This window comes from uncultured Gimesia sp., assembly GCF_963972345.1.
Lineage (GTDB): Bacteria > Planctomycetota > Planctomycetia > Planctomycetales > Planctomycetaceae > Gimesia.
In genome coordinates this window covers 1-83966 of sequence record NZ_CAXAVM010000003.1, presented here as the reverse complement: position 1 = coordinate 83966, position 83966 = coordinate 1, and the positions used below count along the sequence as shown (strand labels likewise).

63 protein-coding genes are annotated in these 83966 nt (G+C 50.9%); 39 read left to right on the top strand and 24 right to left on the bottom strand.

Going from position 1 to position 83966, the window contains the following annotated elements; translation table 11 throughout:
- Positions 1–167: 167 nt before the first annotated feature.
- The gene (locus AACZ40_RS00940; RefSeq protein ID WP_291179208.1) at positions 168–1232 is read left to right on the top strand and encodes a glycosyltransferase family 2 protein; all 1065 of its coding nucleotides are present in this window, start codon (positions 168–170) and stop codon (positions 1230–1232) included.
- Positions 1233–1244: 12 nt separating this feature from the next.
- On the opposite strand, the gene AACZ40_RS00935 is transcribed toward AACZ40_RS00940, so the two are convergent.
- The gene (locus tag AACZ40_RS00935; protein WP_291179205.1) at positions 1245–2594 is read right to left on the bottom strand and encodes a hypothetical protein; all 1350 of its coding nucleotides are present in this window, start codon (positions 2592–2594) and stop codon (positions 1245–1247) included.
- Between the two features lie 750 nt (positions 2595–3344).
- Between AACZ40_RS00935 and AACZ40_RS00930 the strand changes: the two genes are divergently transcribed.
- The 3 genes from AACZ40_RS00930 to AACZ40_RS00920 all read left to right on the top strand — a co-directional run bounded on the left by AACZ40_RS00930 (position 3345) and on the right by AACZ40_RS00920 (position 5483).
- Positions 3345–4400: a hypothetical protein gene (locus AACZ40_RS00930; RefSeq protein ID WP_291179202.1), complete on the top strand. Its 1056-nt coding sequence runs from the start codon at positions 3345–3347 to the stop codon at positions 4398–4400.
- A gap of 441 nt (positions 4401–4841) precedes the next feature.
- Entirely contained in the window at positions 4842–5048 is a 207-nt protein-coding gene (locus AACZ40_RS00925) for a twin-arginine translocase TatA/TatE family subunit (protein ID WP_291179199.1), read from the top strand.
- Between the two features lie 108 nt (positions 5049–5156).
- Complete coding sequence (locus AACZ40_RS00920; RefSeq protein ID WP_291179196.1) at positions 5157–5483, top strand: twin-arginine translocase TatA/TatE family subunit; 327 nt, start codon at positions 5157–5159, stop codon at positions 5481–5483.
- A gap of 34 nt (positions 5484–5517) precedes the next feature.
- Here AACZ40_RS00920 and AACZ40_RS00915 read toward each other — a convergent pair whose 3' ends face one another.
- From AACZ40_RS00915 to AACZ40_RS00905, 3 genes are all read right to left on the bottom strand, one after another.
- Positions 5518–7164 (bottom strand): hypothetical protein, encoded by a 1647-nt coding sequence (locus tag AACZ40_RS00915; RefSeq protein WP_291179193.1) that lies wholly within the window; start codon positions 7162–7164, stop codon positions 5518–5520.
- 347 nt (positions 7165–7511) lie between these two features.
- Positions 7512–8159, bottom strand: a complete 648-nt coding sequence (locus tag AACZ40_RS00910) for a bifunctional 4-hydroxy-2-oxoglutarate aldolase/2-dehydro-3-deoxy-phosphogluconate aldolase (protein WP_291179190.1) — start codon at positions 8157–8159, stop codon at positions 7512–7514.
- 50 nt (positions 8160–8209) lie between these two features.
- Positions 8210–8695, bottom strand: coding sequence for a hypothetical protein (locus tag AACZ40_RS00905; protein WP_291179187.1), 486 nt, complete (start codon positions 8693–8695; stop codon positions 8210–8212).
- 705 nt (positions 8696–9400) lie between these two features.
- Between AACZ40_RS00905 and AACZ40_RS00900 the strand changes: the two genes are divergently transcribed.
- The 5 genes from AACZ40_RS00900 to AACZ40_RS00880 all read left to right on the top strand — a co-directional run bounded on the left by AACZ40_RS00900 (position 9401) and on the right by AACZ40_RS00880 (position 12695).
- Positions 9401–9754, top strand: a complete 354-nt coding sequence (locus AACZ40_RS00900; protein ID WP_291179185.1) for a hypothetical protein — start codon at positions 9401–9403, stop codon at positions 9752–9754.
- 201 nt (positions 9755–9955) lie between these two features.
- The gene (clpX, locus tag AACZ40_RS00895) at positions 9956–11242 is read left to right on the top strand and encodes an ATP-dependent Clp protease ATP-binding subunit ClpX (RefSeq protein WP_339672767.1); all 1287 of its coding nucleotides are present in this window, start codon (positions 9956–9958) and stop codon (positions 11240–11242) included.
- Between the two features lie 99 nt (positions 11243–11341).
- The gene (locus AACZ40_RS00890) at positions 11342–11884 is read left to right on the top strand and encodes an FHA domain-containing protein (protein WP_291179179.1); all 543 of its coding nucleotides are present in this window, start codon (positions 11342–11344) and stop codon (positions 11882–11884) included.
- A 31-nt stretch (positions 11885–11915) separates the two neighbouring features.
- Positions 11916–12302, top strand: coding sequence for a DUF4440 domain-containing protein (locus AACZ40_RS00885; protein WP_291179176.1), 387 nt, complete (start codon positions 11916–11918; stop codon positions 12300–12302).
- An 18-nt stretch (positions 12303–12320) separates the two neighbouring features.
- A complete protein-coding gene (locus AACZ40_RS00880; protein ID WP_291179173.1) occupies positions 12321–12695 on the top strand; it encodes a hypothetical protein in 375 nt (124 codons plus the stop codon).
- Between the two features lie 6 nt (positions 12696–12701).
- Here the strand turns inward: AACZ40_RS00880 and AACZ40_RS00875 are convergent, their stop codons facing one another.
- The 6 genes from AACZ40_RS00875 to AACZ40_RS00850 all read right to left on the bottom strand — a co-directional run bounded on the left by AACZ40_RS00875 (position 12702) and on the right by AACZ40_RS00850 (position 21945).
- Positions 12702–14585 (bottom strand): aspartate kinase, encoded by a 1884-nt coding sequence (locus tag AACZ40_RS00875; RefSeq protein ID WP_291179170.1) that lies wholly within the window; start codon positions 14583–14585, stop codon positions 12702–12704.
- A gap of 197 nt (positions 14586–14782) precedes the next feature.
- On the bottom strand, positions 14783–15943 hold the full coding sequence (gene murG, locus AACZ40_RS00870) for an undecaprenyldiphospho-muramoylpentapeptide beta-N-acetylglucosaminyltransferase (RefSeq protein WP_291179167.1): 1161 nt from the start codon (positions 15941–15943) through the stop codon (positions 14783–14785).
- A gap of 83 nt (positions 15944–16026) precedes the next feature.
- Positions 16027–17352 (bottom strand): putative lipid II flippase FtsW, encoded by a 1326-nt coding sequence (ftsW, locus tag AACZ40_RS00865; protein ID WP_291179164.1) that lies wholly within the window; start codon positions 17350–17352, stop codon positions 16027–16029.
- Between the two features lie 221 nt (positions 17353–17573).
- Positions 17574–18680, bottom strand: coding sequence for a phospho-N-acetylmuramoyl-pentapeptide-transferase (gene mraY, locus AACZ40_RS00860; RefSeq protein WP_291179161.1), 1107 nt, complete (start codon positions 18678–18680; stop codon positions 17574–17576).
- 280 nt (positions 18681–18960) lie between these two features.
- Positions 18961–20373 (bottom strand): UDP-N-acetylmuramoyl-tripeptide--D-alanyl-D-alanine ligase, encoded by a 1413-nt coding sequence (gene murF / locus AACZ40_RS00855; RefSeq protein WP_291179158.1) that lies wholly within the window; start codon positions 20371–20373, stop codon positions 18961–18963.
- A 54-nt stretch (positions 20374–20427) separates the two neighbouring features.
- Positions 20428–21945 (bottom strand): UDP-N-acetylmuramoyl-L-alanyl-D-glutamate--2,6-diaminopimelate ligase, encoded by a 1518-nt coding sequence (locus AACZ40_RS00850; RefSeq protein ID WP_291179155.1) that lies wholly within the window; start codon positions 21943–21945, stop codon positions 20428–20430.
- A gap of 718 nt (positions 21946–22663) precedes the next feature.
- On the opposite strand from AACZ40_RS00850, the gene AACZ40_RS00845 reads away from it, so the two are divergent.
- The 6 genes from AACZ40_RS00845 (at position 22664) to AACZ40_RS00820 (ending at position 29697) form a co-directional block, all read left to right on the top strand.
- The gene (locus tag AACZ40_RS00845; protein WP_291179153.1) at positions 22664–23680 is read left to right on the top strand and encodes a DUF1559 domain-containing protein; all 1017 of its coding nucleotides are present in this window, start codon (positions 22664–22666) and stop codon (positions 23678–23680) included.
- Between the two features lie 108 nt (positions 23681–23788).
- The gene (locus AACZ40_RS00840) at positions 23789–24229 is read left to right on the top strand and encodes a hypothetical protein (protein WP_291179150.1); all 441 of its coding nucleotides are present in this window, start codon (positions 23789–23791) and stop codon (positions 24227–24229) included.
- 116 nt (positions 24230–24345) lie between these two features.
- Complete coding sequence (locus AACZ40_RS00835; RefSeq protein ID WP_291179147.1) at positions 24346–25674, top strand: PhoPQ-activated protein PqaA family protein; 1329 nt, start codon at positions 24346–24348, stop codon at positions 25672–25674.
- A 173-nt stretch (positions 25675–25847) separates the two neighbouring features.
- Positions 25848–26162, top strand: a complete 315-nt coding sequence (locus AACZ40_RS00830) for a hypothetical protein (protein WP_291179144.1) — start codon at positions 25848–25850, stop codon at positions 26160–26162.
- A gap of 352 nt (positions 26163–26514) precedes the next feature.
- Positions 26515–27066: a ribosomal protein S18-alanine N-acetyltransferase gene (gene rimI, locus AACZ40_RS00825; RefSeq protein ID WP_291179141.1), complete on the top strand. Its 552-nt coding sequence runs from the start codon at positions 26515–26517 to the stop codon at positions 27064–27066.
- Positions 27067–27078: 12 nt separating this feature from the next.
- A complete protein-coding gene (locus AACZ40_RS00820) occupies positions 27079–29697 on the top strand; it encodes an excinuclease ABC subunit UvrA (protein ID WP_291179138.1) in 2619 nt (872 codons plus the stop codon).
- A gap of 16 nt (positions 29698–29713) precedes the next feature.
- On the opposite strand, the gene uvrB is transcribed toward AACZ40_RS00820, so the two are convergent.
- The 4 genes from uvrB to AACZ40_RS00800 all read right to left on the bottom strand — a co-directional run bounded on the left by uvrB (position 29714) and on the right by AACZ40_RS00800 (position 35644).
- Positions 29714–31759 carry an excinuclease ABC subunit UvrB gene (gene uvrB / locus AACZ40_RS00815; RefSeq protein WP_291179136.1) on the bottom strand — a complete coding sequence of 682 codons (2046 nt, stop codon included), beginning with the start codon at positions 31757–31759 and terminating at the stop codon, positions 29714–29716.
- A 172-nt stretch (positions 31760–31931) separates the two neighbouring features.
- A complete protein-coding gene (locus AACZ40_RS00810) occupies positions 31932–32810 on the bottom strand; it encodes a segregation/condensation protein A (RefSeq protein WP_291179133.1) in 879 nt (292 codons plus the stop codon).
- A gap of 325 nt (positions 32811–33135) precedes the next feature.
- Positions 33136–33900, bottom strand: coding sequence for a gamma-glutamyl-gamma-aminobutyrate hydrolase family protein (locus AACZ40_RS00805; protein WP_291179130.1), 765 nt, complete (start codon positions 33898–33900; stop codon positions 33136–33138).
- Positions 33901–34447: 547 nt separating this feature from the next.
- Positions 34448–35644: an MFS transporter gene (locus AACZ40_RS00800; RefSeq protein WP_291179127.1), complete on the bottom strand. Its 1197-nt coding sequence runs from the start codon at positions 35642–35644 to the stop codon at positions 34448–34450.
- 313 nt (positions 35645–35957) lie between these two features.
- On the opposite strand from AACZ40_RS00800, the gene tsaE reads away from it, so the two are divergent.
- The 16 genes from tsaE (at position 35958) to AACZ40_RS00720 (ending at position 62509) form a co-directional block, all read left to right on the top strand.
- Complete coding sequence (tsaE, locus tag AACZ40_RS00795; protein ID WP_291179124.1) at positions 35958–36440, top strand: tRNA (adenosine(37)-N6)-threonylcarbamoyltransferase complex ATPase subunit type 1 TsaE; 483 nt, start codon at positions 35958–35960, stop codon at positions 36438–36440.
- Positions 36441–36494: 54 nt separating this feature from the next.
- A complete protein-coding gene (locus AACZ40_RS00790) occupies positions 36495–37499 on the top strand; it encodes an NAD-dependent epimerase/dehydratase family protein (protein ID WP_291179121.1) in 1005 nt (334 codons plus the stop codon).
- Between the two features lie 102 nt (positions 37500–37601).
- Complete coding sequence (locus AACZ40_RS00785) at positions 37602–37892, top strand: hypothetical protein (protein ID WP_291179118.1); 291 nt, start codon at positions 37602–37604, stop codon at positions 37890–37892.
- A gap of 297 nt (positions 37893–38189) precedes the next feature.
- Positions 38190–41705, top strand: a complete 3516-nt coding sequence (dnaE, locus tag AACZ40_RS00780) for a DNA polymerase III subunit alpha (protein WP_291179115.1) — start codon at positions 38190–38192, stop codon at positions 41703–41705.
- Between the two features lie 136 nt (positions 41706–41841).
- Positions 41842–42402: a hypothetical protein gene (locus AACZ40_RS00775; protein ID WP_339672745.1), complete on the top strand. Its 561-nt coding sequence runs from the start codon at positions 41842–41844 to the stop codon at positions 42400–42402.
- A 276-nt stretch (positions 42403–42678) separates the two neighbouring features.
- A complete protein-coding gene (gene bioB / locus AACZ40_RS00770) occupies positions 42679–43737 on the top strand; it encodes a biotin synthase BioB (protein ID WP_339672742.1) in 1059 nt (352 codons plus the stop codon).
- A gap of 182 nt (positions 43738–43919) precedes the next feature.
- Positions 43920–46076, top strand: a complete 2157-nt coding sequence (locus AACZ40_RS00765) for a terpene cyclase/mutase family protein (RefSeq protein ID WP_291179104.1) — start codon at positions 43920–43922, stop codon at positions 46074–46076.
- Positions 46077–46408: 332 nt separating this feature from the next.
- Positions 46409–47398 carry a DUF1559 domain-containing protein gene (locus AACZ40_RS00760; RefSeq protein ID WP_291179101.1) on the top strand — a complete coding sequence of 330 codons (990 nt, stop codon included), beginning with the start codon at positions 46409–46411 and terminating at the stop codon, positions 47396–47398.
- A gap of 451 nt (positions 47399–47849) precedes the next feature.
- On the top strand, positions 47850–50381 hold the full coding sequence (locus tag AACZ40_RS00755; protein ID WP_291179098.1) for a peptidase MA family metallohydrolase: 2532 nt from the start codon (positions 47850–47852) through the stop codon (positions 50379–50381).
- Between the two features lie 51 nt (positions 50382–50432).
- The gene (locus AACZ40_RS00750; protein ID WP_291179095.1) at positions 50433–51239 is read left to right on the top strand and encodes a DUF4159 domain-containing protein; all 807 of its coding nucleotides are present in this window, start codon (positions 50433–50435) and stop codon (positions 51237–51239) included.
- Between the two features lie 47 nt (positions 51240–51286).
- On the top strand, positions 51287–52312 hold the full coding sequence (locus tag AACZ40_RS00745; protein WP_291179093.1) for a MoxR family ATPase: 1026 nt from the start codon (positions 51287–51289) through the stop codon (positions 52310–52312).
- Complete coding sequence (locus AACZ40_RS00740) at positions 52309–53241, top strand: DUF58 domain-containing protein (RefSeq protein ID WP_291179090.1); 933 nt, start codon at positions 52309–52311, stop codon at positions 53239–53241. The genes AACZ40_RS00745 and AACZ40_RS00740 overlap by 4 nt, the downstream gene beginning before the upstream one ends.
- Positions 53242–53269: 28 nt before the next feature.
- Complete coding sequence (locus tag AACZ40_RS00735; RefSeq protein ID WP_291179087.1) at positions 53270–55378, top strand: BatA and WFA domain-containing protein; 2109 nt, start codon at positions 53270–53272, stop codon at positions 55376–55378.
- A gap of 2 nt (positions 55379–55380) precedes the next feature.
- Positions 55381–59109 carry a hypothetical protein gene (locus tag AACZ40_RS00730; RefSeq protein WP_291179084.1) on the top strand — a complete coding sequence of 1243 codons (3729 nt, stop codon included), beginning with the start codon at positions 55381–55383 and terminating at the stop codon, positions 59107–59109.
- Positions 59106–61445: a glutamine amidotransferase gene (locus AACZ40_RS00725; RefSeq protein ID WP_291179082.1), complete on the top strand. Its 2340-nt coding sequence runs from the start codon at positions 59106–59108 to the stop codon at positions 61443–61445. The genes AACZ40_RS00730 and AACZ40_RS00725 overlap by 4 nt, the downstream gene beginning before the upstream one ends.
- Positions 61445–62509, top strand: coding sequence for a hypothetical protein (locus tag AACZ40_RS00720; protein ID WP_291179079.1), 1065 nt, complete (start codon positions 61445–61447; stop codon positions 62507–62509). The genes AACZ40_RS00725 and AACZ40_RS00720 overlap by 1 nt, the downstream gene beginning before the upstream one ends.
- A 38-nt stretch (positions 62510–62547) precedes the next feature.
- Here the strand turns inward: AACZ40_RS00720 and AACZ40_RS00715 are convergent, their stop codons facing one another.
- The 3 genes from AACZ40_RS00715 to AACZ40_RS00705 form a co-directional block, all read right to left on the bottom strand.
- A complete protein-coding gene (locus AACZ40_RS00715; protein WP_002648331.1) occupies positions 62548–63387 on the bottom strand; it encodes an RNA polymerase sigma factor RpoD/SigA in 840 nt (279 codons plus the stop codon).
- A gap of 470 nt (positions 63388–63857) precedes the next feature.
- The gene (locus AACZ40_RS00710; protein WP_291179071.1) at positions 63858–65756 is read right to left on the bottom strand and encodes a 30S ribosomal protein S1; all 1899 of its coding nucleotides are present in this window, start codon (positions 65754–65756) and stop codon (positions 63858–63860) included.
- A 484-nt stretch (positions 65757–66240) separates the two neighbouring features.
- Positions 66241–67419 carry an aldose 1-epimerase family protein gene (locus AACZ40_RS00705; RefSeq protein ID WP_291179068.1) on the bottom strand — a complete coding sequence of 393 codons (1179 nt, stop codon included), beginning with the start codon at positions 67417–67419 and terminating at the stop codon, positions 66241–66243.
- 346 nt (positions 67420–67765) lie between these two features.
- Between AACZ40_RS00705 and AACZ40_RS00700 the strand changes: the two genes are divergently transcribed.
- The 3 genes from AACZ40_RS00700 (at position 67766) to AACZ40_RS00690 (ending at position 72205) form a co-directional block, all read left to right on the top strand.
- A complete protein-coding gene (locus tag AACZ40_RS00700; RefSeq protein ID WP_291179065.1) occupies positions 67766–68608 on the top strand; it encodes a glycosyltransferase family 2 protein in 843 nt (280 codons plus the stop codon).
- A gap of 285 nt (positions 68609–68893) precedes the next feature.
- A complete protein-coding gene (gene ftsH, locus AACZ40_RS00695; protein WP_339672727.1) occupies positions 68894–70882 on the top strand; it encodes an ATP-dependent zinc metalloprotease FtsH in 1989 nt (662 codons plus the stop codon).
- Between the two features lie 66 nt (positions 70883–70948).
- On the top strand, positions 70949–72205 hold the full coding sequence (locus tag AACZ40_RS00690; RefSeq protein ID WP_291179059.1) for a DEAD/DEAH box helicase: 1257 nt from the start codon (positions 70949–70951) through the stop codon (positions 72203–72205).
- 6 nt (positions 72206–72211) lie between these two features.
- Here the strand turns inward: AACZ40_RS00690 and AACZ40_RS00685 are convergent, their stop codons facing one another.
- From AACZ40_RS00685 to AACZ40_RS00670, 4 genes are all read right to left on the bottom strand, one after another.
- Positions 72212–73090 (bottom strand): alpha/beta fold hydrolase, encoded by an 879-nt coding sequence (locus AACZ40_RS00685; protein ID WP_291179056.1) that lies wholly within the window; start codon positions 73088–73090, stop codon positions 72212–72214.
- Positions 73091–73180: 90 nt separating this feature from the next.
- Complete coding sequence (bioF, locus tag AACZ40_RS00680) at positions 73181–74374, bottom strand: 8-amino-7-oxononanoate synthase (RefSeq protein ID WP_291179053.1); 1194 nt, start codon at positions 74372–74374, stop codon at positions 73181–73183.
- A gap of 36 nt (positions 74375–74410) precedes the next feature.
- Positions 74411–75550 (bottom strand): Xaa-Pro peptidase family protein, encoded by a 1140-nt coding sequence (locus AACZ40_RS00675; protein ID WP_339672720.1) that lies wholly within the window; start codon positions 75548–75550, stop codon positions 74411–74413.
- A gap of 54 nt (positions 75551–75604) precedes the next feature.
- Positions 75605–76657, bottom strand: a complete 1053-nt coding sequence (locus tag AACZ40_RS00670) for an FAD-dependent oxidoreductase (RefSeq protein ID WP_291179048.1) — start codon at positions 76655–76657, stop codon at positions 75605–75607.
- A 673-nt stretch (positions 76658–77330) separates the two neighbouring features.
- Between AACZ40_RS00670 and panB the strand changes: the two genes are divergently transcribed.
- Positions 77331–78146: a 3-methyl-2-oxobutanoate hydroxymethyltransferase gene (gene panB, locus AACZ40_RS00665; protein ID WP_291179046.1), complete on the top strand. Its 816-nt coding sequence runs from the start codon at positions 77331–77333 to the stop codon at positions 78144–78146.
- Positions 78147–78179: 33 nt separating this feature from the next.
- Here the strand turns inward: panB and AACZ40_RS00660 are convergent, their stop codons facing one another.
- Positions 78180–78941, bottom strand: coding sequence for a polyprenol monophosphomannose synthase (locus AACZ40_RS00660; protein ID WP_291179043.1), 762 nt, complete (start codon positions 78939–78941; stop codon positions 78180–78182).
- Positions 78942–78977: 36 nt separating this feature from the next.
- Entirely contained in the window at positions 78978–80396 is a 1419-nt protein-coding gene (locus AACZ40_RS00655) for a hypothetical protein (protein ID WP_291179040.1), read from the bottom strand.
- A gap of 638 nt (positions 80397–81034) precedes the next feature.
- On the opposite strand from AACZ40_RS00655, the gene AACZ40_RS00650 reads away from it, so the two are divergent.
- Positions 81035–81313: a hypothetical protein gene (locus AACZ40_RS00650; protein WP_291179037.1), complete on the top strand. Its 279-nt coding sequence runs from the start codon at positions 81035–81037 to the stop codon at positions 81311–81313.
- 190 nt (positions 81314–81503) lie between these two features.
- Here the strand turns inward: AACZ40_RS00650 and AACZ40_RS00645 are convergent, their stop codons facing one another.
- Positions 81504–81752, bottom strand: a complete 249-nt coding sequence (locus AACZ40_RS00645) for a hypothetical protein (protein WP_291179310.1) — start codon at positions 81750–81752, stop codon at positions 81504–81506.
- Between the two features lie 118 nt (positions 81753–81870).
- Here AACZ40_RS00645 and AACZ40_RS00640 point away from each other — a divergent pair, with 118 nt between their 5' ends.
- The 3 genes from AACZ40_RS00640 to AACZ40_RS00630 all read left to right on the top strand — a co-directional run.
- Positions 81871–82380 (top strand): HEAT repeat domain-containing protein, encoded by a 510-nt coding sequence (locus tag AACZ40_RS00640; RefSeq protein WP_232097397.1) that lies wholly within the window; start codon positions 81871–81873, stop codon positions 82378–82380.
- 474 nt (positions 82381–82854) lie between these two features.
- Positions 82855–83373: a Rieske (2Fe-2S) protein gene (locus AACZ40_RS00635; RefSeq protein ID WP_291179033.1), complete on the top strand. Its 519-nt coding sequence runs from the start codon at positions 82855–82857 to the stop codon at positions 83371–83373.
- A gap of 76 nt (positions 83374–83449) precedes the next feature.
- The coding region (locus tag AACZ40_RS00630; RefSeq protein ID WP_339672709.1) for a cytochrome b N-terminal domain-containing protein at positions 83450–83966 on the top strand (517 nt) is incomplete at its 3' end.

The following is an 83966-nucleotide window of genomic DNA, read 5'->3' as shown; positions in this document are numbered from 1 at the left end:
AGAGGGGCAGACCGGGTATTGAAACGAGAGAATGATGAGACACCACGCTTCTCCCGGATCCCGCGGTTCTTAAATCGCTGCCTGTTGTCGTGTGCCGGGGTAGAACGTAAATTGATCCATGTGACGGGAGTTCCATGGGGACTTTCACTGGTAGGGGTTCTGGTCAAATGAATCAGTCGATTACGCAATTTAACTCCGCTAAGCGAAAATCAGTCAACGAGTTTTTAATCTCGGTCGTTCTACCAGTTTTCAACGAGCAGGATGTCCTCCCCCTGTTGTTACAGTCGGTGGAAGAATCACTCCAGCAGCTCGGTTGCTGCTATGAGATCATCTTTGTTAATGATGGCTCCTCGGATCAAAGTGGCTCCATTCTGGATGATCTGGCTGAATTGAACTCCCGGGTGAAAGTCCTGCATTTTGCCAAAAACTTCGGTCACCAGGCAGCCGTACAGGCCGGGTTATTACATTCGACCGGTGATGCGATTGTCATTATGGATTCGGATCTGCAGGACAGCCCGACGGCCATTATTGATTTTGTGGAAGCCTGGCAGGCGGGATTTGATGTGGTGTATGCCATTCGCACCGAGCGCAAAGAAAATGTACTTAAACGCTGGGCCTTCAGTACGTTTCACAAAACGCTGAACCTGATCGCGAATTCCCCCATTCCCAGAGATGCCGGTAATTTCGGATTGATTGATCGCAAAGTCGCGATTCAGATTGCCAAACTGATCGACCGTGATCGCTATTTTCCCGGTCTGCGTTCCTGGGTCGGGTTTCGTCAGATCGGTGTCAGCGTAGAACGCATGGCACGTTATGATGATACTCCCCGTGTTTCCTTCATCCATCTCTGTCGGCTGGCGAAAACGGCTATCTTCTCTTTTTCATTTTTACCATTGACCATCTTTTACCTGATCGCAGCGCTCTCAGCGGTGGTGTGTGCGGTCGTAATCAGCTTTGTGCTTTACCATAAGCTGTTTACCGGACTGGCAATCCCGGGCTGGGCATCGGTGACCATTACCGCTTCCTTTTTCGGTGCACTGAATGCTCTGGGAATTGGCATTCTCGGCGAATACGTCACGCGTATTTATGACCAGGTCCGAGCGCGTCCCATGTTCATCGTCAACACGAAAACCAATTTTGATTTTCCAGACCATGAAGCACCGCTCTTTTCGCGTAGCAACGACGGCATCCCCACAGAAGAAACCAGCCAGGAACTCTCACAGCAGAGCTGAGGTCGAACGTCGTTACTGCGATGTATGCCTGACAACAGTGGCGGAATCCTGGAAACGGGAAACCGGTTTTTCATTCGCCTGTTGATTGCGATCCACCTCGGTGCTTTGTGTGGTATGCAGCAGGCGCGGCCTGAAGACCACCATCAGCAACATGGGCAGATACCAGAGCAGATACACGCTTCCCTGCTGGGGGTACCAGAGCAGGGTGGCAATGATGATCGCCGTCGTATGTGACATTAAATGGCCTAAATTTTTTCGACGGGGCCAGATCGTCAGACAGACAATCAAAAGCACAAAGACCACAAAAACAGGAATCCGATAGGCCGAGTCATAGGCACTCCAGAAGCCCGGGATCTGCTGCCCCCCCTCGAATTTGATGACCGACCAGTCGATGGACCCGATGGTCTGCTGGGTAAAGGAATACCGATCGACGGACGTCAGAATCAGGCTGCCCAGCAAAACCGCTCCGACCACACTGCCGGAAAGCACAAACCGCTTCAGACCGTTTTTCCAGTAAAAACTGGCCCACAAAGGCAGAAGAAAGACCGGAAAAAACATCGCGCCACAGGCCAGACCCATGAAAGTTCCAGACAGCATCGGCTGCTTATAGGTCACAAAAGCCCAGACGAGCAATGCCGCTGGTAAAACATGGTTCGCTTTACTCACATCATAGGCAGTACAGGGCAGCAGGAGGTATAACAGCGCCATTGCCAGCCCGACCTGCGTATCTGCAAAATGTACTTTCCCCATGATGATCAGCCCTACGATGACAAAGGCGTGCGCCAGGATCGCCATGATCCGCGCAGCCAGCGTTGAATGATCAAGGGGCGGGCTGATACTCGTTACGGGAGCGCCTCCCTGGACAACTGCATTCGATAGAGGCACCACCGGCGCGGCCAGCAGGCGGGCAGTGGGGCCGGCTTCCAGATGTGTCTGCTGTTGAGAGGCACTGACATCCTGCATGCTCAGCAGACTGTCTGCCTGTCGGACTGTCTGGATGGTTTCCGGCGCGGGAATTTCCGTAAACACACGCACGATGAAAAAGGCGAAGATCGAAATACAGAGAAATGCCATTCCAAAACTGTTGAGATTCTGTTCGCCTCGCGGACGTCGCTGAAAATAACAGTCAACGCACATTCGAATGACAAACAATCCTGTTCCAGCGAACAGCCAGATGTTGCCCAGTACCGGTCGGTCACTTAAAAGCAGCAATCCCGGTGAGATGGAAAGCAAAAGTACCAGATCAAGATTGCGCAGCGAAAGGATCCGGTCAAATCGGAAAAAGACCGCCAGGGAGAGCAACAGGGACAGATAAAACCATGTTGCCTCACTTACATAATAATCAGGTAAGATATGGTTCATACAAGAATACCGCCAGTGATGTGAAAATATCACCAGTCGAATCAGTGAGCCTGAGCTTCAAACAGGTCCCCTTGTTATCGCTCAAACCAGTTACCAGCATGGGATCCAAACTCAATCGTGAAGATTCGGTCAACATGCCGGGTCAGTCAATTTGTGTCTATTGTTCACACATTTTTCATTTTAACCAGCCGATATTGGGATTTTTCTCAAGATCCTTCGTAGAAAACACCGCCTGTACACATCCAGTACAGTATCATGGCGATTCAGAAGGCAAACCTGAAAGCACGATAAAGCAAACATACTCGCCCTCGCTTCATAACACTAAGCAGGATAAATAAGTCGATTTTGAAAAACCAGTTATGTCTCACAGCCACTGCATTCTGGAGATGGGTGCTGACCACAGGGACTGCTGCAACAATCAGAAAGGGTGGCAGAAACAAGGGACAAAAGAAACGACCGGCAAACTGGTGAGAACAGAAGCCTGACCTGATGGGCATCCGTAGATGCGTGACTTTCCGTGGCGTCCGAAATCCGTTAATTTAGACTGAAACACAGGAAAATCTGCAAACGCTCATACCATGAGATCATCGTCGACTGTGTCTCGTTTTACCGGTGCCCCTCCCAGTGCCTGGGAGTTAGCCTAATCGATTGTGAGAGCCTGTGGTGAAATGTGAGATGCTTTTGTATTGAGAAGCGTTGCTGATTATCTGATCAAAACAGTATTCTCCCGTCCTCAGAAGATAGATTGTCATGTCTGCAAGTATAAAACTATATCTGCCCCGTCAGGTGATGGATTCATTGAACTGCCCGTCTGGCACCTCCCCCATCAGCCTGGTTCCACTGGAGCAGAAATCCCCCGCATCCCTGTCGCGAACAGAACTGGTTTCCCTCTTCGAAAGTGCAACCGAAGAGTATCTCGGTTTTGTTGATACCCCTCAATTGAGTCAGGCTGACCTGGAACAACTGTTGAGCCACGACTGGGATCAGCTTCGGGAAGGGGTCGGCCTGCTGCCATTCTCGAATTCAGAATATCTGGTTCAGACATTTCAGACCCTGCCTCCGCTGGCGGCCGCGTTATCCATGAATCCACTTCTGCAGGCGGTCATTCTGATCCGCAAGACAGACTTTCTCAGTCTGAACGATCTGCCGGACTCTCCGGAACAGATCTGGCAGGCATTGATTCTTCTGGCAAAACAGAAAGTATCCTTTCAACTGATTGAGACAGAGAACCCCCTCACACTGGAAAACAATTTACTCAGCACTCTGCCGGCATTAGCACCCCCTGCGCCCGGACCTGACAGAAAATGGCTGCTGGATCTGCTACGCAATTATCATCCTCGAGAGGATCTGTCCTCGATTGAATCCGCAGCAGATGCCACGGCACTCAAAGCCGGTCTGCTCTGCCTGCATGATTATCTCGAAGAAAGCCATGAATATTCACAGTCCGTTCAAAGCCAGGGCAGACATCGGGCAGGCGACTACTGGCATCATATCATGCACCGCCGCGAACCCGATTATTCCAATGCCAAATACTGGAGCAGGGTAGTCGGCTATCATCCGCTGCATGACGAACTGCCGGCAGCAGTATCGCCTCTGTTTGAGCGGTTTGCAGGCCTCTCGCATGTCGCAGACTGGCAAACAAAATTAGTCCAGAATAAACGCTGGCTGCTGAATGCTTTTGTCGATTGCTGCCAGGAGTGTGAAGCAAACGCAGATCCGGAACTCAACGCATTTGCAAAACAGGTCCAATGGGTGGAGATGTTGCTGTTGTTACAGAAAACATCCCTTGATGCTGTAAGTATTTAAGTCCAATCCGAATTTCCGGACCTTGTTCAGGTTGAGAAGTCGATACAAAGCAATTTTACAGGCATGATCATCAGACAGAATCGGAATTCGCGCGAATTGGGGTGTTAAATTCTGTTGACAGCCGCGTTTGCGAGGTTATGATTTAATTACTTACCGCTCAATCCTCCTGCGACTCCTGCGGGCAAACCGAGTGGATATCCATCCATGGGATCTCCTCCGAGAACTATTTTCGCAGGTGCCATCATACAGGAATGACAACCTCCCGACTGGTCTTTTCCTCAGCGCCAGCAGAGCATGCCTGATTGAATCATCCCATTTACGCTGGTGTTCATTTTCGGTGAAGTCTTCTTCTGTTACCATTTCACCGAACGAACCTGATTACTCCACAGATAACGTAATCGTCTACTCGACTGATTCATAGAAGTTAACGGGACTCACAGTATGTTTGGCTTTCCAGGCTGGATTGAAATCACCATCATTTTAGGGATCATTCTGCTCCTGTTTGGTAAGCGATTACCCGGAGTCATGAATTCTCTGGGGAGAAGCATCGTCGAATTCAAGAAGGGCTCACAAGAGGGAGCCGACGAAGAGGACGAATCTTCCCGAATCCGGTCGCAAGACTCGAAACAGGATAATCCCCCGGGCTGACCTGTGACTGTTTTCAATCGTTTTGCTCTCAACCCCAAGATCCCAGGATCAGGGGGGACAAACTGATGTTTCCCCCTCAATACCTTATTCATAAAAAGAGGTAAGAAAATGTTTCAGACAATCACACACATCACACCAGTTCCTGCTTTTCTGGGAATGCCCGGCGGTTATGAGATGATCATCGTCGGCATCATTGCTCTGCTGCTGTTTGGTAAGCGTTTACCAGAAGTCGCACGCAGTCTGGGCAAAGGAATCGTCGAATTCAAAAAAGGCGTCAGTGGTATCGAAGACGATGTGAATCAGGCATCCTATTCACATTCACAACCTGAAACACCACGCCCGACTCCCTCAGAACGATCTGATGATTTCACAGCGCCCAAGTTTGAAGTTCCCAACTCTGAACCCAAGGCGGAAGAAAAATCGGAACAGGCATGAGCTGCCGGGCGACCGTCAGTCTGCCTGGTCAGACTTAATAGGGAGATGCTTTGCTCAGCACTTCCACATCAACGATTCTCCCGGATGGCCTGGTCAGATCCAGGATAATCGGCTCTGGTGTCACTTCCTGCGAAACATTGCCTGCCGCATCGCGGGCAATCACCTGGAGGTAGAATTTCGAAGGGTTGCCTGGTCGCACAGACCAGGTAAACCGTCCCTGATCTTCCTGCCAGTCCACGATGGGTTCCCAGGGGCCCCCCGGTTGCGTTGAGAAATTGATGGCGATCGATTTCTCAGCAGGGTTCTGATCACTCATGGCCCAGGAAATCGTGACCTTATTCGCTTCTCCACCCAGTCCCTGTACCACGGGATTTAATTTCAGGGCAGGTGCCGTCCGGTCCACCACAATCACAACATCCGGTTTCTCACCCGACTTGGGTAAGGCATCCGCCAAACCAACTCCACTCCGCACCCGTAAGGAAAACCCATAGATGCCATCATGGGGGACTTCGACGTGGAACGGACTCTTTTTGTCCGCGTCTTCGCCGTATTTATACCATTTCTGGCCATTGTCTTCTGTAATGTAAAGTTCCACAGCACCGATGCCTGAGGGACCGACTTCATCGACTTCGAATCCGATCTGGAATTTGGTCCCGTTCAAGACCTGCTTGCGTTCTGCAGCCCAGTTTTGTGTGGCCGACTGGGGGTAACGATTCTTGGCGTAATTCGGACGCTTTTCCGGATCATCGGCGACAAATTGATTTTTAACCTGCCCCTGGTCACTCTGCGGCCCCGGGTTGACCTGTTCTGATCGGTTCTGCTGAGGAAAGACGCTGGGAAGCTGATGATTCGCCAGGGGTGTCTGGGAATCTAAACCATGGGGTTGCGTGGGCTGAGGTGAAACGTGATCACCGGAATAAGGTGCGAGTGTCCCCGGTTCTGTCTGGGTCAAGCTGTTGTCCGGCAGCGTCCCCTGGGCGATCGGCTGGTTAAAGTCGGGAAGATCTTCCTTGGGTTTGGGAAGCGTCGTACGACTGGCCGCGGCAACGACCCGAATCTGTTTCTGGCTGCTGCCTGTATTATCGGCTCTGTCTTTAATCACACCCCGCACTGACACGACGCCGCCTTGCGAAATGGACCAGGTGGTCTGACCTTTTCCATGAGGAGCGACAATCACACGCTGCCAGTTCTGACTCCCGTTCTGGGAGTATTCCAGGACCAGTTTGGTCGGATCCAGGTTCTGATCTTCGGCATTCCAGATCAGTTGAACTTTACCCGGGGAAATCTGTCGCAGATCGAGATCCAGTTGTGGAGGTGTCGTATCAATCACGACCCGTAAACCGGGCTCAAACACACGACCGGACGGATGCAGCTGATTTTGGGAATCCAAAGTCCGCACGGAGAACCAGTATTCTCCATCCTGGGTGGCTTCAAAGGGAAATTTGCGCGTGGTAGGAGGAACCGACTGCAGATGATTCCATGTCACCCCCCGGTCGGTGGAAACATAAAGTCTGATTTCCCGCGCACCGAGTCGATCAATTTCAGCCTGATCGTAATGATAAGGAATGCGAAACTGGGTCTTACTGGTAAATACGGGGGACGTAGAAACAGCAGCCGAAGCGGAATTCAAGGGGAATCCCCAAAACAAGCAACTGACTACCAGTAATGTAAATAGTCTCATGCCAATGCACCTCCCTGCCTGAAGAACACATTCTTCTGTGATCCCGGCCCGGAGTCCCTCCTGAGAAGTTGTGAATTTTGCTAACAGTCTATTCACCGGGTACAAAGCATGTATTTCGATCCCTGACAGCATCTCGCGACGAACTTGAGCCAATATCAAACTGAATGAGACGCAACTCAGGGGAATACGCGCACTGGTAAACCGAAGATTGACTATCTAGGCATATCGTCTATTCGGTTGGTAGGACTTGAGACGATCTTTCGGGTTGAAACAGAAGCGCAACAGGAGAAAACACGAAGAAATATTCCTGTGTTAAAGAGGAAGCCCTCGGGAACAGGCAAGGCCATCTACCCTTTGCGCAGCTCCTTAATTTTGCCCATATACTCAGCAGTCAGTTTCTGAATCCCTTCCAGATCACCTGACTCAACCATTTTGGCTGTGACCAGTGAACTACCCAGTCCGACGGCACAGGCGCCCGCTTTCAGATAAGCGGGCAGGGTTTCCAGGTCGACGCCGCCGGTGGGCATCAAAGGAATCTGGGGCAGAGGCCCATGCAGGGCTTTCAGATAGGCGGGCCCTCCCACAAAAGCCGGAAAGACTTTGATGATATCTGCGCCTGCTTCCCAGGCCGTTAATACCTCTGTCGGAGTAAAGGCTCCCGTCATGATCAGTTTATCATACCGGTTGCACAGTTCGATGACATCGGTATTCACGGTAGGGGTCACAATGAATTCCGCACCGGCAAGAATTGCCGCCCGGGCGGTTTCCGTATCCAATACGGTGCCAGCTCCCAGCAATATCTTATCACCCAGGTCGCGTTTGACCTGTGCCAGTATGTCAAGCACACCAGGCACGGTAAACGTGACTTCAATCACATCCAGTCCGCCAGCATAAATCGCTTTGGAGACATCAACCAGCAACTCACCCGATTGTGCGCGAATGATAGCAACCGCACCACGATCGAGAACCTGTGTTAAATCCGAATGACGACTCATCTGCTGTAAAACCTTATCTGAAAGAGACGGGGACGCAGGGGAATGATAAATCAGCCTTGATAGGAAAACTGCTCGGCAAACTCAAGGATCCAGAGATCCATTAAGTCCTGAAACGATTGCATATCAGCTTCGGCAATAAACTGATAATGGGAACGATTAAAAATCTCTTTATTGCGAATGGTGGCTTTCGCTACCAGTTCGACGATATGGGTCTCGGTAAAGGGCCTGACAATCATTTGCAGACGACTGTAAAGGGTCTGCGCTTTTTGACCGGTATTCAAGCTGACATCATCCCGCGTAATTTTCGAACCCCAGCCTTCCTCTCCCATAACAGTGTTGAACTGAAAGCCGGGAAAGTGATCTGACAGTTTTCTCAGACAACTGTCGATGTGTTCGGTTAACTCCAGACGGTATTTCAAGTGAAGATTCCGAAACTCCTCTTCGGTCAGTTTTTTGCCAACTTCCTGTCTGATCTCTTCATCTTTGGCGGCGCGCCCTTTATTAATGGCATTCTGAAGACGCTTCTCAAAGTCCATTCAAAACCCTCAAATTCTTTCCACCTGTATTTGTACACCAGTTTGACGAACTTTAAGTCAGACCTGGAATTATCATGATTCGTTTATTTCGCGAGTTGATCATAAAAGTGATCCGTTCAGGATGCAATGCAAGCGGTCTCCCGACTTTACCGGCACCATTTGCAAGAATCCCATTTTATGAGAATCACGGGCGGACTTCCAGCTCAGACAGGATTCCCTCTCCACTTTCAAAAGCAGTCAAATCCCCGTTCGTATTACACTTACGGTAAGATCGACAATGTAATTCTTACGATTCTGACCTCTCTTATCTATAGTTGACACCAGGGAAAATAATTTCATATCAGAGTCCACTCCTGTTTGACGGCTTCCCGTTTGCCAGAAGTGATTGTTCCGACAGGAACTGGAAAACAGGGGTGAATCGCGTCCAGTGGCTGCGTCCAGTCTGTTTTCGATCAGCGATTTCCAGCAATCCTATTTCTTTTTCTTATCGTAAATTGACCATTTTTGGCGCGTGAAATGCTTAGTCTCGCATATACTGTGACTGAGCTGAGACATAAGAAGGCTTGCCTCGTTCAGAGGTCTCCCTGATAATAACAGTCTGTCGTGTTAAGCAGGGGATCCGCATCTAAGTCCATGGAGCCTGCATCCGTTTTGCAGTTCAGATATAGGAAAGGCAGGAAGACTTTGCTCTCTGCCTGAGTTACAGTGATTTTTTATTTTTTAACTCTGGGAAAACAGGCGGATAAACAAAAGCTGTTCAAGGAACTGCTGGGCGATCATCTCGTTGAATGGATCCTGGCAGTTTTGATCGTCAGTTTTTTGATTTGGTTGATCGTATGGGTCGTAGGACGTTTTCGGGAAAATGAGGATCGTCATGTGGATGCCCGTGAATTACTTATGCAATTCGCAGAAATGCAGCGAGAAGGTGACCTTACCGACGACGAATTCCGATCCATCAAAAAGCGACTCGTTGCTCCAACCAGACAGGGTCTGGATAAGGACACTGTTGATGCAGATTCTGATCAGGCTGAGATTAACAGTCAGTCGGATCAGGAATGACTGTCAGCGGTTCTTCTTAATGCAAATAGAAATAGATCACATTTTTTATCCGATAACTGCCTCTTAGTAATCAATATTGATCCTTATCAGAGATCCATTTCAAAAGTTATTTTTACCTATCGAGTGATTTGCACGGAGGCAGAATCAAAATTCACTGGACGTTGATCGCCATAATTTAGTTGACACCGTTGAAGGGAAGCTATGCCCACCGGACGAGATATCACCTCTGGAAAACGTAATTCTTCTGGGAAGAAAAACGCGAACTGTTCTTTTTGCAGAAAAAGCTATCGTGAAGTGGGGCCCCTGGTAGAGGGACCCGATAACGCGTATATCTGTGGCGAATGTATTGAAGTTTGCCAGTCCATTCTGGAACAGGAGCACCGACGCAGAGGAACCACCAAAAAACTGTTCAAGAACGTTCCCACGCCGCGGGAAATTGTGACTCACCTGAACGAGTATGTAATCGGCCAGGAACGAGCCAAGAAAGTCATGGCAGTCGCCGTTCATAATCATTACAAACGACTGATGCATGCCGAAGAGGAAGGCTCGGACGTTGAACTCGATAAATCCAACATCCTGCTGATCGGTCCGACCGGATCCGGTAAGACATTACTGGCGAAAAGTCTGGCCCGTTACCTGCAGGTCCCGTTTGCCATCGGGGATGCCACCACGCTCACCGAAGCCGGTTACGTGGGAGAAGACGTTGAGAACCTGTTGCTCAAGCTGCTGCATGCTGCCGACTTCGATGTCGAAGCAGCCCAGCGGGGCATTTTATTCATCGACGAAATTGACAAGATTGGAAAAACCAGCCAGAACGTCTCCATCACCCGGGATGTTTCCGGCGAAGGCGTTCAGCAGGCGCTGCTGAAAATGCTGGAAGGGACCGTTGCCAATGTTCCGCCACAAGGTGGTCGCAAACATCCCGAGCAGCAGTACATTCAGCTCGATACCAGTAATATCCTCTTTATCTGTGGTGGTACCTTTGTGGGACTGGAAGATATTGTCGGGAAACGACTGGGCCGAAAAACCATCGGCTTCGGACAGAATAATCAGCAGAAGAAAATACAGGAACGGTCTAAAAATGACCTGCTGGCACAGGCTTCCGTGGATGACGTGCTGGAATTCGGCCTGATCCCGGAACTCCTGGGACGACTGCCCGTACTCTCTTCACTCTGCCAACTGGGCGAGCAAGACCTGGTCCGTGTTCTGACGGAACCCAAGAATTCCCTGGTGCGACAGTTCCAGAAGTTCTTCGAAATGGAAAAAGCGGAACTCGAATTTACGGAAGGAGCACTGCACGAAATCGCCCGTATCGCCCAGAAGAAAAATACGGGAGCACGGGGTTTACGCAGCGTCATTGAGCAGGCCATGTTCGATATCATGTACGAACTTCCCGAACAGGAAGCCGGCAAGAAATATGTGGTCACACCGGAAATCATCCAGGGTACTGAACATCTCTTCCCTAAAGATGACTCCGCAGCCGCATAGACTTGCGTCAAAGAAGAATCTATAATCAAACCTGATGATTAACAAATCTCCCGCCGGAGTCTTTTCTTCGGCGGGTTTTCTTATGTGTGTGGTAGAGTCATGAAAATTCGTTTGAGTGTTCAAAGTACATCATCCAAATCCAAAACCATGACTCTCACAAAAACGACTCTGATCGGCAGAGCTCCCGACTGCGATATCAAACTGAAATCCGACCTGGTCAGCCGCCACCACTGCAAAATCTTTCTCACCGGGTCCGTGGCACTGGTTCATGACCTGGGCAGTTCCAACGGCACCTTCATCGATGGTCAGAAACTGACTCCCAAACGGGATACCAAGTTAGCCCCCGGCTGTCTGCTTTCGATTGCAGACGTCAATTTTCAGGTCGACTATGATCCGAAACAGTTTGTCGATGTCGGTTCGACGATCAATCTCAAATCCCTGGAGGGGATCTTACCGGAAAATACCCTGACAGCAGTTTCCGACAACGTTCGCTCTCAGGATATCCCCTTACCGGACAAACAGAAAAAATCGAGCGACACGGCAACCATTGATGAGTACGTACCAGATCAGAGTTCTTCAGAAAATAAAAAGACCATTCAATTTCCAGAAATTGAACTAACGGATAAGATGGATCAAAAGTGATTTCATCAATCCATCTCTGAAAGACTTAAAGATGTCTGATAACGACGTACAGGAGTTGTTAAAACTCAGTAAGCAGTTGCTGCATTCCATCGATCATAAAGACTGGAATACTTACACAAGTCTCTGTGATGAAGAACTGACCGCCTTTGAACCGGAAGCCAGGGGGCATCTGGTCGCGGGAATGGATTTCCATCGATTTTATTTTGACATGAATCCCACAGGCAGGCCACGGCAGTCGACCATCACTTCACCCATGGTCTCAATCATGGGCGAAGTTGCCCTCATTACTTATGTCCGCATCGTCCAGGTGATCGATGAGCATGGCCACGATTCCACCGCGGCCTGTGAAGAAACCCGCATCTGGCAGAAACAGGACGGGGAATGGCAACACGTCCATTTCCATCGATCCACAATCTGAACACAACCGGTATCCATTATGACAAAACCAGCCTCTCAGGTACTCATCCTCTGCTCGGACATCATGTTTTCGAGCCAGATTACCGGAGCCGCCAGACAGTGTGAGTACACTTTCTGTACCGTACTCAGCACGCGCCAGGCACTGGCACAACTGGACGACTCGATCCGCCAGGTGCTGCTGGTGGACCTGAATCAGCCTTCATTGAACTGGGACCAGTTGAAATCGATCCATCAGGAGCATCCCACTCTGGTGAGTATCGCCTTTGGACCGCATGTGGATGTCGAAAAGCTGGAAGCGGCCCGGGCAGCAGGCTGCACGGAAGTAATGCCTCGCAGCAGATTCTCTGCACAGCTTGCTCAGATCCTGCAGGCTGCACTCACTGAAGAAGTATAAGTCGAATTATACCAGGTGAAATTTCTGTAACAGCCCCCGGTAAGCCGCTTCGCCCTGTTGATGGGCTACCACGGCACTGATCCGGGTTTCACTGGTGTTGATCATCTGGATATTAATTCCCGATTCCGCCAGTGCGCTAAACATGGACTGTCCCACACCCGTATGGCTGCGTAAGCCAATCCCGACGACGGACAGCTTGGCAATTTCCGCCTCATGACTCAGCTCGGCCTCGCCCCATTCTTTCAGCAGCGGTGCCACCAGTTCCAGGCTCTTTTCCAGTGAGGTCCGGGGAACGGTGAATGACAGGTGGGCCTGTTCCTCTTCTCCCATATTCTGCACGATCATATCAACCGAGACGCCCCCCTCGGCCACAACAGAGAACAGCCGCGAACAGATACCGGGACTGTCAGGCAGATTTCTGACGGTAACACGGGACTGGCTCTGGTCCAGCAGTACTTCACTGACCACGATATCTTCCATATGGGACAACTGGTTAATAATGTCCTGCTCGAGCGTCGTCTGTTCCGGAGCCGACCCACTCGTCTGCTGCGCGTCCGTCTGTATTTCATTGGTCGCAAACGAATAACTGGAGAGCTGATTCAATTCGAAACCGTTATGAATCACCTGGACTGCTTTTTCACATTGATCACGATTGACAAGCACCGTTACTTTGATTTCGCTCGTCGTAATCATGCCCACATTGATGTCGGCTGCTGCCAGAATCGCAAACATGCGACTGGCTACTCCATAATGGTTCCGCATGCCGCAGCCCACGATCGAAACTTTGGAAAGATTCGTGCCATGCTGAATTTTCCCGGCACCGATTACATCAATGGCCTCACTGGCAGCCGTCAATGTTTCCGCCAGATCCGACTCAGGAACGGTAAAGGAGACACGGGCCAGTCCCGCTGTACCCACATCCTGTACAATCATGTCCAGGCAGATCTTACGCTCGGCCATCCGCGTGAAGATACTCCCCATGATTCCCGGTTCGTCAGGGATATCGGTCAGACTCACACGCACTTCATCCCGGACAAAAGCCACCCCGGTCACAACGGGAGCATCTGTCAGGGGCTGAACCGCGATCAGGGTTCCCTCGCCATCGGAAAATGAAGGACGTACTTTCAAAGGCACCCTGTATTTTTTTGCGAATTCAATGGACCGGGAATGCATGACACCTGCTCCCAGGCTGGCCAGTTCCAGCATTTCATCATACGAGATGCTGTCAATTTTGTGTGCTTCCGGAACGATACGGGGGTCAGTAGTAAATACGCCTTCCACATCCGTATAAATTTCACACATGTCTGCTTCCAGCACGGCAGCCAGTGCCGTCGCCGTCGTATCACTGCCGCCGCGTCCCAGGGTTGTGATATTCCAGTCTTTATCGCGTCCCTGAAATCCTGCCGCGATCACAATTTTACCTTCATTCAGGGCAGACCGCATCCGCTCGGTGGAGATCGAAATTATTCGGGCTTTGGTGTGCGATGAATCGGTGACAACACCAATCTGAGAGCCTGTCAGACTGATCGCCTGCACTCCCAGCTTGTGTAAGGCCATCGCCATTAAGGCCACTGATTCCTGTTCGCCCGTCGACAGCAGCATGTCCATCTCGCGCGGAGTAGGGTGGTCCGTTATTTCCGCCGCCAGCCTCACCAGCTCGTCGGTTTTTTTGCCCCGCGCACTGACAACCATCACGACCTGATGACCCGCCTGCTGCATTTCGGTTGCACGCCGGGCTGCTGCGAGGATCTTGCTGGTATCTGCTACACTCGTTCCACCAAACTTCTGGACTATGAGTGACACGACTTCTCTCCGTTTCTCTGCAAGTGAATGAACAAGGTACTGATGGCACTGACCGGCGGCCGCTTCAAACGACCACATCTGACGCATGAGAGCTTCTTGATGTCTGTGAATCAGAGAATGGGAAAAGGTAACAAATCATCCCAGTTTCGTGAATCATCAGACTTTGAGGTTTCGCTAAAACCAGAAAAAGCAGCCGGAAAAAAGGCGCATTCCCATCATCTGTACTGACAAGGCTCCGATCAACGGGATCAGCCAGTGTTCACAAGAACACACACTGACCCGATTTAAGCAGGCATTAAGTCCATGATCTCGTCAGCCACCCGCTTCGCTGCATCAGGAAGAGCGAGTTGCCGCATCCTTGTCGCCATTTGCCCTCGCTGTTCCGCATCGAAGACCAGTTTAAAGACTGCTTCCTGCAGCTGTCTTGCCGTCTGTTCCGGTTCTGAACACTGCTCGACAATCACAGCGGCACCATGTTCTGCAAAATAGCGGGCATTCAGTAACTGATGCTCATTCACCGATCCTGGATAGGGAATCAGTATCGTGGGACATCCTGCACAGGCCAGTTCAGCCAGAGTCGTCGCCCCCGAGCGGGAAATCACAAGATGGGCTCGAGCATACCATTCTGAAAGATCTTCAAAGAAAGGTTTCACTGTTACTTTCAGGCGGGGAACGGAATTCCAGATCCTTTCATAGGCTTTTTCCAGGCGGGAGAAATCGTTTTCCCCAGTCTGATGAACGACCTGTATGGTCTCCGGCAACTGATCCAGGGAGCGTTCCAGCAGTGAGATCACGGCAGAATTGACCGCGAGTGCCCCCTGGCTGCCTCCTAATACCAGGATCACGAATTCGTCCTCTGCAGGGTCAGACAGGATCTGATTCGCTGATTCAGCCAGTTGCCTGATCTGTGTTCGCACGGGATTGCCCGTCACCACGACACGTGGCTTCTGACCGGCTTCGATCTGCGAACTGCTCCAGATCGTATCAGGAAAAGAACTGCAGATCACATCAGCACGACCCAGTAGAAAATGGTTGGCTTTGCCACAGACGATATTCTGTTCCAGCAACACAATGGGCAGCTTCATCAGGGAAGCTTCCATAATGACTGGCACACTCGCCATGCCTCCCAGGCCAACCACCAGTGCTGGATCATTTTCCCTGAGCCAGGTTCGCCCCTTCCAGTAAGCGCGAAAATTATTCACGAAAAAACGGAAGGGGTTACGGAACATCGCTTTCAAGGGATAGGTGGGCAGGTCAATATGCTCGAATCCCGACCGCGCAATGATCTGTTGCTCGACCGGCCGATTGGTCCCCACAAAACTGATCCGACAGTCTCCCCGGGAAGCCAGTTCCGCGGCAACAGCCATCCCCGGAAGTAAATGGCCGCCGGTGCCACCACCTGCAAAAACGATCGATTTGCCATCGAGAATCGAAGGAGAGCTCATGATTCGGAATCACCTGATGAGAGTGAAGGGATCAAACTGAGAGACACGCTACCAGCATAGAAACATTTCTCCCGGAATCCCAGCTAAGACCTCTCTTCTGATTCGAGATCTTCGTCTTCTTCATACTCGCCTTCTTCGCACTCTTCATCTTCGCACTCTTCATCTTCGCACTCTTCATCTTCGCACTCTTCCGGAGAATCCACCTCTAACGGTGTCTTCTCCTCAGCGAGTGTGACGGCTTCATTGACGAGTGGTTCCTCATCCTGATTGAGTTCCGGATCGATCACGAGAGCGTCATCTGCCGCTGAGCGTGTGAGGCTGATGATAATACCCAGCGAGAGCAGACTTACCATCAGGTTCGTACCGCCGTAACTGATCAGGGGATGCGAAATTCCTTTGGGCGGCACCATGGCCGTCACAACAGCCACGTTGAGAACAGCCTGCAGCACCAGTTGCAGCAGTAATGTCAGACTGACTACGTACGCATAGGAATTCTGTTTCTGTGAGCGGATAATATTCAAACCAGTGAGAAACAGCCCCAGCCATAAACCGACAATCGCGAGTGTGCCGATCAACCCCAACTCTTCACCGGCGACGGAAAAGACAAAGTCGGTATTCGCTTCCGGGAGAAAGCTTAATTTTTGTGCCCCTTTCCCCAGTCCCGAGCCATAAACGCCGCCCGTCCCTAGAGCCATCAGAGACTGCTTCAGCTGGTAGGGGGCAGATTCCCAGTTGGTCCAGGTATCCAGGAAACCGCTGATTCGCTTCAACTGATAAGGACGTAAAGCGACCAGCATTCCCACAGCAGGTAAAGCGCATAACAGACCGACGATAAAGTTTCGAATCGGCCATCCCCCCAGAAAGAGGGCAATCATGACACCACCCGCCAGAAACAGGGTCGTTCCCAGATCGGGTTGTTTAATCACCAGGGGAATAATAATCGCCAGTGGAATCAGTAACGGCACCGTCCCCTTGAACCAGTGCTTCACGGAACTTCGCCGCTGCACCATCAGACGTACTGTCAGGAGAGGCAGGGCAATTTTTGCCAGCTCAGAAGGTTGCAGAGAAACAGAACCAAACCGCAACCAGCGCTGCGCTCCATTCACCCGCGTTCCGATCCCCGGAACCAGGACCAGAATCAGTAAAACCACCGTTCCCCAGAAGAGCAGGGGAGCGCGGTCGTACCAGAAGCGGGCCGGGAGATACGAAGCGCACGATGCCACGCTCGCCGCGATTGCCAGGAAGATCAGGTGCTTCGATAAATAAACCTGTTCGAATTCAGTCGGCCAGGAGGTGATGCTGGCGCTGTGCACCATCAACACTCCGATCCCGAGCAACGCGCAGGCCATGGAAATAAACAGGCTGCGATCGTGCTCCGGCTGAGAATCGATTGAGAATGATGACTTCATCGAAACGCTCTCATTGATAATGAAGAATACATATCAATGAAATCGACTCTAAAAACGGCATGCCCTGAACGGTAAGCCCTATGGGAAATCACGATTTAGAAACAATCAACGAGGATACGAACCAGCTGACAAAACCGTGCTAACAGGCCTTTTCCCAGCTCCGCTGTTTCCGCTGATCGACAGAAACGTCACGATCGTAACACGGACCGTAACCGACAGACTCAGGTCGCAATCTTCAGGCTGGAGATGGCAATGATGGCCAGCAATGCAGAGCAGATCCAGAAACGGACCACAATCTTCATTTCGTGCTGCCCCTGGAACAGATAATGATTATGCAGCGGACTGCAGGCCAGAACGCGCACCCCTGTCCGACGGTACCAGAATACCTGAATAATCACACTCAATGTTTCTACTACGAATACACCACCGGCAATGACCAGCAACGCTTCCTGGCGAATCACCAGCGCAGAAAACCCCAATAGCGCCCCCAGAGGCAGGGAACCCGTATCCCCCATAAAGACCTGGGCGGGATAACAGTTGAACCACAGGAAGCCCAGCACGGCGCCAACCGTGGCTCCCAGTAGAATACTCAACTCGCCCGCTCCCGCGATGAAAGGAACCTGCAGATATTCAGCCATCACTTTATGCCCTGCCAGGTAAGTCAATCCGGCGAAAGCAGAACCGGCAAATACCATGCAGCCACTGGCCAGACCATCCAGGCCATCCGTCAGGTTCACCGCATTCGAACTGCCCGTCATTACAAACATTGACCAGGGAATGAAGAACAGCCCCAGGTAACAGACCATTCTGGTGACAGGCATAATCAGATCCAGACCGGCGGGTACACTGTGATGATTGAAGTACAAAGCCGTTCCGATCACAGCTGAAAAAATCAGCTGAACCACGAGTTTCTGCCGGGGCTTTAACCCGTTCCGACTGGTACTGAGTTTGATCCAGTCATCGTAGGCGCCCAGCAGTGCAAAACCGGTTGCCGTCAGCAAGCCCAACTGCACATAGCGATTTGAGAGATCCGCCCAGAGGAGACCAGAGATAAGAATCGATCCTACAATGAAAATGCCCCCCATCGTGGGAGTCGCATTTTTGGAGGCATGAATTTCATTCAGCTTCTCAGAATCACTGACGACCCGCTCGCGAAAGCGTTTTTCCAGCCAGCGGATTGCCAGCGGTCCCAGCAGAATCGCAATCAGAAAGGAAGACAGACTGGCCAATGCCATCCGCGCAGTCAGAAAGACGCGGGAGTCTCCAGTCGAAAGCACTTCCAGTTGCTCCAGAAGCGGGGAAAACGTCTTCACCAGCCAGATGATCATGAAGTAATTTACTCGCCATTAACAATCTGAACCAGATCAGTTTTCCTGTTAAGCCTCATTACCACAGAGGCCGTGAGACTGTACCAGCCCTTTCGACAACACTGCCAAATAGAAGGTCCGGGCGCCGAGACCCCAATCCCGACGCCCGGAAATGATTTCACCATAATACAGCTATGGAGTGATCGACCCAAGTAATCACAATTTCCGACGCTGATTTGTCCGCCGAAGCAGACGCGCTCTGGATTCCCGCAAACCCGAAGCATATGGTGAAATCACAAGTTTAGACACATGATATTTTCGTTGTTCCCGTTGTTTTTCCGTCTGAGACAGTCTGCTGGAGATGCTGCAGCAGACGTTCCATCCGCATCCCGCGCGACCCTTTCACTAGTACAACATCTCCCGGTTCCAGATGGTCAGTCACCTCCAGAGCCAGCAGTTCCACATCGGGAGCAGTAGTAATTTGATTCTCAGCCATTCCTGCAGATCGAGCTCCCTGCGCCACAGACTCAGCCTGTCCGCCACAGGCAAACAGCAGATCTATGCCCGATTCAACAGCCAGCGTTCCCATCTCACGATGATATCCTTCGGTTTCCGGTCCCAGTTCCAGCATGTCTCCCATCACCATGATCCGCTTACCCGTGCCGACATAGTCGCGTAACACCTGGCACGCAGCCCGCATGGAATCAGGGCTGGCGTTATAGGTATCGTCAATCACAGTCCAGTCGCCAATCTGCATTCGGTGACAGCGTCCCGGCACAGTCGCATAGTTCCGCAGGCTCTCAGACACATCCTTTTCAGAGATTCCCAGCTCTCGCGCTACGGCGATTGCCGCCAGGGCAGCATTGATAAAGTGACGCCCCACGACCGGTAACAGATACAGTTGGCCATTCACCCGAAAGGAAATCCCCTGTTGATTCTGTGCAATCAAAACAGCCTGTAGATCATTGTTTTCTCCCAGTCCCACACGCACAGTTCTGGCAGAGGTCCGGGAGACCAGATAGTCTGCAAACGGGTCATCGCCGCAGACCACAGCCAGCCCCGCGGTCGGCAGAGCTTCGAATAAAGCACCTTTGGTTTCAGCAGTCTGTTGCAGTGTCCCGAAATGTTCCAGGTGCGAGCGACCGATGCCTGTAATCACACCAATCTGAGGAAGTGCAATTTCAGACAGCTCTTGAATTTCTCCCACCTGCGACGCTGCCAGTTCCAGTACTGCGAATTGATGAGTTGCTTCCATCGCGGCGATACTCAAAGGCACGCCAAATTCATTATTGAAATTCGCCGGGCTTTGAACCCCTGACAGGCAGGACGACAATGCCGTATAAATCATCGTCCGCGTGGTTGTTTTGCCCACACTGCCTGTGATACTAATCAGCTGTGCCGTCTGTTGCTGTCGATACCAGCGGGCAAATTGCAACAGCGCCTGATTCACATCGTCAACCTCAAGCAGTCGTTGAGCATCAGCGACTGATACCTCTCCACGTTTAACCACACAGGCTGCCGCCCCTTGCGCCAGTGCCTGCCCCACAAACTGATGCCCGTCCAGCCGCTTCCCCTGGATGGCAAAGAACAGTTCATTCTTTTGCGTAGTGCGCGAATCAATTGATATCCCGACAACGTCAGCCAGTTCCTGAAGCGGGCAAGTTACCCCCTTCTGAATCACCTGGCTGATTGTGTTGATTGAGATACGATCCATGAGAACGTTATATTTTCTGATTACGGGAATGAATATTTACTGCTGATAAGACGGTTAAGCCGGCACTTTCCGGGTGCTGTCGATGTGTTTTTTGTGGAAGTAATTCTCGACCACAAGCCGATCACTGAAGGGAATGATCTGATCGCCGATAATCTGCTCGCTTTCATGACCTTTACCGGCAATCAGTACCACGTCACCCTCGCGGGCCTCTGACAGGGCATGATGAATGGCCTGTCGACGATCAATTATCTGTTCCGGAGATTTACCACGACTCCGGCACCCCTCGGCAATCGCCCTGATTATCTGTTCTGGATCTTCACTGCGGGGGTTATCGCTGGTTATGATCACCCGATCGGCTTCACTGCCTGCCTGTCCCAGCAGACTGCGTTTTGCCGTATCGCGATCGCCACCGGCACCGAACACACAAAAGACACGTTGAGAGCACAGGCGTTTCGCAGACCGGATCACATGGCTCAATGCATCATCCGTATGAGCATAATCAATCAAAACGGTAAAAGGTTGACCGCAGGATACTCGCTCCATCCTGCCGGGTACCGTGGCAAGTCGTTCGATACCCAATGCAATTTCCGATAAAGAGACTCCCAGGCAGAGACAGGCAGCGGCCGCCGCCAGGCAGTTGGAGATATTATGTGTTCCGATCAGCGAAGTTCGCACGGGGACGGAAAGCCCGCTGGCAATGATTTCGAACTCTGCACCGTCCGTTGATTCCTGCAGATTTCGCGCGACGACGTCGGCCTCACCATCGACGGCATACGTCATCAGTCTCTGAGACGGCTTGACTGCGTCTGCAAAAGACCGGCATGTGGGATCATCCCAGTTCAGGATTACCGCACCTTCCGGTTTGACCTGTTGAATCATACGGGATTTACAGGCAGCGTAGTTTTCAAAATTCTGATGATAATCAAAATGATCCTGCGTGACGTTCGTGATTACTCCCACGGAAAGTTCGGTCCCCGCCAGACGACTCTGATCCAGAGCATGACTGGAAACTTCCATCACCGCATGAGTGGCTTTTCTGCAAACCATTTCCGCCAGCAGTTGAGAGAGCTCGTTCGCATCAGGCGTGGTCAGCGAAGCAGGTCGGGATGAAACACTGTTGTGGTATTCGACCGTGCCGGAAAGCCCCGTTCTCCTGCCGGAGTTCTGCAGGATAGATCGAATCAACCAGCTGACAGTAGTTTTCCCATTAGTACCCGTCACTCCGACTGTTTCAAGATGCCGGGCTGGACGTCCCGCCAGTTCAGCACAGAGCAGGGCATAGACCTTTCTTACATCGGAAACAATACATTGAGGCACCTTTAGCCCTGTCAGAGGGCGTTCCGTCAGAATTGCTTTTGCCCCTTTTTGAACCGCTTCGGGAATATACCGTTCTGCACACTCCCTGGTACCGCTCACGACGACAAACAGATCACCTGGCTGACAGTGACGGCTGTCTGACCGTATTGATGTCACAAAAACATCAGCACAATCAACAAAGCTTGCAGTGGGAACCAGTAATCGAAGACTGACGGCAATGGTCCCGGGTGACAGGCTGATTGATGAAGATGACATGGATGTGAGGTAAGAACCATGCATTTCAGGAAACCAATAGGTTAAAGAATCGATGACGGAAGGAAACTTCATTGACGTGGTAGCGTGGTGAATAAATCCGGACAGCCCGAACAGGCAAAGGTATGGAAATTGGATTTGTTCAGAATTGGAAATGTCTTAAAGTGGGAAGCATTCTCGTAATTCTTCGATTCAGGTCAACCCAGGAAATTCAAAAAAACGACCGGCGTCACCTGGCTTGTAATTATTACACAGACAATGCCGCTGATCGCACTTCGGCACATCAGTACCAGCCGGCCTGAAATCACGGGCCGCAGAAACCAGGGCCGTCATTAATCCAACAGATTTAACCCAACAAGATTCGCTCTCATCCCGACAGAAAAGGACTGGAAAATCAGTTGTTTTTTCACACCACCTTAGCACAAATTTAAAATTAGTATTTTTACCTATTTCGTACACAATGCTATGGATTCCGACACTCCGCCTCGGTATCCTGAAGATAACTCAAGCGTTACCCGTCCATTTCCATAAGCGCATTGAGTAAAGAGAATCTGCAGCCTGACGGGCTGTTTTAATAAATTTCACTAACGCAAATTCTTGCTGATAATTCGAGACTTCTATTGAGGAGCTTATTCACCTTACCTGTCAAACGGAGAAGTATTCTAACGCTATTTATCCCCATCCCAGTCAACTTATTCCGATGTGTCAAAGGAGAGAGAAGATGAAACTGAACTCGCGCCTCAAAAAAGGCTTCACTCTTATCGAATTACTTGTCGTCATCGCTATCATCGCTATTTTAATTGCACTGTTGCTTCCTGCAGTGCAACAGGCCAGAGAAGCCGCCCGACGCTCCACCTGCAAGAACAACCTCAAGCAGCTGGGACTGGCGTTCCACAATTACCACGACACACATAACTGCTTTCCGTTTTCCTGGTTTGTTGACCCTACCAACCCTGCGAACCCGAAAGCAGGCGTTTATGGCGTCATGCTTCTGCCTAACATCGACCAGGCTCCTCTTTACAATCTCTGGAATTCATCCTACCCGGCCTTCGATCAACTCGCCGCCATTCCTGCTGTCGCGCAAAACCTGACCGTAATTGCAACCCCAGTGCCAGTCTTTATGTGCCCCTCGACACCGGAAGATACGAAACATAATTATGATCTCGCCAGCCTGAGTTTCCCATTGACTTACACAGCAGCCCGCACCGATTATTGTCCGGCATCGGGTGTGCGAGGTGACTATTCATCGATTTCTTATACTGGCCATCCCGCCGCCAGTAGCCGCTCCGGCCTGTTAAACAATGTCGGAGTCGATCCCTCAGATCCGACTGCGCCGGGAAATACAATTACCAGAATGCGTGATATTATCGATGGCTCCTCCAACACAATTTTACTGGGCGAAAGAGTAGGGGGGACCAATATCTATAGCGGAACGACCAGAAACGCAGCATTGACAACAGCCTATGGCCCAACCAACGGTGGAGGCTGGGGAGACCTGTTAAACGGCGACCACTGGTACAAGGGTTCGCTTCGTGATGGAACGGATGGCGCAGACGGTGGCCCCTGTGCTATCAACTGCACGAACGGGCGCAGTTTCGGTTTCCTAAGTTTCCATGTAGGTGGTGCTCACTTCCTGCTGGGGGATGGCGCAGTACGCTTTATCAGCGCCAACATTGGCGGCTACACCTTTGCCAGCCTGACAACCAGGGCAGGCGGCGAAACGCTCGGTGAATTCTAAATAACGGTACGACCTCCGTACCTCAGAGAAACTACCACCTGGAGCAGGCACAAACGCTCCAGGTGGAGTTTGAATTCAACACATCCTCTATTTTCCTGAGATCACCCCATGAAACTGCTGAATATTCTATGCGCCACCCTGTTCCCCCTGATGTTCTCTGCCTGTGGAAGTGTAGAAGAACCACATACCAAAGAGACTTTCCCCGTCACGGGAAAAATAACCGTTGACGGGCAAGAACCCGGCTCCCCCATTAAGATTACGTGCCACAAACTAGATGAAATTGATACCGAGCATCCAACGATTTCCGGAAGCCAGACAGCCAACGATGGTACTTTCGAAATCTCTACTTACACCTCAGGTGATGGGATGCCGGAAGGGGAGTACGCGCTGACGTTTCTCTGGGGAAAAATGAATATGATGTCGCGCAGCTATGGTGGGCCGGACAAGCTGAAAAAACGCTACACTAATCCTGAAAAATCAGAGATCAAATTCACGGTCGAGCCGGGAAAACCGGTGGACCTCGGAGTCATTGAACTCACCACAAAATAAAAGCACACGCTTTTAATCTGACAGTAGATTTGACACTGAAACAATGGCATCCTTCTCGGCTCTCAGTTGATTTCAATTCTTCCAATTTACCGCTTACTGCATACCGGAAACCTACCATGTTGACACGTATTGTTACTTCTCTCATTCTGGCCATCAGTTGCACTCCTCTGACAGCCGCTGAAAAAACAAATATTCCAGCAAGGCCCACGACAGCCAGCCAGATTCCTGATGCCTTTTTTAAATACATCGAACGCGAGGAACCGGCATATCAGTGGGAAATCCATGATTCATTCTCACACGATGGCGTGACCGCGTATCCGGTGGAACTGACTTCACAAACCTGGCAGGGGATGACCTGGAAACACTGGCTCTACATTTTCGAACCGGACAACGTGCAGATTAACAGTAAAGTGCTGTTATTTGTCACAGGCGGCAGCAACGGCGGGCAGCCAGACCAAAAGCGGTTAAAGCCTGCTTTCCTGCTGGCCAAAACAACCGGGGCCCGGGTTGCACTACTCACACAGGTCCCCAACCAGCCGCTGTTTGATGGCAAAAAAGAAGATGACCTGATTACCGAAACCTGGCTGCGCTATCTGAAAACGGGTGACGAAAACTGGCCGCTGCTGTTCCCGATGGCAAAAAGTGCGGTCAAAGCGATGGACGCCATCCAGGAAATCGCTCTGGAAAAACGAAATCTGGTGATTGACGGTTTCGTCATTACGGGCGCTTCGAAACGTGGCTGGACCAGTTGGCTCACACCCGTCGTTGACAAACGGATTATCGCAACCGCGCCGATTGTGATTGATACCCTCAATTTTCGCGATCAGATGAAACATCAGATCAATACCTGGGGAAAATACAGCGACCAGATTATTGACTACACCAGCAAAGGACTGATTGTGGAAGGCGAAGAATCAGAACGGGAAAAACACCTGCGTCTGATGATGGACCCCTACACCTATCGTCAACAGCTTACACTGCCCAAGCTCCTGATCAATGGCACGAATGACCAATACTGGGTCGTAGACGCCATGCGATTTTACTGGTCAGACCTGGTGGGACCCAAATACATCCTGCAGGTCCCCAATGCTGGTCACGACCTGGGAGAGGGTGTGGAATACGCACTGCAGACACTCGCCGCCTTCTTCATACATGCTGCGACCGGAAAAGAACTCCCCAAACTGGACTGGGACAATACCAAAGATTTTGAGGTCAAACTGACCAGTTCCAGCAAGCCCCTTCAGGTACGACTGTGGACTGCACAATCTGACGACAAAGACTTTCGAGATTCAAAATGGACCTCCACCGAAGTCCCTCTCAATGGCTCTGGATATTTAGCTAAAATAAACAAACCAGAAAAAGGGCACATCGCTTACTACCTGGAAGCCATCTATACCATCAATAATATCCCGTATTCACTTTGCACGATCACTACGTCAAAATGACTCAGGTATCAGATACTCGGTAAAACACGATCGTTTCTTCACAATTTAGAAAGAAGTTTTGATTTTCATCTATAAGTTTCAAATTTGAATGTTAAGATGACGCTTAACAGAACAAATCCGCCAAAATAACCGGAAGGATGGACCGACCTTACTGGTGGTAAAGGAACTAAGAAATGAAAAACGAAACGCTCGCTCAGGAAACTAACCGTATCCCCGCAAAGACAGCCGCAAGATCTGCCGTGATGCAGTTCAATGCGCCACATTCCCTCGAATGTGAAATTCAGCATGCATTGACGGAAGATACGGACGTCTGCGTGAACTCTCTGGTCGTCCACCGCACAAAAAATGGTGTCTGCCTGAAAGGCGTCCTGGAATTTGATGGGGAGTGCCCGGATATTACCAAACGCATCCAGGCTCTGACCGGTATCGAAGAGGTCATCAATCACCTGCTTATCAAACGCCGGATGCCTCTGCCCAAAAAGGGTTAGAGATTTTCACGTACGTTTGACCCCAGATGAGAGCATTCAAGCCGCAGTCTGCTACTGCGCTTACGCCTCCGTACAGATCAGGTTTCTACCTGCTTTCGATGAGATTCTGATAAAAAATAAAAAATTCGTCTGTGCGCCGATTTCGACTTCTGATAACTTTCGAGAATCAACCTCGCGATTCGAGGCGTCCAAATCTCTGAATCACATCCGCAATCATGATCACCTGTTTCGACGCCTGATCCAAACCTTAATGATTCACATGAACTCCGGACTGCTGCAGTATTTTTCAGGATGAAAATAGCAACAGATCCCGGCACTTATTGAAGAACTTATCAGTAGCAGGAAGGCGACTATGAGTCTCAATCAACCCCCCAATCAGGACTTGATGGTTCAAATTCGCTGGCTGATCCGCAGAGACATGCCAGAAGTACTTCGAATTGAAGAAGACAGCTTTGAATACACCTGGTCTGAAGAATATTTTCTCAGTTGTCTGAGACAGCGAAACTGCATCGGAATGGTTGCCGAGCATAACCACCAGATCGTCGGGTTCATGATTTATGAACTCCACAAATCGATGATTCAGGTACTCAACTTTGCCGTCGCTCCCGAATTTCGTCAGCAGGGGATTGGTCGCCAGATGGTACAACGGGTGGTTGATAAACTGTCCCAGCAGCGCCGCCGCGAGATCGCCCTCGAAGTGCGGGAAACCAATCTGACTGCCCAGCTGTTCTTCCGCAAAATGGATTTCCGTGCGGTTTCCGTACTGCGAAACTACTTCGAAGATGCTGGCGAAGATGCCTACGTTCTGCAATATCGGCTCGAACGCTCCGAACAGGATTTTGCTCCCGGACTTTCTCCTAAAAATCGGATCAGTAATTACCTGGACGCTTCTGACGCTGCCTGAAACTGACAGCACATGACCACACACCTGCCAGACGAATCTGCTTCCGCGATCCCTTCGTCCGTCATCCAGGTGCGGGGGGTGCGGGTCCATAATCTGAAAAATATCGACCTTGATATCCCTTTGAATCAGCTGATCGCGGTCTGTGGCGTCAGTGGCTCAGGCAAAACCAGCCTGGCATTTGATACCCTCTACGCCGAAGGACAGAGACGCTACCTGGAAACCCTCTCTCCCTCTGCGCGACAGTATTTAAACCAGCTTCCGAAACCGGACGCAGACCAGATCACGCGAATTCCACCGGCCATTGCCCTCAGGCAGAACACCAGCCAGCGTCACTTTTCCTCCAGGGGCCTGGAATCAACCGCTGGTATCGAATCGGGAATCCAGCATTACCTGCGACTCCTGTTTTCCGCTTCTGGTCAGATTTTCTGTCCGAACTGCGAGATTCCGATCGCTCCTCAAACACCAGAAACCGTCTTGGCATTTATCAAATCGTTACCGACCGAAATCCGCTACCAGATCTGTTATCCGATCACTTTGGGCGAGCAATCTCTTTCTGAAATCATCCAGGAGCTGAAACAGCAGGGTCTGAACCGCATAATTTTAAACCACGAGGAATATCAGCTCTCAGACGACGCGGCAGCAGTCCTCGCTCAAGCCGACGCCCGCGACGAGGAAATCCTGGTAGTGCTCGACCGGCTGACAACCCGGTCCATCGATGAACAGCGGATCCTCGAAAGCCTGGAATTCGCCTTCAGCGAGTCTTCCGGTCAGGCAATCCTCCTCGTGATGGAGCCTCTTGAAAACCAGGCAACAGGGATTCCCTTTTCCATCGGGCAGCAGCAGATCTTGCGTTTTGATTTCTCCGCTGATCTGTCATGCCCGCAATGCCCTCTCGAATTTGCCCAGCCGGAACCACAGCTCTTTAATTTTTACAGCCCCGGCGGCGCCTGTTCCCATTGCGGAGGAGCGGGGACAGTTCCCACAACAACCGGCACAAATACGATAGAAATCTGTTCCCACTGCCATGGCAGCCGCCTGAACCCTTCCGCCCTGGCAGTTCGCGTCAATGGACACAATATCGATCAACTGGGTCAACTCCCTGTCCAGCAGATACCTGACTGGCTGGAACAGTTTTCGAAAGGGCTGTCAGAATCAGAAGCGCAGCCCCTGACTCCCGTCATACGTGAAATCAGGGATCGTCTCTCCCTGATGATTGAACTGGGATTAGGCTACCTCACACTGAATCGCACGCGTTCCACTCTTTCCAGTGGTGAAATCCAGAGAACATCGCTCACCTCCCTGTTATCATCCAACCTGGTCAACACCCTGTATGTACTGGATGAGCCTTCTTCAGGTCTGCATCCGGCTGACTGCCATCGTGTCATTTCAGTTCTGCAGAAATTAAGACAGTTGAACAACACACTACTTATTGTCGAACATGATGCTGCTTTTATCCGCGCTGCAGAACATATTATCGAACTGGGCCCGGAAGCCGGAAAAGCAGGGGGAGAAGTCATCTTCGCAGGTCCGCTCGAAGCGTTGAAAACCAGCGAGATCTCTCCCACGGGCAGATTCTTAAACTCCACAGAAACGGCACCACTGAAAACAGAACCTGGCCAGCCAGCCTCAGACTGGATCACGCTGACCAACGCAACTCGAAATAATCTGCAGAGCATCACCGTTCGCTTTCCCCTGCGGCAATTGTGCGTGGTAACCGGGATCAGCGGCAGCGGGAAAAGCAGCCTGCTCGAGCAGACCCTGTTTCCCCTCCTCGCAGCGCAGCTTTCCGCGACTCGATCGAGCCAGATCGATGCTGGCAGCGTATCCCTGTCAGGCGCTGATCAGATCGATGAAGTCATACTGCTGGATCACTCCCTGACAGGTCAGAATCCGCGCAGTATACCGGCAACGTACCTGAATCTGTTTGACGAAATTCGCTCTATTTTTGCCCAAACACCCGATGCCTGGCTTCGCAATCTTTCGCCGGGACATTTCAGTTTCAACAGCAAGTCGGGGGGCCGCTGTCCGGTGTGCAAAGGGACCGGGAAGATTGAAATTGACCTGCAGTTTCTCGCGGATTTGACAATGGACTGCCAGGAATGTCATGGCAAACGGTATCAGCGGGAGTTGCTGGATATCAAATACCGAAAACTGAATATCGCAGAGGTCCTGGAATTGACCGTGGACGAAGCGTTTCCGTTTTTTCGGGGTCAGTCGGCCTTACAGAAAAAACTGAAACAGCTCAAAGACGTCGGCCTGGGATACCTGCCTCTGGGTCAGCCTCTCCCGACCCTCTCAGGCGGGGAATGCCAGCGTTTGAAACTGGCCGCCTATCTCAATACCAGCAGCCGCAACAAAACGCTGTTCCTGATGAACGAACCGACGCGCGGCCTGCACCCACTGGATATCCAATACGTACTGAACTGCTTTAACTATCTGCTGGCAGCAGGCCATTCGATCATTTTGATCGAGCATAACGTGGATCTGATTCGCGCTGCAGATCATATTATTGACCTGGGACCGGAGGCAGGAGCTGAGGGGGGTTGCATCGTAGTCACCGGCACGCCTGCAGAAGTCGCCGCCCATCCCACGTCTTATACAGGGATGGCACTTAATGCGAAGTTTTCATAATACCGACCAGGCGTGATTACCGTCTTTTACGCTGGCGTTTCCCTTTTTTACCGGAACGCGAAGAACCCTTCTGAGTTTGACTTCCCGTTTTTCCCCGTTGATTTTTCAGATCATCAATCCGATCGCGCAGTAACGCGGCCCGTTCGAACTCCAACTTCTCTGCTGCTTCCAGCATTTCCTGCTCCAGTTCTCCCAGGAATTCCTGCGTAATGTATTCCGACTCGTCCTTGAACCCCACGGATTCCCGCACAAACTGGCGCGCCTCAATCTCTTCTTCAATTCCCCGCTTAATTGCTTTTTTGATCGACTCGGGAGTAATTCCATGTTCCCGGTTATATTCTTCCTGGATCACACGGCGCCGCTCGGTTTCATCCATGGCATTCTGCATACTGGGAGTCACACGATCTGCATACAGAATCACTTCCGCATTGACGTGCCGGGCCGAGCGACCGATCGTCTGAATCAGGCTGGTCTCGCTCCGCAGGAAACCTTCTTTGTCGGCGTCCAGAATCGCTACCAGTGAGACTTCCGGAATATCGAGTCCTTCACGTAATAAGTTGATCCCCACGACCACATCATATTTCTGCTCACGCAAGCCGCGCAGAATTTCCACGCGTTCAAACGCATCGAGTTCCGAATGCAGCCACGCACAACGAATTCCCTCTTCCTGAAAATAGGATGACAGGTCTTCTGCCAGCCGCTTGGTTAATGTCGTCACCAGCACGCGCTCATTAACGGCAACCCGCTTGAGGATTTCTTCTTTTAGATGAGGCACCTGCCCCCGCGCGGGCTCGATACGAATCACAGGATCGATCAATCCGGTAGGACGAATGACCTGTTCGACCACTTCTCCTTCGACACGTTCCAGTTCCCAGTCACCCGGCGTTGCCGATACAAAGACTGTCTGTTTTCGCCGGGCATTCCACTCATCAAAAGTCAATGGACGATTATCCAGTGCCATCGGCAGGCGAAATCCATGATCGACCAGATTCGTTTTCCGGGAACGGTCACCAGCAAACATTGCCTTTACCTGAGAACAGGTCACATGGGACTCATCCACAAATAACAGATAGTCTTCCGGAAAGAAGTCCAGGAGCGTATCGGGAGGCGAACCCGGTTTTCTGCCCGCCAATGCCCGACTGTAATTTTCGATCCCCGGGCAAAACCCGACCTCTTCCAGCAACTCCATGTCATAGCGGGTCCGCGCACTCAATCGCTGTGACTCCAGAAGTTTGCCTTCGCTCTGCAGCACCTGAATGCGTTCATCCAGCTCCGTCTGAATCTCCTGAATCGCCGACTCAATTCGTTCCTGCGGCAGAACAAAGTGTTTGGCGGGATAAATATAGGCTTCTTTGACAGTCCGCAGCACTTCGCCTGTAAGGGGATCGATGATTGCCAGGTTTTCAATTTCATCCCCCCAGAATTCAATCCGGAAGGCAAACTCTTCATAAGCAGGCCAGCATTCGACGACATCACCACGCACACGGAATCGGGCCCGTGCCAATTCCACATTGTTGCGGTCATATTGAATGTCAATCAGTTTACGCAGCATTTCATCCCGGTCGATTTCTTCCCCCACCCGCAGAGGAATCATCATTTCCAGATAATCCTTGGGAGAGCCCAGCCCGTAGATGCAGCTTACACTCGCCACCACAATCACGTCACGACGGCTGACCAGGGCGCTGGTCGCCAGCAGGCGCAGTCGATCAATTTCATCGTTGATGGATGCATCTTTTTCAATGTAAATATCGCGCTGGGGAATGTACGCTTCCGGCTGGTAATAATCGTAATAACTGACGAAGTAGCTGACCGCGTTATCGGGAAAAAACTCTTTGAACTCGGAGTACAGCTGCGCTGCCAGGGTTTTATTATGCGAGAGCACCAAGGCAGGGCGCCCCAGTTCGGCAATCACGTTAGCCATGGTAAAGGTTTTTCCTGAACCGGTAACCCCCAGCAGGACCTGATCCGATTTGCCTGCTCGGATGCCCTTCACCAGGCCTTCGATGGCTGCCGGCTGATCTCCCGAAGGCTGAAATTCACTCTTTAACTGAAACACAGACATGTTCGCTCGCACTCTCCAGACTTGACCCTTACCGAAAAACTGGCGGGACACTCAGATCGGAATTAGACTTTCAGCCTTTTATTGTAGAGAATCGAAGTGCCAATAAGAAAGGGTCTGGCTGTACTGCAGCGAAAGAAGCCGCCCGATAATAAAACGACACCTGGAAAACGGATTATGCTTCCGATTCCGGTTCGTCTTCTGGAGGTGCTTCCGGCTGTACGGGAGCTTCAGAATCAGATTCTGCAATGACCGTTTCTTGAACGACCGTTTCTTCTTCGGGAGCATGCTGATCCGGGGAAGCTTCGGCTGCTTCGGACGTATCTTCCAGAGGAGGCATCACCCAGATTTCACCATGTTCCACAGGCTGATCTGCCCGGAAGTGATGATGACGCAACAGCTCCAGAATGGCCAGGAATATTCCAATAATCCGGCTCCGCAGCTTTTCTCCTTCAAAAAAGCTGCTGAATGTAACCCGCTGCTCGACACGAACACGCGCACCGATTCGTTCCACGTAAGTAGAAATCGGCGTATCGTCGTAGGTAATACTGGAATGCTCTTCCACTTCTTTGCGTTTGACGACACGAGCCAGCGCACTGACCAGGTCCCACAGTTCGACTTCTTTGATCAGATCTTCAGAAGGATCTTTGCCTGATTTGGGACGCTCATCGGAGAGTCGGGGATAATGTTCCTGCCATTCTGCGGCATGTTCTTCCAGCGCGTTGGCGGCGTCTTTGAATTTTTTATATTCCAGAAGTTGCTGAATCAGATCGCTGCGCGGATCGTCGATGACCTCCGCAACCTCTTCTTCTTCCGCCCGCGGCAGTACCATTCGACTTTTGATTTCAGCCAGAGTGCTGGCCATCAGAATAAAATCGCCCACCAGATCCAGATCAATCAGTTCCAGCACATCCAGGAATTCATTGAACGTTGCCGTAATAGAAGCGACTGGCAGGTCGAGAATGTCGAGTTCATTCCGCCGAATCAGGTATAACAGCAGATCCAATGGACCACTGTATATACTGAGGTCGACCTTATATTGGGCAGTCGTCATATGATTTTTCGGGCTCAATCAGGGAAAACGGACGCCGAGTATTAGCGCTATCCCGTTTTCTCAATGCGGGTTACAGATTTTTCTCGAAGCGGGATCGAATCAGATTCGTCGTCAGTTCCCGCCATTTTCGAGTGGGATACTATCGTTATCGTCAGAATAACCGGTACAAGTTCAAATTTTCCGAGAGCCTGACCATTAAAGAAAAAAATCGGCAAGTCGTAATGACTTGCCGATTTCGAGTTCATCGTATCACGATGATACAAAGCTGCAGCGACTTCGGTCTGCCCTCAACAGACAGAAATGCCGCCGTAAACCCATCTTTGGGTTAAGCAGCTTTGCGGACAGGCATTTGCAGAATTTGTGGTTCGGGCTCTTCGCAAGCTGTCAGGAAATTCTCGAAGACCTGCATATCCAGAGCAGACGCGGAGTGATTCTGGGGATGCCATTGCACGCCAACACAGAACCAGTCTTCATCGGGTACTTCAATGGCTTCAATCACGCCATCCGGAGCAGTCGCCGAAACAACAAACATTTTCGACACATATTTCACAGCCATATGATGCTGGCTGTTCACACGAATTTCACCAGGACCGTACATTTTATCAACGCGGGTACCAGGTTCGATATTGATAATATGACGCAGGTTGGCTTCCACACCATCACGGTGGTACATGGCACCGGCAACGTCTTCGATAACGTGCTGATGCAGTGTGCCGCCACTGATGACGTTCATCAGTTGCATACCCGATCCAATCGCCAGCAGAGGCATTTTCATTTCCATTGCCATCGTACAGACACGACGGTCAAAGTCTTCGCGGCGTAAAGGCATGGCGCGAGAAGCAGGGTGTTTTTCAAATCCCAGACGGATGGGATCCAGGTCTAAGGCACAACCGGAAAGAATCAGGCCATCCAGCTGCTCCAGAAACTGTTTCAGATCGTCATCATCAGCCAGGGGAGGCATCATAACGGGAATACCACCAGCGTCTGTGACCGAGTCATAGTAGCCGGTAAAGAACCAGCTCAAAGCCTGTGACTCTTTTTGCTCGGGGCGAAAATCTCCGGTAATTCCAATCAAGGGTTTCTTAGACATCGAATCCATCCTTCACTTCAGTGCACTTCCTGTGCGGTCAAAAAAACTTACGGGGAGGTAACGGGAATTCCCCAAATTGAGCAGATGGAAGGAAGCGTTTGCGTAGAGACTCGCATTCGAAGTGCGTTCGAGCGGATGAAAATCCCCCCTGATCGAACGATTTGAAATAGAATCCATTCTCTTCTTAGCGGTCCGTTCCTTCGGTCCGTCTGCTACTGATTATTTTCAGTAAATTCAAATGATTCATTCCAGACTTTGCGAATCACTTGAGTGTGCGGATCTTAGTTCCGCCCCCGCACGCTGTCTAGTGAATCGATTATTTTGAGCGAATATCCTGACCTCAGCAGATTCACATACCATATCTTGTGTTATCCCTGCTTTTAAAAATGAAATTCAGTGCTTCCGCTCTCATTTTTATTCAAAAAAAACAAAAATACCACATTTCGCAGCCTTCATTTCACAGCCTTCATTCGCCAGATGACAGGCCTGAGGACACATTGATTCTCAATTCACTCACTACGTTTCGGACCTCGAATCACCGCTTGAATCACGCAGGTTCAATGGCTTCCGTCTGCGTTTTTGAGGACGCTTTCGCTACAGGTAACAGCATCGCCCCGATCGCCGCCAGCAGCAGGCAGGGAATGATTGCATGAAATGCCAGTTGAGGCGTTCCCAACGCTACAAAATGGCTGGTGATCTTCGCCTGGATCATACCGCCGCCCCCCCACGCCATCCCCATTGTGATTGCGGATGCCACACCTCCCCCTTTCGGAAAAAGCTGATGGGAATAAGAGACCATCGCGGGGCTGGTTCCCCATAAAATCAGGCCACTGGGAACCAATAACAGTGTCATCAGCCAGAGGGGACATCCTTCCCAGCCCAGTACCAGCATGAGGGGAATGCCCAGCAGCGGACAGACAACCATAAACAACTTTTCATGACCGGATTTGAATCGAAATGCCATCAGCAACATCCCGGCGCTGGCCGAAAAAAGAAAGACGGACTGGACCAGGCCGATCTGAAATGCGGAAACATTCTGGTCTTTCAGAATGAAAGATATCAGCTTATCCATCGCCATATTGGGAACCAGTCTGAGCGAGCAGACCATAAATAGAAACAACGCCAGCGGCACCCGTCCTTCCAGCATCTGCGACAATGACTGCGCCTTTTTCTTTCGATCGCGTTCAAACAGAGCCGCCGGTGGTTTACCAATCCTGTGCAGGAGAAGAATCAGACCGGCATACAACGGCGCCAGAATCCAGACGCTCGACAGTCCCCAGGTAGAAACGATCGCCCCACAGATGATCGGCCCGATCGCCAGCCCCATGGCACCGCCGAACATGAACAGCGACAGACTCCGCGTACGTCGTTCCGGAATCAGGGAACCTGCGACCACAGCCGCTTCCGGATGGAAAGAACCGATACCAATTCCCCCCAACAGCAAAGCCACACACAGCAAAAAGACACTGTTTGCCGGCCCGACCAGCGGCATCATCACAGCTCCCAGCAACGGCCCCAGCCATAAAATGGATTTGATCGGGTATCGATCGCGAATGTATCCAAATACGGGTTGAGCCAGTGAGGATGCCAGCGCATGAATGGTCAGTACAATGAACAGCGAATTCTCCGTCAGGGAATGAACCCGTTCCAGTTCCCCCCACAAAGGGCCAACTACAATTGCTGAAGCATCAACGATGATATGAGTCAGGGTGAGACAAATCAGACTACGATAGGCGTGGGACATGTTCAGGAAAGCTTTAAGGCAGGAATTCAATTCAGAAGTCAGCAGGTATTCTATCGGAGTGCATTGCAGAATGCGAATCGCCGGGGCAGGGCGGCCCCTCCGATTTGAGACTGCGTCCAGTTTTACGATAGCCTCTCCAGGGCCATTTTGTCCGAGTATAATAGATTAAGAGACGCTATCGTTAAATGTAATGCGCTCAGGTGCATTTTCCTGATTCTGCCTGAAACAGCTTGTATTGTGATAATTGCGAAAACCCGCTATACCATCAGAATCAGAGAGTATTCAAAACAAATCTTTACCGAGAGTATGATCGTTGCAATCCGAAATTGAGTGGACTTTTGAATCAACCAGCGAGCTCGAGACACAACGCCTGGGGAAAAAGCTGGCAGAAACTCTGACCCCGGGAACCGTCATCGCTTTGAATGGTAATCTGGGTGCTGGTAAAACGCGTCTGGTTCAGGCAATCGCCACTGCGCTCGGCGTCGATCCGGCTGAAGTGACCAGCCCGACCTTTGTCCTGATTCAGGAATACCAGGGGCGACTTCCCTTGTACCACTTCGACACCTATCGTCTGCGTGACACCGATGAATTTCTGGAACTGGGAGCAGATGACCTGCTTTACTCGGACGGAGTCTGCCTGATCGAGTGGGCCGACAAAGTCAAGGAAGTCCTGCCCGGTGATCTGTTGCAGATCAATATTGAACACACTTCACAAACAGCGCGCACATTTCGGTTTCAAGGGCAGGGGGCACGGTCTGAACAGATCATCGCCCGACTGAAATCGGAATCAATCTGAATCTTTCAAGCCGCGAACTCTCCCCAATCCAATCTGAATCAGGAAAAGAGCAAAATGACCGTTGAATCAGAACAAAAACTGCTTGTCACGGGAGGAACAGGTCTGGTTGGCAGTCATGTCATTCAACGGGCGCGAGAGGCAGGGATCCCAACGATAGCGCTGGTTCGCTCAGTTGATCAGGCTAAGTTCCTGAAAGATTTCAACGCCGAGCTGGTTGAGGGCGATTTAACCGATAAAAAATCATTAGGGGATGCCCTGACTGGCGTAACGATTGTCGTTCATACCGCAGCCAAAGTAGGTGACTGGGGGAGTGTCGACGAATACCGAAACACCAACGTCAAGGGTTTCGAGAATCTGTTGACGGCACTGGAAGAACAATGCCTGATCAAGCATTTGATTCACATCAGTTCGCTGGGAGTCTATGAAGCCCGCGATCATTATGGCACTGACGAAACAGAGCCTCCGCACGCTTCCGGCATTGATGGCTACACTTTAAGCAAAATTGAATCAGAACAACTGCTGTTGAAGCATTCAATTCCTTACACCATTTTACGCCCCGGCTTTATTTACGGTCCCCGGGATCGGACTGTTCTGCCCCGCATTCTGGAACGATTGAAATCCGGTCGATTCGCCTACCTGGGCAGCCCGGAAAAACTGATGAATAATACTTACGTGGAACATCTGGTTGACGCCATTTTTCTGGCGCTGTTCAACGAAGAAGCATTGAGTCAGACCTACAATATCACGGATGTCTCCCTGGTCAGTAAGCGTGAATTCATTTCTACGATCGCAGAACTGGCCGAGTACCAGCCTCCGAAAAAAGTGGTCCCACTCCCCGTCGCCCGGAACCTGGCCCGGATCATGGAAGGTCTCTGGAGATTTCTGGGAAAAAAACAGGCTCCCATCCTGTCACAGGCGCGCATCAAGTTCCTGGGGCTGAACCTGGATTTCAGTTCGCAGAAAGCACAGCAGGAACTGGATTATCAACCACAAAAAACATTTCAGCAGTCGATGGGGGCGACAATCGAATGGTTCCGAAACCACCACCAGTTACCGTAAATCCGATCCGCTTATGAAATCTGCGTAAAATCCCTGCGAATGCAGCAGAGCAGGGGAACTCGGCGATTGACCTGCCCCATGCCTGAAAGTTAGAATAGTATTATGGAAAGTCCCCAAACGCAGCCATCTGATCAGACAGATCAACCACAGCAGCCTGCTCAAAAAGCCTGGTCATGGCGGCGGTACATTATCACTTCCACGATTCAGATTACCGTTTTAGTGCTCCTGTACGTACTTTCTATCGGCCCCTTATTCTGGCAATGGTACTCTTCATTTAATTCAATGAGTTCGCCATTCTTCGCAGCGTTCTACACCCCTCTTTTATTAGCCTGCGACCTGTTTCCCCCGCTCTCCGACGGCGTGAACTGGTATATCAACCTCTGGATCGGCTGAAGCGTTTCCCCGGGGCAGAGCTTGCCTGAGAGGAACAGTGTTGCAATGAACGGTTTTGATCAGCTCAGCATTACTGCGAACACGTGAAATTCAAGATCACGTTCATCAATCAACGTTCATATTAAAAACCAAAAGTGCAGAGCCTCCAGGTTGATTGACAAACCAGAGATTCGACATACACTCAGGGAATGGAAGCTGTAGCAGAATTCTCTCCAGCTTCCTTTCGTTACCAATCTCTCACAGCTCAAGCTGTGTTTTGCCTGGATGGCATTCATAAAAACGGGAGCACGGAATAATATGAGCGACCCCAGACCTTTTGCTCACCTGCATTGTCACACCCACTTCAGCATGCTGGATGGTGCCAGCCGCATCCCCGAGATGGTGAGTAAAGTCAAACAGGCGGGGATGAATTCGCTCGCGATCACCGACCACGGCAACCTGTACGGCGCGATGGATTTCTATCAGCAATGCCGCAGCCAGGACGTGAATCCCATCCTCGGGCTGGAAGCTTACATCGCCCCCCGGAGCCGCTTCGAAAAAGGGGCTTCCCGAATGAAAGAGGCCAGCTTCCACCTGACGTTGCTGGCGCAAAACCGCCAGGGGTTCGAAAACCTGATCAAACTCTCATCAATGTCCTACCTGGAAGGCTTCTACTACAAACCGCGAATCGACAAGGAAATCCTGGAGGCCCACAGCGAAGGGCTGATTCTGTTAACAGGTTGTGCCGCCGGGGAATTGTCGCATCACATTCTGGGAGAAGACTGGGAAGAAGCGGAAAAATTATGCGCCTGGTATGAAAAGGTTTTCGGAGACAGAGTCTATATGGAAATCCAGAATGCCGGCCTGGAGATTCAGCGGCAATGCCTGGAAGGAACTGTCGATCTGGCCAGAAAAATGGGCCTGCCCCTGGTTGCGACTAACGATGCGCACTATGTCGATCAGAAAGATGCCGAAGCACAGGATGTATTGCTCTGCGTGAGTACGCGGGCGGTTGTCAGTGATGAAAAACGCATGAAAATGACCGGCGACCAGTTTTTCGTGCGGACACAGGAAGAGATGTACAATGCCTTCCCCGGCCATGAGGATGCGGTCGCCCGGACACAGGAACTGGCAGAACGGGTCGACATCCAGATGTCGGATAAAAAATACTACCCGGTCTTCCAGCCACCGGATAATTTGACCGACACGCAATACCTGCGAAAACTCTGTGAAGATCGCCTGCCCATTAAATACGGAGATGAACTGACACAGGCACACTGGGACCGACTCCATCTGGAACTGGGTGTGATCGAACAGATGGGCTATTCCAGCTACTTCCTCATCGTGTGGGACTTCGTGCAGTTTGCCGAAAACGAAGGCATTCCCTGTACAGCACGTGGATCGGCGTGTGGCGCGATCGTTGCATTTCTATTGGGGATGTCCCAGGTCTGTCCGCTCAAGTACGACCTGCTGTTTGAACGGTTCCTGGACCCCAGTCGTACGGAACCACCTGATATCGATATCGACTTCTGCCGTGACCGACGCCAGCTGGTGATCGATTACACCAAACAGAAGTATGGTGAGAAAAGCGTGGCACAGATCGGTACTTTTGGTACTTTGAAAGCCAAGGCGGCCATCCGGGACGTAGGGCGTGCGCTGGGAGTTCCGCTGGCACGTGTCAATGAAATCGCCAAGATGATACCTGAATCGCTGGGAATCAAACTGCAGGATGCGCTGAAAGAAAGCCCCGATCTCCAGTCTGCCTACGATCAGGATTCCGAAATCAGACGCTTGCTCGATCTGGCAATGCAGCTGGAAGGTTTATGCCGCAGTGCTGGTACCCACGCGGCGGGTGTCGTTGTGGCGGACCTGCCTCTCTCCGAAGTCGTTCCTCTGCAATCGATAACCGGCAAGACTGACATCATCACCCAATGGGATGGCCCTACCGTCGAATCGGTGGGACTGCTCAAGATGGACTTCCTGGGTCTGCGCAACCTGACGATCCTGGACAAGGCCGTTCAAAACGTCAAAAAACACTGCAACATCGATATCAATCCGCATAAACTGCCCCTGGATGACCGGGAAACCTTCGAGCTGCTGCAACGGGGAGAAACCAAAGGGATCTTCCAGTTGGAAAGTGGCGGGATGCGCGATCTGCTGACCAAGATGAAGCCAGACAAGTTCGAAGATATCATCGCAACCTCCGCTCTGTACCGTCCGGGCCCTCTGGAAGGGGGGATGGTGATGCAGTATGTCGATGTTAAAAATAACCGGATTCCGATTCCCAAAGTTCATCCCATTGTAGACGAAATTCTGGATGAGACCTACGGCGTGATGGTCTACCAGGAACAGGTCATGCGGATTCTGAACCGCGTGGGAGGCATCGAGCTTTCTGCTGCGTACCGCTGTATTAAAGCGATCAGCAAGAAAAAACTGAAAATCATTGCGGATTTCCGCGATCAATACCTGGAAGGCGCCGAAAAAAGTGGCGTCGATGTCAAACTGGCTACCGACCTTTTTGAAATGATCGAAAAGTTCGCAGGTTACGGGTTCAATAAATCGCACTCTACCGCCTACGGGGGAGTCGCCTATGCGACGGCGTACCTGAAAGCCCATTACCCCAAAGAATTCATGGCGGCCTTACTCTCCTGCGGAATGGAAAGTCATGAACGAATCAACGAACACGTTGATGACTGTCGCCGGATGAAAATCGAAGTACTCCCACCGGACATCAATCGCTCCGAGGTGGAATTCAGCGTCGATGGCGAAAAAATCCGCTTCGGCATGGGGGCCATCAAAGGAGTCGGGGAACAGGTTCTCGAAGCGGTCGTCAAGGAGCGTGAGGAAAATGGACCGTTTACCAGCCTGTATAACCTGTGTGAACGTGTTGACCCCAAAACCCTCAACAAGAGTACGCTCGAAATCCTCATCAAAGCAGGAGCCCTGAACAGCCTGGGCGGCAACCAGGCGCAGCTGATGCTGACAGTAGAACGTGCCGTGCAATCGGCATTGAACATCCATCGCGACCGGGCACGAGGACAAAAAAGCCTGTTCGGCGATGAACCGACTGACGAAGAATCTGATTCAGCAGAAGAAACCTCATTGCCGGAAGCAGAAGACTGGCCGCGTGCCCAGAAACTGGGCGCTGAAAAAGAAGTGTTCGGCTTCTATCTCACATCCCATCCACTGGCGGAAATGGGAACGGCCCTCTCCAAATATGCTCAGAATCAGACTAATGAGCTGGCGGAAATGGATGACCGGGTCGAAGTCATCCTCGCAGGCATGGTGTCTTCTATCAAAATGGCAGCTACGAAAAAGCCAAGCAAGAATGGAAACACACGCTATGTGAACTTTGACCTTGAAGATCCCCATGGACTGGTTCGCTGTATCATGTGGCCCGAACAGTTCGCTTCGATGGGTGAGAAAGTCAAACTGGAAGCGATGGTCATTATCAAAGGGAAAATCGACAAACGGGGCAGGGAACCGAACGTCATTGTCGACCAGCTACTGACTTTGAATGATGCCCGGAAACAGTTCACTGACCGCCTGGCAATCAATTTTAAACGCGGAGTTCACTCCCGGCAGGATATGGTCAATGTCCATGACGTGCTGACACAATTCCCCGGGCAGACAGAAGTCATTCTGGTTGTCGATTCGGTGGATCAGGAGAAACCCAACACGCAGTTACGATATGTACTCAACCCTCCGGGAAGCCTGCGCGTTTCCTGCAGCAATGAATTCGAGACTCAGCTAACTGCCGTGATTGGTCAGAGCCATATACACTTCCATACCCCTGTGAAGAAAAAAAGTACCAATGGAAGTCCGGTCCGGTAGCACTTTTGCAGCGATCACAGTCATTAATGAGATCGGTTCTGGCAGATTAAGAGAAATCTTGACGTTCCCTGCTGCCGAAAATAAGAGTATAGTTGCGCTGTTTTGACGCTTTTCAGTAGTTTCAGGAATTCAATGAATGAGAAAAACAGGGATCGTGGTACTGGCATTGGCTGGATTCGCAGCCGCCTTTCTGTTTTCTGCTGAGAATTCGAATCGAAGTCAGTCAAACAGGGCGCAGAGTCAGAAACCGGTTCTGCAACAGATCCCGTCCCGTGCAATATCCCAAAATAAGACTGCCAAACCCCAAAAACAGCCTGAATCTAACGGAAACTCCACCGAACTGAATTCAAAAACGCTCCTGGCGCGACTTGTCGGCAAATGGGAACAGACCAAAAGTACCAGCAAACAGATCCTGACCATCAACGAAAATGGAACGGCCACAATGGTAATTGAACCACAGGGGCTCTGGACTACGGTGCTGGGTAAAAAAGTCACCGTTGATATCGAATGGCAATTAAATGCTGCGACTTTGACCCTACGGGCTGTCGGCGGAAGTCCTGAAAACAAGCTGGATTACATCAAGCAACTCTGGGGAAGTGAATTTGTGCGTGAGATCCATTCGATCGAAGACAAAATGTTCACACTGCGGGATGATCAGGGAGATGTCAGTCAGAAGTGGATTCGCACATCCTATTGAGATGTTTTAGAAAATCCGCTCATCTGCCCCTTTTCAGGACTGCCAGCATACTTGTACTCTCCTTCATTTCGCCTATCATAGAGCAACACTGCAGCCTGACATCAACTGCACACACCCACACCATCATCGAGCCTCATCACCCATTCGGGCTGCAGGTTCAGAAAATGATCATGGCTCCGGCGTGTTGACCGGAACAGGCTTTAGCGATCCAGATTTTTCTGGAACACAGGAACTACTTAGAAAAACTCGCTCCTTCTGAACTGAAAGATATTTTTGATGAACAATCAGGTCACTTCATCTCCTTCGCGCTGGCAGTCACTCGCTGATCAGGTTCTGTCTGGTTACCAGATTAACCGTGAAGAGGGATTGGCAATTTTAAACTCAAGTGATGATGAATTACTGGACCTGCTGTCTGCCACCTATCGCATTCGACAGAAATCTTTTGGAAAACAGGTTCAACTCTACTACCTGAAAAATGCCAAAAGTGGTCTCTGCCCCGAAGATTGTGGCTACTGTTCTCAGGCGCGGGGATCCAAGGCGGATATCCCCAAATACCGCATGCTCAATGAAGAAAAACTGCTCGAAGGGGCTAAAGCCGCGGATGAAGCGAAAGCGGGAACCTACTGCATCGTCGCCAGTGGCCGTGGCCCGACAGACAAAGAGGTAGAGCATGTTGCGTCTGTTGTGGAAAAAATCAAATCATCCTTCGATTTACGCATCTGCTGCTGTCTGGGTCTGCTGAATGAAGATCAGGCGAAACGTCTGCAGCAGGCGGGCGTGAATCGCATCAATCATAATTTAAACACCAGTCGCGAATACTACGAAAAGATCTGTACTACCCATACTTATGAAGATCGTTTGCAGACCCTGAAAATAGCCCGGGAAGCCGGCATGGAACTCTGCAGCGGCCTGATTGTGGGAATGGGCGAGATTGCCGAAGACATTGTCGACGCTACTTTTGAACTCCGCGAACTGGAAACACGATCCATCCCGGTAAACTTCCTGAACTCCATTGATGGAACTTCACTGGAAGCGGTGGATGAACTCGACCCCCGCTATTGCCTCAAAGCGCTCTGCCTGTTCCGGATGGCACATCCTGCGACGGAAATTCGTATTGCCGGCGGCCGTGAAGTCAACCTCCGCTCAATGCAGGCCATGGGACTCTATGCGGCCAACTCCATGTTCGTCAGCGACTACCTGACAACCAAAGGTCAGGCAGCTGAAGCAGATTATGAAATGATCGCTGACCTGGGCTTTGAAGTCATCATTTCAGGGCATGAAATGGATGCGACGGGCGAACCTGCCGAACTGGCAACGCAGGCCGAATCCTGCTGAATCAGGCAAATCTCCTGACAGTGTTTGAACTTGGATTCTCAAAACCCTTACCTTGATTGAGGTTGTACAAAAAACGGTCTCCGTTTATGATCTCAACCTCGAAATTGAATGCGCGGTGGAAAAACCTCAGCTCAATTTCCCGGGAATGGAATCCATATCAACAATGTCAGGGAGTACCTGAAATGAATTCAGGCAGACTGAGAGCCAGTGATCTGTCCGGCAACCCCGAACCTGGTCACAAGGCAGCCCCCACCTTCAAGATTTTCCCCAGCACGGAAGCTGCGCCCTTCGATCATCCGGAGCAGTTGCTCAAAGGAATCACCCGCTCGCGCGATTATCTGCTGTCACTGCAGCATGAAGCAGGCTACTGGGTCGGAGAACTCGAAGGGGACTCGATCCTGGAATCCGAATATATTCTGCTGCTGGCATTTCTGGGAAAACAGAACTCAGACGAAGCGGTTCAGGCTGCCAACTACCTGATGGATACACAGATGCCCGCTGGAGGCTGGAACATGTATCCGGAAGGCCCGATCGAAATCAGCGCCTCGGTCAAAGCATACTTCGCCCTCAAGTTGACTGGTCACTCACCGACAGCAGAATACATGCAACGCGCCCGGGTCGCGATCCTGGCGGCCGGAGGCGTCGAAGCAGTCAACAGTTTCACCCGCTTCTATCTGGCCTTACTGGGAATCATTCCCTATTCCAAATGCCCGGCTGTTCCGCCGGAACTGATGCTCATCCCGCGCTGGATGCCTTTCAATATTTTTGAAATGTCTGCCTGGTCCCGCACGATTCTTGTCCCGCTGAGTATTCTCTGGGCATATCGTCCTTCGATCACCCTGCCGGCAGAACAGGGGATCACAGAGCTGTTTACGGGACGACCGGAAGATTATCCCAGGACGATACCCAAGTCGGAAGCCCTGGATTCTCTCTCAAAGAAAACCTGGTTCAACTGGCATGGTTTTTTCCAGGTCGTAGACCAGGGCATCAAAATCGTTGAAAATCTCGGACTGAAACCATTTCGTAAAACAGCCGTCTCCAGGGCACACCAGTGGATCACCGATCGCTTTGAAAAAAGTGACGGGCTGGGAGCCATTTTTCCTCCCATTATCTGGACGGTGATTGCCTTAAAATGCCTGGGGCAGGAGGAAAGCAGCCCGGGAATTCAGAATGCTCTACGCGAGCTGAAAAAATTACAGATTCAGGACGGTGATCGCATTCGTTTGCAGCCTTGTAAATCACCTGTCTGGGATACGGCACTCAGCACCATTGCCCTGCGGGAAGCCGGGGTTTCCAATCGTCACCCCGCCATCCGTAAATGTGTAAAATGGCTCCTCTCTCAGGAAGCAAAACAACCGGGAGACTGGGTCAATTCCAGTAAATCACAATCGCCGGGGGGCTGGTATTTTGAATTCAACAATGAGTTCTATCCCGACATTGACGACACCGCAATGGTGATTATGGCACTCAGACGATGCATGCCTAAAACCCTCAAACAGGATCAGTGGCTGACCGATTTCCTCGTCACGCCGGAATGGAATCCCTATGAGGAAGACCTCGAGACAGAGGCGATCGTCGTCGGTCGCAGTGAATCACGGGAACAGGCTTACGCAGATCTGGACCTGATTGAGCCTATGATCGGCGCAATTCAGCGCGGCATGCACTGGATTCTCGGCATGCAGAATAAGGACGGAGGCTGGGGCGCCTTTGACCGAGATAATAACCGGGAACTGTTTACACAGGTCCCCTTTGCCGATCACAACGCGATGGTTGACCCCAGCACTGCCGACTTAACGGCACGCGTACTGGAAGCATTCGCGGATGTTCAATTACCACTGAGTCATCCAGCCTGTCAAAAAGCCCTGCAATATGTCTGGAGCCAGCAGGAAGACGATCATTGCTGGTATGGACGCTGGGGTGTGAACTATCTGTATGGAACCTGGCAATCCATTGTCGGACTGACAGATATCGGCGTTCCCGCTGATGACCCCCGAATCATTCGTGCAGTTGGCTGGTTGAAATCACATCAACAGTCATCCGGGGGCTGGGGTGAGACTGCCGACAGCTATGCGGATCCTTCTCTGCGGGGCCAAGGCGCTCCCACTCCCTCTCAAACCGCCTGGGCTCTGATGGGCCTGATGGCCGCGGATGAAATTGATTCTGCTGCGGTGAGACGGGGAATTCACTATCTGCTGGAGACACAAAACGCCGATGGCAACTGGGACGAAGAACCTTTTACGGGAACCGGTTTTCCCAAGGTCTTCTATCTTAAATACCACCTCTACCGCACCTACTTTCCGCTGATGGCATTAGCCCGGTTTGAGCGTCTGAGACGCTGATCAGACATCGTGCCAAAAACTGTAAGCATACGGAATTTTCCTCATGCACAGAATGTCACGTTCGTCTGAATCAAAATTATCTTGACATTTTTCCATAAAATAAACTCTTGAATAAAAGGGAGTTAGGACCCTTTTACTATACACAATCGTACCAGTTAAAAATATTTTTGATTTTTTTTTGAACAATATTCAATAATTGCTTGTTTCCTCTTCCTGACAGGTATAAGTTTCTAGTGCATTCAACGTGCTCGAGGCTACCCACCTTACAAGATGTAGAAACCAACTGTTTCAAACAGGCGCCCCCAACCCACTTATTTTTAACTGGAGTTAAGATGAAGAGATGTTCTGGAACCCCCAAACGCGGGTTCACACTGATCGAACTACTTGTGGTAATTGCAATCATCGCGATCTTGATTGCGTTACTCCTTCCCGCTGTTCAGCAGGCACGTGAAGCCGCACGACGCTCCACCTGCAAGAATAGCCTCAAGCAAATCGGGCTCGCTATTCACAATTACGCTGATACACACCGCGTTTTCCCACTGGGCTATGTTAACACTAACAGTGCCACTACTGACTACAACTGGGGATGGTCTGCTTTCATACTGCCTTTCGTTGACCAGGCTCCACTCTACAATACCATCAATCCCAATGGTGGATTGCTGCTTCCAAATGCAAACGCCACCTTCGGCACAACTCCCGCCGCTCTCCAGACTGCGATTCCCGTATATCGCTGCCCTTCCTCAATCGTGCCAGTGGTCAACAACCTGCGTACTGACACCTCAAACAACGGTTATGGTGCTCTGAGCTACCCTGCAGTTTCAGGACATATTGCTTCTCTGACAGGCACGCCTGTTAATACCTACCAGTACAAGGGAAGTTTCTTCCCCAGGAGCAGTGTTCGTTTCCGTGATTTCACAGACGGAACATCTAACACGATTCTGGTCGGTGAACGTGCCTTCCAGCAGACTGGCAGCACAATTACACAGCCATCTTCCGCCATCTGGGTTGGTGGACGTGTCAATGGAACTGGTACTACTACTGGCACCATTACCAGCACTGTCGGTGGTTTGGAGCAAGACGCCACAGGTGTTGTTTCTCAAGCGACAAACATCAATCAGAAAACAACCGGCTCTGCTCCTCATCGTGGTTTCAGCAGCCAGCACGTAGGTGGATGCCACTTCCTGCTGGGTGATGGTACCGTCCGATTCATCAGCGAGAACATCAACTCTGCTGACTTCAACTCAACAGCAGGTGCTGCTGCCATGGGTACTTACCAGAAACTCGCCATCATCAATGATGGTCAGGTTCTGGGTGAATTCTAAAGTCAGTTTGATTTGCTGAAACAGCTTCTGTGAGCTAATGCCACAGAACTGAAATCCACTAACAGGCAGCCACTTTACTTCAAAACAGTAGAGTGAGCTGCCTGTTTTTTTATGCATCTGAACGCCCCGATAACATACGAAACCTGACAAATATCCCTCCCCGCTAAAATTCTTATTGCACAATTTGCAAAAATCAGATATCGTTCTCCGTTGGCTCTCCAACTTATGATTAACCTGCAGCGCTGCTTGAGTCAGAAGTAACTTCCTTCGGTGTTTCGGATACGAAGCCGTTTTGGATCCGACTCTGAAGTACGATATCTCAATGACCGCGATATTGACTTCGCGTATTGGGCTTTCCCAGGGAAGGGCGCATATGCAAAGAGTGCAACGTTTCCAGTTCAGGTTTAGACCTTCAGCCGCTTTTCATAATCGGCTCGCTCACAATCGACTTGTGAATCGCACTCTTTCTCTCGCCTCGTTCTCCTTTCTGTGTTTCTACGTCTCCTTCCAGCAATCTCTTTACGCCAATGATCTGGAAGATTGTGAAGCACTTCTGAATTCCGGTAAGTACCAGGCCTGCATCGAGAAAACAGATGCTGCCATACAAAAAAAAACATATGGCTCGGAATGGCCTTTGTTAAAAGTCCAGGCCGAACTGGCCGTTGGTCAGTATGCAGAAGCGAAGCAGACCATCGACGCAGGTCTCAAACGTTACTCCTGGAGCCTGCCGCTTCGACTCAAAGCACATGAAATTTACCAGTTGAATAATGAGCATGCAGCAGCTGCCGAATTCCTCAACAGCATTCATGAGCTGGCCAGTCGCTCTGCCTGGCGTTACACCGATGCCAGCAGCCTGGTCGCGTTAGGGCAGGCCTCCCTCCTGAAAAAAGCAGACCCCGCGCTGGTCCTGGAATCCTTTTACGATCGCGCCATCAAAGAATATCCCGACCATAAAGACGCCTACCTGGCCAGTGGTAATCTGGCTTTATCCAAACGTGATTTTGTCCTGGCACAGGAAACGTTCGAAACAGCGACGAAACATATTCCCGCTGATCCCGATCTGCTGTTTGGACTGGCGAAAGCACTGCAGACAGGGAATCCCGAGCGTTCTGAAAAAATCATTTCAGAGGTCTTGAGCATCAACCCCCATTATATTCCGGCTCATCTGGAACAGATCTATCGCTGCATTCATTCGGAACAGTACTCCGAGGCGAAACAACGCCTTGAGAGGGTACTCGATATCAATCCCCATCAGGCCGAGGCCTGGTCCTGCCTGGCTGTCATCGCGCATTTTGAGTACCACCCTCATGCGGAAACAGCTTACTACTGGCAGGCACTCAGTCACCATGACCAGAACCCGCAGGTGGATTACCAGATCGGTAAAGCACTCTCCGAGCACTATCGCTTTTCTGAAGGAGCCGCGTACCAGCGCCTGGCTCTTGAGAAAGACGCAAAGTTCATTCCCGCCCGCATTCAGCTGGCCCAGGATGAATTGCGTCTGGGACGTGAAGTGAGTGGCTGGGAACACGCTCTGCTGGCTCATCAGCAGGACGGATACGACACAACCACATTCAATCTGCTGGAACTGAAAGACCAGCTGGCCAGCTTCAAAACACTGGAAGACGAGACCTTCATCGTGCGGATGGAAGCCCGTGAGGCCGAAGTGTACGGCCAGGAAGTCCTGAAACTGCTGCACGAAGCGAAACAGGTTCTGTGTGAAAAATATGGGCTGAAACTGGATCAGAAAATCACGGTCGAAATATTTCCCAACCCGGACGACTTCGCAGTCCGTACATTCGGTATGCCCGCGGTATCGGGTTACCTGGGCGTCTGCTTCGGAAAAGTCATCACCGCGAACAGCCCGGCCTCCCAGGCGGAGCACCCCACCAACTGGCAGTCCGTGCTCTGGCATGAATTCTGTCATGTGGTCACACTGGAACTGACAAAAAATAAAATGCCCCGCTGGATCAGTGAAGGGCTTTCCGTCTATGAAGAACGCCAGAAAAACCCTCTCTGGGGTGAAACGATGATTCCTCAGTACCGGGACATGATCCTCAAAGGGGAAACGACCCCCATCAGTGAATTGAGTAGTGCCTTCCTGAATCCTAAAAGCAGCCTGCACATACAGTTTGCCTATTACCAGTCATCTATGGTCGTAGGATACCTGATCGACGAATTCGGATTTGACGCAATGCAGTCCATCCTGAATGACCTGCGAATCGGAATACCGGTGAATGTCGCCATTGAACGTCGTACGAAAATTCTGGGAGAACTGGAGCAGGATTTCGCTGCCTACCTGAATGCAAAAGCGAAAAATTTCTCCTCTGCGGTCGACTGGTCGGAACAGGATCTAACAGCGTTAACCAGTGATGACACGAAACGATTTGATGACTGGATCCGCGAACACCCGCAGCATTTCCAGGGGCTGATGGCTTATTCCCGAATTCTGGAAGAAGAAAACCGCAGCGCCGAACTGGAAACCACTCTCAAAAAACTAGTCAACCTTTATCCACAATATACCGGAGCAGACAACGCCTGCCTGCGTCTGGCCGAACTTTATCAGAAACAGGAACGCTTTGATCGGGAACAATCAGTTCTGGAACAGCATGCGAAATGGAATCCCAATGCGCTGGGAGTATTTCAGCGTCTGTCGATTCTGTATGAACGACAGGAAAACTGGGCGTCCGTCTATCAGGCCTGCCAGGATGCGCACGCGATTAATCCATTAGACCAGGATACACAACAGCGCCTGGCAACAGCCTGTATTCAGTTGAATCGTCCCTTAGAAGCGGTCGCCGCATATCAGGCGATTCTCGCATTAAAACCACACAACCCTGCAGAAACTCATTACCAGCTCGCCCGTTTGCTCCAGGATACTCACAGACAGAAAGCAAAACGCCACACACTCATCGCGCTCGAACAGGCCCCTCGATTCAGGGCCGCACACCAGCTACTACTCGAATTAACTGCAAACAATCCTTAAAGTCTTACACGGGTTCATGTAGGGACTGAAAGGGCTCAGGAGGAGCCTGCCATGAAAATAGCTTTGATTTCGCTGGCAGTCATCTGCGCATCACTGATCGTTGTCACGATCTCGATCGGACAATATCGCAAGGGAATCCCCGCGGACCGCGGCGGAGTCCCCGAGTGGAAAAACGACCCGCAATTCAGACACGATGTCTTCACCTTTGTCAGAATCCGCTTTAACTCTCACCAGGGCTGGCGCCGCTGGGCCACCGATTATCCGGACAGTGACCTCAACTTCTCTTACCGCCTGCAGCAGTTGACCTCGATGAAAGTTGATCCCGAAGGGCGCATTCTGGAACTGACTGACAAAGAGTTGTTTGATTTCCCGTTCATCTACATGATCGAGCCCGGCTCTCTGGAATTCACTGCAGAAGAAGTCACCTGCCTGCGACGCTACCTGATGAACGGCGGGTTCATGATGGTGGATGACTTCTGGGGAGAAGCAGAGTGGGATAACTTCGCGATGGAAATGAAGCGGGTTTTCCCGGAACGCGAACTGGTCGACATTCCTCTGGAACATCCCATTTTTCATTGTGTTTATGATCTGAAAGAAAAACCACAGGTCCCCAGCATCGGGGTTGCTCAGTGGGGCCGTTCCGAAGGGATCACCTGGGAACGCGAAGATGCCAAAGAAGTCCACTACCGCGGGATTTTTGACGAGGCAGGACGGCTGATTGTCGTCGTCTGTCATAATACCGATCTGGGTGATGGCTGGGAGCGGGAAGGGGAAGATAAATGGTACTTCCAGGAGTTTTCCGAAAAGAAAGCCTATCCACTGGGAATCAATATTGTTTTTTATGCCATGACACACTGAATTCAGCGCCCATGATATTTTAGTATTTTTTTATCAGGAGCAGAAACGTGAACCTTAAAGTTGTCTCACCCGATCGTCGCAGTGAAGAGGAACGCATCTTCGAACTTCTGCAAAACAGCCGCCGGCAGATCCATGCGGAAATCTCAAAAGCTGTCATCGGCCAGAAAGAAATTATTGATCAGCTCCTGATCGCGTTGTTTGCTGGCGGACACTGTCTGATCACCGGCGCTCCCGGCCTGGCGAAAACACTCCTGGTGAATTCCCTGGCGCAAGTCTTTAAACTGAAGTCACAGCGGATTCAATTTACCCCGGACCTGATGCCTGCAGATATCACGGGAACAGAAATTCTCGCGGGGGATTCCCAGGAAACGCGGGCCATGAAATTCGTCAAAGGTCCGGTTTTCACCAATATCCTGCTCGCCGATGAGATCAACCGCACGCCCCCCAAAACGCAAGCCGCGCTGCTGGAAGCCATGCAGGAAAAACAGGTCACGGTCACCGGGATCAAGTATGAACTGGATAAACCGTTTTTCGTGCTGGCGACTCAAAACCCGATTGAAATGGAAGGCACCTATCCGCTGCCTGAAGCGCAGCTGGATCGCTTCATGTTCAATCTTGTGATTGATTATCTTTCGGAAGATGACGAAGTCGCCGTGGTGACACAGACGACCGCCCGCAATGCCGAGCCGATCCAGCCACTGTTTACCGGCAGCGACATCCAGCAGTTCCACCAGTTTGTCCGCGAGGTTCCCGTCGCAGAAGAACTCGTGCGTTATGCAGTTCAACTCTGCGCCGCATCACGGCCCCGGCAGGAAACGACGCCTGGTTTCATCAATGAGTGGGTCAACTGGGGAGCCGGACTGCGTGCCGCTCAAAGCCTGATCCTGGGCGCCAAAGCCCGGGCAGTACTCCGGGGACGCGTGCATGTCATCCTTGAAGATATCCACGCTTTACTGGCACCGGTACTCCGTCATCGTATCCTGATCAACTACCGTGCAGAAGCCGAGGGCATCACGGTCGACTCGGTCGTACAACAACTGATTGAAACAGTGAAAAGGCCCGTCGAAGCATGAGCAGTCTTCCTCTCAAACAGACATCTCAAACCAGCCAGAGTCAGAAACTGATCTCACAACGGATTGACCCGGCCTGCCTGATGCGAATAAAGTCGCTGGAGTTGCGGGCCAAATCAGTCGTAGAAGGCACCTGGAAAGGCCTGCATCGCAGCCCGTATCATGGGTTTTCCGTCGAATTCACAGAATACCGGCAATACACGCCCGGCGATGACCCACGCCACATTGACTGGAAACTGGCGGCCCGCTCCAACCAGCACTTTATCAAACGGTTTGAAGAAGAAACCAATCTCTGCTGCCACATGCTGCTTGATTTAAGCTCGTCCATGCAGTTCGACAGCCTGGGTTATTCCAAAGCGGATTATGCGAAAACCCTGGTGGCCACGTTCGCCTATTTTCTATCGACACAACGCGATGCCAGTGGCTTAATCATCTTCCATGAACACGTCGATTCCATCGTACCTGCACGATTTACCAGAGGACAGCTCAGACGCATTCTCATCGAACTGGAACGCCCTCCGCAAGGCTCCCATACCAATCTGGTCTCTCCTCTGAAACATGCAGTGGAAACGATCAAAAAACGGGGTCTGGTCGTGTTGATCTCCGACCTGATGACCTCTGTGGATGAGCTGGACACTCAGCTGGGATATTTACGGGCGAAAGGGCATGAAGTCGCTCTGTTTCAGATTCTGGATCCAGCGGAGGTTCACCTGAATTTTCAGGAAGCAGCCATTTTTGAAGATCTGGAAACAGGAGAACGGATCTCACTGAACCCCAAATCAGCCCAGGCAGATTACCTGCAGCAGTTCCAGACACACCAGGAGTCCATCCAGGCAATCTGCCGCAAACAGGGTGTGCATTTTCACAAATTAACAACAGATACGCCACTCGAAGTAGGGCTCTCCAATTTTCTGACCGATCGCGCCGCCTGAAAACCGAACAACAAGGGAAGGTAACCAGTTGAGTTTTTTAACGCCCCTTTATTTAGCTGGAATCATCGCAGTCGGGCTTCCGATCCTGCTGCACCTGGTCAGACACCAGCCCAAAAAAGTGCTGTTTTTCAGCTCCCTCCGTTTTCTTGAACACAAACCACCCCAGACCAATCGCAAAAATAAGATCGAACACTGGCTGCTGCTCTCACTGCGCGCCCTGGCCGTCATCCTGCTGGTAACAGCATTTGCGCGGCCATTTTTCAAGAATACCGAACTGGTGCTGGCCACCGCTGAACCGTTGAAACAGACGATTCTGCTGATTGATACCAGTTCCAGCATGCGCAGAGATTCTCTCTGGACTCAGGCAATCCAGACTGCAGAGCAGTTGGTCGAAAAAAATGCAACACATCAGATTTCGATTTATACCTTTGACTCCCGCCTGCAACCGATCAAACCTCTGCAGTCAGCGCAGCAGGATTTCCCTCGCCCTGATATTGAACATTACCGCGAACGACTTCAGACTCTTTCACCAGGCTGGCAGGCAACGGACCTGGGACAGGCGCTGTCAGAAATGGCATCACTGCTGCAACAACAGGCCATCTCGGATCCGACAGGAACCTCACTTCAAAACTGCACGATTGAACTGATCACCGATTTTCAAGCAGGTTCACAGATCGCCTCCTTGGCAGATTATTCCTGGCCTGAATCACTGCGCGTACGCCTGCACTCCCTCCAGACGCCCCAAACCAGTAATGCCGGACTCCAATTACTTGCTTTTGAAAACTCTCAACCTACTGTGCGGATTCTCAATGCCGCCGACTCTCAGCAGGAACAGTTCACTGTTGCCTATGAATGGCGTCCCGGTGAGACTGAATTCGTCCAACAGATATATGTACCGCGCGGGCAATCGCGTGTACTGCGTCTGTCGGCTCTGGAAGCGGATCACCCCACACCGCTGATCAAACTGAGTGGTGATGATCACCCCTTTGACAATACGCTTCACTTTCAGCCGCGTAGAAAAGAAAACCGGACGATCGTCCATTATGGAATTCCTGCAGATAATTCGATTCAGACTCCTGATTACTTCGTGAAACGTGCCTTCCCTTCCACGCCGGAACGACAAATTGAATTTTTAACGGTCGGTCACGATGCACCACAGCTCCTGGCAGGCACAGCAGACATGGACCTGATGATTCTCAGCCGAGAACTGTCGGTAAATGAGATCCAACAGGTCGACGAATTTCTGCAGCAGGGGGGCGTTGCACTTTTGTCTTTGGACAAAAATTCCTCTACAGAATCACTGAATTCCCTTCTATCGCTGGCTCAAGATTCCGCTGCAAAAGCCCAAATCAAGGCAGCTGAAGTCCACGGTTATGCTTTGCTTACCAATATTGATTTTGAACACAAATTGTTTCAAATGTTTCAGGCACCAGAATTTTCGGACTTCACGAACCTGAAGTTCTGGAGTTATCAGAAACTCTCCCTGCCAGAAGCTCTGCCACACCAGGTACTCGCACAGTTTGATCACAAAGACCCTGCTCTCGTCAGTATTCCGGTTGGGACAGGACAGTTAATCGTCTCCACTTTTGGCTGGACACCAGAGGAAAGTCAATTTGCACTCTCCACCAAATTTGTGCCCATCATGAATGCGATTTTGAATCTCAACACGGAATTGAATGCATCACGAACTCAATTTTTAGTCGGCCAGAAAGTCAAATTACCTGAACCGGTTCAAGTAATTCACGTCAGTACTCCTTCTCGACCCCAGATTCAACTTGCTGCCGGCCAGCAGGATTTCACAGAAACGGTCCAACCGGGCCTGTACCAGATTACTACTGAAAATCCGTCTGACACAGCACATCAGTTCGCCGTCAACCTGGATATTAACGAAAGTAAAACCGCACCACTGCCTGTGGAACAGCTCGAAGCACTGGGAGTCAAACTGATTCAGGCGGATGAAACGACAGTCGATGAAACACAATCAGCCGACCTGCAACGTCAGGCTCTGGTTCAGGAACTGGAACAGAAACAGCAGCTCTGGCGCTGGTTGATTCTGGGGGCTCTCGCGCTACTGGGCCTGGAAACACTGCTGGCAAAATGGTTTGCCGACAAAACTTCAGCGACACGAAAGGCATAAGTATGGGCCTGTCCGATCTCGTTCAACAACTCAATCAAATCATCGTCCGCTACCAGACCAGTCTGAAACTGAGACGATTGACCTATCTCTGGATCGCTGCCTGTGGTCTGACGTTACTTTCACTGCTCGTACTCTCTCCTCTTGATTCAAGGCAGGAACAGTATTTCCTGATGGCTGGTATCCTGGGGTTACCGATTCTGATTGCAATCGGAATTCTTGCTTACCGTCCCCGCAACCGTTTCTCACCGTCTGACAGACATGCCATCGCCACGATGATTGAGCGTGCCTATCCCGATCTGGATACCAGTCTGCTGGCCACGCTCGAACTGGAAAAAACAATGCAGGAAAATCTCCCCTCTTTTCTGCAGAACCGCCTGATTCTACAGGTGCTGACACATGGCAGACAACATGACTGGAGGCAGCTCATCCCAAATCGCAGGCTGATCCTGCAGAGTACCACCCATCTGTTCTGCTTTGCAGCCTGGCTCCTCTGTGCTCTGAGTTGCTGGTCGTATTTAAAAGCAGCCCCCGTGGTAAAAAATCCGGCGACTTCAGTTGGCATAACAGAAGTTGCCCCTGATGTCGAAATCAAACCCGGATCCACTGAAGTTGAGAAACATCACCCGTTACTGATCACTGCACGTTTCAAGGGCAAGACACCCGATGCCGCCGAACTGGTTGTTAAAACAGCAGCGGGAGAAATCAAACATCTGCCACTGACCAAACAGCTGGATGACCCCGTGTTCGCCGCGCGCCTGCCTGCTGTAACGGATGCATTGTCATATCAGGTTCAGACAGCAGGCTGGAAGTCTGATGAGTTTCGCGTCGAAGTTTATACTCTGCCGGAACTGGTCCAGCTGAATTCAGAAATCACTCCCCCTGACTACACGGGTCAGCCAGTACAAAAAGTGGAAGACAGCCTGACCATCAGCGCGATTGTCGGCTCAAAAATTGAACTTGAGGCTCAATTCAATAAACCGGTATCAACCGCTACCCTGGAAGAAAATGGACAATCACCGCTGCCAATGATTGTTGCTTCAGATGGTCTGTCTGCTCGACTCACTTTGAAAGCGGAATCGAACCAGACCTGGAACCTGAAGGTAATCGACACTGAGCTGCGAGAAAACCGGACGCCTCCCTTGGTTGACCTGGCAGTAATTCCCAACCTGCCACCGGAGATCAAAATCACGTTTCCAGGTCGAGACACGCGTGTCTCTCCACTTGAAGAAGCGCTCGTCCAGGGAACGGTCGTGGACGATTATGGTCTCCTGCAGGTGGGATTCGTATATTCCATCCCCGGCCAGCGTGCCCATACTGTAAAGCTCAGAAATTCTAAACAGAGAGATCTGGATTTTGCAGCGGAGCATTTATTGTCGCTGGAACAGTTACAGGTGCAACCTGACACTCTGATTTCCTATTTCCTGTTTGCCGAAGATGTCTCCGCGGATGGCAGGCCCCGTCGGGTCTCAAGTGACATGTTTTTCATGGAAGTTCGTCACTTCGAAGAAATCTTTCGACAGGGACAGTCTCCCAGCGGTGGGGCAAAAAGCGGAAAGAGCGGAGGCAATGCACAACAGGCAGAAAAACTGGCAGAGCAGCAGAAACAGATTATTAATGCCACCTGGAAGATCATTCGACAGGAAATCAAAACGACTGTCTCGCCTGAATTTCAAGCTAATGTCAGCACACTTAAGCAGGCCCAACTGGCCCTCGTAAAGGCCACTCTTGAGCTGGCTGCCAAAGTGAAAGCACAGAAATCAAAGACGATCATGGAATCGATCACAACAAAAATGCAGGAAACGGTTGCGTTTCTTGATTCAGCACGGGAAGCAGACACTGTCGACCCCTTAACGAACGCACTGGCCACGGAACAGGCCAGTTACCAGCTCCTGCTCAAACTCCGCGCGCGTGAGCATCGCGTTTCGCAAAATAAAAACGGTGGAGGCAGTAAAGGGGGAGGCAGCAGTCGATCGCAGAATCAGTTACAGCAACTCGAACTGACCAATAACCAGCAGCGTTACGAAACAGAAAATCAGGCATCTGCCCCCCAGGCAGCGCAGCCTGATCGAGAATCCCTGCAGATCCTGAATCGTCTCAGAGAACTTGCACAACGCCAGCAGGACTTGAATGAACAACTCAAAGCGCTGGACGACAAACAGCGATTTGCCAAAACCGATCAGGAACGCGAAGAGATAGAACGTCAACTGAAACGTTTAAGGGAACGACAACGAGAGTTGTTACGGAAAGCTGACGAAGTCGCCCAGCGGATGGATCAGTCGAAACAACCCTCTTCGACGAAATCCCGACGTGAACTGGAACAGACACGAAATCACCTCCAGCAAAGTTCAGAGTCCCTCAAAGAAGGACAAATCTCCCGAGCTCTGAATTCCGGAACCCGGGCCCAACAGCAGTTGGATCAGCTTAAAAATGATTTCCGTAAAAAAACCGCCAATCAGTTCGCCGAAACGATGCGGGGATTAAAGCAGCAGGCAGAGCAGCTCGACGAAAAGCAGAAGCAGATCCGCCAACAATGGGATAAACAGGAACAGCAGGCGCAATCACAGGAACGACGCTCACTCCGTAGAAACCAGGGGCAACAGGAACTGGCAAACCAGTTGCAGGACCAGGAAGGCCGTTTAAAAAATCTGATGGAACAGATGAAACAGGTCGTACAGGAATCTGAGAAATCCGAACCACTACTTTCCAAACACCTGTATGATGCGATTCGCAAAACCCGCCCGTTTCGACCAGAAGACGCTTTAAAGAATGCGGCCGATTTTCTGAATGAAGGCGATCACCGTCGCGCTCAGGAAGCCGAGCAACGGGCAGCAGCCGGAATCGATACGATGAAGCAGGGCATTCAAATGGCGGCTGAGAGTGTTCTGGGGAATGACCTGGATGCACTGAAAAAAGCCCGTCAGGAACTCAAATCGCTGACATCAGAACTCAAACAGGAAACTAGCCTGGCAGCGAACACAAACCTGACAAAACCTGGTCCATCGGGAAATCCAAATCCACCCCGGCCTGGAGAAAATGCTCAGAAACAGGAGAACCAACAACAATCCGGTCAACAACCCGGAGGAAAAACTGCTTCCGGAAAAAATCAACCAGGTCAGAAACCATCGGGCCCATCCCCCTCTTCAAGCCCAAAAGCTGATCAGCCCGGAAGCCCCGGTTCTCCCGGTTCATCACCTGGACAGGGAAAAGGACAGGGCAAATCGTCCGTCCAACTGGCATCGGCCCAGTCTGGATCCGGGTCCGGACAGACTGATCAGAAAAACAACTCAAAACCATCTCCCCCATCTCTGGCTCCCAAATCGTTGAAGGGTTCCCCAGGTTCAGGGCATACCGGTTCTGCAGGAGGCCAGGGGGGGCCGGGCAGTTCTGCTTCGGGACCACTCACTGGAAATCAGTTCCGGGAATGGTCAGATCGGATGCGGGACGTCGAAGAAATGGTGGGAGATCCGGAGTTACGCAGCAAAGTCGCTCAAATCCGTGAACGTGCCCAGAGCATGCGTGCGGATTTTAAACGTCATTCCAAAGCACCTCAGGGAGACCTGGTCAATGCACAAATCCTGGAACCGCTGGTTGAACTTCAAAACATTCTCTCCAATGAAATCAGTAAACGAGGCGAGGAAACATCGCTGGCACCGATTGACCGCGATCCGGTTCCGGAAAAATACTCAGACCTGGTCCGTCGTTACTATGAAGAACTAGGAAACGGAAAATGATGCAACTGGCACAATTACAATTTGGTGCTCCGGGATGGATTGCCTGCTCCCTGGTCGTCATTGCGGGAAGTCTGCTTTTATTAGTCTACGCCTATCGTTCCCTGACATTAAAACAGTCTTTGTCGGCAGCCGCTTTCTGCCTGAAACTCTCCGCAATTGCGATCCTCTCGGTCGCCTTGACGGAACCATTATGGAGTGGCACGCGTATTCAACCTGGCACAAATCTGTTTGCCGTGCTGGTGGACGACAGCGCCAGCCTGCAGATCAAAGATTCCGCCACGGGGCAAACACGCCTGCAGCAGGTCCAGCAACTGCTCACAGGAGAAGATAAGAATGAGTCTTCTTCACGCCCTCAATGGTTGATTGATCTCGAACAGAACTTCTCCGTACGACAGTACTCCGTAGATTCACATGCCCACGCCAAATCGGACTTACAACATCTGACCTTTACCGGTAAACAGAGTCACCTCATCTCCAGCATTAATGAGTTGAATCAGCGTTATGAGAAGCTGCCTTTAGCAGGAATCATCCTGATGACCGACGGAATCTCAGCAGAGGATATCAGTCAGCTGCAACCTGGCGTGCCCGTCTATCCGGTTCCCGTCGGCAGTCAAACCCTTTCCACCGATCTGGCGATCACAAACACTTCGGTCAGTTATTCGCCATTTGAAGATGCGCCTCTCCGCATTCTGGCTGAGCTTGCGGCAGTAGAATGTCAGCATTGCCAGGTGGAAACACAACTCCTGGACCCGACAGGCAAGGTCGTAGAATCAGTCACGCGTAAAATAGATACTCCCGATCAACGGTTACAAGTCCGGTTTCAGGTTCGGCCAGACCAGCCGGGAATTGCCTTTTACCAGATCAAAACCAGATTGATTTCGAATACAAATCAGGAACTGACGCTGGCCAACAATCAACGCACACTCAAACTTGATCGTGGGAAAACCGCTCATCGGGTGCTGTATGTCTCAGGACGCCCCAACTGGGAATTCAAGTTTCTGCGTCGCGCAGTTGAAGAGGATGAATATATTCAGCTGGTCGGATTGATCCGGATCGCAAAAAAAGAGGCCAAGTTCGACTTTCGCAGCCGCGATGGCGAAGAAGGCAATGCACTCTACCGGGGATTCGACCAGCAGAATGAAGCAGACCTGGAGCGATATGATCAGCCCGTCTTCGTACGCATCAATACCCAGTCACCAGAGGAATTGAGAGATGGATTTCCTAAAACAGAAGCAGAATTGTTTCAATATGAAACGCTGATCATTGATGATCTGGAAGCGGCTTTCTTTACCCATGATCAGATAGAATTGATCACCCGTTTTGTCTCTGAACGCGGGGGCGGTCTGGTCATGCTGGGAGGCCAGGAATCATTTCAGCAGGGCGGCTACGACAAAACCGACCTGAAACAATTACTGCCAGTTTATTTCTCACAGCAAACTGATCCGACCATCGAGAGCGACTACCAGTTTGACCTGACCCGTGATGGCTGGCTGCAGCCCTGGATGCGCCATCATAAAAATGAACAGGATGAACACAAGCGGCTCGCAGAAATGCCTGCGTTTAAAACGGTCAATCATGTGGATTCCACCAAACCCGGTGCGATTTTGACTGCGCAGCTCAAAGGCGCACAACAACTCCAGCAGCCCGCTATCGCCAGTCAGCGCTACGGCCTGGGCCGCGTCTCGGCTATCATGATTGGCGACTTATGGCGCTGGCGATTGAAAGAAGACTCAACCGATCCGCAATTGAACAAGGCCTGGCGACAATTATTAAGGTGGATGACAACCGACGCACTGGAACCCGTAAATCTGCAGATTGAAGAAAACGCAGCCGGTTCAGCTGGAACCCGCATTCAAGTTCACGTCCGCGATGAGAAATTTCAGAAACGAAGTGATTATCAGGTCGAACTGGAAATCACAACACCCGAGAAAGAGACACTCAAGCTGAATGCGGAACCCGTGGCTGATCAACCCGGAGTATACCAGTCTGTATATCTGACCGATCTCCCAGGCGGATATTCCATTTCAGCCCGTGTCACCACACCTGACTCAAAAACAAGCACGACAGCCGGTGGCTGGGTGCATGCACCTGAAGTAGTGGAATTCCGATCTGTGAATCCGGATCTCTCCTTGTTAAAACAACTGGCAACCGCATCAAAGGGAGAAGTCATTCCTGCTACTCAACTCTCACGATTTGTTCGTTCTCTCGATCAACGCGAGATTCCGGTTACCGAAGAATCAATCTCTCCACTCTGGCATCACCCCTGGGTACTGCTGCTCGTCCTGGGGTGTCTGTTTGGTGAATGGTCATTACGACGCTGGAAAGGATTACCCTGATGCCTTTTGAAAAGCCATTTCGATTTTTGAGGGGATTTTTCTGCCTCAGCCTGCTGCTGATCTGCCAGAGAACTTTGGCAGACTCACGCGGAACAGGTGAGAAGACCGAACGAATTATCATTGTGATGGGAGCGGAAGGGACATCGGAATACGGCCAGCAGTTTGCAGACTGGGCTGAGCGCTGGCTGCAGCTGGCAGCTGACAAACAGGCTGCTGCTACATTGATCGGTGACAGTCTTGATGCCCGCCATAGTGATCTGGAACTGGTATTACATGAGCTCAATCAGCAGACAGACTATACAGCAACCTGGCTTATTTTGCTTGGACATGGAACCTTTGATGGTAAGACCGCACGCTTTAATCTGCGCGGCCCGGATCTTACTGCCGAAGCGCTCCGTAATACCTGTGATTCCATTCAACATCCACTGGCAGTAATCAATTGTTTTTCGTCGAGTGCCCCGTTCCTGGAATCGCTCTCTGCCAAAAACCGTGTAGTGATCACCGCGACCAAAACAGGACACGAATTTTACTTCTCCCACTTCGGAAATTTCCTTTCCGCAGCTGCCGGCGACAAACAGTCTGACCTGGATCACGACGGCCAGATTTCACTTCTGGAAGCTTATCTGGCTGCCAGTCGACAGACTGCTGAATACTACCTGGAAAAAGGGGAGCTGGCGACAGAACATGCTCTGCTGGATGACAACGCGGACCAGCAGGGTACACGGGGAGATCAATTTCAGGGTTTACATCTCACAGTCGGATCAGGCACGACTGCCGCAACTCTGCCGGACGGTCATCGCGCACATCAATTCATCCTGTCTACCACTCAGCGTTTGACTCTTGTTTCCGGCGAACAGAAGCTGCTCAGGGATGAACTGGAAATCAAAATTCTGGAATTGAAACAGCGCAAAGACTCGTTCGCCAATCAGGATGAGTATTACGATCAACTGGAACCACTGATGATTCAACTGGCAAACGTGTATCGCAGTCTCGATCAGAAAGCCAAAAGGACGATTTACGATTCTCAAGTCGTCCCCATTAATGCAAAAAAGACCAGTCAATAACTGGTCTCTTTGCAAGTTCATTTATCTGGAATCACTGGCTACTCTCCCGTAATTTCCTTGGCCAGCTTTTTCAAAGCTTCACTCTCAATCTGCCTGACGCGTTCCCGGGTGAGTCCTAAAGCCTGCCCGATTTCCTTAAGCGTCTTGGGTTCATCGCCATCCAGACCAAACCGCATCCGCAAAATATTAGCTTCGCGTTCCGGAATTTCCTTGAGCAGACGAAAGACATGTTTCAGATTGTCATTCTCAACCAATTCATCATCCGGACCTTTCAGACGGTCATCGGGGATCATTTCTCCCAGGGACCAGCCGGCATCATGCTGTTCTGATTGAGGGGAAGAGTTGTAAAGCTGAATCGCTTTCTTCACGATCTTCAGTTTTTTCGGTGGCAGATCCAGTTCACGCGCGACTTCCTCAGTCGTCGGTGTCCGGTCCAGTGTATCCTGCAACTGTGCTGTTGCACGCCGCCACTTCGTAAGCAGTTCAACCATATAGGCCGGAATACGAATGGTCTTGGCAGAATTCACCAGCGCCCGTTTGATGGACTGCTTGATCCAGTAACTGGCATACGTACTGAAGCGGGTTCCCATCTCGGGATCGAAGCCTTCCACCGCTCTCAGCAGACCCAGGTTGCCTTCTTCAATCAGGTCCTGCAGCGGCAGGCCTTTACCTGAATAAGCACGGGCGATATTCACAACCAGTCGCAGGTTGGCACGCACCATGCGATCACGGGCTTCTTTATCCCCATGTTCAATGCGATTCGACAACTCTCTCTCTTCTTCTGCAGAGAGCAGGGCGGTTTCGTTGATTTCTTTGAGATATGTTTCTAATGGATTCTGTACGGCTGAAGAGGAACGCCGTCGAGCAGTTTTCTGCATGGAAAACCTGTTATCTATTTGTTGTTGACAAATGGTAAGCCGTTCATTTCCCTGGCTTCCATTAGATTTGCAACCGTTCGCGGGAACTCGTTTCCTCTCGACACGATGATTCAATAACCGATCGCAGGGTAGAAAGACCTGCAACCCGTAAGTTTCTTATCGGCAACATTTGGCCGATTCCTGAATCCTGTCTGGAAAAGCGAGATGCGAAAATCAGAAACTGCAGAAACAGTAACGGTTATGCGGATCAGGCAGGTTGGTGCTGCTAAAATGCCGCTGTTACAGGAGTTTGGAACAAACTCAGGGCCCGGGCGTTGCATAAAAATGCGTCGATCCATTTCCTGACAGCGGCTACACTCGCTCTTAGCCGTTTACTGACGGCTGCGATGCTACTTGAGCGCGCAGCAAAAAAGCGACGGCCTGCATAGACCGTCGCTTTCGATTTTCATGCTGAAATCTGTGAAAGAGAATTACTCAGTTTTCTCTTCTGCTTCTTCTTCAATCGCTGCTTCTTCTTCGACCGCAGCATCTTCTTCGGCCGGAGTTTCTTCAACAACAGATTCTTCAGCGGGTGCTTCGCTGCTTTCGGAAGGCATGGTAAACAGAGGAGCATCACCACCGGTTCCGCCCATCAGTTCTTTACGAGGTGCAGCTGCAGTTCCTGCTTCTCCACCTTCGCCAGAAGCAGATTCTTCTTCGATGGGTTCTTCCAGTTTACGACTCAAACCAATCTTGCGATCGTCGGTATCAACACGCAGAATTTTCACATCGAGGGCTTCGCCAACTTTGACGATGTCTTCTGGATTTTCAACCTTATGATCTGCCAGCTCTGAAATGTGCAGCAGGCCTTCCAGTTCTTCTTCCAGTTCGACGAACACTCCGAAGTTGGTGATTTTGGTGACAATACCTTGAACAATCGCCCCTGGTTGATATTTCTGAGGAATATCGGTTTCCCATGGGTCGGAAGCCAGTTGCTTCAGGCCCAGAGCAATACGCTTGCGTTCTTCGTCAACAGAAATCACCAGGCACTCGATTTCGTCGCCTTTCTTCATGACTTCACTGGCGTGAGAAATCTTACGTGTCCAGGACATATCGCTGACGTGCAACAGGCCGTCGACGCCTTCTTCCAGTTCGATGAAGGCACCGTAGTTGGTCAGATTGCGAACAGTTCCTTTGACCTGGGCTCCTTCCGGGTATTTCTTGGTGACTTCGTCCCATGGATTGGACTGAGTCTGTTTCATACCCAGGGAGATTTCCTGCTTGTCTTTGTTGACACCCAGAACAACAACTTCGACTTCGTCGCCGATGTTGACCAGTTCACTGGGATGATTGATCCGCTTGGTCCAGGACATTTCACTGATGTGAACCAGACCTTCAATACCGTCTTCCAGTTTCACGAAGGCACCATAGGACATCACGTTGACAACGTGACCGATAACCTTGGTACCAACCGGGTACTTGGATTCGACCAGTTCCCAGGGGCTGGGTGATTTCTGCTTCAGGCCCAGCGCGATCTTTTCTTTATCGCGATCGACACTCAGGATCATGACTTCAATTTCATCATCAATTTTGACGATCTCTGTGGGGTGATTAATCCGTCCCCAGCTCATGTCGGTAATGTGCAACAGACCGTCGATGCCGCCCAAGTCGACGAAGGCACCGAAATCGGCGATGTTTTTGACAATCCCCTTGACGATCTGACCTTCTTCGATTTTGCTGAGCAAGTCCTGTTTGAGTTTTTCGCGTTTTTCTTCAATGAGTTTACGACGTGAAACAACGATGTTTCGGCGGGCTTCATCAATTTTCAGAATCACGCACTCAATGGTACGACCAATGTAGTTGGCGATATCTGAAGGACGACGGATATCGACCTGACTGGCTGGCAGGAAGACATTCACGCCGATATTGATCAGCAGGCCACCTTTGATTTTGCGAACCACAGTCCCGGAAACCACATCGCCTTCGGCGTGAGTCGCGATGACTTTTTCCCATTCGCGAATCCGGTCTGCTTTGCGCTTGGAGAGCATGGTCAGGCCGAATTCGTCTTCAACTTCTTCGAGCAGCACCTGAACCTTGTCGCCGGCTTTGGGAGCTTCTTCTTCCTCAGACCACTCGTCGATGTGTACCACACCTTCGCTCTTGAATCCGATGTCGACGAGAACCTCTTCTCCGTCCACACTCAGAATCACACCGTCAATAATCTGATTGACATCATAGGCACAGGAGACGGAAGCATATACGTCATCCAGTACCCAGTCGTTTTCTTCACCCTCTGCATCGGCATCAACTTCCGGCATGACCTCGGCGAACGCGGCATCCAGGTCTTCATCGGAAATACTAAACTCTCGAATTAAATTACGATCAACCATACTAAATAAAGTCCAACTACACTTAAAATTTCGAAATCATATTCCTGCAGGAAAGTCAGTCTCATTTTGATGCCAGGGGACCGGGGATCTGAAATCCTTTGGATCAGCCGTCCCAGTGTTACATTGACGTCTCTTCGTTAACGACTCTAAAACACCTGAAGGGGCGTCAGAATTTCCGTTAACTTGCCAATGACCGTGAACTGACAATCGAAAAAAAAAGCGAAGAGATCAGAGAATCTCCCGCAACCATCCAGTGAATATTAACTTCTCCAAAACCAATCGTCTCACTTGGTGGTCAATACCCAACGCATTGATCAAATCACCCAGGAGATCAGTCCAGCAAATATATCAGAACCAATTGATTTAATTCCAGCCTTATAGACGGCAGAATGTGATGAAATCGCTGATTTCTTCTATTTTTTCATCGATTCTGATTCTCTCCGACCGTTCTGATTCGCTGACACAGAATGCCACCGTTTCAGCTTCAGGAAAACCGCGGATGAGGTGTGGCGTGAATCACGGAGGGGGCCTGTTCAGTTAGTTTCGTGATTTTCTGTCGCATGGCATCAACCAAATCCGAATTATTCAAAATGGAAACCTCAAACTCGGTCTCGTAGCTTTCCCCTGGCGCAAGGCTCTTCAGCCGACCTTTTTCTCGTTCAGCAGCACGGAAATTCGGGAAATTAACCCCTGGTTCCAACCCGGACACATACCCACTCCCCACAGGCTGCGTATTCTTCCAGAGAGTGAAGCAGGGGAGGTTTGCTTTTCTGAAGTTCACCAGAAACCCTTTTCTGCCCGCTTTATTGGTCAGCAAAGCGGGTGTAAAACCATTCTCATCTGCGGCGGGATCAAAATAATAGGCTTGTTCTGCATAGCCTTCTGTAGGGCCCAGAAAAGTTTCGAATTCGTTCACACCTTCCTCGGCACGAGGGTCCCGGGGAGCCATTTCGGCAAAGGGCATTGAAAATTGTGACCCTTCTTCGAGGAAAGGGGAGCCCACGTTAATATGATATAAGAGCTCAGACTCCACACTGTCCGCTCCGGGATTCGAAACGCGGTCACGAATTCGAAATGTATTTGACCCGAGTTGCGTTTCGAGAGTCGATTCCAGCAGCAACTGGCTCCCAAACAACATCCCTTCTGAGACTTGCCCGGAAATTCTAATCCAGCCCTCATCAGCAGGATCAAGCGTTACGCTCACCTGATGGGCGGGAGTATTGGCTATCCGACCATGCAGGGTTAATTCTGATTCCAGCGGATTCCCAGCAGGATCCTTGCCGGGTGGACCATTGGAAATCAGACCACAACGGCAGATCAGTTCGTTGAAGCCACTGAGCCAGCCCAGACCTCCCCGCTCGGAAAGATTGATATATGCCGGGTTCACAGGCGTTTTAACCGGTGATTGCCATCCGAGAGGCGTTCCCTGAAAGTCTCCTTTCCAGATCCCCATGCCCCTGGTCGGTAGAATCGAAAGTGTTAGTTCTCCATTATTTACCGTGATCAGGTCAACCCCCTCGGAAAGGCCCCCATGCAGTTGCTGCTTTTGTATGAACCAGCCCGGTTCCCCGGAAAAATCAGGGTGCGTTTCGGCATTGATCAGGGTTTCTTCGATCCAGGTTTGAGAACTCACATCAGTGAACAGAACTGTTGTGGATTTCATGAGCGCGCCTTAAATATTTCGAAATCAATCGTTGGGTAAATCATCATTATCGGAATAAGAGATACGACACGGAGAATCATTCTGACAGTATGGATAATGTAAACCGGTTTGTTCTACTTCGCCAGTAATGAAAGCAAAAAGGAAACAGAAACTCCTCTTGCAGTTACTATTTACGACTTATAATACAGAATAACCTGTTTCATCAGGAAGCAGGAGCCATACTCGGGCGCGAGTATCAAACTCATGCTCCAGCGGATACAATTCGATTCAACTAAATAATTGCATCCTGTGATTTTCTGATTCAATATTGTTTTCATATTTAAAGATACCCATGGATCACTTCTCTATGACCTCAGTTCCTCAAGCGGATGAACACGGATATCCCTACACCCAAGAATGGTATAATTCACTCAAGTCATCGCTGGGCGAAGCAGGCTGCCGCCAGCTCGGTTTCTACCCCATCCCCGGTGATTTCCTGCTGTCAGTGGTGATACCCATTTTCAACGAGCAGAAAACCGTCGAAAATCTGATCAATCAGGTGAAAGCAGTACCCATACGAAAAGAACTGGTACTGGTGGATGATGGCAGTACCGATGGAACGCGGGAGATTCTGAAAAAACTGGAAGAGCAGATGCAGGCGGAAAATGATCCGCAAAACCGGGTTCGCGTGATCTTCCACGAGCAGAACCAGGGGAAAGGCGCCGCCGTCAGAACAGGTTTCCTGGAAGCGGAAGGCGACGTCATGCTGATTCAGGACGCTGACCTTGAGTATGATCCCTCTGAATATCCTCGTCTCTTACAGCCTATTATTGAAGGTAAAGCCGACGTTGTTTATGGCAGTCGCTTCCTGGGAGATCAGCCGCATCGGGTCCTATATTACTGGCACTTTCTGGGAAATAAATTTCTGACCACACTTTCCAACTGCTTTACCAATCTGAATCTGACAGATATGGAAACCTGCTATAAACTCTTCAAGAAAGAGGTCATCAAAGAGATTGCACCGGGACTGTGCCAGAATCGATTCGGCATCGAACCGGAACTCACAGCCAAGGTGGCCCGTCGCCAGTGCCGTATCTTTGAAATGTCAATCAGCTACGATGGTCGTACCTACGATCAGGGCAAGAAAATAGGCTGGCGAGATGGCGTGAAGGCACTCTGGTGTATCGTGCGTTACGGCATTAAGGATTGACACCAGGGCGGGACCTGATGCAATAAGGTCCCAATTATGAAGCACTTAATTTATAAATTGCTTACCTGATCCTTTCTAAAAACTGGCCTGCCAGCATTGCCTGTCACACAGATTTTCCCATAGAATCAGCAACATGTTACTGAAATTCAGAAAGAAACATCTGTCACCTGTAATATCGCAATCAAAATTCCGCTAAGATGGCTGATCCGACGCGAATGCCACAAGATGAGTCACGCAGTTATCAGCAAACAGAATTAGATCTCAGTAAACGAACGGAACATCCATATGGCCTCTCCTCCGGAGAACCCCCAGACAAATCCTCCCAAAGGTAAAGCCCCACAGAAGCAACCAGGCAAAGAAACACAGAATGCCCCCTCCACCGGTCCCTGGCTGATTATCCTGCTCATCCTGGTGATTGGCAGTCTGATGATGATGAAATCCTCGCCGGAAAATACTGGCTCCAAGGTGGATTACAGTTTCTTTGTGTCTGAACTCAAACGGGGAAATGTGGATTCTGTTGAATTTCATGGCGATATCCTGACTGGAAAATGGAAAACCCGCCCTGAGAATCCCGATAAAGAGAAAAAAGAAGAAAAGCTGGCCGAAGAATTTAATACCGTTCTGCCTTCTCATCCGGTTGAAGACCGGAACCTGATTCCCGAACTGGAAAAGCAGGCAGTCACTTTCAAGGCTGAAAGTACCAATGTGGGCATCGGCGCCTACATCCTGCCCTGGTTGATCGGTCCCCTGTTGATCATTGGCTTTTTCTGGTTCATGTTGAAACGATCAGCAGATCCCATGGGGTCCGGCATGCTGGGAAATTTCACCAAAAGCCCGGCAAAGCGGTTTCGACCCTCTGAAGAACAAACCACCTTCGATGATGTCGCCGCCATGGAACAGGCCAAATCGGAGTTGCAGGAAGTCGTGGAATTTTTAAAGACTCCCGCGAAGTTTCAGCGTCTGGGAGCCCAGATTCCCAAAGGTGTCCTGCTGATGGGTTCTCCGGGTACCGGAAAAACCCTGCTGGCCCGCGCCACGGCAGGGGAAGCAGGTGTTCCCTTTTACTCCATCAACGGCTCTGAATTCATTCAGATGTTTGTCGGCGTGGGGGCCAGCCGCGTCCGCGATCTGTTTCGCACCGCAAAAGAAAACGCCCCCTGTATCATCTTCGTGGACGAAATTGATGCCGTGGGACGGATTCGAGGCGCCGGCCTGGGGGGAGGCCATGATGAACGGGAACAGACTCTCAACCAGATGTTAAGCGAAATGGATGGCTTCCAGCAGAACGAAGCTGTAATCATCATCGCTGCCACCAACCGTCCCGATGTACTGGACCCGGCATTACTGCGTCCTGGTCGCTTCGACAGACATATTACCGTGGACCCCACCAAAGAGGGACGAGCCGCGATATTAAAAGTTCACTCACGTAAGATCCCGCTTTCAGATGATGTGGATTTACAGAAAATTGCTGCGGGAACCATTGGATTCTCGGGCGCCGATCTGAAGAATCTCGTGAATGAAGCTGCCTTGTCAGCCACCCGTTTCAACAAAGATCAGGTCGACAATGAAGACTTTGATAACGCCCGGGATCGTGTCCTGATGGGGCCGCCTCGCGAAGAGATCCTGAGTGTAAAAGAAAGGGAAATGACAGCCTATCACGAAGCCGGTCATGCCTTGCTGGCCTGGTTACTCCCGGAAATTGATCCGGTCCACAAAGTGACCGTGATTCCTCGTGGCAGAGCGCTGGGTGTGACTCAGCTTCTTCCCGATGAAGAGCGGTACAACATGGGAGAGAAACAGCTTCACTCCCAGTTAGCGTTCATGTTAGGCGGACGCGCTGCAGAAGGCATTGTGTTTGGTGAACATACCGCCGGTGCTGCAGATGATATTAAACGTGCCACACAGATCACACGAAAAATGGTGGGACAGTGGGGCATGAGTGATGTGATCGGACCTGTGGCATTCCGCCACTCCGATGAAAACCCGTTCCTGGGGAAAGACATGAAATCTCAAGGCGAATGCAGTGAAGAAACGGCACACGTCATTGACCAGGAAATGCAGCGATTCATGAACGCTGCTGAAGAACGGGCCGAAAAAATATTAACAGAAAACAGGGAGAAACTTGATCTGCTGGCAAAAGCACTCGTAGAACAAGAGGCCATTGACAGTAATGACATCAAGCGTTTGATTGGGGTTTCAGTTCGAGAACAGGCAAGTCTCGACAGTTTAAAACAGTCTGGTAAGGACAGCGAAAGCGACCCGCAACCAGAGTAATCATCCCATCACGGATGCCTCATCGCAGAGCGAGTTTTCTCCTGCCTCAGCAGGAAATGACAGGATATGAATCCCGAAAAGAAAAAGAAGAAAAAAAAGCCACTTAAAACCAGTTTTTCACAACTAGGACTGAATGAAGAGATCTTAAAAGACCTGAGTAACGCAGGGTATGAAACCCCCAGCCCGATTCAGTCTGAACTGATTCCTATCGCCGTGACCGGGCAGGATTGTATCGGCCAGGCGCGCACCGGAACCGGTAAAACAGCTGCTTTCTCACTCCCTGTACTGCAGCAGCTTGACCTGAGAAGACCCGGGATGCAGGCCCTGATTCTGGCACCGACCCGCGAATTAAGCGAACAGGTCGCTACTGAAATCCGAAAGCTATGCCCCTCGAAATCGTTAAGCATTGCTGTGCTGGTGGGAGGTAAACCGGTCCGCCCCCAGGAAAACCAGTTGAAAAAAGGGGCTCAAATCGCCGTCGGGACGCCAGGCCGTGTCATCGACCATATCAACCGCGGTAACCTCAAACTGGGCACGCTGGGCTTTGTCGTTCTAGATGAAGCAGACCGTATGCTTGATATCGGCTTCCGCCCGGACATCGAAAAGATTCTGCGGAAGTGCCCCGAGAATAGACAGACGCTGCTGCTGTCTGCCACATTACCACCGCCTGTAGAGCGACTGGCAAACCGCTATATGCAGAATCCGGTGATGATCGACCTCTCTGAAGACAAAGTCAGCGTCGATGCCATCGATCAGTATTACATCACCGTCGACCCCGACCGCAAAATCAAGCTGCTGTCTCGTCTGCTGTTCCAGGAACGGCCCAAACAGACAATCGTGTTCACACGAACGAAACGGGGCGCCGACAAACTGGATCGGATCTTCTCGAAAAAGCTTAAAGATGTGGCCGCCATTCACGGGGATTTGCCACAACCCAAACGTGATCGTGTGCTGCAGAAATTCCGCGATGGAAAAATCAGACTGTTGATTGCCACCGATGTCATGGGGCGTGGGATCGACGTCAGCGGAATTTCCCATATCATTAACTTTGATATTCCGGAATTCAGTGACGATTATGTGCACCGCATTGGTCGAGTCGGGCGTCTCTCTTCCGACCAGAAAGGAGCGGCCTTTACATTTGTCGCGCCTGACGAAGGGGAACAGCTGACGAATATCGAGAATCGGATCAACAACATGGTCAAGGAGTTTCGAGTCGACGATTTCGAGGCTTACAAACCCCAGAAACCCCGTAAGAAAATCGAAAAAGTCTCCCACCTGGGCAGCACCGAGCACCTCATCAATCCCGATTTTGGGGATTTTTAAATCCGATTACACATGCTGCTCCAGAAATGTTTCAATGCGGGGCAGCATGATTTCGTGTGCATCTTCAAACACGTAATGACCGGCATCGGGAATTCGCAGGGTTTCCGCTGCCGGGAAACGTCGTTCGAACTCATCAAGGAAACTTGTTGTAAAGCACCAGTCCTTTTCCCCCCAGATCAACAACATGGGATGCGATGAGAACTGTTGCAGTCCTTCTTCGACATGCTGCAGAGTCTGATAACTGGGATGCGAAGCCTTCAAAGGAATGTCTTTCACAAACTGGTGGACGGCAACCCGATGTTCCCACGTGTCGTAAGGCCCAAGAAAGCCGGCTTTGACTTCTGCCGACATTCGTTCTGGTTTCTCCACCGCCATTTTCACTGCAGCCCCGGAAAACAGGTTCAGGCCTCGCACTCCCCATGCGCCCAGGAACGGTATGCGGCAGACGGCAATCCGCAGGGGAATTTCCTGTGAACGAAAGGCGGCTGTATTCATGAGCACAAACCGCTCGAAACGTGCGGGCAAATCAACGGCTGCCCCCATACCGATCGCACCGCCCCAGTCATGCGCAAATAACGTGATATCCTGCAGGTCCAGTTCCTGAATCAGCTGTTTCAGATTCTCGATGTGTGTTGCCAGCTGGTAGGCATAGTTCTGAGGTTTGTCTGATAATCCACACCCCATATGGTCAACGGCGATGACCCGATATTTCTGAGAGAGCTGTTTGACCAGTCGTCGCCACGCAAAACTCCAGGTTGGATTGCCGTGCACCATCAACAGAACCGGCCCTGCACCTTCGTCCAGATAGTGATATCGATGTCCGTCGATTTTCAACCAATGCGAATCAAACGGGTATTCGTTTTTAATCTGATCACGAAAATTCATGCGGAGTTCTTTAAACGTGGATTAAGACAGCCTGAACAGAAGCTGTGCGTTTAATTGCAGCTGGTCGGTAAAAACACTGATCTGCATACCTTATCGCGATTTCCCGTATCTGGCGAGGGAATGATCCAACGCTTTTAAAAACCGTTCCAGATCAGCACGTTGATGGGCACTGGTAACAGAGATCCGCAGTCGGGAGGTCCCCTGCGGGACAGTAGGAGGCCGGATTGCTCCGACGAGAAAGCCGGCTGCCTGTAAATCTGCTGCTATCGCCATGGTTCGTTCAGGCTCTTCCAGAATCACAGGAATGATCGGGCCGGAAGACGTGTCATTGGCCAATAGTGATCGGTTTGCAAGTTCCTGACGCAGAAATTCAGCTTGTGCATGCAACTGTTGTCTCCGCTCGGGTTCTGCTTCAATGATCTGGAGTGATTCACAGGCCGCCGCACAGATAGCCGGGGGCAGGGCAGTGGAATAGATTTGAGTCCGTACCCGATTCCAGAGCCAGTCGACCAGGGAAACAGATCCTGCTACAAAGCCTCCCATGGCCCCCACTCCCTTACTGAGTGTCCCAATGCGAATGGTGACGCGAGCTTCGACATTCAACTGTTCAGCCAGTCCACGTCCTGTCGTCCCCCAGACGCCTGTTGCATGTGCTTCATCTATCACCAGACAGGCATGATATTGATCCGCCAGTTCACAGAGTTCGACCAGAGGAGCCCAGGTTCCATCCATACTGAAGATTGAATCCGTCACGATGATGGTTCTTCCGGTCCCCGTCTGTTTCTCAAGCTCCCGCTTCAGTTTCTCAAGTTGATCATGTCGGTAAACGCGAAATTTTGCCCCCGCGAGTCGGCAGCCATCCACCAGGCTGGCATGGTTCAACCGGTCACAATAGATGGTATCCCCCTCTCCCGCGATGGCAGACATCACTCCCAGGTTCGCGGCATAACCACTGGGGAACAGGATCGCCGCTTCGGTTCTCTCAAATTCTGCCAGTCTTTGTTCGAGTCGCGCATGCCAGACGGTGCGACCACTCACCAGGGCACTGGCACGCGCGCCGACTCCCATTTCCTCAAGTGACGCAGCAGCAGCAGAGATCAGACGCGGATCATGGGCCAGATTCAGATAGTCATTACTGGAAAGGTTGACCAGTTCCTGACCTTCCAGCACACATCGTCCTTCCGGTAGAGGCTGGAAGGTTCGTCGAACACGAAACAGACCTTCGTTCCGGAGCTTCTGCAGGTCGTCTTCAATCCATCCCAGGAATTCAGAAGAGGACGTCATTACGGGCACCTGACTTGAGAGGAATGCCGAGTCCAGTTACTTCAGCGCGATGACGTGATTGCTCAATCGCTCAAAGCCACCTTCAGTAATCAGATAGTTATGTTCGATCCGCATACCGCCGATCCCTTCCACGTAAACCCCGGGCTCCAGCGTCACCACATCTCCCGCCAGGAGCGTATCAATGCTTTCAGGAACCAGAATCGGTGCTTCAGGATGACCGAGCCCCAGACCGTGTCCGGCATGATGCTGGAAGTTCTCTTTATAGCCGGCATCCCAGAGCGGCGCTGCTGTCGCTGCATGCACGTCGGCACATTTTGTACCCGCTTTGAGTGTCGATTCACCTCCCTGCATGGCAGCCTGGCAGAGTTTGAACAGCATCTGCTGATCAGCCGATGGCTCACCGACACTGATGGTATTTGTAAAGTCACTGCGATAACCGTGAATCACTACGGAATAATCCAGGACGAACAGGTCACCGTTCTCCATAACATGCCCGGTTGGCAGGCCCCCCGCTTTGGGAACAGCAGGGGTAGAAGCACGGAAGTCACCGTAAATGATCACAGGCAGACCAGCGGCCTGCAGGACAGCCGCCTGGACTTTGCGGAAGATGTCGAATTCACTTTTACCTGCTTCGACGATTTCCCGCGCACACGCATGGCCGGCATCACAGGCCTGCATACATTGTTTCAGTAATGCGATTTCATCGGCATGCTTCTGACGACGCAACTGTCGCAACACGCTGCCCAGTTCCAGAGTGGTATCGGTTTGAGTGGTGTCCAGTTCCTGCAACGCGCCTACCGGCAGCCATTCCGCTTCGATGGCACCGGGGCGACCTTTCAGCTGAGGCACGACCGACTTTAAGGCTTTAAAGAGCGCATGATCGCGGTTTTCGACTGAGTGTTTGTGATCATACCAGGTTTCAATCGCCTCGTGATCTACATAATATTCGGCAGCGGAAGAACGGATCGTAAAATTATCCCCCACCAGGGTGACACCTTTCTCACGGTCCAGCAGCAACAGCGCCCGTTCGCCTCGTGAAAAGCTGCAGGGCTGCACCAGAAAGTTCGAAAGGTACAGAACGTGGCGGGGATCCGCAATCAGAATCCATTCCAGGTGATCGGGAACACTTTCCCACAATCGTTTCTGTCGTGCCAGACAACCTTCTTGAGTCAGCATGCGTTCTACGTCCTTTCAGACGGGGGTCTATCAGTTGGTAATCAGGAGTGTCGCTTATTCAAAACCCTGGGAGACAAGCCAGCGTTCCGCATCCAGAGCAGCCATACATCCACTGCCTGCTGCCGTAATAGCCTGTTTATAATTATCGTCGGCGACATCTCCAGCAGCGAACACTCCTTCGACATTGGTATTGGTACGGAAAGGAATTTTCCATTCAATGAAGCCTTTGTCGTTCGTGTCAATCTGTCCTTTGAGGAAGTTGGTATTGGGCGTATGACCAATGGCGGCGAAATAGCCGGCGGCTTCCAGATCTTCGGTCTGACTCTCATCGACCGTGCTGCGAATCCGGACTCCGGTGACTCCTTTTTCATCATCGCCCAGAACTTCCTCCACGACAGAATTCCATTTCACTTCAATTTTTTCATTAGCCAGTGCCCGTTCCGCCATAATTTTACTGGCACGGAATTCATCGCGACGGTGGATGATATAAACCCTGGATGCAAACTTGGTAAGGTAATTGGCTTCTTCCATGGCGCTGTCACCACCACCAACGACAACCAGGGGGTGATTCCGAAAGCGAGGCATGGCTCCATCACAGACAGCACACGCAGATACGCCCATGTTTTTATAACGGTTTTCCGATTCGAGTCCCAGATAGTTCGCCCGGGCACCGGTGGCAATGATGATCGAGAGTGCTTCGACGGTCTCACCATTGGCCCGAGTGATTTTGAAAGGATGTGCAGATAAATCGACATCCACAACATCGTCTGTCACGACTTTGGTACCGAAATTAACCGACTGCTGACGCATCAGTTCCATCAATTCGGGACCACTGACACCATGTCCCAGATGAGGTGCCATATACTGTCGTTTTGATTTATCGATTGAGTCATCGAGGTAGGATTCCAGATTTCCAGCTGGAAAACCAGGATAATTCTCCACTTCCGTAGTGAGAGCCAGTTGCCCCAGAGGAAGCGTCCCCTGCAGTCGATTTTCCTCGGAAATTGCTCCTTCGAAGCAGAGGGGTTCCAAATTGGCTCGAGATGTGTAAATGCAAGCTGCCCAACCAGCGGGTCCTGATCCGATCACGACGACTTTTTCTGGCACGTTAGGTGACCTCCTGATATGCATTCTCCCTTCCAGAGAGCTGCAGAGAGATCTACTGTCAGAGAAGTTGCGTGTGGATTGTAAATCTGAAACACAACCAGCTTACGAACCTGGCGTGTGTCACAATCCTAATGAAGTACGGTCAGGAATTCCAGATGCCGGGAGGAAGGGTTTTTAAGCCGGGCCAGAAAATGAACAATTCAAAGGCTTACGAAAAATGAAATGAAGGCATAAAAAAAAGGTGCTTCGAATCATTGAATGACTGAAGCACCTTTTCTGTGCTGAATGGAGCAAGTGCGGGCCAACGCTTGCCACCATCGCTGCCATAGGTAATATGCATAAGCCGTACCATTCAGAAAAATATCTACAAAAATAGCCGTAAGTCATTTAAATATAGTGAATTAAATTTTTCAGTGATATTTGGAGCGAAATTCACTAGCCAGCTGAGTGGTGAATTTCGCAACAGATGTTGCAAAATCAAACAGCGCAAAATGCAACATTGGCTTACCCGGCCCCGATTTCGAAGAAAACGCGACTCCGAGTATTGCGAATGCGGTCTGAGTTTTCATATTGTGAACCCTCCAACTAATGATGATGTCTACAATTACTTCAGTTGTGATTACCCTTCACCTGAGTGTGATTTTAATTGCTGAGCGTTTTAAAGGAGAGTTCCGTGTCAGATGCGTCCCCCGCACGGCCCCAGAAGTTTACTGTCCCCCGGTTTCTCGCTGCGAAAGAGAAAAACCAGAAAATCACCATGCTGACAGCCTATGATTACCTGTCTGCAAAAATTCTGGATGAAGCCGGCCTGGACTGCCTGCTGGTAGGCGACACTTTAGGAATGGTCGTGCAGGGCAAGAGTACCACATTACCTGTGACAGTTGATGAAATGATCTATCACGGGGAAATGGTGTGTCGCGCCGTTCAGCGGGCTCTGATCATTGTTGACATGCCCTTTATGTCCTTTCATGTTTCCCCCGCGCAGGCGCTCGAGAATGCCGGACGCATCCTGAAAGAGACGGGGGCTGACGCCGTCAAACTGGAAGGGGGCGTCAATCAGGCAAAAACGATTGAAGCAATCGCGTCGGCTGATATCCCCGTGATGGCACATCTGGGTCTCAAACCACAGTCAGTGCGTGCCATTGGCAGTATGGGAAAAATTCAACGTGATGAAGATCAGTTGATAGCAGATGCACTCGCCGCAGAACGCGCCGGTGCCTTTGGAATTCTCCTGGAAATGATTACGGCTCCCATCGCCCGCAAGATTACAGAAACAGTGACTGTCCCCACAATCGGGATCGGATCAGGCTCTGGCTGCGATGGGCAGGTACTCGTCACTCCGGATATGCTGGGAATGAACGCGGATTTCCATCCCCGGTTCCTGAAGAAATACGCCGATTTCGCAGCAGATATGAAAACCGCCGTACAGGCCTACGCCAGTGAAGTCCGGGAGGGAACGTTCCCGGATGCTTCCCACAGCCACTCTTGAGTGGAAACCCGGTTTCTCACTGACGATTCTGATTTATTGGTTCGTTTCCGAAGACAGGGTACGCACCCGCTTTCCGAGACAGTTGTCAACACCCAGCACCAGCATCACCCATAATGCGGAGAAAGCTTCTCCCATGTTGATTTTCGAACTCCCAAACCGTCGTTCTTCAAATGTGAAGGGGACTTCCTTAAACGTGCATCCGACTCTGCGGCAGCGATACAGGATCTCTTCCTGAAAGGCATAACCCCTGGCACGCAACAGCGCAAAATCGATCTCCGCCAGTTTGGGGACTCGATAACAGCGAAAGCTGCCGCTGCAGTCGCGGGATTTGAGCCTCAATAACAACCGCGCGTACCAGTTGATGGCACCACTCATGAAATAGCGTTTGGGTCCCCAGCCTTCAATCTTGCCTCCCGGGACATAGCGGGAACCAATGGCAACATCCGCTTCGTTCGTTGCTTCCACCAGATCCGGCATGAACCGCGGGGGATGGCTGAAGTCGGCATCCAGATTCAGTACCAGATCGTAATGATTTTCAATCGCATATTGAAAACCGGCAATCGTGGCAGTTCCCAGCCCCAGTTTCCCCGTACGATGAATCGAATGGATGCGAGAATCGGTCTTCCTCAGTTCTTTGGCATAATCCCCTGTGCCATCAGGCGAGTTATCATCAATCACCAGTATCGCTGCGTGCGGTAAATACTTATGAATCTCGGGAATCAACAGTTCCAGGTTTTCTCGTTCGTTATAGGTACACAATGTCACTAACAGTCGGGGATGTGCAGTATCGGTCATCGAAATATCAGGCCCAGTCGATCAGGGAGGTTCAGATCATTTTGGTGGAATCAACAACGGTGCTTGTTGTTGACTTTTAGCAGGCTCTGGCAGAGGAATCAACGGCTCACCCGGTGTATCTGCATCCTGGGGAAGGGGAGGCAACGCTGAATTGTTGCCTGCAGGCTTCCTGGGGGTCTTCTGAGGAGGAGCAGGCAGAGGTTTTGACAGGGGTCGTGAGCGAGCTGGCCCCAGAGGCTGGGTCGATTGAGCAGGCGGCTGTTTCGATTCAAACGCTGGTGGTCGCGTTTTTGCAGGATCAACCACGTAGCCAGGTTGATTTCCGCTTTTCTGTTTCACGGTCTGCTGATCAGCGGGAACGGGTTGCGGTTTCAGGAATGCCAGAAAATGATCCCCCCTGCCTGCCAGACGGGCGGCGGTTTCCATTACATCATGTGCTTCTTCGGTCTGACCGTCAAAATGCAGAACAACTCCAAATACAAACAGGCGTTCCGGGTCACGAATGTCTTCTTTGACCCATTCCGCAACCTGATGCAGCATCGAATCTTTGGCGATGAGATGATCTGGACCGAACAGTTCGTTCAGGTTTTCCCCCGTCGAAGGCCAGGAAGGATCCAGTTCGAGCCCCTGTTTGAATTCAAATGCAGCACGATCGTATTGCCCCAGGGCAACCAGAGAAAAGCCTTTTCTGAAACGTGGAGTCGCCAGATCTTTCGTTAAGGAAGCAGCCAGTTTGTAACGCTCATAAGCCCGGCGGTAATCCAGTTTTTTAAAGTATTCATCCCCTTTGACCTGATTTCGCAGGCTCAACTCCCGGGCCTGACGGGTGGAAGGAATGATGTATTTCTGAATCTTGCGAGATGGCTCTGGCAGATAGCCGGGGTCATTCCAGCGTTCCAGATCATTCTGGAGCGCATTGTTGAGTGGGATATTGCTGGCAGCAGGAAAATCATTGACTTGTGGTGAATTCGGGAGCGTGGGCAGAGTTCCGGGAACATTGCTATAAGGATAAACGGCCGGTGGAGAATATCCCTGTCCCGGCAAAATCGGATAGAAACCGTTTAAGGAATATCCATTGGAAAAGAGAACCGGATTTCCCGCGATAAAGGCATCCGTACTGTAATAACCGAACCGGTTATACATATAGGGTCCCCAAGGATTCCCATAGTAGGAATTTCCGGGAAACGAAAAGTTGAAACTCGAACTCCCCGAGTATCCACTGACCGACCAGCCCGGATCAGGCCAGGTCCGTCCATAATAGCGCGGGTAGGAGTTTCTCTGATAGGAACTTCCCCCACGATGGTGCTGGTGCTGATAGTGCTGATGCTGTTGTTGGTGTTGCTGCTGATGGGAGTGCGACTGGCGTACGGGTGCGGAAAGATACTTTTGGGCAGAAACCTGCTCAGGAGATCCCACGAATAGAAAAACTGTGCTCACGATGAGAAGTGATCGCATTGGTACGCTCCTGTCTGGCCCAGTTCCTGATGAATAAGTTAATTATGCAGGCGCTGAAGAGGAATTGCAAGAACTGTTCAATCGCTATCATGCAAAGCAGTTCACACCAGTCACCATATCAACGTAACGGATTCCAGTCTGTCAGCACGACTGGCCAATCAGGCACATTTCCAGTTTTTCGTACAATTGCTCTGGCGGGCGCAGTCCAGTCAGCAGGAATGTTGAAAAGAATTCCTGTGATCGTTTGAAACAGGATTGATCGGCATAAATTAAACGGCTTCCAGTCAGCCTGGAGAAGATTTGTGGCCGCAAAATGCGTTCAACCAGAGAAGGCGGTGGCATAAACCTGCCAACAAAAACAGCTCCCGGGAACGGGTCGCTCCGCACATTAGGAACAGCCGCGAAGTTCACTTCTATCTCACCTGGAGACACACAGCCTACCCAGACTGACACGTTTTCAACCCCTTCAGCAGGCTGATCCAGAGGCAAATCTCTCCCAGCTTAACCAACCGTTACGATGCTTATAATCGTGAGTAAAATTGACGTAACCTTTTTATCTGATAATGACTTGAGACATTCAAGCGACGATTACAGCACGCCGATAGATTGTACCAGTCGCAATGAGAATTCATATCTGAATGAACAAAGGAAACAGTTCGGATGTGATTTCAGGCGATGCTCCCAAGGCATCGACCGCAATCAAACTTATTAAGAAGATTTTTGTAAGGACACTGTCCGTAGAGGCATTGTTCTTAGACTCAAGCCAGCGCGAGTTGATGATTTCAACTTGGACAAAAGCAGTCCTTAAAGGAACAAAACTAGATTCGCGCCGTAACCAAAGTGATGTGACACAAGAGGCACATCAATCTGTCTATGATGGTCAGAAAACGACCCAAGAAGGAGACGCTGTTCTATGAAATGGATTAGTCTGTTAAGTGCATTTGTTGTGGCATTGGGGATGAATGCCGTTGCACAAGCAGATCTTTTTGACCTTTCGCTTAATTGCGGGGCTGCAAAGAGCTGTGAATGTGCCTCGACCTGTCAACCAGAATGCTGTAAACCCACTATTACGAAACCATGTGAGCCTAACGTTTATACTTACCAACGTCAGTGTTCATCAATCAAACCACCTTGCTGCAACGAAGCTGCTCCTGCATGCTGCAAGCCTGCCCGCAGACTGCGTGGCTGGTTCAAGAAACGCTGCTGCAACACAGATTCAGGCTGTGCACAGGATAACTGCTGTGCTCCAGCTCCGAAGAATGACTGCTGCACTCCTGCTCCTAAAGCATGTGCCGCACCAGCCCCTAAAGCCTGCTGTGCACCTGCTCCACAAGCATGTGCCGCACCGGCTCCCAAGGCCTGCTGTGCTCCTGCTCCTCAAGCATGCTGTGCACCAGCCCCTAAGACCTGTGCTGCTCCTGCTGCAGACACCTGCTGCAACGAACAACCCTGCTGCAACGCAGATCCTTGCGAAATCGCTGAACTGATCTACCAGTCACAGACTGCCTGCTACGCTAAACACCGTCGCAAAGCAATCCACAAACTGGGTGACAAGTTCAACTGCGAATGTAACCCTGAGATCATGTGTGCTTTCATCTACGCTCTGAACGACGCTGACGAACGCGTTCGTGCTAAAGCTGCTGATGAAATCGGCGACCAGCTTCGCAAGCACTGCTGTGGATGCTCACCTGAGCTGACAGCTGCTCTGACTTGTGCTCTGGGCGATTGCGACAAGAAAGTTGTTCGTGAAGCAACTCAGGCTCTGGAACTGTGTGGATACGAAGTTGTTGAAGGTTGCTGTGACACACCTTGCTGTCACACAAATGGATGTGCTCCTGCTGGATGCTCACCATCTGCAGCTCCTGCTGCTCCTGCTCCTGCTTCTGATCCTAAAGCTTACTTCCCCAGCCGTCTGCAGAACCAGAAGCAGACTCGTCGTCTGAGTGGAAACAGCCTGTCAAACCTGTTCGGTCTGATTGACTAGTTCAATTAAGACTTCAGCTTGACTGAATCGAAGTATCGAAACGGCTCTCCTTAACGGGAGAGCCGTTTTTTTTTGATTTCAGCCGAACCGGAAATTCCAGGATTGCCCGGGACTCTTCTGGATAGTACAATCCAATTTAATGAAATCTGTTGTCTTAAAGAATTGAAATCACTAGACTTAAAAATAAAGTTTCGTAAACGCTGATTTGATCTGATAAAATGGATGCTTCCAGATTGAATCACTGAGTGATGTCATTTTAAATTTGGATTTTATTGACGCGACTCCCTCCTCCAATGTGACTGCCTGAAACCAGTTGCTGCCTGCCATCGAAAGCTCCACTAAGTACTGCAGTCCGAAATTGAACAAATTAAACCGTTACCCTTTAAGGCATAAGTTGTTTGGATCAGAATGCAATCAGTTCACAGCGGACTGCTGATCGATCACTGCCGCTTTTCAGATTTAAAGGTACTCACCATGCGACGTCGAAAATTTCTCAAACACTGCACGAGTATTCTGGGTTCCCTGTACGCCACTATCCTCGCAGTACCTGCTTTGGGCTTTTTGTTTTCGACTCTTAAAAGAGGCAACCAGACAGATAGGACATACCGTCTGACGCGCCTGAATGACCTCGAGCCTGGCGTTCCCCAGCGATTTACGATCATCGACCAGCGCGTGGATGCCTGGACCAAATATCCTCCCGGCCCCATCGGTTCAGTCTGGCTCAGTAAATCTAAAGACGGAGCAGTCACCGCGTTTTCTTCCACTTGTCCCCACCTGGGCTGCGTGATCGATTACGTCGCCGGTGACGAAGAATACTTCTGCCCCTGTCATGCGGCAACCTTTCAGCCAGATGGTGCAATGGTCAGTGGTCCGCAGCCACGGGGTATGGATGAGTTAAAAACCACAATCGAAACTATCCGGGGAGATCAGTGGGTCAAAGTGGAATATCAGAAGTTCGAAACCGGCATCGCTGAAAAATATCCCATCGGTTAAGGGAACCAGAGTTTGACTCTCTTGCTGACTGACTAAATAGACTCATCAATTTGATTTCCCATAGGGAGATAATTCAGTGCTGCCTCAAAAAGCCCAACAGTGGATCGACGAACGAACCGGATACAAAAATTTCCTGCATGCGATCTTTCTGTTAAATTTTCCGACTCAACGACGTTCGCGCTGGCAGTTTCTCTGGGGTGGTGCACTCGTATTGATGATGCTGGTGGAAATGGTAACCGGCGCCTTATTGATGACTGTATACAGTCCTTCCGAAGCCTCTGCCTGGGGGAGCGTGCAATATATTGAAACTCAGGTCGACCTGGGCTGGTTTGTTCGCGGGTTACATCACTACACCGCACATATGATGATTGTAGCGATCATTGTGCATATCTTTCTGGTCATTATCTCGGCCGGTTATCGCAAACCCAAAGAGTTTATCTACTGGACCAGCCTGCTGATTGGTGGCGTGATCATCGGTCTCACAATCACCGGCAATCCGCTGCCCTGGGACCAGAAAGGCTACTGGTCCTATCAGATCGAAACCGGCATTGCGGGAACCATGCCCGTCATCGGTTCCACATTACGGTCCCTCG

Bases quoted from the DNA above. Each gene is read 5' to 3' on its own strand.
- AACZ40_RS00940 (WP_291179208.1), top strand. From the start codon at position 168: ATGAATCAGTCGATTACGCAATTTAACTCCGCTAAGCGAAAATCAGTC.
- AACZ40_RS00935 (WP_291179205.1), bottom strand. From the start codon at position 2,594: ATGAACCATATCTTACCTGATTATTATGTAAGTGAGGCAACATGGTTT.
- AACZ40_RS00930 (WP_291179202.1), top strand. From the start codon at position 3,345: ATGTCTGCAAGTATAAAACTATATCTGCCCCGTCAGGTGATGGATTCA.
- AACZ40_RS00925 (WP_291179199.1), top strand. From the start codon at position 4,842: ATGTTTGGCTTTCCAGGCTGGATTGAAATCACCATCATTTTAGGGATC.
- AACZ40_RS00920 (WP_291179196.1), top strand. From the start codon at position 5,157: ATGTTTCAGACAATCACACACATCACACCAGTTCCTGCTTTTCTGGGA.
- AACZ40_RS00915 (WP_291179193.1), bottom strand. From the start codon at position 7,164: ATGAGACTATTTACATTACTGGTAGTCAGTTGCTTGTTTTGGGGATTC.
- AACZ40_RS00910 (WP_291179190.1), bottom strand. From the start codon at position 8,159: ATGAGTCGTCATTCGGATTTAACACAGGTTCTCGATCGTGGTGCGGTT.
- AACZ40_RS00905 (WP_291179187.1), bottom strand. From the start codon at position 8,695: ATGGACTTTGAGAAGCGTCTTCAGAATGCCATTAATAAAGGGCGCGCC.
- clpX (WP_339672767.1), top strand. From the start codon at position 9,956: ATGCCCACCGGACGAGATATCACCTCTGGAAAACGTAATTCTTCTGGG.
- AACZ40_RS00890 (WP_291179179.1), top strand. From the start codon at position 11,342: ATGAAAATTCGTTTGAGTGTTCAAAGTACATCATCCAAATCCAAAACC.
- AACZ40_RS00885 (WP_291179176.1), top strand. From the start codon at position 11,916: ATGTCTGATAACGACGTACAGGAGTTGTTAAAACTCAGTAAGCAGTTG.
- AACZ40_RS00880 (WP_291179173.1), top strand. From the start codon at position 12,321: ATGACAAAACCAGCCTCTCAGGTACTCATCCTCTGCTCGGACATCATG.
- AACZ40_RS00875 (WP_291179170.1), bottom strand. From the start codon at position 14,585: ATGCGTCAGATGTGGTCGTTTGAAGCGGCCGCCGGTCAGTGCCATCAG.
- murG (WP_291179167.1), bottom strand. From the start codon at position 15,943: ATGAGCTCTCCTTCGATTCTCGATGGCAAATCGATCGTTTTTGCAGGT.
- ftsW (WP_291179164.1), bottom strand. From the start codon at position 17,352: ATGAAGTCATCATTCTCAATCGATTCTCAGCCGGAGCACGATCGCAGC.
- mraY (WP_291179161.1), bottom strand. From the start codon at position 18,680: ATGATCATCTGGCTGGTGAAGACGTTTTCCCCGCTTCTGGAGCAACTG.
- murF (WP_291179158.1), bottom strand. From the start codon at position 20,373: ATGGATCGTATCTCAATCAACACAATCAGCCAGGTGATTCAGAAGGGG.
- AACZ40_RS00850 (WP_291179155.1), bottom strand. From the start codon at position 21,945: ATGTCATCTTCATCAATCAGCCTGTCACCCGGGACCATTGCCGTCAGT.
- AACZ40_RS00845 (WP_291179153.1), top strand. From the start codon at position 22,664: ATGAAACTGAACTCGCGCCTCAAAAAAGGCTTCACTCTTATCGAATTA.
- AACZ40_RS00840 (WP_291179150.1), top strand. From the start codon at position 23,789: ATGAAACTGCTGAATATTCTATGCGCCACCCTGTTCCCCCTGATGTTC.
- AACZ40_RS00835 (WP_291179147.1), top strand. From the start codon at position 24,346: ATGTTGACACGTATTGTTACTTCTCTCATTCTGGCCATCAGTTGCACT.
- AACZ40_RS00830 (WP_291179144.1), top strand. From the start codon at position 25,848: ATGAAAAACGAAACGCTCGCTCAGGAAACTAACCGTATCCCCGCAAAG.
- rimI (WP_291179141.1), top strand. From the start codon at position 26,515: ATGAGTCTCAATCAACCCCCCAATCAGGACTTGATGGTTCAAATTCGC.
- AACZ40_RS00820 (WP_291179138.1), top strand. From the start codon at position 27,079: ATGACCACACACCTGCCAGACGAATCTGCTTCCGCGATCCCTTCGTCC.
- uvrB (WP_291179136.1), bottom strand. From the start codon at position 31,759: ATGTCTGTGTTTCAGTTAAAGAGTGAATTTCAGCCTTCGGGAGATCAG.
- AACZ40_RS00810 (WP_291179133.1), bottom strand. From the start codon at position 32,810: ATGACGACTGCCCAATATAAGGTCGACCTCAGTATATACAGTGGTCCA.
- AACZ40_RS00805 (WP_291179130.1), bottom strand. From the start codon at position 33,900: ATGTCTAAGAAACCCTTGATTGGAATTACCGGAGATTTTCGCCCCGAG.
- AACZ40_RS00800 (WP_291179127.1), bottom strand. From the start codon at position 35,644: ATGTCCCACGCCTATCGTAGTCTGATTTGTCTCACCCTGACTCATATC.
- AACZ40_RS00790 (WP_291179121.1), top strand. From the start codon at position 36,495: ATGACCGTTGAATCAGAACAAAAACTGCTTGTCACGGGAGGAACAGGT.
- AACZ40_RS00785 (WP_291179118.1), top strand. From the start codon at position 37,602: ATGGAAAGTCCCCAAACGCAGCCATCTGATCAGACAGATCAACCACAG.
- dnaE (WP_291179115.1), top strand. From the start codon at position 38,190: ATGAGCGACCCCAGACCTTTTGCTCACCTGCATTGTCACACCCACTTC.
- AACZ40_RS00775 (WP_339672745.1), top strand. From the start codon at position 41,842: ATGAGAAAAACAGGGATCGTGGTACTGGCATTGGCTGGATTCGCAGCC.
- bioB (WP_339672742.1), top strand. From the start codon at position 42,679: ATGAACAATCAGGTCACTTCATCTCCTTCGCGCTGGCAGTCACTCGCT.
- AACZ40_RS00765 (WP_291179104.1), top strand. From the start codon at position 43,920: ATGAATTCAGGCAGACTGAGAGCCAGTGATCTGTCCGGCAACCCCGAA.
- AACZ40_RS00760 (WP_291179101.1), top strand. From the start codon at position 46,409: ATGAAGAGATGTTCTGGAACCCCCAAACGCGGGTTCACACTGATCGAA.
- AACZ40_RS00750 (WP_291179095.1), top strand. From the start codon at position 50,433: ATGAAAATAGCTTTGATTTCGCTGGCAGTCATCTGCGCATCACTGATC.
- AACZ40_RS00740 (WP_291179090.1), top strand. From the start codon at position 52,309: ATGAGCAGTCTTCCTCTCAAACAGACATCTCAAACCAGCCAGAGTCAG.
- AACZ40_RS00730 (WP_291179084.1), top strand. From the start codon at position 55,381: ATGGGCCTGTCCGATCTCGTTCAACAACTCAATCAAATCATCGTCCGC.
- AACZ40_RS00725 (WP_291179082.1), top strand. From the start codon at position 59,106: ATGATGCAACTGGCACAATTACAATTTGGTGCTCCGGGATGGATTGCC.
- AACZ40_RS00720 (WP_291179079.1), top strand. From the start codon at position 61,445: ATGCCTTTTGAAAAGCCATTTCGATTTTTGAGGGGATTTTTCTGCCTC.
- AACZ40_RS00715 (WP_002648331.1), bottom strand. From the start codon at position 63,387: ATGCAGAAAACTGCTCGACGGCGTTCCTCTTCAGCCGTACAGAATCCA.
- AACZ40_RS00710 (WP_291179071.1), bottom strand. From the start codon at position 65,756: ATGGTTGATCGTAATTTAATTCGAGAGTTTAGTATTTCCGATGAAGAC.
- AACZ40_RS00705 (WP_291179068.1), bottom strand. From the start codon at position 67,419: ATGAAATCCACAACAGTTCTGTTCACTGATGTGAGTTCTCAAACCTGG.
- AACZ40_RS00700 (WP_291179065.1), top strand. From the start codon at position 67,766: ATGACCTCAGTTCCTCAAGCGGATGAACACGGATATCCCTACACCCAA.
- ftsH (WP_339672727.1), top strand. From the start codon at position 68,894: ATGGCCTCTCCTCCGGAGAACCCCCAGACAAATCCTCCCAAAGGTAAA.
- AACZ40_RS00690 (WP_291179059.1), top strand. From the start codon at position 70,949: ATGAATCCCGAAAAGAAAAAGAAGAAAAAAAAGCCACTTAAAACCAGT.
- AACZ40_RS00685 (WP_291179056.1), bottom strand. From the start codon at position 73,090: ATGAATTTTCGTGATCAGATTAAAAACGAATACCCGTTTGATTCGCAT.
- bioF (WP_291179053.1), bottom strand. From the start codon at position 74,374: ATGACGTCCTCTTCTGAATTCCTGGGATGGATTGAAGACGACCTGCAG.
- AACZ40_RS00675 (WP_339672720.1), bottom strand. From the start codon at position 75,550: ATGCTGACTCAAGAAGGTTGTCTGGCACGACAGAAACGATTGTGGGAA.
- AACZ40_RS00660 (WP_291179043.1), bottom strand. From the start codon at position 78,941: ATGACCGATACTGCACATCCCCGACTGTTAGTGACATTGTGTACCTAT.
- AACZ40_RS00655 (WP_291179040.1), bottom strand. From the start codon at position 80,396: ATGCGATCACTTCTCATCGTGAGCACAGTTTTTCTATTCGTGGGATCT.
- AACZ40_RS00650 (WP_291179037.1), top strand. From the start codon at position 81,035: ATGAACAAAGGAAACAGTTCGGATGTGATTTCAGGCGATGCTCCCAAG.
- AACZ40_RS00635 (WP_291179033.1), top strand. From the start codon at position 82,855: ATGCGACGTCGAAAATTTCTCAAACACTGCACGAGTATTCTGGGTTCC.